The sequence below is a fragment of the Halorubrum rarum genome (assembly GCF_048380895.1).
In the GTDB taxonomy this organism is placed as follows: domain Archaea; phylum Halobacteriota; class Halobacteria; order Halobacteriales; family Haloferacaceae; genus Halorubrum.
Map to the genome: position 1 here is coordinate 110,026 of NZ_JBLWMN010000005.1, position 112,590 is coordinate 222,615.

The following is a 112,590-nucleotide window of genomic DNA, read 5'->3' on the forward strand; positions in this document are numbered from 1 at the left end:
ACGCTGCTCGTCGCCATCGCGAGCGCGGCCAGAAGCGGGTTCAACAGCCCCGACACCGCAAGCGGGATCGCGATCGCGTTGTACACGAACGCCCACCCGAGGTTCTGTTTGATCCGGCGATTCGTCCCGCCCGTGATATCGAACAGTTCGGGGATCGCCGAGAGGCGGTCCTCCAACAGGACGGCGTCGGCCGCGTCCGCCGCCAGATCCGTCCCGCTCGCGATCGAGACGCCGAGGTGTGCCGCGGCGAGCGCCGGCGCGTCGTTGCTCCCGTCGCCGACCATCGCGACTCGCTCGCGAGCGCGGAGCCGTCGCACCGTTTCGGCCTTCGCCTCCGGCGGCACCTCCGCGAAGGTCTCGTCGACGGCGGGATGGTCCTCGAAGCGTCGGGCTGCGGCGGTCGAGTCCCCGGTCAGGACCACGACGCGCTTGCCACGCGCGTCGAGTTCGGAGACGACCGCATCCCATCCATCCCGAAGCTCATCGCCGACGACGATCACGCCCTCGACGGTCCCGTCCCGACCGACGAACACCGGTACGCGACCGTCCCGTTCGGCCTCCGCACCCGCCTCGCGGAGTCGATCCGGGATCGTCCAGTCGACGACCGCACCGTCATCGGCCGTCTCGTCGAGGACCGACTCATCGACCGCCCCGTCGGTGAACAGCGATCTGTGACCGACGAGCGTGTCGTGCCCGTCGATCCGGCCACGGACTCCCGTATCGAGGACCGTCACGTTCGTGGCCTCGGCGTGAGGGGTTGCCGCGTCGGTGCCGCCGTCGGCGGCGACGTCGGGATCCATTCGTCCGGGGCGGTCGGGGCGGTCGAAGCGGTCGGAGCGATCGGTCCCCTCGGCCGCGGCAACCACCGCCTCGGCGACGGGATGGATCGACGCGCGCTCGACCGCGGCGGCGCGGTCCAGCAGCCGGTGGGCCGGTGTACCGTCGGTCACGACGTCGAGAACCCGCATCTCGCCGTCGGTGAGAGTCCCCGTCTTATCGAACACGACCGTCTCGATGTCGTCTCCCTCCTCGAAGACGGCGTCCGAGACGATCACGATCCCCCGGCGGGCGGCGTCGCGGATCCCGGCCGCGACGGCGAGCGGCGTCGCCAGGCCGAGCGCACACGGACACGAGACGATGAGCACGGTGAGACTCACCAGCGCCGCGGCCGTCGGCGACGACCCGGTCGCGAGCAGGACCGCGCCGACGACGACCGCGATCGCGATCACGAGCGGGACGAACACCGTCGCGAGTTTGTCGACGAGCCGCTGGATCCCCGACCGGGAGCTCTGGATGTCCCAGAGCAGGCGGACCAGCCGGTCGAGCGTGCTCGTGACCTCCTCACCGACCGCGACGACGACCGGTGCGTCGGCCACGACGGTCCCGCCTCGAACCTCGTCGCCGACGCGTTTGGTGGTCGGGAGCGACTCACCCGTCACGAGCGCCTCGTCGACGGCCGCCGTCCCCTCGACGACGGTTCCGTCCAACGGCACCCGTTCGCCCGGTCTCACGAGCAGGTGCTCGTTCGGGTCGACCTCGTCGACCGGGACCGATTCGCCCGAGGCGAGTCGGACGGTCGGCTCCGACGCCGTCGTCAGCTCCGAGAGCATGCCGGTCGCCCGACGTTTGATTCGGGCCTCGTAGTGGGTTCCCGCGACGACGACGAGCACGACGGCGATCGTGACGTCGAAATAGAGGTCGGTTCGCCCGAGCACCATCGCGAGCGTACTGTATGCGTACGAACTCACCGCGGCAAGCGAGACGAGAAGGTCCATGTTCGGCTGTCGCGCACGGAGGCTCACGTACGCGCCGCGCAGGATCGGGTAGCCCGTATAAAACAGGACGATCGACGAGAACACCCAGATGTGCGCGAACAGGTAGAGCCCGTCGATCCCGTCGAGATCGAGAAACGGATCGTAGCCGAAGTACGTCGGATAGAGGAACAGGACGTACCACAGCATCGCCATCATCCCGAAGAATCCGCCGCCGATGAGAAACCGGACGACGTCGACGTCGTCACCGTCCGGATCCGGGTCCGCCCTGTCGCTCGCCGTGTATCCGGCGACCGAGAGTCGATCGGGCAGTTCCTCGGCGGAAACGCGGTCTGGATCGTAGTCGATCCGGATCGTGTCGGTCGCGTAGCTCGCCTCGACACCCTCGACACCATCCTGCTCTCCGGCCGTCAGTTCGAGGAAGGACTCGCAGGTCGCACAGTGCATCCCGTCGACGTGGAGGAACGTCGTCTCGCCGTCGAACGTCGCCGCCGGGGTCGTCTCCGGGACTCGATCGTCGAGGTCCTCGAGGTCCTCGACGTCGTCGAGGGACCGAGCGACCGCCAGACAGCCCCGACAACAGAACTCGCCGTCGACGTCCGGGGCGGTGAACGGGTCGGGTTCCGCGGGGAGCTCACAGAGGGTACAGTTCGACATTGGATCGGTTGAGTGGTCGTGTCATCCGAATGGGACGAACCGGTGTCGGAGTGCCGGAGCGAACCGGGCGTCAGGACGCCGAGGCGGCGGTTACGCCTCCGCGGTCCCGGTTCCCGGCAACAGGCTCCCGCCGGTAGCGACCCGCAGGCTCAGGTAGATGAGCAGGACGTTGACGGCCGCAACGAGAACGACGAGTTCCGCACGGGAGCTCGCGAACGCGGCCACCGGAACGAGCGCGGCCAACGGCAGCAGGAGCACTCGCTGAATCGACGGATCCATGGACGTTGCTGGTATCATGCACGTATGTAGGTGTGGGAGCGTTTTCAGTATTCGGGAACGCCTGTGCGTTATATATTTGGAGCCGAACAACACTGGCCATGACCCGGAACGAGAGCGCACACGCCTCCGTGAACGACCTCGGTGACGTCGAGGACGCGGACGACGTCGCCGACGGCCCGGAAGAGTTCGATCCCATCGGAACCCTCGCGTTGATCCTCGTGTACTTCGCCATACTCACGATCGCGTGGGTGTACGTGTACTTCATCGAGTTCCTTGGCCGGGATCTGGTCGTGCTCGGGTGACCCGATAGATGCACGTTCACGCCTACGAGAAGATCTGGCTCGCGCTCTCGATCGTGTTGATCCTGCTGTTGCTGGGAAGCGTTACGTACGGTGCGGTCGGACCCGGGATCGCGATGGTGTCGGATCAGCAGGACCCGCTCGACCCCGAAGCGCTCGACGAGGACGACCGGTTCGCCGAGCCACGCGTCGAACAGGTCGGTGAAAACGAGTACGAGGCGTACGTCGTTGCCTACCAGTTCAACTTCGATCCGGACCCGATCGTCGTCCCCGCGAACAGCGAGGTGACCTTTTATATCACCTCGCCCGACGTCATTCACGGCTTCGAGGTCGTCGGGACGAACGCGAACACGATGGTGATCCCCGGCGAGGTCGCGGAGATCACCGTCCAGGCGAACGAGCCGCGAGAGTACGGCATCGTCTGTAACGAGTACTGCGGTGCGGCACATCACGGTATGGAAGGAACGCTCGAGGTCGTCCCCGAGGAGGAGTACGAACAACGAACCGCCGCCGAGGCGGACGACGGAGGTGAGGACGCATGAGCTCGGCGATCGAGTCGGAGCCGACGTTCGTCGACGAGTTCCCCGCGGAATCACGGCTGATCCGGGCCGCGTTCCTCGGGTCGTTCCTCGCGCTCGGGCTGGGAGCCGTCTTCGGGATCATCCAGACGCTCCATCGGACGGGAATCGCCCGTCCCTTCAGCTCCGTGGACTACTACACGTTCCTCACCGCCCACGGCGTCTTCTTGGTGATCAGCTTCACGATCTTCTTCCTCGTCGGACTGTTCACGTGGGCGGTGGTCCGGAGCCTCGATCGGCCGCTCGTGAACATCAGGATCTCCTGGACGTGGTACGCGCTCATGTCCGCCGGCATCACGATGACCGGCGTCTCGATCCTCGCCGGCTTCACGAACCGGATCGACATGAGCGCCGACGTGCTGTTCACGTTTTACGCCCCGCTCCAGGCGCATCCGCTGTTCTACACCGGACTCGCGGTGTTCATCGTCGGCACGTGGATCGCGGGCGCTGACTGGTTCCGGACGTGGCTCGCGTGGCGCGAGGAGAACCCCGACGAGCGGATCCCTCTCCAGACGTTCATGGTGTTGACGACGATGGCGATGTGGTACATCGCCACCTCCGCGATCGCCGTCTCGGTGCTCGTCTTCCTCCTGCCGTGGTCGCTCGGCTGGATCGAGCAGGTCAACCCGACGCTCACGCGGACGCTGTTCTGGTTCTTCGGCCACCCGGTCGTCTACTTCTGGTTGATGCCGGCGTACCTGCTGTGGTACACCGTCCTCCCCAAGATCGCCGGCGGCCGCCTGTTCAGCGACCCGCTCGCGCGGGTCGTCTTCGTGTTGTTCCTGCTGTTGTCGACGCCGGTCGGGATACACCACCAGTACCTCGATCCCGGCATCGCGGAAGGGTTCAAGTTCATCTCGATGACGAACACGATGTTCCTGCTCCTCCCGAGCCTGCTGACCGCGTTCACCGTCGTCGCCAGCGTCGAGTACGGTGCCCGAAAGCGCGGTGGAACCGGAATCTTCGGCTGGCTTCGCGAGCTCCCGTGGCGTGACCCCGCCTTCACCGGCATGATGCTGGCCGGACTGATGTTCGCCGCCGGCGGCTTCTCGGGCATGATCAACGCCGGAATGAACATCAACTACATGATCCACAACACGATCTGGGTGCCCGGTCACTTCCATCTCACCGTGGGTACCGCCGTCGCGTTGACGTTCATGGCGGCGACGTACTGGATCTGGCCGCAGATCTCGAACAAACCGATCTACAGCAAGCCGATCGGGCTGTTTCAGGTCGTGTTGTGGTTTATCGGGATGGCGCTGATGTCGAACGCGATGCACGCACAGGGTCTGCTCGGCGTCCCGCGCCGGACCGCCGAGCCCGAGTACGCCGGCTTCGACTACCCGCTGGCGCTCGGCGGCTTCGAGGAGCTGAACCTCCAGATCGCGATCGGCGGGACGCTGCTTTTCGTCTCGACGGTCCTCTTTTTGGGCAACGTCGTGCTGACGATGGGTAACCCGAAGGTGTCCGGACTCGCCGAGTCGCTTCCCCCGGCGCTCTCCGGACCCGAGGACGCGCCGATGGTGCTCGATAACCTGCGCCTCTGGTTCGCCATCGCCGTCGTGTTGGTCGTGCTCGCGTACGCGCTCCCGATCGTCGGAATCGTCTCGCGAGGCGGACTGCTCGGACCCGGCGGAAGCGCGTTCCCGGTGTGGATCGACGTCGCCGGCACGTGGATCGCGAACGCGACCGCCGTGGTCCCGGAGGTGCTCCGATGAGTCTCGACATCACCCGTGGCGGGCTGCTCGTCGGGATCGCGATCTTCGGCGTGATAGCGTATGAACTCCGAACCGTCGCGGAGATCCTCGGCGTGGAGGTGCCGCTGATCCCGTACCTGGCGCTCGTGTTCGCGGCCGCCGGGGTCGCCGTCTGGTTCGTGTCGCTGAAAGGCGGCTGGCGGACGGATACGGACGAGGCCGCCTGAACGATGGCGACGGCGAGGGGACCGGCGGGCGGCGTGCCTGCGCGCTTTCGTGGGGCCAAAGGAGCCGCGTACCGCGGACTCCTCGCGGGATCGGTGGTCGTGCTCGCGTATCTCGTCGTCGTAACTGGATACCTCGTCACGACGTCCACGGAGGTGATCGATCCGAGTCGAGCCGCCTACCCGCTCGTCTGGTTCTCGCTGTCGGCGGCGGCGCTCGCGGCCGCGTTCGGCCCGGACGGCGAAAGCGGCGTCCGGAGAGGAGTCAATCGATGGCCCGCCGTCGTCGCCGCGGGATACGTCCTCCTGTTGGCGGGCGTTAGCGGTCAGCTCTCCATCGGTTCAACCGGTGTCGGACTCTCCATCTCCGGCGGGCTTCCGGGTTGGGCTCCGGTCGTCGTCGCCGATCTCGCCGTCGTCGGCGTGGTCGCCGTCCCGTTCCAATCCATCGGGTACGTGGTCCTCGGCGCACTGCTCGCGCGAGCGCTGTCGGCGACGACCCGGTCCGCCCTCGCCGGAGTGCTCGGGCTGTTCACCTGTGCCGGCTGCGTGCTCCCGATCGTCGCCGCCGTCGCCTCGATAGGGAGCGTCCCGTTGCTCGCGAACGGTCTGACCTACGACGTCTCGACCGCCGCGTTCGCGCTGACCGCAACGCTACTCGCAGGCGTCGTCGTCCGCGAGCGGGCCGGAAGCGACCGATGTGAACGCTGAGTGGGAGTATCGTCGCCACCCGGCCGGTTCGTGCCCGCGATCCAGTCACATCCCCTCAATCCTTGATTCCGAAGCTCACGGAGTGCTTCGAGACGCCGATGAGCCGGACACACGGATTCGAGGTGTTTCCAACCTATCGACATATAAATACTTTAATTATGTAGGCGGTTGTGAGAACAATTACAGATGAGCAAGCAACCCGCAGAACGAACGTTACAGTCGGAGCTGCTCGGGCGAGAGGTGCGGTTCAACTACTCGGAAACGTGGCTCGCGTACTCGATGCTCGGACTCCGCGTCGTGATCGCGTGGGTGTTCCTGCAGGCCGGCCTCTCGAAGCTCCTTGAGGGCGGCATCGGTGACCCGCTGGCGTGGTCGTCGGCCGGGTTCCTCCAGAACGCTATCGCCGACGCGAACCCGTTACAGGGTCTGTTCCTGTGGTTCGCGAACTACTCCGCGATCATCGACCCGCTCGTGGTCTTCGGACAGATCCTGATCGGGCTGGCGCTGCTTTTGGGCGTGTTCTTCAGATTCGCCGCGCTGATGGGCGCGCTCCAGATGTCGATGTTCTGGACTGCAGCATGGGAGGGCGGACTGCTGCAGGGGTTCCCCGTGGGGCACGGCTACTTCATCGACAGCTCGTTCGTGTACATGCTGCTTTTGTTCGGACTCGGGGCATGGGGAGCGGGCCGAATACTCGGCGTGGATCGCGTGCTCGAGGAGACCGAAGTCGTGAAAGCGAACCCGTGGCTGCGATACCTCCTCGGCTGAACCGGCGCTCACCGATCCCTCCATCAACGTAGCGCGACCTCACGCCGCTCCGCCGCGAGTCAAACGAAACGTCCTCCGTTCACGGAGCGCGAGCCACGACCAGGAACGTCTCCGGTCGCTCGACGACGCGTACCGGTTCGAGTTCACCATCGGTGAGGGCCTCGGCCGCGTCGGACGCGGCGTAGCGTTCGTCGACCGGCGGCCCCGCAGCCCCTTCCCCGTTTGCGCTCCAGTCGGCGATGACGATACGGCCTCCCACACGGAGCAGCCGTCCGAACTCGGCGATCGTGTCCTCGACCGGATACTCGTGGTACGTCATCGTCGAGAAGACGCCGTCAAGCGAGTCGTCCGGCAGCGGTACGTCGTCGGAACCCGCCGTGATGAGGTCGACGTTTTCGGGTACGCCCTTCTCTCGATAGTACTCGTGCATCTCCGGCTGGAGGTCGATCGCCGCCACGGACCCGACGTACGGCGCGACGTCGTCCGTATAAAAGCCCGTCCCGCTGCCGACGTCCGCGACCGCGTCGCCGGGGGCGGGATCCAGCGCGGCGATCAGCTCCTCGCGCGAAAGGAACCGATATCGGGAAGCCTCCTCCAAACGGTCCGCGCCGTCGGCGTCGAACGTGTGAAACCCCACGCTCACACACCCCGCTGACGCCGTCGAATCGTTCGACTCGATCGATCGAGACGAGAGCGTTGCTCCGAGCGCCGCACCGACCACGCAGTTTTGTCCATATGAAACAATACCGATCTGTCGTATTAAAACCGTGCGAAAAGGACCGTTCGTTCATGGCCTCGTCGTCGCGCTCACCGTCGGGGCGATCACTCGAGCGTCGACGATCCGGAAACGACCGAACGAGCATCGACGATCCGGAAACGACCGAGCGAGCATCGACGAGTCTCGAAAAGCGAGACGAGAGGCGGACCCCGAGTCGCCTCACGCCGGATCGATCGGCGAGACCTCGAGTTCGACGGCGGCGGAGTCGATCCCGATCCGGGCGAACTGCGTTCTAACGTGTTCTTTCGCCGCCGCGATCGCCTGCTCGCGGGTGTCGAACCCGCGCGTCGTCGGCTCCTCGAACGCGACGCGGATCTCCGTGCCGTCGACGAGGAGGGGAGATCCGCCGGTCTCGACCTGATAGAAGGAGTCGCACACCCAGACGTACGGCGCGTCCTCGTTCGGCGCACCCTTATAAGACGGCGGCTCCTCGCCGCGCTCGAACACCGTCCCGGTGAGATCCGTCCCACCGCCGCTCCCGCGGACGAGTATCATACCCTCGATAGCGGCTGGACGGGTAAAAAGACCCCGCGGGGAAACCGCTTTCCACCTGGCACTCAGTTGGTCGTGTATGACCTTGGAGGACTTCACCGAGTTCACCGACGGCGATTCGGCCGTCGATCCCGACGACGGGGGCTCTACGGACGCAGCCACCGATCCCGACGCGGTCGACGTCGACGCCGATACCGCCTCCGCGGACGCCACCGGTTCGGTCGGCACCGGCGGATCCGGTACCGCCGCCGGTTCCAGCGACGGTACCGAGCCCGCGAGCGACGAGTCGGCGTTCACGGACTACGATGTCGAGCCGTCGGGCAACGACATCGGGCTCGGCGTCGTCTCCGTCTCACAGGGACTCCGCGTCGCCGAGGAGGCCGAGGAGACGACGCTGAAGGCGTTCGTCACGGCCGGCAACCGCGAGGCGGTTCGGCTCGGGAAGTACCTCGTGGTTCCGTACCCCGACGGCGAGCGACTGTTCTGTCGGATCACCGCGTTGGAGTACGCACAGGAGTTCCAGTCGGACGACGCGACGGAGATCCACGCCCGCCGTCAGATGCGGCGTGACGACTTCGCCGAGCGCGACTACAAGTTCATGGCCGAGCTGGAGCCGATATCCGTCGTGTACGCCGACGGCGACGACCTGAGTCGTCGAATGACCGACCGCGTGCCGAAGCCGGGAGCGGTCGTCGAGGAGGCCGCGGACGCGACCGAGATCAAGACCGGGCTGAAGATCCCCGAGTCAGGGGTGTTCCTAGGTCATCTCTCCGTCGGCGGCGAGACGGTACGGACGGCTGCGGAGCCGCCGACGGTCGACTACCGGGTAAAAGACGACTACGCCGACGGCGACCCGCTCGCGTTCCGACACACGCTGATCGCGGGCGGCACCGGGTCCGGGAAGACCCACGCCGCCAAGAACGTGCTTCGGCAGTACCTCGACGAGGACCGAACGTATCCGATGGACGACGGTCGAGAGGCGCGGATGGCGGTCGTGCAGTTCGATCCGCAGGACGAGTACGCCCAGATGCACGACGACAACCCCGACCTCACCGATGCCGACGCCCGACGCCTGGAACGCGAGGGGATCGCGCACGGCGGCCACGACGACACCGTCGCGCTCGTGCCGACGGCGGCGGGCGCGACGTATCCGGGCGAGGGACATCGGGCCGAGCAGGTGCAGTTCACGATCCCCTTCTCGATGGTCGACGAGTACGACATGCCGTGGCTCGTCGCCGGGTCGGGACTGAACGAGAACCAGTACCCCGCCCTGTTGACCCTTTTGAACCGCTTTTTCGACGACTACGGGAGCTCGGGGACGTATCGGCAGTTCCTCTCGTACCTCGACGATCCGGCGCTCAAAGAGGAGCTTCACGAGTCCGGACGCGTCCACGAGGCGACGTACGACGCCGTCAAGCGCCGGGTTCGCGGCGTCCCGGGCGGGGTGTTCGACGGCGACGCGAAGCCGATCACCGAGCTCGATCACACCCTGGTCCGCCCGGGCGGACTCTCGGTGATCCCGACGTACCACCTCCCGACGTCCCGGCAGAAGGAGATCGTCGTGCTCGCCGTCTCGACGATGTTGGTCGGGGACAAGCTGTCGAACGACCCGCGAAGCGACCGCGTCAAGGAGACGCCCCTGCTCGTCGGGATGGACGAGGCGCACAACTTCCTCGCGGACGCCGACAACGTGCAGGCCCGGAAGGTGGTGGGGACGTTCACCGAGGCGGCCAAACAGGGCCGGAAGGAACGGCTCGGCCTGTTCCTGATCACCCAGGACCCGCAGGACGTCGCGGAGTCGGTGTTCAAACAGATCAACACGACCGTCGTGCTCAACCTCGGCGACGAGGACGCGATCAAGAGCGTGAACATCCCGACGACCCTCGCCGGGAAGGTGCCGTACATGGAGAAGGGACAGATGGTCGTCTACTCGCCGGACAACTCCGAACCGGTCGAGCTGATCGGCCTCTCGAACTGCGTGACGCGCCACGGCGACTGAGTCGCCGACGGGACGCGTCGGCGTGGGGGGGCCATCGCAGCGTGGTACCTCTCTGCTCTCGACCCCGTCGTCACGTCAGTCCGCGTCTCGCGCGATTCGCGCGGGGTTCCCCCGGACGACGACCCCGTCGGGGACGTCGCTCGTGACGACCGCCCCGGACCCGACGACTGCGTCGTCGCCGATCGTCACGCCGGGGTTTATGACGGCGCGCCCGCCGATCCAGACGTTCTCGCCGATCGTCACCGGCCGTCCGGACTCGAGACCCTCCCGACGCATCGCCGGGTCGACCGGATGGGTCGCGGTGTACACGTGGACGCCCGGCCCGATCAGGCAGTCGCGACCGATCTCCACCCGACACACGTCGAGGACGACGCAGTCGACGTTGGCGTAGACGTTCGCACCGAGGTGAACGTTGTACCCGTAGTCACACCGAAACGGCGGCTCGATCTCGCAGCCGTCGCCGAGCGAGCCGAGCAGGTCGTCCAGCAGCTCTCGGCGGCGCTCGTGCTCGTCCGCGCCCGACCGGTTGTACCGGTTCGTGAGCGCCCGTGCGCGCTCCCGCTCCGCCACGAGCTCGGAGTCGGCGGCGTCGTACGGCTCCCCGTTCAGCATCCGTTCCTTTTGAGTCCGCATGTCGATCCGTCGTCCGAGCGGGCCTTGACATCCTCCCCGCGCTGAAGCGCGAGGATTCCCACGGCACTGCACCGCTGGGTTGGGATATTGTGGTTTACGACGTTACGTGTTCTTGCGGTGCGAACGCACCAGTTTCCGTGTCAAACAGGAACGTCGATGGCTGTGCCAACCAGCCGTTACTCCTATTCACCGAGAGATTCGGTGAACTCGGAGATACTTTCTGCCGAATGTTCTCAGCGCCGTTCACATCTGCGTTCGCCACTGTCCCGCACTCATCGCAGATATACAGTCCGCGTTCAACACGGTTCGCTTCACGCTTCCGGCCACAGCACGAACACGACTTCGAGGTATCCCGCTCAGGCACGTTCTCGACCGTGATACCTTCTATTTCGGCTTTGTATTCGAGCAGGTCTGTGAACCGGTCGAACGCCCACGAGTGCAGGTCAAGATTGCCGTGCTTGCCCCAGTTCTTTGACTCGCCGTTCTCCTCGTCCTCGCGGATGCCGGAGAGGTCGCCCACCACGATCGTTCCAATGTCCTCGTCGACACACCGCTGGACGATGTGCTTGGAGAGCGTGTGGAAGTAGTGGGTGCGGCGGGCCGACTTCTTCTGATTCAGCCGAGTTGCCTGCTCGGAGTCCGAGTCGTCACACCGAGCGATTCGCTTGCTGAAGTAGTAGTCGTCCTGCTTCAGGCAGTTGAGCGGGTACAACTCGCTGTGACCGTCTTCGTAGGCGAGTGCAGCGAAGTTGTTGATCCCGAGATCGACACCAACCGTCTTCTCACCGGGGGCTTCAGCCACGTCGATTTCGACCTTGCAGACGAAGTGGAGTGTCCACTCGTTGCCCGTCCAGACTATCTTGACTTGTTGGACGTTCTCCACGGCGGAGAGGTCAACGTCGGGGCGAGTCTGGTACTTGCAGAGGATGAAATCCGACCAATACTCTTTGAGGTTCGACCCTTTTGAGAGTCGAACGCGGTCGTACTGGATGTCGAGTTTGAAGCCTTTCTGCTTGAATGTGACTGTGGAACGTGGGTGCTCGTCGCCGTGTTTGCGGTAGCCGGGCGGGTTCGCTCTCGTGTCTCCGCTGCGTCGGTTGCCGTACCAACTGTTGAACGCCTCAGCGAGTTCTTGCAAAACTCGCTGTGCTCAATGAGCGAAGCTCATTGGCATCACGAGACGGCGGAGCCGTCTCGAACGAACTTGACTGAGAATGCAGGTCATCATAGCGTTCGTGGTTTTTGAGGTACGTGGTGAGCTCGTTGTGGTTCGGGATGTGATCAATTTCATCCCAAATGCGACTGCATGTCCACCGGCCGACGTTCCAGAGTTTACTGGCTGCGAACCCGAGCGAATCAAGGTCGTCTCGCACCCGAGACTGGTTCCGAATGGACGCAGTGTAGGTGCGAGTAACGACCTGTTTCGCCATATGTAACCTATGTAGACAAAATTACTTGAAGGCTTGGATTGGAGCAGCGCGGAATATCCAACCGTGCCATCGGACGGTGGAGTGTGAACGAGAGTGTCGGATTCATCCCCGCGCTAAAGCGCGAGGCTTTCTCCTCGATTCTCCGTAAGTGTGCTCACTCCGAGAGATCGAACGCCAGCACGTCGCCCTCGCGGACGCCGCGGTCGAGCGTCCACTCGTATCCGACCTCGAGGACGTACTGCCCGCGCCCGGGGTACCGCTGCTGGTTGCCGTCCTCGTCGGGACCGGGCGCGGGTGCGTGGTGGATCCCGGTGATCTCCCCGTCGGCGTCGGCGTACACGATGTCGATCCCGAAATCCATCTCCCGCATGACGAAGGTCCGATCGTCGACGTCCCCGTACACGAACAGCATCCCGCGGTCCGCCGGCAGGTGCGGGGTGTCGCTGAGGCCGAGGCGGCGCAGTTCGGGGGTGTCCGCGATCGCCGCGGTGACCGCGCCAAGACGTTCCCCGTCCGGCGATCGAACCCGGACCTCGGTCGTGTCGTACCCCTCGTGGACGGGTGGATCGGCAGCGTCGTCATCGTCGGTCTCGGTGAGAGCACCGGTATCGTCGGGATCAGCGGGAGTGTCCGTATCGGGAGGGGCGGCGGTGTCAGTACCGGATGTGGCCCCGGCGTCGTCGTCCGCCTCCGACTCGGGATCGCGCGTTCCACAGCCCGCAAGGGCGACGGCGACCGCGCCGGCAACGCCGAGATACGTTCGCCGATCCATACGAATGCGTGTCCGCGAGGGCGGTTAAACGCTCCGCGGGGAACCGGTTCTGGGAGGAACTGTGCGGACCGAGCCCACCCGTCGGAACGCGAGCCGGACGGACGCGACACGCTCCGCGAAGCGGCGGAGTTTTCCCCCCGCCGGCCGGTGTCGACGTATGGACGACGAGCTCATCGACGAGTCGGGAACGCCCCGCTCGCGATACACGAGACTTCCCGGAAAGGGGTTCTTCTACCCGGATTCGCTCGACGAGGACCGCGCGGAGCAGCGCGCGAAGGAGACGGTCGAGGACGCCGAGGCGGTCGTGATCGCCGACGGGGACGCCGACGGCCTCGCCTGCGCCGCGATGATCCGCGAGACGTACGACGCGGCGCTCGACGTCGGCGATTTCGAGGCCGCGCTCGAACGTCGGGTGGCGGACGACGTGGGCACCGACGACGGCGACGACGCGGACCCGACCGAGAACGCACACGTCGAGTCGCCGGTCGCGCTGCTCGCGGCGGGTCCGTACTCGATCGACACGTCGCTCGAACGCGTCGCAGCGTACGCGGACGACGGCATCGATCTCTTCGTCTGTGACCTGTGTCCGGACGACTACGAGTGGATCGCGGAGCCGCTGGAAGCGCTCGCGACGTCGTGCGATTCGATCCGCTGGTTCGACCATCACCAGTGGGACGACGAGACCGTGGCCGCGGTCCGTGCGGCGGGCGTCGACCTCGTGGTCGGCGACAGCGACGAGGAGTGTACCGCGGACGTGGCGCTCCGCTCGCTCGACGGCGGATTCGACGATCGGTGGGCCGAACTCGCCGCGGTCACGCGGGATCACGACCTCTGGATCAAAGAGGACCCGCGCTCGGACGACCTCGCTGACTACTCGTACTGGTCGGGTGCCGAGGAGTACACGACCGTGGTCGGGGCGTACGGCGCGAACCTACCCGAAACGGTTCACGAGTACCTCGAGGATCGGCGGGTCGAGAAGACGGCGCGGATCGACGCCGCGGTCGACCGCGCGGTCACCCACGCGGTCGGCGAGTGGACCGTCGCGGTCACGTACGGTCGCTGTTCACAGAACGAGGTCGCGGAGACCCTCCGCGAACGAGGGGCCGACGCCGCGGTGATCGTCAAACCCGCCGGCTCCGCGTCGATCCGCGGCTCGGAGGGGTTCAAACACGCTCACGAGGTCGCCGGCAAGGTCAACGGCGGCGGGCACCCGCAGGCCGCGGGCTGTAAGCCCGACATCTACGACGACATGCTCGATTACGCCCACCACTGGACGACGGAGGGGCAAGCGTGTCGTCGAGTCATCCTCGCGGCGTTCGAGGACGTCGCCGCGTCGGTCGCTGCGGAGACCGAGGAGACGGCGGACGCCCAAAACGCGGACGGATCGGATACCCAAAACGCGGACGGATCGGCAGATACCGGAAGCGACTCTGACGACACCGACGAGTAGAACCGGACATTCGAGCGTGGGAGGACGGACCTCATGTCGTGTCTCGGCGGGAGCGTTCGTCGGCACGCCGGCGGATACGGACGAGGTGAACGGCACGGAGGGAGCCGTGCACGGCGAGACACGCACCGAACGCGATCGTCCCGAGTTTCCCGCCTGACCCGCCGAGGTACGGCGTCGTGTAGACGACGACCGCTCCCACGACCGCGCCGACGACCGCCATCCACCACCCGTTCGGAATCCGCCTCCGCGCCGACATCCCCGCGAAGGACGCCGAGAACGCCGCCGCAGCCAGCAGTCCACCGTCTCCGACGTGTACGATCGGAAGGAGAACTCCGCCGGAAACGCCAACGACACCGGAGGCGAGCACCGGTTCCGCGCTCGACCGCGTGTGGAGGACGAACGTGGCGACGGCCCCGACGACGGCGGAACCGACCGCGAGCGCGATCGAGAGCGACTCCGGAACGGTCCCGCTCCCGAACCCGCCCGCCGTCACGGCGATCGTGGCGGTGGCCGCGACGAAGGCCGTCGTGCCGAGCTTTCCGCCGATGTCCCGGAACACGGGCCCCGATACGACGTACACGACGCTCGCGAGGACGGCGGCGACGACGGTGTGCCAGTACGTCACGAACAGGGCGGGAGAGGTCATACCGACGAACGCGCCACAGTACGCCGGGACGGCTCGGGACGGCACCACGAGCGCGGCACCGACGCCGACGAGCGCGGCCGCGACGATCGGTGACGTGCCGGACTCGACGACGATCGCGATCGTGACTACTGCCCCGACGAGCAGTGAGACGGCGTCCCTGACGGCGTCGGAGGTCCGGACTCGTGAGAGCCCGTCGGCCCGGCGGAGGAACCACCACTCGTAGCGAACGCCGACGGCGACGCCGAACGTGGGAACGAGCAGTATCACCCCGACGATCGGGGCCCCCGCATGGACGACTGCGCCCGCGACGCCGAGCACGAACAGTGCGAGCGTCGGCGTCGCGAGGAGGACGAGACCGACGGCTGCCCCGATCCACGTTCGAGACGGATGGTCGAGGAGTTCCACGTCCGTCGTCCGGACGGCAACGACAAAAAGGCGGACGCTCGACGTCTTCGAACGAGAACGAACGAGAACGACCGCGAACGAGAGCGAACAAGCGGGGACGAGCGACCGCTATCGGTTGCTTACGACGACGTCGGCGACATCTGGATGTTGAGGCTCTTTTGGACGATCTGGGTGAACGCCATCGAGCAGAGGAAGTACCAGACGATCCACACCTGGATCGGTCCGATCACGCCGGTCGTCCACTCGACGGTGCCCGCAAAGGGGATCACGAGAGTTTCCAGCTCGTACTGGGCCTCGCTGCCGCGGTAGCCGACGACCCAGAACATCCAGAGGAACGCCGGGATGGTGAGGAACATGATCCACACCATCGGGCGGAACTGCTCTTTGAACATCCCGAGCTGGTCGCCCATCGCCTCCATCTGCTCGTCTTGGATCGCGTCCAGCGCCTCGTCGTCGTCGCGCTCCTTGGCCTCCTTGCGACGCTCCTGAATGTCTTTCATCCGGTCCTGATAGACGCTCATCTTGTCCATATCCATGAGGCCGGCGCGCAGCAGCGTCGAGTACAGTCCCGTCGCGAGCGCGACGACCATGATGACGACGTAGAAGGGAACGATCCCGAGAAGCGGACCGAACACGAGGTCGATCGCCCCGGCGATCACGTCCCGAACCGGTCCGAACGCGTAGCCGACGAAGAAGCCGACCGTCGCCAGCGCGGCCAGTTTGTCCCACTTCGACCACGACGTCGTCTCCGGCGTCTCGAAGTCGCCGCCGCTCGTGAGGTCGTCCTCCTCGGTTAATCCCTCCTCGATTCCCTCGCGATCGGCGAGCGCGAAGCCGGTCTCGCCGTCGACGAGGATCTCCTTCTCGATGAGTCGACCCCACTGTCCGCTCGTGATCTCGTCACGGACGTCGATCCACTGCACCTCGTCGTCGGCCGCCTCGCCGTCTCCGGCGCGGTCGAGGACGACTTCGAGGGCGTCCCGCATCGAGCCGTCCTCGCGGACGAGCGAGCGGACACGCCGTTCGACCTTGCTCATTACGACCGGGTTGGCAGTCGACGGTTAAGAACCTTGCAGGATCGGTGGCGGTGCGTCGATCGGCTCACACGAGGACCGATATCGTTACTCGACCGCGTTCCGGATGCGATCGAACACGTCGTCAGGAGGTGCCTCGCCGTCCACCTCGACGAGATCTCCCTCGTCGCGGAAGTGCTCGATGACGGGCTCGGTGTTGTCGTAGAACACGTGGAGTCGCTCGCGCGCCGTCTCCTCGGTGTCGTCGTCGCGCTGGATCAGCTCGCCGCCACAGTCGTCACAGACCCCGTCCTCCTCGGGCGGCTGGAAGTCGACGTGGAAGTTCGCACCGCAGTCGTCACAGACGCGGCGACCGGTGAGGCGGTCGACGAGGACCTCCTCGTCGACGTCGAGGAAGACGACCGCGTCGAGATCGGTGATCTCGGAGAGGTACTCGGCCTGATCGAGGTTACGCGGGTAGCCGTCGAGAACGAAGCCGTCGGCGTCGTCCAGTGCGGCCTGCACGATCTCGTTGACGACCGGATCGGGGACGAGTTCGCCCGCCTCCATGAACGAACGGGGCGTGCCGTACTCCGTCTCCATGTCCTTGTTCGCGCGGAGCGCGTCGCCGGTGGTGATGTGATCGATCCCGTACTCCGCGGCCAGTTTCGTGCTCTGGGTGCCCTTGCCCGCACCCGGTGCTCCCAACAGAAGGATCCGATGGCTCATGACCGACGCTTTCATCCCCGTACGTAAAGCCTTGAAGATAACGGCCGAGTCCTGCCGGGAGATGCGCCCGGATGGGAGAGACGCGCCCGGATGGTCCCGATAACGCGGTCGATGGCATGACCGACAGCGGTCGATGGCATGACCGACAGCGGTCGATGGCATGACCGACGACCGCGCCGTCAGCGACGCGGTCCGGGAGTGAACTCCTCGGCGAGCCCGCGTAGGTACCACAGCAGAACGACGCCCAGGAGGAACCCGCCGACGGCCGCGATCGCTAACTGTGTCGCCGTCGGGTCCGCTTGCAGCGCGATCAGCGGCGGGGACACCGTCACGAGAAGCAGGAACGCGGCCTGTACCTTCCGGTTCCCGGACTCGCGTTCGGCCTCCGTCATCGGTCCTACCATACGGGATCCCCCGTCAGCGCTCTCGTCGTCGGTTCGGCCGGGTCGCCCTCCGCGTTCATGAGCACACGACGGCTCGGGCGACCATGAATCCCGTGGACCACGACGACGAGGGTTCGTGGACCACAACGACGAGGGTTCGTGGACCACGACGACGGGAGTTCGAAGATCCGTGTCGACACGAGCGGACTTATAAATAGTACCGACGGTTCACGGAGTAGGCACACCCAACCGCCGTGAACGGTCGCTACCGTTTATGGTCGGCGACGTCCGATCGATCGATCCCCCTACCCGCGACCGCCCCGATCGATGATCGTCTCGGTTCCGTCAGCGCCCCGGAGCCTCGTCAGATACCCGTGCGTTCCGCGGCGCTTTTGAGTCGACGCCGACAACGACACCGTAATGGACGATGAACTCCGCGAGCGCGTCGAAGCGGCCGGCGAGGAGGCCGCGCTGTTCAACGCGCTCAAACACGGCAGCGATCCGGACGTGGGTGCCATCATGGGTCCGCTGATGGGCGAGAACCCCGACTTCCGACCGCACGGCGACGAGATCCCCGGCGTCCTCGGGCGGATCGTGGACGAGGTCGGATCGATGGACGAGTCGGCGCGTCGCGAGCGGCTCGCCGAGATCGCTCCCGAGCTCGTCGCGGAACTGGACGCCGAAGCGGAGACGGACGAGCACGTCCTTCCCGACCTCCCGAACGCGGAGCCCGGCGAGGTCGTGATGCGCGCCGCGCCCAACCCGAACGGGCCGTGGCACATGGGTCACGCGCGGATGCCCGCGGTCATCGGGACGTACAAACAGCGATACGACGGGGAGTTCATCTGCCGGTTCGACGACACCGACCCGGAGACAAAACGTCCGGACCTCGACGCGTACGACGCGATCCTCGACGACATCGCCTATCTCGGGTTCGAGCCCGACCGCGTGATCCGCGCCTCCGATCGCGTCGAAACGTACTACGAGCACGCCCGCGATCTGATCGACGCCGGCGGCGCGTACACCTGCTCGTGTCCCGGCGAGGAGTTCTCGGCGCTGAAAGCGGACTCGGAGCCGTGTCCCCACCGCGGGAAGGACGCGGAGACGGTCCACGAGGAGTTCGACGACATGGTCGACGGCGAGTACGACGCCGGGGAGATGACCCTCCGCGTCCGAACCGACATCGACCACAAGAACCCCGCGCTCCGCGACTGGGTCGCGTTCCGGATGATCGACACGCCGCATCCGCGGGCAGTCGCCGCCGACTACCGGTGTTGGCCGATGCTGGACTTCCAGTCGGGGATCGACGACCACCTCACGGGCGTTACGCACATCATCCGGGGGATCGATCTGCAGGACTCCGCGAAGCGCCAGCGGTTCGTGTACGACTACTTCGACTGGGAGTACCCCGAAACGCTCCACTGGGGACACGTCCAGATCGACGAGTACGACGTGAAGCTGTCGACGTCGACGATCAAAGCGCTCATCGACGCGGGCGACCTGACGGGCTGGGACGACCCGCGTGCGCCGACCCTCGCGTCGGTTCGCCGCCGCGGCATCCAGGGACAGGCGATCGTCGACGCGATGACGGGTCTCGGGATGTCGACCTCGGACGTCGATCTGGCGATGTCGGCGGTGTACGCCAACAACCGAGCACTGATCGACGACGAGGCGAACCGCTACTTCCTCGTGCGGGACCGCGAGGAGTCGCCCGCGGTCGAACGCGACGTGATCGGAGGTCCGGAGGCGGGTCACCCGCCGCTGCATCCGGACCACGAGGACCGTGGCGATCGGACCGTTCCGGCCGGGCGCGTCGTGATCGAGGAGGCCGACCTCCCCCCCAACGGCGACCGCGTCTGGCTCAAGGGCTTCGGCTGCGTTCGCCACGTTCGCGACGCGTTCGAGTACGTCGGCGACGACCTCTCCGTCGTCAAGGACGGCGACGTCGACGTCGTCCACTGGGTGCCCGCCGAGGAGAGCGTTCGCACCAGAATGCGCACCCTCGACGGCGACGTGATCGGGTACGCGGAGCCCGCGATCGCCGACGTCGACGTCGACAGCGTCGTCCAGTTCGAGCGCGTCGGATTCGTCCGGATCGACGCGTTCGGTCCGGGGTCGATAGCGAACGAGTCGGACGACGAGGGAGCGTCGACGGACGAGCCGGGAGCGGCAGACGACGAGTTAGTCGTCTACTACGCACACCCGTAGGAAAGCGACCGACCGAACGTTCGACCCGGCTTCGAGACGAAACGAACCGCGTTTAACGCGCCGTCGGAGTGATGTCGCCGACGGCGTTCATGACCTGTACCGCGGCGCTGGCGGCGAGTCCCCGAGCGACCTCGTCGGCGTCGGCGTCCGCGATACCGGCGTCGAGCTCGTCGGCGTCCGGCGTGAAGCCGGCCGAAACCGGATGGCCCGCGGGCGGGTTGACCGCGACCGTCGCCTGCGGCCCCTCCGCACCGACGGAGAGCTCCGACCCGACGGCGTAGCTGTCGGGAAGGTACGATTCAGTTCGCGTAACGATGCCGGCGACCGTCCGTCGGAGCTGGCGTTCCTGTTCCGGAGAGAGATCGACGGTCGCGGGCTGCCCCGCGTTCGTGACGCCCGGTGCCCCGGCATACGGGTTGTTACCGTTCATTGAAGTTGCTACCCCTATGCGGAGCCAACTCAAAAAGGCGTCGCCGATCACGAGGAACCGAGACGGGGGACCGCCTACAGAACCGGCTCCGACTCGCCGTACGCCGCGATCACGACCGCGGTCGCGTATCGGTCCGGTTCGGCCGACGCCGTCTCGACGTGTAGCTCACGATCGGGGAGCTCCCAATCGCGAAGCTCGCTGCCGGCGTCGAGACCGGCATGGATCCGATCCCGGACGTCAGCCGGGTCCTCGCCGGTCACCTCGTAGAACAGGCCGGGACCGGGACCGGTCGCCCAGCCGAGCCCCGCCGTGACGTCCGGACGGCGACGCGGTGCGAGTGCGCTGTCGGCGTCCTCCGCGCCGGCCCGCCCGCCCTCGCGGAAGTCAACCTCGTCGCTCGGACCGATCGTTCGCCGTGCCTCGACCACGGTGAGCGCGTTGCCGGCCGGGCCCAGATCCGGTGCACGGTCGACTCGCGTCACCGTCGCCTGCTCGGGAACCACCGACGACACCGCGACGAGGTTGTAGTTGTGGAGGTTCGCGTCCGCGAGCGCCGCGTCGTAGGAGGCCATCGCCGTGTCGGCGGCACCGACGCCGCCGGCGACGTGGATCGTATTCATTACCCGCCACTCGTCGGCGTTCGGGCTAAGGCGTTACGAACGGTGGTCGATGAGGACGGGAGCGGTGGCCACCAGACAAAAACGGGAGAACGGTCGGGCCGTGTCAGTACTGGTAGTTGATCACGCGATCGTCGGTGTCGTCGGCGTCCTGCAGCTTCTCGCGGGCCTTCTCGAAGTCGTCACGACGGACCTCCGTCCGGTCGTCACGGATCGCGAACATCCCGGCCTCCGTCGCGATCGAAGCGATGTCCGCACCGCTGTACCCGTCCAGCTCGCGGGCGACGTCGCCGACGTCGACGCCGTCCGCGACGTTCATCTGTTCGGTGTGGATCTCGAGGATGCGCTCGCGGCCCTCGGCGTCCGGCTCCGGCACCTCGATGAGCCGATCGAAGCGTCCGGGACGGAGGATCGCCTCGTCGAGCATGTCGAAGCGGTTCGTCGCGGCCATGATGCGGATCTCGCCGCGGTCGTCGAAGCCGTCCATCTCCGAGAGCAACTGCATCATCGTCCGCTGGACCTCCGCGTCGCCGGACGTCTTCGAGTCGGTCCGTTTGGCGGCGACGGCGTCGATCTCGTCGATGAAGATGACCGCGGGCTCGCGGTCGGCCGCCAGCTCGAACAGGTCCCGAACCAGCCGGGACCCCTCGCCGATGAACTTCCGGACGAGTTCGGAGCCGGCCATCTTGATGAACGTGGCGTCCGACTCGTTGGCGACCGCCTTCGCCAGCATCGTCTTCCCGGTTCCCGGCGGCCCGTGGAGAAGGACGCCGCTCGGCGGCTCGACGCCGACGGCTTCGAACTGCTCGGGGTTCTCCAAGGGGTCCTCGACCGCCTCGCGCACCTCGCGGATCTGATCGCTGAGACCGCCGATGTCGTCGTACACGACGTCCGGAGACGCGGTGACCTCCATCGCCTGCGCGCGGGAGTCGGTCTCGTCGTCGAGCACCTGCTGAACCGCGAAGGAGTCGTTGATCGCGACGCGATCGCCAGGTCTGAGGTCCGTATCGAGGCGTGTCGACGCCTTCGTCAGCACCTCTTGGTTATTGCCGTGCTGTTTGATCACGACGCCGTCGTCGGTTAGCTCCTCGACGGTGGCGATGTACAGCGATGAGGTCTTCAGCACCTCGTTTTCTCGTTTCAGCTGATCGACGTCCTCCTTGAGATCGCCGCGGCGGCCCTGGGCGTTCTCCAGTCGGCCCTCCAGTTCCTCGTTCACCTGTACGATCCGCTGGAAGTGTTGACGGATAGCCTCGAGCCGTTCCGCCTCGCTCATCTCCGGATCGAGCTCCAGACGGGGGCGGTCAGGTAGTGAGGGGCTATGAGACATTCGTTATATGTGGCTATGGCGTGCGCGTAAATGTGCCTTTGGGTCACGGCGTCGACGCCCGCCGCCACATGAACGACGAGGAGCAGTCGCGTTGCCACCCACCCGCTGACCGCGAGTACGAGTCCACTCGCCGACCGCGAGTACGGGCCCACTCGCCGGCCAGAAGTACGGGCACGTCCGTCCATCGGCGGATCGAAGCGTCGGTCGTTCGGGGTCGTGGATCGGTCCGACGCCGGGAGTATCATCACTGATACTGAGTGTCCGGGGTTTTATCCCCCGTCGCTCGTATACCGTACCATGCCCCATCTAGTCGAACGGAACCGTGCTGCGGCGTCGGTGCGGGCGACCGAGCGGAAGCACCTGTGCGGGCAGCCATGACCGACGCCGACGGCGACGAGACGACCACGGTCCTCGCAGTCGACGACGAGCCGGACCTCGCGGAACTGTATCTCGCCTACCTCGACACGGTGTACGACGTCCGGATCGCGACCGACGGCGAGACCGCGTTACGCGAGATGGACGACTCCGTCGATGTCGTCTTGCTCGACCGGCGGATGCCGGACATGAGCGGCCACGAGGTGCTCTCGGAGATCCGCGACGAAGGGTACGATGCCCGCGTCGCGATGCTGACGGCGGTCGAACCCGACGTCGAAATCGTCGATATGCCGTTCGACGACTACAAAACGAAGCCGGTCACGAAAGAGGACCTGCTCGGGCTCGTCGAGGTGTTGTGTCACCGCGCGGAGTTCGACGAGCGGAGCCAGGAGTTCTTCGCGCTCGCCTCGAAGAAGGCGGCGCTGGAGGCCGCCGGCAACACCGACACCGAGGAGTACGACGAGCTCCTCGACCGGATCAAACGGGTCAGAGCCGAGGTGGACGATACCCTCGATATCCTCTCCGCGGAGGACGCGTTCGTAGAGGTCTCGACCGGCTCTATTTAAAGGCTCGACCGGCTCTATTTAAAGGCTCGACCGGCTCTATCCGGAGCGTCAAACGGCCCCTACGCCGAGTCGTCGACGACGTCCCGTAGCTCCGAGCAGTGGCTCCGGATAACGGACAACGTCGCGTCCGCGTCGGCGTATCCCTGGTCGTACTCGCCGAACGCCGTCGCCGTGTCGTCGAGGAAGCGTTCGACGGCGTCCTCGATGTCGATGTCTCCATCCGTGACGTCGGCGTCGTCGGTCATCACGCCGCCCCGCCGACGTATGGTTTCACGGCCCGAACGATCGAGTCGACGTCGAAATCGTCGGTCTCCGTGTCGAAGACGACATCGTCGTCCGCTCGGACGACGAACACGCCGGCGTCGCCGGTCACCAGAGCGACCTCGTCGACTCCCTCACCGAACTGCCTGAGGACCGCCTCGGCGACGTCGCGAGCGCGGTTCAGCATGCCACACGGGACGCAGTACTCGATCTCGACTCGTGTCATGGACGGTCGTTGTCGTCGCCGCGGTTTAAACGTCCGCACGCCGGATGATCGACTGCGTCGGGGACGAGTTCAACGACCGGAGTCCTCGTCGTCCGCGTCGAGAAGACTCCGTCGGAGCGCGGCGATCTTTCGGTCCCGGTCCGACGTGATCTCCGCCGCCGATCGTTCGTATTCGAAGAACCCCGCCCCGTCCTCGATGCCGCCGCGTCCCCGGTCGAGATACTCCTCGTACAGCGGGCTCGGGTCGTCGTCGTTACAGAGCGTCGGTTGTATCCGTTTCGTTCCGGGGAGGATCTGTTCGATCCCGGCGATATCGATCGTCTCGAACGGACCGATCACCGCGGTACGCGCCGCGTAGCCGTCACGTATCGCTCGGTTAACGTCGTCGATGGACGCGATTCCCTCCTCGACCATGTGGAAGCACTCCCGGAACACGGCCCGCTGGACCCGATTCCAGACGAATCCCGGCACGTCACGGTCGACGAGTATGGGATCCCGGTCGACCGCCTCCAGCAGCGCGGTCAGCGTCTCGACGGTCGCCTCGGACGTCTCCTCGCCGCGTACCACCTCGACCGGAGTGAGCAGGTACGGCGGATACCACCAGTGACAGCCGACGACCCGATCGGCCGCGTCGGGCACGGGTTCCGCAAGCGTCGTGATCGGGATGCTCGACGTGTTCGACGCGAGAACGGCATCCGCCGGTGCCGACGCCGCGATCTCCGTGAACACCTCGTGTTTGGTGTCCACGTCCTCCGGGACCGTCTCTATCACCACGTCGGCCTCACCGACGCCCGCCGAGAGATCCGTCGTGAAATCGATCCCGTCCACTCGGTCCGGCTCCACGTCGGCGATCTCCTCGTCAGCGAGAAACGAGAACGTCTCCCGGATCCGGGTTCGGGCCGCCGTGAGGTTCGACTCCCGATGGTCGATCAGCGTCACGTCGCCGCCGTGGACGTGGAAGTGTGCTGCCAGTCCGTGACCCATGTTACCGCCGCCCACGATGGCGATCGTCGGTCGTGTCATACCGGGCCGATCCACGTCCGAGGGTAAAGGTGTGAGCCTCGATGCGGGCGGCGTCGGACGATCGTCCGGAACCGGGATCGGCTCGATATCGGGCAGCCGGCCGGCCAGCGGAAGCCCGGTCGGTCAGCCGAAACCTGGCCGGTCAGCGGAAGCCCGACCGGTCAGCGGAAGCCCGGCCGCCAGTACAACAGCACAACGGTCACGAGGAACACCGCCGTCGAGAGGTCGTAGGAGGCGTCGAGCGCGGTCGCCGCGAGGATCCCCGTGCCGCCGAACAGTGCGGAGCCGACCATCGCGAGGATCGGGAGCGTACACGAGATACACGAGAACAGCCCCACGATCCCGGCGACGATCGACCCGGACGCCTCGAGCACGGCGACGTACACCAGCTTCGCCAACGCGAGGTAGCCGAGCAGATACGCGGGCATCAGAATGACGGTGAGATACTCGCCGGCGTACACGACCGCGGGGCCCCATCCCGGAGGAAGCCACGCGACCCGCGCGTCGACCGCACGCTCCGGAACGCCCGTCGCGACGAGCCCGGCGAAAAAGACCAACAGCGCGAAGTAGCCCGCCGCGATCCCCAGCGCACGGCGACGGGTTCGGAAGTCGTATCCCGACGGGATCGGGGCACGTGCAAGCACGAGTACGGCGACGTTCACCCACAGCAGGCCGTAGACGGCGTATCTCGGCGTCGACGGGAACGATCCGAGGAATCCGTAGTACGCGACGACGAACACGAGTTGGGCGTTCAAAAGGAACGCCGCCCACGCGAGCGTTCGTACCGACGGCGTGGCGGCAATGAGTCGGTCGGTGAGCGATCGAACCCCGTCGAGAGCGGCGTCGTCGAGCGCGGCACCGTCGGTTCCGTCGGCGTCGGCGCTCATACGACCAGGGCGTCGAAGACGACGGCGAACAGTAACAGGCCGAGATACGCGTTCGAGGCGTGGAACGCCCGGAACGCCGCCGCCTCCGTCTGTTCGTAGTGGAGTCGGACGACCGTCCACAGGAACACCGCACCGAGGACGACGCCGACGGTCGCGTACAGTCCGCCGAGCGGTTCCGCGACGACCGCGAGCGCCGCGGCGGCGACGAGCGTCGCGCCGAGGTACCAGACGATGTGTCGTCGCGTGGCGGTCTCGCCGTGAACGACGGGCATCATCGGGAAACCACCGCGCTCGTAGTCGGACCGATACGCCAGCGCGAGGTTATAGAAGTGCGCGGGCGTCCACAGGAAGATGACCAGCGCGAGCAGCAGTCCGCCGCCGCCGATCTCGCCGGTCACCGCGGCCCAGCCGATGAGTGCAGGGAGCGCGCCGGCCGCACCGCCGAGCACCGTGTTCTGAACCGTGTTCGGTTTCAGGATCAGCGTGTACACGACGCTGTAAAACAGGATCGCGAGAAGCCCGAGTCCGGCCGTCAAGGGGTTCACGCTCCAGAACAGACCGACGGAGACGGCCGCCAGAAGCAGGCCGAACGCGACCGCGTTCGGCACCGGAACGAGATCGGTCGCGAGCGGTCGGTCGCTGGTTCGCTGCATCCGTTTGTCGACGTCGCGTTCGAGGACGTGGTTGAACGTCCCCGACGCGCCGATGGCGAGCGAGCCGCCGACGAGCGTCGCCGCGACCGTGTACGGGGTGAACCCCGAACCGCCGGCGAGCGCCATCGCCGCGGCGGCGACGAGACACAGCAGCCACATCAGCCGAGGTTTCATCAGTCGGAAGTACGCCCTCGCGGTCGCGCGTACTCTGGGGATCGTTGCGGTCGGGATATCCGGTTCGGGCGCGTCCTCGACCGGAGGGAGGTCGTCGGTTCCGGGCTGGAACGACGCCGGAGCGTCGTCGGGGTCGCCCGTCTCGGACTCGAGCCACCACGCGAGCGCCGCGAGCACGGCTCCGAAGATGGCGACGCCGACGACGAGGTGAGCGGGTCCGACGGACGGTGGGAGCCCGCCGACGGCGACGAGCGCACCGAGCCCGGCCTGAACCGGGAACAGCAGGAGTGCGCCGGTGAGCGCGGCGCGAACGCGACGGCTCGCGCCGTCGCGCCATGCGAGAACGGTCGTGACGACGACGAGCAGCCCGACAACGAGCGCGAGCGCTCGGTGAGCGAGCGCGACCCAGCCGGGGGCTTCGGTCGGGAGCGCGTAGCCGCCACCGCACGCGGGCCACCCGGAACACGCCGCGGTGGCCGCCGTTAGCGAGGTCGTCGTCCCGACGACGAGCAGGAGGTACGCTCCCATGACCGTCGTCGCGAGGACCGTGGGAAATCGATCGGAGATCGGCACTACGATCGGGTAGGGAATCGGCCCATATAGATGCCGCGCTTCGATCCGGTCGAAGACGCGGATGGGTGCCTCGATCCGATCGCGGACGATGACGGACGGGACGACACGGAGGTAACGGCGGTCGTCCGTCACCCACGGTCGCCGGATCCGCGGCGACGAACGATCCGATCGATGATGTCGCCGGTCGAGAGCACCTCGTCCTCGTGGCGGGGTTCGCGACCGGTGGCGCGCTCGACGCGGCAGTCGATCCCGCGGTCGCCGAGCGCGGCCTCGATCGCGGGCTCGTCGTGGTGTTGATCGAACCCCAACACGATCACGTCCGGATCGATCGCCTCGATCGGCGTGAAGATGTCCTCCGGATGACCGAGGCGCGCCTCGTCGACGACCGCGAGCGCGGCGACCATGTCCCGGCGCTGGCGGTCCGCGAGGATCGGCGACGGTTTGTGCGTGACGTTCTCACTGCGAGCGACGATGACGTGCAGCTCGTCGCCGTAGCTCGCGGCGTCGGTCAGGTAGTGGACGTGTCCGGGGTGCAGGATATCGAAGGTCCCTTGCGCGACGACCCGCCGTCCGGCCCCGTCGTCGACGCCGCTCATCGCAGCCACGAGAGGAACCCGCCGTCGTTCTCGTCGTCGTCGCGTCCCGCGTCGGGACGGACGACGCCCTGATCGTAGCCGTCCTCGATCAGCTCCCGATCGATGTCCGCCTGTGTGAAGTCGAAGAAGTGCTCGTCGGGCACCTCCACGTCGAGCACGTCGAGGGTCGTCGGGTTTCCCTCGTTGTCGAACGCCTTCCAGTCGCCCCAGCCGTACGGCGCGCCGACGATGATGTGGACCTCTCCCTGGCCGAACGTCGCGAGGTCGGCCGAACTCGGTCGGAGCGCACCGTTCGGGTGAGAGTGGACCGATCCGACCGATCGCATGTCGTTCGGCTTCATGTGTGACCGAACCGTCGCGCTGACGGGGTTCGACTCCGTCCCCGGAATGACGAGCACGTCGGTGATGACCTGTCCCTCCCGGTCGATATCGAGCTTCCGAGCGTCGTCGGCACGGAGGAACCCCATGTACTCGTTGGGGTGCGTCTCCTCGCTGGCCTCGAGGACGAACTCCATGGTCTCCCGGGCGATCCCGAGGAGCTCGTCCGACCGGAACAGTCGCATACGCGAAGGAAGTCCCCGTCGCCTCATAGGGGTTCCGGAAGGGCCGCTTTCGTCCGCGGATCGGCGGACGCGGAACCCGACTCTCGACACCGCCATCCCATCCACCTCGGACGCGATAGAACAGGCTTAACACCGGCCGTTCCCGATCGGACAACCATGAGCGAACAGACCGCCGGAGATTCCGGCACGCGGGACGATTCGAGTCCCGAACCCGAGGTCGACACGGCCGAGGGGACCGCCGACGACCGACCGGTCGTCCACGACTTGGCTCCCGACTGCACCCTCGAGGACGTCGAGACGGACGCCTTGTATCACGCCGAAGTGAACGGCGTCGTCGACTACGGCGTGTTCGTCGACGTCTCCGACGCCGTCTCCGGGCTCGTCCACGAATCGAACCTCGACGGCGACTACGCGGTCGGTGACAAGCTGATCGTCCGGCTGACCGACCTGAAAGACAACGGTGACGTCGCGTTCGACGACGAGACGCCCGACGACTACACCACCGAGACCGTCGACCACGATCCGACCATCTCGCGGGTCCGCGGCCTGTCGCCCGGCGACGACGTCACCGTCGAGGGGGAGGTCGTCCAGGCGAAACAGACCGGCGGCCCGACGATCTTCGGCGTGTCGGACGCGTCCGGCGTCGTCTCCTGTGCCGCCTTCGAGGAGGCCGGCGTTCGCGCGTACCCGAGCGTCGAGGTCGGCGACATGGTCCACGTCGCCGGCACGGTCGAAACGCGGGATGACGCCCTCCAACTGGAGGTCGACAGCCTCGACACGCTCTCGGGCGACCGGGCGGCGGAGGCCCGCGAGCGCTACGAGAGCGCGCTCGACGAGCGCGCCGAGCCGGCCGACGTCGATCCCCTCGTCGAGTGGGAGGCGTTCGAGTCGATCCACGACGACCTCCGTGATCTGGCCCGCCTGCTCCGGCGCACCGTGCTCGCCGGGCGACCGCTGCGCGTCCGACACCACGCCGACGGCGACGGGATGTGTGCGGCGATCCCGGTCCAGATCGCGTTGGAGGGGCTCGTCCGCGACCACCACGAGGATCCGAACGCACCCCAACACCTGTTCAAGCGACTCCCGAGTAAGGCACCGTTCTACGAGATGGAGGACGTCACCCGCGACCTCAACTTCGCGTTGGAGGGGCGCGCCCGACACGGCCAGAAGCTCCCGTTCCTGCTCATGCTCGACAACGGGTCGACCGAGGAGGACGTCCCCGCCTACGAGAACCTCGCGCACTACGACATCCCCATCGCCGTCGTCGACCACCACCATCCCGACCCGGACGCGGTCGGCCACCTGCTCGACGCTCACGTCAACCCGTACCTCCACGGCGAGGACTATCGGATCACCACCGGGATGATGTGCGTCGAGCTCGCGCGACTGATCGACCCGTCGATCACCGAGGAGCTCGAACACGTCCCCGCGGTCGCCGGGCTCTCGGACCGCTCGAAGGCGGCGGTCATGGACGACTACATCGAACTGGCCGACGAGGCCGGATACGCCGAGACGGACCTGCTCGACATCGGCGAGGCGCTCGATTACGCCGCTCACTGGCTTCGGTACTCCGAGGGGAAGACGCTCGTCAACGACGCGTTGAACGTCGGCTGTGACGACCCCGAGCGCCACGAGGAGCTCGTCGAGTTCCTCTCGAAGCGTGCCGAACGCGACGTCGAAAAGCAGCTCGACGCCGTCGACGAGCACGTCGAACACGAGCGGCTCGCCTCCGGTGCACACCTCTACCGGATCGACTTGGACGAGCACGCCCACCGGTTCACGTACCCCGCGCCGGGCAAAACGACCGGCGAACTCCACGACACGAAGGTGCAAGAGACCGGCGACCCCGTCATCACTATCGGCTACGGGCCGGACTTCGCCGTCCTCCGGTCGGACGGCGTCCGGCTCGACATCCCGAACATGGTGACCGAACTGAACGAGGAGCTACCGGAGGCCGGCGTCTCCGGCGGCGGTCACCTCGTCGTCGGCTCGATCAAGTTCGTGAAGGGCCGGCGAGCGCCGGTCATCGAGACGCTCGTCGGGAAGATGGCGGACGCGGAGATCGACGAGACGCTGTCGTCGTCGACCGTTCTCGACGACTGAGTCGCGGTTAGGCGTCGTCGTAGATCATCTCGACGTCGTCGGCGAACCGCTCGAGGATGTTCCGCCGTTTCTTCTTCATCGTCGGCGTGAGGAGGTCGTTCTCCTCGGAGAACTCCTCGGGCACGAGCCGGAAGCGTTTGATCCGTTCGTACGGTTCGAACTCCTCGTTGACACGGTCGATCTCCTCGTCGATCCGGTCTCTCACGCGCTCGTCCCGACAGATCGCCTGCCGGTCGTCGGGGAGGTCGATCCCCCTCGTCTCCGCCCAGTCGGCGACGCGCTCGAAGTTCGGGACGACGAGCGCGGAGACGAACTTCCGGGAGTCGCCGAGCACGACGCACTGCTCGACGAACCCGTTGGCCGCGAACCGGTCCTCGATCGGGCCGGGTGCGACGTTCTTGCCCGTCGAGAGCACGAGCAGCTGCTTGGCGCGCTCGCGGAACGCGACGTAGCCGTCGGCGCGGTACTGGACGATGTCCCCGGTTCGGAACCACGGCTCGTCGGGGTCGCCGTCGCGGTCCTCGGGTGGGTCCCCGGCGACCACCGCCTCGTCCGGGAGTCTGCCGGACTCCGTGAACGCCTCCGCGGTCGCGTCGGGGCGGTTCCAGTAGCCGTCCGTCACCTGCGGGCCGCGCACGAGCAGTTCGCCGACGTCGCCCGGAACGTTCGAGACCTCCGCACCGGCGAGCGTGACGTCTATCGCGATCTCCGTGTCGACGACCGGCGGACCGATCGTCCCCACCTTCGGCTCCTCGGGCGGATTCACGCAGATCACCGGCGACGTCTCGGTGAGGCCGTATCCCTCCAGGATCGGGAGATCCATCGCGTGATACAGCGCGCACAGCTCCGCCGACAACGACCCGCCACCTGAGATGAAGAAGTCGACGTTGCCGCCGATCGCCTCCCGAACCGATGAGAAGACGAGCCTGTCCGCGAGCGCCCGTTTCGCGTCGAGCAGGACGCCCGGATCGTCGGCCTCGTGATGGGTGCGTCCGACGTCCACCGCCCACTCGAAGATCCGCTCTTTGACCGGCGACTCGCTCGCCTGTTCGCGGATCGCGTCGTAGAGCTTCTCGTACACCCGCGGAACGCTCGTGGTCGTCGTCGGGCGGACGAGCCCGAAGTCCTCTCTGAGCGTGTCCGGGCTCTCGGCGTATCCGACGGTCGCGCCCGCGGCGAACATCATGTAGTGACCCGCGAGCCGCTCGAAGACGTGTGCCAGCGGGAGAAACGACAGGGTCGTCGACTCGGCGGATATGCCCGGCACGCCGGCGTCTCGACCGGGTCGATCCGCGAACCGTTTGTAACACTGGTTGACGTTCGTCCGGAAGTTGGCGTGGGTGAGTTGGACACCCTTCGGCTTCCCGGTCGTCCCCGACGTGTAGATGAGGCTCGCGAGGTCGTCGACCTCGGTCGCGTCGATCCACGACTCGTAGGCGTCGCGGTCGAAGGCGTCCGCACCGAGTTCGTGGAGGTCACCGAGCGTGTACACGTCGAGACCTGCGCTCAAATCACTCTCGACGTCGAGCTCCGTCGTATCGACGTCGTCGATCGTCACGATCGCGTCCAGGTCGTGATCGAGGTCCTCGCGGACGGCGAGCACCTCGTCCAGCAGGTCGCGGTTCTCGGCGACGACCACGGTCGCCTCCGGATCCTCGAGCAGGTACGTCAACTGGCTCGGCGAGGAGGACGGATAGACGGTCGTCACCACCGCACCCGCGGCGAGCGCGGCGAAGTCGGCGTGTGCCCACTCCATTCGTGTGTGCGCGTAGATGGCGAGCCGGGAGCCGTCGTCCACGCCGATCTCCCGAAACCCCGTCGCGAGGTTCCGGACGACGTCGCGCATCTCCGCGTACGTGACGTCCCCGTACGCATCCTCGGAGGCGGGCGGAACGACCCCGGCCGAAACCAGGGACCGGTCGTAGATCCCCCCCTTATACCGCTGTGCGATCCGGTCGGCGTTGCGCTCCGCCGTTCGCTCGAACGTTCGGGGCAACGTCTCGGACGCCACCACGTCGTCGGCGAACTCACGTTCCGCCTCCTTCCAGTGCATATCGCCATCCACCCGTCGAACCCTAATAAACGATCGGGTAGTTGTTCGTTTTCACGTTTGTGAGCGTTTATCGGCCGGGGTTTCGTTAAAACGGATGGCCCCGAGGAGCGGTCGATCCTACTCCGAGCCTTTTAGGCGGATAGCGCGCCAGGCTTCCGTGTGGACCCCGACCGGATCCCCGAGGAGTTCCCGGCACCGAGCTTCCGCGGGACACAGCAGCAGGCGCTCGCGGACGTTCGTGAGGCGTTCGCCGCGGGCAACGACGTCGTCTTAGTGCGCGCGCCGACCGGTAGCGGCAAGTCCCTGATCGCGCGGGCGGTGATGGGGGCGGCCCGCGAGGTCGCCGACGCCGCGCCCAGCGAGGCGACCGACGCGTACTACACCACGCCGCAGGTGTCCCAGCTCGACGACGTCGCCGGGGACGACCTGCTCGACGACCTGAAGGTGATCCGCGGGAAGTCGAACTACGACTGCATCCTCCCCGGCGAACACGACACCGCCGTCGATCGCGCCCCCTGCGTCCGGGAGCGCGGCTTCGACTGCACCGTCAAACATCGATGCCCGTACTTCTCCGACCGCGCGATCGCCTCCGCGAACCGCTTTGCCGCCATGACGCTGGCGTACTTCATGCAGACTGCGGGCTCGGAGGTGTTCCGCAAGCGCGACGTCGTCGTGATCGACGAGGCACACGGGCTCGCCGAATGGGCGGAGATGTACGCGACGATCGAGCTCACGGCAGACCGCGTCCCCGTCTGGAACGACGTGGGCGTCCCGGACGTCGAGCGCGACGCGGGGGCGGAGGAGGACGCCATCGACCGGACGGCGCGGTTCGTCGAGACCCTCCGAGGGGTCGCCGAGCGTGCGAAAGACGAGCTGGTGGGCCGATCGGAGCTGAGCCGCGAGGAGGTCGCCCGCCGCGACCGCTTACAGGAGCTGATCGGGGAGCTCGGCTGGTTCCTCGAGGACTACCGAGACCCCGAGTCGCCGACGACGTGGGTCGTCGACCAGCCGGACGGCGAGGGCGAAGCGATCACTATCAAGCCGCTCGATCCCGCTCGCTATCTCCGGCACACCGTCTGGGACCGCGGGAACCGGTTCGCGCTGCTGTCGGCGACGATCCTCTCCAAGGAGGCGTTCTGTCGCGGCGTCGGGCTCGACCCGGCGAACGTCGCGCTCGTCGACGTCGAACACACGTTCCCGCTGGCACATCGGCGGATATACGACGTGACACAGGGGCCGATGACGTACGAGCACCGCGAGGAGACGATCCCGCGGATCGCCCGGCTGATCGTCCGGCTGATGGCGGAACATCCCGACGAGAAGGGGCTGATTCACGCCCACTCGTACGACATCGCGAGCAGGCTCGTGGAGAGGCTCGGTGAGTTCGGCGTCGCCGCGCGCGTTCGACGACACACGAGCGGGAACCGCGACGCGGAACTGGAGACGTGGAAGGCGAGTTCGGACCCGGAGGTGTTCGTCTCCGTGAAAATGGAGGAAGCGCTCGACTTGCACGACGGTCTGTGTCGGTGGCAGGTGGTGTGTAAGGCCCCGTACCTCAACACGAACGACTCGCGGGTCGCACGCCGTCTGGAGGACGGACAGTGGGCGTGGTACCACCGCGCGGCGTTGCGGACCGTGATCCAGGCGTGCGGGCGCGTCGTCCGCTCGCCGGACGACTACGGCGTGACGTACCTCGCGGACGACTCGCTGCTCGACCTGTTCGAGCGTGCGCGGTCCGACACGCCGCCGTGGTTCCGCGATCAGATCGAGGCGATGACGACGCCGACGCTCCCCGAGTTCGACCCGGCCGCAGCGCTGGCCGGCATCGACGCCGAACCGTCCGGTCCGTCGCGGGCCGGGCGGTCGAGCACGGGGGCGGGCCCGACCGGGAGTTCGATCGACGGAGACGGGTCGGTCCCGGGCGGGACGTCGGCGGGCGGGACCGACGATACGGGGTCGACGACGCGGACGCGGTCGGAGGCGGACGCCGAACGCCGCGCGAACCATCCGCTCTCGGACGTCTGGGGCGACGGCTAGAAGCCGAGAGCGCGTGGGCGACGGAGGTTGGGGCGACCGATCCAGCGGCGTCGTTGCTGTCGACGTCGCTACGGCGTTGCTGTCGACGTCGCTACGGCGTTGCTGTCGACGTCGCCACGGCGTTGCTGTCGACGTCGCCACGGCGTTGCGCTCGATCGCAGTCGATTCGTGGTCGACGGGGACTCTTACAGGGCGCTGACGCCCCACGCGACCATGGAGCTCACCATGAGGAACGCGAAAAACAGCGCGAACAGCTGTTGTCTGTCCATACCCGAGTTCGACCGTCGAGACGCATAATTCCTGCGGGCTGTGACTGCCACACATTAAATACCACGGTTGTTCATCCATGCTACATAATATCGTATAAGGTGTATCAGGCCCCTCAAGGAAGTAGTAACCTTCATAATCCTTCAGAGTCCATCGACGAGTATGGCAACCAACGGGCTGTCGAGTGCGCTGACGCTGTACGGTGCGCGAACACTGACACTGTCCCAGGCGGCCACGCAGGCCGGTCTCAGCGAGGAGGAGTTCGTCGATCAGCTCGAACGGCGCGGGATCGAGGTCACCGACTCCGAACGGACCGCCGTGTTCGGCGGTGACCACACGGCACGCGCGGACTGACCGAACGCTCGACGACGAAGACGTCCGCGGACGCCGAGACGACCGAGGCGTGAACGGCTTCTCGAAGGGGGACGCCGGGTCCCATCGTGAACGGTTGGATTCAAGTCCGCCGGAGAGGTATCCGGTGGTATGCAACCGGGAGATCGCGTCCGCGTCGACCGCGGGGACGTCACGAACGAGGGCGTGCTGTTGCCGTCGACGACGAACGACCACCTCGTCGTCAAGCTGAACGGCGGGTACAACGTCGGTATCGACCGGGAGGCCGCCGACGTCGAGGTGCTCGAATCCGGCGCACGCGACGTCGACGACGACGCCGACGCGGGCGGCGGCGCGGCCTCCGAGATCACGTTCGACGACGACCTGCCGACCGTTTCGCTCATCTCTACCGGCGGAACGATCGCGTCGACGGTCGACTACCGAACCGGCGCGGTCACGGCGCAGTTCGACGCCGAGGACGTGCTGCGTGCGGTTCCCGATCTGGCGGGGCGCGCGAACTACCGCGGGCGCGTCGTCGCCAACATCCTCTCCGAGAACATGGACCCGACGATCTGGCGAGAGCTCGCCGACGCGGTGAGCGCGGAGATCGAGGCCGGCGCGGACGGCGTCGTCGTGATGCACGGGACGGACACCATGCAGTACTCCGCGTCCGCGCTCTCGTTTATGCTCGACTCGCCGGTTCCGATCGTGTTCACCGGGAGCCAGCGCTCCGCGGACCGTCCCTCCTCGGACAACGTGATGAACGCGGTGTGTGCCGTCGAGGCGGCGAAGGCGGACCACGCCGAGACGCTGGTCTGCATGCACGCGAGCCCCTCCGACGACGCCTGTGCGCTTCATCGCGGAACCCGCGTCCGGAAGAGCCACACCTCCCGGCGCGACGCGTTCGAGACCGTCGGCGCGAAGCCCCTCGGCGTGGTCGACTACGAGACGGCCAGCGACGCGGGCGCGGACGGCGACGTCGCGAGCGAGGCGATCGCGTGGAACCGCGAGCCCGCCCGGCGAGGGAGCCGGGACCTCTCGATCTCGCCGGACCTCGACCGAAACGTCGAGCTCGTCACGTTCACGCCGGGAATGGATCCCGCGGCGTGGGAGTACCTCGACGGGAAGACCGGCGTCGTGATCGAGGGGACCGGACTCGGCCACGTCCACACCGACCTGATCCCACGGATCGAGGAGCTGGTCGAGGCCGGGACGACCGTCGTCATGACGAGCCAGTGTCTCGAAGGTCGGGTCTGTGACCGCGTGTACGACACGGGTCGCGACCTGCTCGACGCCGGCGTCCTCGAGGCCGGCGACACCCTTCCCGGCACCGCGAAGGTGAAGCTGATGTGGGCGGTCGCGAACACGAACGACCCAGCCGAGACGATGCGTCGCGATCTGGCCGGCGAACTGACCGAGGAGTCACAGCCCTGGCGGTGACCGTGGGGCGATGAGCCGGATCACGATCCGCCGGGCTCGCCCGGACGACGCCGACGCGATCGCCGCGTTCACTGACGACACGTGGGGCGACCGCCACGAGGACTACATCCCACGAGTGTTCGCGGAGTGGGCACGGACGGACGGCGACGGGCAGCGGACGCTCGTCGCGACGCTGACCCGAGAATCGGCCGAGGACGTAACGGAGGCCGGTGCGGTCCGGTCCGAGACGCTCGTCGACGGCGACGGGACGGGTGCCGCGGCGGCCGGCGACCCGGAGGCGGTCGTCGGCTGTATCCAGGGCGTGTTGCTCTCGGAGTGGGAAGCGTGGGCACAGGGGATCCGCGTGAATCCGACGGTGCGAGGAGTCGGCGTCGGCACTCGCCTCACGGAGGCGGTGCTCGACTGGGCGCGGGAAGCCGGCGCAACGGTGTGCCGTAATATGGTGTTCTCGTGGAACGCCGCCGGGCTCGGTCAGTCGCGTGCGGTCGGATTCGACCCGACGACGGAGTTCCGCTTCGCGCGACCGGAGCCCGACCCCGACGCAGCGGCGGCGGCGCTCGACGACCCCGACCCCGACGGCGCGTGGGCGTTCTGGCAGAACTGCGACGCACGGGACCACCTCCGCGGGCTCGCACTTGATCCCGCGGAGAGCTGGGCCTGCTCGGAGCTCACCCGAGATCGGATGGCGACAGCGGCCGCCGAGGGCCGGCTGATCGCGGTCGGGGACGACGGCATCACTGGCTACGCGATACGGACCCGGATCGAGGAGCGCGAGACCGACGACGATGTCGAACGGCACGCGGTGTACGGCGTCGCCGCGTGGCGCGACACGGAGGCGGCCGGGACGCTGTACGACGCGATCGCTCGCGACGCTGCCGAGCGCGACGCCGACGCGACACGCGTTGTGATCCCCGAAACCGTCGGACACGTGAGCGACACGGCCGCCAACCGCATCGCAGTCGATGGGGAACCCGACTTCGTGATGAGCGCGGCCCTCACGGACCGGCTTCTCGACGCGAGCGAGTGAGACCGTTCCGCGCCGTTCAGTCTCTCAGACGATCAGACCGCCCTCGAGGACGTCGCGGGTCGGGATCGTCGCGTCGATGCGGGCGACCTCCTCCTCGATCGATATCTCGATGTCCCGCCAGAGACGGAAATTGTCACTCTCTCGAGTCCAGTCCTCGAGATCCCGCTCGCGCGGGTCGCGCTCGTCCTGGAACAGAACGGTCATCGACAGGTCGGAGTCACCGTCATCGAGCCCGATGGAGAACGCGATCCCGATCTGATTCCGGAACCGACCCCGCTCGGCGTTCGTCTCGTCCGGCGGCTCCTCGGTGACGCCGATGAAGTAATCACGGACCGTGGCCGCCTCCATCAATCGCTCGAACTCGGAGTCGACCGCCGCGTACCGTCGAGCCTCCCCGATCTGCGCGTCGATAACGTCCTCGACGGTGCGAACCGCGTCACCACCGTTCGGACCGCCCGCGACGAGGAGCGTCCCGTCCTCGACACCCATCGCGGTCCCGACCTGGTCGGCCTCAGCGTGTTCGTACAGTTCGTATCCCTCGTGTTCGGTGACGTTTCTGAACTCGTTGCGCTGGAGGTCAGCCTCGATATCCTCCGCGTCGAGATCGCCGGTCACCACGTCGAACCCGCGGCCACGGTAGCCGCCTTCACCTTGGACGATGCGGTCGATATCGTCGGCGTAGAGCCGTGTGAAATCGTAGTTCCGAACCATCGAATCGCGGTAGGACTGCCAGTCCTCTCTGGGGAGTTCGTCCGCGTGTTCGTCGAACGACGAAGGCGCCGTTGACCTCACGAAATACCGATCCGGTTCACCCGGGAGCAAGAACGGATCAGGGAGCCACGCGTTCACGGACTCCGTGCCGTCGTCCCCGAGACACCCCGCAATGCCGACTGTCGTTCCGACCCCTGCCGCTGCACCGTAGCGCAACACATCTCGTCGAGATGGCATGTTATTCTTCTCTAAATCAGTTGATATAATAGTTACGTTCTCACTATCAATTGACGCGATCGGAGCGACGGAAACGAAGCGCTCAATTCCGTCCGAGCGAACACGGAGGTATGTTCCCCGTCGTTTCGAGCGTCACTCTCCCGTGGTCGCTCCCGCTCACGCTCGCGATATACGGAATCGTGCTCGCGGTCGCCGTCTGGATCTATCGGGACGCGAAGGCGCGCGGAAGCGACCGTGCACTCGTCTGGTTTCTCGCGACGCTCGTGTTCACGATTCTTCCGGTGCTGTTATACATGTATCTCCACCGCGACGTCGGATCCACAGGTGGAGCGGACGGAGACGCGTAGCCACACGGGATGCGGTCGCGGTCGCTTCCGAGCGCGTTCGCTCCGCGGGTGAAAAGCGTGAAAAGCATCGTCATCGACCGTCGCGTGACGCGGCGGGCGAGGAGTTGCCGTTAGTTGCGGACGACGTTCGTCGCGCGGGGTCCCTTGGGGGATGATTCGATGTCGAACTCCACTTCCTGACCCTCCTCGAGGTCCGGGCCGCCGACGTCTTCCATGTGGAAGAATACGTCCTCGTCGTCGTCGAGATCGCCGTCGTCAGTCGAAATGAAACCGTAGCCGCCAGTGTCGTTGAAGAAGTCAACCTTACCGTTTGCCATTGCAAACAGACGTAGGGGCGTTTCCGGGATAACGCTTGCGAGGGTCAAGGTACCATGGATCGACGGGTGATCCGTCGATCGCGTGACCACCCTCGTCGTTGCCGCGAGCCGGGACGAGCGCTGTTGCGGTCCTCGACCGGGACGAGCACCGTTCGATCCCCGTCAGAGATCGATCACTGCCCGAGATGCGTGATGTCACGTCGGAGGGTGTACCCACGGGGGACCCCAACCGCCCCGAGACAGTCGTCACACAACACCTTCTCGTAGTTCCTGTTGGTCTCCTTTTCGAGCAGGGAGACGTCCGCAAGCAGGAACACCGACTCGCACCGGTCACACACCACCTTGTCGCCGTCAACGATCTTCATGTCGGTCAGCGGTGCTTCCAGCGGCGAGCATAAAAGCACCCGGACGGCGTTATCACTTCGTGTAGTGGGTCGCGAAAAATCGGATCGAAAGTCGGTGTCGACGCGGTCCGTGAGCGGCCGGCGTTAGCCGAACAGTTCGCCGAGACCCTCGCCGCCGTCGCCTTCGTCCTCGTCGTCGTCCTCCTCCTCTTCCTCGGCGGCCTCCTCGTCGGCGTCATCGTCGGCGTCGTCCCCGCCGTCGTCCGCGGCGGCACCGCCCGCGGCAGCGCCGGCGGCGGGAGCCGCGGCGGCCGTCTCGATCGCGTCCTCGATGTCGACGTCCTCCAGCGCGGCGACGAGCGCCTTGACGCGGGATTCCTCGACGTCGACGCCGGCGGCGTCGAGCACGCCGGTGATGTTGTCCTCGTTGATCTCTTCGCCAGTCTCGTTCAGGATGAGTGCAGCGTAAACGTATTCCATTGTTGTGTACCTCGTGTGTTATCCGAACATCGCGCCGAGACCCTCGCCGCCGTCGTCGCCGTCGTCATCGTCGGCGTCGTCGTCGGCCTCCTCGGCGTCCTCGTCTTCAGTTGCCTGTTCGTCCTCGTCGTCGCTCGCCGTCTCCTCCGGAGCCGGGGCGGCTTCGACGCCCTGTAGCTCCTCGGGGAGCGCCTCGTCGTCGTCGATCGCGGCGGCGAGCGCGCGCAGCTGCGCGTCGGCCTTCCCGACCAGGTCGGGGATGACGTCCGGGCTCTCGATCTCCGCGAACAGCGCGACGGACTTGGCCTCGCCGGACGCCTTCGCGAGAAGGGTTCCGGCGGTGCGGGCCGTCGGGTACTCGGCGTTGACCGAGAGGTTGCGCGCGGCGGCCGCGGCGGACTGGATGTCCGCGCGGTACTCGTCGACGTCGATCGCGAGCTCGTCCGGCTCGAACAGGACGCCCTCGGAGTAGACGCCCTTCAGATCGAGTCCGACTTCCTTCGGCTCGATGCCGAGCTCGGTCAGGACGTTCGCGAGGTCGTCGTCGACGACTTCGCCCTCCTCGAGCACCTTCGAGTCCTCGGTGACGACGATCGAGCCGTCCTGAATGCGGGCGGCCGCGCCGACAGTCTGGAGTTCGCCGACGAACGGTCCGGGGTCGACGCCGGTGTCGCCCTCGGGGATCACGACGTCGTTCGGCGCGACCTCGCCGGCGTTGATCGGAGCCGGGGTCTTCGAGGCTTCGAGCTGCTTGAAGAGACCGAACGGGTTGTCGTTGGTGCCGATGAGCGCGACCTGTCCGGCCACGTAGTCGGTCAGATCCTCGACGCCCTCGTCGACCTCCTCGAGCGCGCGAACGGTGAGCGTGTTGCGGCTCATCCGGACGTCCGCGGAGCCGTGCAGCTCGCGGCGCATGGCCTGAAGCTGTCGGCTCGGGATGCCGGCGACGCCGACGATCCCGACGGAGTTGAACGAGTCGATGAACGCGACGAGCTCGTCGACCTCCTCCCGTTTCCACTGCGGGATCGTCTCGGTCTTGCGGACCGAGCTCATACGGGCACCTCCTTCGCGGGACCCATCGTCGTTTTGACGTAGATCCCGTCGATGTTGAGCGGCCCCTTCTCGAGGTCGGCCTCGAGACGGCGGATGATGACGTCGATGTTGTCCGAGATGGACTCGGCGTCCATGTCGTCGGCACCGACGCGCGTGTGGAAGGTGCGACGGTCGCGCGACCGCAGCTGCACCGTGTTCTTCATCCGATTGACTGTGTCGACGATGTCGTCGTCCGGCTGCAGTGGGGTAGGCATCTTCCCGCGCGGACCGAGGACGGTACCGAGGTACCGACCGATGTCCTGCATCAGGTTGGCTTCGGCGATGAAGAAGTCGGTCTCATCGGCCAGATCCTTTGCGCGGTCGTCGTCGTCTCCAAGGTCCTCGAGGTCGTCGCTGTCAAGCACTTCATCAGCGACTTCCTGGGCGCGGACGGCGGTTTCACCCTCCGCGAAGACGACGATCTGTGTCTCCTGCCCCGTTCCAGCCGGCAGCACGACGGACTCGTCGACTCGATTCGACGGATCGTTGAGGTCGAGGTCTCGCAGGTTAATAGCGAGGTCCACCGTTTCGCGGAAGTTCCGCTCAGGGGCCTCTGTAAGCGCGAGAGTGACGGCCTCTTGTATTGTGTCTGCCATTTTTCACCTCCGTAGTACGCAGGTAGCTCCTACGGGTCAGTGAAACAGGCGAAGCCTGTCTCATCGGAGAGTGGCCCATGAGACGTTTAAAACCGTCGAACACCGCCCGCGCGTGTGAACCGGAGACAGGGACGATCGCTGCGGTCCACGACGAACCGAGTCGTGTCGATCGAGTCGGCCGCATCGATCGCGTCGACACCCGCCGCATCGATCGCGTCGACACCCGCCGCGTCGGCGGAGTCGTCACCCGAATACGACGCTCGTCGAACCCTCGTGTCGTCGTATAGGGGAACCCTTTTGCCGTCGCTTGCCGACGCTCGATCCAATGACCGAGGGTGGTGCGGCGTGACGATGGACGATCGCATCGAGGACCTGCGAGAGCGCCGTGAACGGGCCGCGAAGGGCGGCGGCGAGGACCGGATCGAGTCCCAACACGACAAGGGGAAGATGACCGCGCGCGAGCGGATCGACTACTTCCTCGACGACGGCACCTTCCACGAGTTCGATCGGTTCCGGACCCATCGGAACCACAAGTTCGGGATGGAGGAGACGAAGCTTCCGGGCGACGGCGTCGTCACCGGCTACGGCGAAGTGAACGGCCGGAAGACGTTCGTGTTCGCGCACGATTTCACCGTGTTCGGCGGCTCGCTCGGCGAGGTGTTCGCCGAGAAGGTGTGTAAGGTGATGGATAAGGCGATGGACGTCGGTGCGCCCGTCGTCGGGCTCAACGACTCGGCGGGCGCGCGGATTCAGGAGGGCGTCGCCTCGCTGGGCGGGTTCGCGGAGATCTTCCGACGCAACACCGAAGCGTCGGGCGTGATCCCGCAGATCTCGGCGATCATGGGCCCGTGTGCGGGCGGCGCGGTGTACTCCCCGGCCATCACGGATTTCACCTTCATGGTGAAAGACACCTCCCACATGTTCATCACCGGCCCGGACGTCATCGAGACGGTGACGGGCGAGCAGGTGAGCTTCGAGGAACTCGGCGGCGCGGTCACCCACTCGTCGACGTCCGGCGTCGCGCACTTCGCGGAGGAGAGCGAGGAGGACGCGCTCGATCGGATCGCCCGACTGCTGTCGTATCTCCCCGCGAACAACGTCGAGGACCCGCCGCGGGTCGAGCCGTGGGACGACCCCGATCGCGCGTCCGAGGAGCTCGCGGAGATCGTCCCGAACGCGCCGCGGAAGCCGTACGACATGCACGAGGTGATCGGCGGGGTCGTCGACGAGGGCTCGTTCATGGAGGTCCACGAGAACTTCGCGAAGAACATCGTCGTCGGCTTCGCCCGGCTGGACGGCCACTCGATCGGGGTCGTCGCCAACAACCCACGCGTGAACGCCGGCACGCTCGATATCGAGTCGAGCCAGAAGGGCGCGCGGTTCGTCCGCTTCTGTGACGCGTTCAACGTCCCCATCCTCACCTTCGAGGACGTGCCCGGCTTCATGCCCGGCACGGACCAAGAGCACAACGGGATCATTCGCCACGGCGCGAAGCTGCTGTACGCCTTTTCGGAGGCGACCGTTCCCCTCCTCACCGTCATCACCCGGAAGGCGTACGGCGGCGCGTACTGCGTGATGTCGTCGAAACACATCGGCGGCGACGTCAACTACGCGTGGCCGACCGCGGAGATCGCGGTGATGGGACCGAAGGGCGCGGTCAACGTGCTCTATCGAGAGGAGCTGGCTGACGCCGAGGACCCCGATGCGCGGAGACAGGAGCTCATCGACGAGTACCGCGAGGAGTTCGCGAACCCCTACTCCGCGGCCGACCGCGGCTTCGTCGACGACGTGATCGAGCCCGCGGAGACCCGCGCCCGCCTCATCGACGACCTCACCGTCCTGAAAGGGAAGCGCTCGAACAAACCCGAGAAGAAACACGGCAACATTCCGATCTGATGGCGACCGACTCCCCACCCGAGCGGACCGAGGCATCTCGTCCGGCCGACGACGTCGGTGACGGAGGCGACCACGGCGTCACGCTCGACGGGCTGTCGATCCCCGAATCCGCTGACGACGTCGAGGCGGCCGCCATCGCGGCCGCGGTCGCCGCCCACCTGCGCGATCGCGAGGCGGCCGCGGCGGCCGACGGCGACGACGACCCCGACTGGACCGGGAAGCGGTGGGCGTTCGCCGGGCGAGTCGAGCGGCTTCAGGGGCGAACCGTTCGCGTCCCGGACGGTGCGCCGACCGATCCGTGGACTGCCGCCGGACGAAGCGATCGACTCTAGCTCCGACCGCCGCCCGCGATCGGAGCGGAGCGGTCCCTTTATCGGCCGAGCGACCGAGCTATCGGCCATGCAGGTGAAATCACGCCATCATCTCCGCAGCGACGACATCGACGAGATCCGCGACGAGGTCGCCGACGGGCTCGGCGTCGACATCGACGGTGACAGCTTCGAGTTAGTCGAGTTCGTCGACGCCGACTACGAGGTCGTGTTGGTCGACGGCGACCCGCTCGTGTTCTACGTCGACGACGACCCGTTCCTGACGGTCCGGGGTGCGAACGCCTACGAGCCCGAGACGGGGATCGTCGTCGTCGACGCGGGTGCGATCTCGTTCGTCTCCGACGGGGCGGACGTGATGCGTCCCGGCATCGTCGAGGCCGACCGAGGGATCCGCGAGGGCGATCTGGTCGTGATAGCCGAGGAGACCCACGAGAAGGTGCTCGCCGTCGGACGCGCCTTGGTCGACGGCGACGGAATGGTCGGCGACGAGGGGAAGGTCGTCGAATCGATCCACCACGTCGGCGACGACCTCTACGAGTTCTCGATCTGAGTCGCCGGGACGGTCGACACCGTTTCGACCGCAGTCGCCGGGACGGGCCACGCCTTTTAACCCCGTTCCCGCCGAGTCGTCGAACGATGACTCGGATCCGGGCGATGAGCTACAACGTTCGTTACGCCAATCGGAACGACCACCACGACGCCTGGTACGCCCGCAGGGACGCCGTCGCCGGTCTCGTCCGGTTCCATCGCCCCGACGTCGTCGGGTTCCAGGAGCCGTTGCCCGGGCAGCGCGACGATCTCCGGGAGCGGCTCCCCGAGTACGCGTTCGTCGGCCGCGGACGACGCGCGAACGACGAGGGCGAGGGGTGTCCCGTCGCGGTCCGAACCGACCGATGGACGATCGTCGACGACGGCACCGTCTGGCTCTCGGAGACGCCCGAGGAGCCCTCGATCGGGTGGGACGCGTCATACCCGCGGATCGCTACGTGGGCCCGCGTCGAGCCACGAAACGCCGAGGAAGCCGGCGGCGGCCCGGATCGGCCGTTCCTGGTCGTGAATACCCACTTGGACCACGAGGGAGCGCGTGCCCGCGAGGAGGCCGCCCGGCTGCTTCGAGAGCGGATCCCCGATCTCGTCGACGACGGCGACGACGGAGGCGGCAGCGGAGACGGTGACGGCACACGCGTCGAGAACGACGTCGCCGGTTCGACCGAACGCGGGGGGCATCCTAACGGCCCTTCGGTCGTCTTGTTGGGGGACTTCAACTGTACCGCCGGCTCGCCGCCGCACCAAATACTGACGGACCCCGACGCCCCGGAACGAGAGATTTCGTTCCGGGACGCGGCCACGGCCGCCGACGTTCGCCACGGACCGACGACGAGCATCACCGACTTCGCGGAACTGATCGACGGTCGTCGGATCGATCACGTCCTCGTGTCTCCCGACGTCGATGTCGAGGCGTTCGCGCCGCTCGCGGATCGCGACGACCGCGGCCGATACCCCTCCGATCACCTCCCGGTGCTCGCCCGGCTTCACCGATAAGCAGTCCCCCGCACCGGCGACGCTCGCTCGCCCGCTCCCGGGTTGCGACGACGCCGTCGTAGGTCCCCGATTACGACGACCCCGTCGTTACTCCTCGGCAGCGGAGATGTCGTCCCGTTCGTACGCCTCCTCGTACTTGGCCATCGCGTCCGACCAGCCTCGGGTCGCCGTCTCGAACGTCTCCCGGAGGTCGGCTATCGGGGTCTCGGTGGCGTCGACGCGGAGGTCGTTGAAGTAGGGATCGCTGAGCGTCCCCGCCTCCGTGTTGACCACCTTCAGCGCGGCCGACTGGACGGTGAGGTCCTCGCGTTTGTCGCCGCCGGCCTCGTGGCCGGCCGCGAGCGCGTCGATCAGTCGGTCGGCGAGCGGCGCGTCCCCGTGGGCGTTCGACTCGTACGCGGTCGCGACCTCGTCGATCACGTCCTCGCCGGTCAGGAGGTTGCCCGCGACCGTAAAGTTCTGTCCGACCTCGTGGCCGTACCACTCCTTGCAGTCGTCACCGGAGAACGCGAACGTCCCGTCGGCGTCGACGCCGTGGAGCTGGCGACCTGCGCTCCCCTCGTCGGCGTTTAAAAGCGCCTGCAGCGCGTCGTCGACCGCGAGCCCGTCCGCGAGGTACGCCAGTCCCTTGCGCCCGAGTTCGACGTTGGTGAGCGACTGCGTCGCGATCGCGCCGTGTTCGGACGCGAACGGACACAGCGTGCCGACGCCCGGGAGCCGGGTCGTCACCGCGACCCCGAACCGGTGCTGCTCGTCGCCGTCGTCGTCGGTGTAGCGCTCGCGCACGCAGATGCTGAACGTCATACCGATCCCTCCGACCGCGATCCGCAAAAGGACTGGCGAACGCGGCCGTGGTGTGCACGCGAACACGGCGATGGAGGTCCGATCGGGACACAGACAGTCGAAACCGTCCCTACGTCCCGTCCGTCTCGGCGATCACGTCCGAAACGATCGCGAGCGTCGACTCGGCGTCGTCGACCCGGTCGTGGATCCGACCGGTACGGATCAGCGCGAGCTCGTCGGCGTCGAGCGCGTCGTGAACCTCGGCCGCACGACGGAGCGTTTCGTACTCGTCGGAGCGCGCGAGGTCCCGGACCGACCGGAGCGTCACGACCGTCCCCTCGTCGGCGAACCGGGAGACGAGCGGGACGAGCTCGTCGATCTCGTAGGCCAACTCGTCGCCCGGTCCCGGCGGCCACGCGAGCGTGAACGGCTCCCCGTCGAGCCGCTCGAGGTACGTCCGGTGCACCGCGACCGCGGTGCGGAGCGCGCCGGGGTCGTCGACGTAGTGGTCGAGCTTCGAGGCGGAGTAGTCGGCGTACTCCAACAGCGCCGTGAGCGGTTCCTCGCCCGCGGCGTGGTCGTCGACGTACTCGCGGAGGTCGGCGGGCGGTACGTCGACGTCGACGAACGGCGTCCGGTCCGCCCGTTCGAGGAAGTCGAACACGTCACGCGCCGGTTCGGACTTCCGGAACGACCGGAACGCCTCGCGGACCCCGTCGTTGTACTCGACGACCGGGCCACGCAGACGGTCGAGGTCGACGCCGAGGTCCGCATCCGTCATCCCGGCGATCTCCCGGAGATCGTCGAGGTGATCGGTGAGCCGATCGCGGGCACCGACGGCCGCCTTTCGGGCCGCCCTGTACTCGTCGACGGCGTCGTCGCGGTCGGTCAGGAGGTCGACGTACTCGCCCGCGGGTTCGAGCGCCTCGCGGGCGGCAGCGAAGTCGCTCTCCGAGAGCCGACGCTTCTCGACGGCCTCGTCCGCGTCGGCGAACGCCGCAGCCGCGAGCGCGTCGTCGTCCACGTCAGTTGCGGACGCGAACGCTCCCTCGAACCGGACGTACGAGCCGAAATCGCCGGTCCCGACCGCGTCCTCCTCGTACTGGTCGAGCACTCGGTGGGCCCGTCGATACGCGTCCGCGGCGGCCTCCACGCGGGACTCCCCGAGGTCGTCGATCCGTGCGTCGATCCGCGAGAGTTCGTCGTAGCGCTCGCGGAGTTCCGCGGCCGCCTCCCCGGCCGCACGGACGGGGTCGGAGGCGTCAGAGACGTCGGAGGCGTCGACCGGGCCGTCTCCTCCGTCGCCCATCAGTACACCTCGTCAGGGTCGAACACCCGTTCGCCGACGTGCTCGCCGTCGATCGTCCGGTAGAAACACGACCGATGTCCCGTGTGACACGCCCCGACCGACTGGTCGACGACGTACAGGAGGGTGTCGGCGTCGCAGTCGACGCGAACCTCCTCGACGGCTTGGGTGTGCCCCGACGAGCCGCCCTTGTGCCAGAGCTCCTCCCGGGACCGGGAGTAGTAGTGCGCCTCTCCCGTCTCCCGAGTGCGTTCGAGCGCCTCCGGGGAGACGTACGCGAGCATGAGCACCGCTCCCGTGTCGGCGTCCTGTGCGATCGCCGGGACGAGCCCGTCCTCTCCGAAGTCGACGTCTATCTGCTCGGGTGCGTCCGCGTCGCCGGCGCGGTCCGGCTCCGTGTCGACGCCGGTGGCGTCGGTGACGTCGGTGTCGGCGTCCGTCATGTCTCCGGAAACGCCGGGGCCGCGAATAGGCCTTGTGCCTGCGAACGGTTTCCACACGCGTGCGGTCATCGAAAGTGTTCGAGGGTTTATGTGAGAACTCGATGGAGTTCCCGATCCGGGACCGGAAAACGTGACTGAATCAAGGGGGACGAACCGTTCGGTTGGCTACGACGCTCCCTACCGGCTCCGTTGAAATCCTCTGTACGTGATACATTTTGCCCGTTACGGCCAGCACAGACACAGCGCCGATCGATGGCGGGAGTGGGTGTTGCAGGTCGTCGGTCGCGATGTAGTATTTAAACGGCCGTGAGCGACGGCGACGGGTCCTTATAAACGAACTATGCGGTGGCGCGCGCCCGTGAGCGGCCGTCAGGCCGCGAACGGCCTCGCGCGAGGGAGTCAGGGGCGGTCGCCGAGCGGTTCCGGCGACCGCCCCTGACGAGGCTGGGGAGGTGTGAGGCGCGGTGCCGTGCGGGGTGGGACTCAAAGGGGCAGCCGCGAGGGCGAAGCCCGCCGCAGTAAGCACCGCAGCGAGCGACGCGAGCGAGGCGCGCAGCAAGGCGCGCGAGTCGTCGCGGCTGGGGCTTTGCAGGCGTTCATCGTCGATCCGAGCGAGACCGCTTATAAACACCCGCCAGCAACGCCCCAGTTCCACATATAAACTCCCGCGCCACCGATCTGATTCACGTACTCCCGCTATCGATCAAGAAGCACTCTTCAGCGACCGTCTGTTTCACGCTGTACCGCTGCATTCGACTGTTCCCTAGGCGTGAGCCCGCACGCTCTCCGGCGTGGTGGGAGCACTCACCATCGACATGCTTGCTCGGGGGATTTGATAACACATCGTGAGCCGAGTGCTCCCGGACTGCGATCCATCGCACGTCCTGACACACCTCGCCAAGCGACTCCGTGCGGCACGGTTCGGACTCGGTGAGAAACTCCCGAGCGGTCACCAGCGGAAGACCCGCCTCAACATGGTGATCGAGAACTTAGCAGGTCGGTGGGACGGTCATCGTCGTCCTCGACGCGATCGGCGCTATCGGCGACGAGGCGGTGAGGTCGGCTGCGACCGCTCAGAACGTGAGGATCTCGTAGTCGTCGTCGACGAGCGAGCGGATGCTCGGGTGGCCGTCGTACTCGTCGAGGGTGACGAGTCCCGAGTCGGCAACGGCGTCTTCGACGCCGAACGCGCCAGAACAGAAGTCACAGACTGCGGCATCGTCGCGGACCGCTTGGTAGAGCTCGTGGTAGTCGCTCTCCTCGTCTTCGAGCTCCGGGATCCACTGGGTCCCGGCGCCGTCGAAGATCAGTTCGAGCTCGTCGCCCTCGGTCTCGGCGAACTCCTTGGCGGCCTCCAGTCCGTTTGCGAGGCGACCGTAGTCGGCGTGCGATTCGTTGCCGGCGAGAATCACGATTGCTGCTTTTGCCATCGTACCCGTTAATATTTACCACCCGTACATAACCCACACGCGGGTGTGTGTCCGGAACGTCGACTCGTCATGTGATAGCGTGTCACCGACGATTCAGCGCCCCCAGCGCTCGTGTGTATCACGGACAGTCGTTCGCGCCGAACGAGCGCGGGTCTGACCCCTGATCGACCCACCGGATCTCGCCGTCGTCGAGATCGACCACGGCGGCGACCCCGCCGTACCCGTGCGTCTGGTCGTGGCCGCGAACGACGACGCAAGACACATCGTCGGGAACGTCGACGGTGTCGGACCGCGTGAACGGCTGTTCGGTGTGCGCGTGGAGCAGTTCCCGACGACCGAGGCGCGTCCCATCGAGCTGCTCGATCTGCCACCAGTTCGCGTACCCCTCGTCCGTCGTCGTCGTGATGGAGCGTCACGTCGAACGCGTACCCCTCGTCCGTCGCCTCGAACGCGACTGCAACGACGTTTGCCTCTCGGAGGTCGAGGTCGTCTCCGGCGGGCGGCTCCACCGTAGCGCCGTTCTCGCCGTCCGATTCCGTTCCGCCCTCGCCGTCCGATCCCGTTCCGCCCTCGCCGTCGGAGTCGTCGGTTGTCGGGGCGGACCCACCGTTGTCGGCGCAACCGGACAGCGCGACGAGCACGGGTCCGCTCGCGAGACCGGCCAACAGTCGGCGGCGAGAGACGGGCTTCCGTCTGACCATGGGAGCGATTCGGCGCTGAGGCGAAGAACTCACCCCCGACGGGCGGTCGTCGCGCTCATCCGTGATGGTGGTGGTCATGTCCGCCTCCGCCCCGGGAGAACTGCCCCGAGAAGGCCCGATCGACCACCTCGGAGAGCGCGGGATGGATGTGGACCGCGTCGCGGATGTCCGCGACCGTCCCCGAGCCCGCGGTCATCGCGACGACGACCTCCTCGATCAGGTTCGACGCCTCAGGGCCGATGATGTGACACCCCTCGATGGTGCCGTCGAGGTCGATGAGCACCTTCACGAACCCCTCGGCGTGCATCGCGCTGCCGCGGGCCGTGTCGGCGTACGCGTACGTGTTGGTGGCGTACTCGGCGTCCGCCTCGCGGAGGTCCTGCTCGCGCGCGCCGACGCCGGCGACCTCGGGTGAGGCGAACACCGCGAACGGCATCGCCGAGTAGTCGACCGGCTCCGGCTCGTCGCCGAGTAGGTTTCGAACGACCGCCTTCGCCTCGTGGTTCGCGCCGTGTTTCAGTAGGTACTCGCCGACCACGTCGCCGAGCGCCCACACGCCCTCGGCGTCCGTCCGGAGGTACTCGTCGGTCTCGACGAAGCCGGCCGCGTCGGTCTCGACTCCCGTCGCATCGAGGTTCAGTGCGTCCGTGTTCGGGCGGCGACCCGCGGCGACGAGCAGTGCGTCGCCCGCGACGGTCACGTCCTCGGCCTCGTCGGGCGCACCGACGGTCTCGCCGCCAGCGCGTACTGAGCCGGCCTCGGGGTACGGCCGAGCCTCGACGGTGACCTCACCGTCGGACTCGTCGGCCGCGACGGCCTCGTACCCCGAGTACACGTCGAACCGGTCGGCGTAGCGGTCGGTAAAGGCCTCGCCGACCTCCTCGTCGGCCTCCGGAAGGAGGTGTTCACGCCGGCCGACGATCGTCACGTCGCTGCCGAACGTCTCGAAGAAGTGGCCGAGCTCGGCCGCGATGTATCCGCCGCCGACGATCACGAGGTGGTCCGGCGGCGTCTCCAGCCGGAGCGCCTCCGTGCTCGTAAGGTAGTCCACGTCCTCGATCCCGTCGATCGGCGGGATAGCGGGGCGCGTGCCCGTGGCGATCAGGACGGTGTCGGCCCGCAGCGTGGTGCCCTCGTCGTCGCCCTCGACGATCTCGACCGTGCGGTCGTCGACGAACCGTCCGGTTCCCGAGAACAGGTCGTGGGCCTCGGAGGACGTGAGCCCCCTTCGGATCGACTCGGAACTGCCCGAGACGTCCTCGTTGACTTTCCGGACGATCTCCGCGAAGTCGACGTCGGTCACCTCGGCGTCGATCTCGAACGCGCCCGCGCTCTCTATCGTCTCCATCACGTCGGCGTGGTACAGCAGCCGTTTCGAGGGGATACAGCCGCGGTTGAGACACGTGCCGCCGAGCCGCCCTTCCTCGACGACCGCGACGGAGTTCCCTCGCCCGGCCATCGCGTTCGCGACGTCCAGTCCCGATCCCGACCCGATAACGAGGAAGTCGAACTCCTGCATGGTCGGCTCAACGGCGGCCAGCGTCATCAAAGCCCGTAATGGTGCCCACTGCACGCGACCGATCGGAGGGAGGAGGACGAGACCGCCGGAACGGAATCCTCCCGTCGACGGGATATTACCGGTCCGGCCCGACGATCCACACATGTCCGAGAACGACTCCGCCGCCCGGCTCGTCGGTATCAACCACGTCGCGCTGCCGGTCGGCGACGCCGAGGCGGCGCTCGAGTTCTACGAGTCGGTGTTCGAGTTCGACGTGCGGGGCCGCAGCGACACCGGGGTCTTCCTCGACATGGGCGACCAATTTCTTGCGCTCATGGAGACGGGAGACGAGGCCGCCGGCGAGAGTTCGATCGACGACCGCCGCCACGTCGGGCTCGTCGTCGACGATCGGGCGGCCGTCGAGCGCGCCCTCGACGAGCTCGGCGTCGAGATGCTCGCCACGGGCGGGCTCGACTTCCATGACCCGTGGGGGAACCGGGTGCAGATCGTCGCGTACGAGGACGTCCAGTTCACGAAGGCGGACCACGTCCGCGAGGGCTTGGGCCTGTCCGCGCTCGAGAAATCGGCGACTGCACTCGCCGAGCTCGCGGAGAAGGGGATGGCACCCGAGGAGTGAGGGACGACCGACGCGCCGCGTGTCCCGAACGCGGTCTCAGTACGAGTGCGCCTGCCATCGCTCGCTCCGGGCGGTGGGCGCTGTGCCCGACCCGGAGGAGCAGCAGGTTCGTTGCGATTGCGATGGGGAACCAGTTGGCCGGCAGCGTCGACGCGACGGGCTCGACGCCCCCGGCGACGTACGCCGTCGGGAACGCGATCCCCGTCCAGAACGCGGCGCGTCGAACTGCTCTGCACCTGCCAGCATGATCGCGTCCATCGCCGTGGCATAGGTCTCTTCTTGGATCTCGTCCGCCTTCTGAATCAGCACGGAGCTGTGAGAAACCGGGTCGGCATAGGTCCGGATCGTCCGTTCGACCTCCTCGATTCGATCCCGCTTGAGATGGTACTTCGTCGCGAGAACGTTCCGCACCTCCATCACGTTGTAGATCGACGAGTGAACTACCCCACCCTACTCACCAGCTGACGCTGGTTCCTTGAGGGTGGGGCTTCCTGTTTCCACGACGTGCTTTGCAGATACGGATGTATCCACAGGGAGCGCAGTCTCCACAGGCGTTGATTCGGAGCGTTCCGCTCCTAACCGCTTCTTGATACCGCGAGAAAGAATGTTCCACGCCGCGTTAGCGTCTCTATCCGCCTCAAACCCACATGCCGGACAGGAATGTTCGCGCACCCACAGCGGCTTCTCTGTCGAAACGCCGCAGGACGCGCACTCCTTCGATGTGTCCTTCGGGTCAACCGCGACATAGTGCGTCCCTTCGCGTTCGCACTTGTATTCGAGCATCCGCAGGAACGTCCCCCACGCCGCACCTGCCCGGTTCCGCGAGTTGCCCGGTAGCTCGACCAACCCCTTCGCGTCGAGGTCTTCGACTGCCACAAGCTCGTACTCTCGGGCGTAGTAGTTCGAGAGTTTGTGGAGGAAGTCTCGCCGCTTGTTTTTCAACTCCGCGTGACGCTCGGCCATGACACGGCGCTGTGCCTCCCAATTCGCGGAACCGTGCTGTTTCCGAGAGAGGTTACGCTGTGCGCGTTCCAACCGGTCGCGTTCGTCGGACAGGTCAAGCGATTCGACGGCGGTTCCGTCTGTGTCGTGGGCGTACTTGAGAATCCCCACGTCGATGCCGACGCACCGCTCGGGATTCTCGGGTTTCGCGGGTGGGTCGTCGGGGGTTTCGACGCCGAGGATGGCGTACCACTTGCCCGTGGGTTCCTGTTTGACGGTGACGGTCTTTATCTCGGCGTTGTCGGGCAGGTCGCGGTGGAATGTGAGCGGGATTTCTCCGAGTTTCGAGAGCCACAATTTCGTCCGACCGCTCGTGTTCTTGAGCTTGAAGCCGGATTGACTGTAGGTGAAACTGCGGTACTCGCTCGGTGCTTTCCACTTGAGCGTGCCGACACGGTAGCCGTTCTCTTTGCGTCCGTGAAGCGTCGAAAGGTTGTCGTACAGCCGTTGCACGACTTTCTGAAGGACTTTCGAGTGAACGTTTTTCAGGTCGTTCCACCACTTCTTGAGATCCGGTAGGAGTTTCTGTTCGGAGTATGCCGAGGTGTCGTCGGTTCGGTTGAGTCGGTGGAGAAAGTGGTTGTAGACCTGTCTACAGGTATCGACAGTCCACGCTAACTGCTCTTCGAGCGCGTCGGACGGTCGGAGCCGATACCTGTAGTTGTAGTTCATCTACGAGCGTTCTTCGATGAGTTCGTCAAGCTTCTCTTGAACGAACGACGAGAGGTTGAGGTGGTTGTCCTCGACCCACTCGGCTTGGTCGTCACGGATAGAGATGTTCTTGCGCGTTGCCACACCACACAATACACAAACTACACAAATAAGAGGTGCGGTTGCGTGGGCCTGTGGGCCGAGTGTCGGACATGTATGAGAACTGTGCGGCGTTGACGAGACGCTCTGCGTCTCGTTCGCGCACGAGAGCTTTGCTCTCGTGAACGCTGTATCCCCTCCCTACTCGCTCGCTTCGCTCGCTCGTTGAGGAAGGGGCCTTAGCGCCTCAATTCAGGTAAAACTCGTGATCGCTGTTGAGTAGCTATCGGGCGATATCGGATCGATCCGTGTCGTCGGTGACAATCGCGATGAAGATGTCGAATCGACGAAGAGCTTCATACGTCTTCGCGCGACTCACGGACGGCGTCGACGGGATCGATCTCTGGGCTGTCTTCGACGGCGAGTTCGGCGAGCGCGTCGCCGAAGCCAACGTTTTCGTCCGGATCGTCTTCGTCATCGCTTGGCCGCCACTCCGTACTCGACATATGGAAACCAATTGTACCAGAACGAATAAATCACCCCACGAGACTGAAAGTGAAATGAGACGGTCGAACCACTCGCCCTGAAAGGGCCTACCGCCAACGACTTTCGACCCTCGTCCGGTACCGTACCCCAAGCGCATCGGTGTTGAAGTGCTGAACCGTCGCGGGATCCAACTCGTCGCGTGCGGTGCGAATGTTCTGCTCGGAGTGAATATGGTGTGCGAGTGCCGCGTCGATCACACACTACCTACACAGTGACGTGCCCGAGACGGTGGTCGGCGATCGGGCAAACGTGACGGCCGACGTCATCGACCAGCACTACAACCACCGCTCGCAGAAGGAGAAGATGGAACAACGGAGGGGATACCTCGACAACGTCTAGAACCACTCCCGACCGCCGTCGCTGACTCTGCTCCAAGACTATCCAATATAAATCGAATTGCCTTATTCATATAAAGTTTAAATAGATAGGGAAACAGACCCTTTGCTATGAAAAGTAGCTCGAATATCGTGGCCGGAGACGGGTTACAGATACTTCTCGACATACCGGCCCAAAGCGGAGAGTTATTCGGTAGTACGGCCACGGACACGGTTCTCTCCTTTTTATCTCGCCACCACACTGAGGAGTTCTCGATCAGTGACCTCGTCGAGGCAGTGGATTATTCACAGCCGAGCGTCTCCAAGGCGGTAACCGTACTCTCCGAAAACGATCTGGTCGTCGAACGACGCGAGGGCAACACGCGATGGGTCCAGATCAACCACGAGCGGCTCCACGTCCCGGACGATCCCTATCTACAGATTCCCCAGTCAGAGTTCCAAGATCCGGTGAGAGCAGCAGCAACCAAACTCCGTAGCGAACTTGACGGCTTGATCGGGGTCGTTCTGTACGGTAGCGTCGCTCGAGGGGAAGCGGACCGGCGGAGCGACATCGATCTCTGGGTGCTCGTGGAGGAAGATCGGATGGCAAACCAGCGAGCGGCGAATCAGGTCAAACAGGTACTCGAAGACGAGGAGTTCGAGAACGGCCGGTACGAATACGAGATCGACGTCGAGGTGCTTCAGGCAATCCCGAAGTACATTTCCGAGATACGGGAGGTGCTCAGCGACGGGATCGTAATCCACGAGACTGAGAAATTCCAGACGGTCCGGAACATGGTCTTCCACGGTGATCTCGATGAGTGAGGAGTCCGATCCGCGGGACATTCGGACGGCCCTGGATGCGGCTATCGACGCGTTCAATGAGGAGGGATTCGGCGTCCCGGAACGCGAGGACGCAATCGCGATCGACGACGATTGGAAGACACAGCTCACGAAGGCGTGTCGGCTGCTGGATGCGGTCGCACGAATCGATGGAGAGGGGCACTACACCGCTGTTATTGAACTTTGCTTCGGGGCAACCGAGCGGTCTATCGAGGCCTATGCCCTCGCAGTCGGTGGTGACGAGCTGGACGACTTCCACGACCACACGCACTGTTACGACCGAGCGGCGGAGCTCGGCCTGCTCTCGCGGGCGGCGACACGGGAGCTTCGGGGACTCTACGACGACAACAGGACGGACAGCTACTACGGCGGCAAGCGGCCCACCGAGAAGCAAGCGGATAGTCTGTATGCGCTCTCTCGCAGCGTTCACCAGTACGTTACGGACCAGATACGGGAAGGCGGCGTCTGTGTCTGCGACACTCGATAGTCGGGACGTAACGACTAGGTGTACGACGAACCACGACCGTCGACGTCGTCGAGGGCTTCCTGGCGCTGTTTCATTTTGTCCTCCTTCGACCGGACGTCGTAGTGCTGGTCGATGATCGCCGGCGAGACGTTACACCGGTCACTGACGATCTCGACCGGGACGCCTGCCCGGAGCAACTGCGTGATATAGCCTCGGCGGATCGGATGAGGTGTCACGCTCGACGGACAGCGCGCGGCTCGTGACTCGTTGTTAGCGGCTTCACAGTCGTCGGGGTCGCGGTCGTGCGGACACTCCCGGCCGATAGCACACGGCCGTGACCATCGGTAGACGTAGGTCCGAATAGTCGATGTTCCCACGCGACCGCGCTGTGTCGCGAGGAGCGGCTTCCGGCCGTGGTCGTCGACGATGTCCGGGCGGCGCTGTTCGAGGTAGTCGTCGATCACCTCACACGCTTCTTCACTGATTGCGACGCGACGCTCGCCCGGTTCCTTGTTCTTGATCGGCGTATCCGAGTCCGGTCGATGGTGGATCTCGATGTGGGGCGTCTCCGCATCAGCTTGGTAGTTTTTAACGTCGAGAGCGCGGGCACCCCCGAGACGTACACCTGTCTCCGTAAGGACGACCCAGCAGACGTGCTCCGTCGTGGCGTAATCGCACCGTTCGAGGTAGGCTAGGACCTTTTGGGCGCGTTCCGCGTTGAGCACGGTATCTCTCGTGTTCTCGCCGTTGTCTAGGTTCGGTGAGTCGACCTTGCGGTACAGTCCGGACTCGACGGCGTCGATGGTCTCGCACCACTCGATAAACACGCGCAACGAGTCCATTTGCGTCTTCTCGCTGACGACGTTGAGATCCTCGCGCCGCCACACGCGGAACTCGTGAAGATCGCGAGCGGGGTTGCACCCGGACACGTCCGCGGCGACACAAACGATCGGTGAGGCACCGAAGCATTGCTCGTTGTGCTGCTGACTGCCACCGATTTTATGTGCCAGGGATCGAATCCTGTCATATGGCGAATGATAGGGGCACTGCTGAAGATGTGGAGATCCCTCCCGCACCCGGTGAGAGCTGGACAGACTACTATCGGGGCTACAGCTTCAGTGTGAACGCAGAGGGCGAGGTGTGGTGGCAGGCGTACAACGGCACAGACCGACTCCGTCTCGATCCAGTGCCAAATGACGTCGTTGAGGATTTCCTCGGTATCAAACGCCAAGGAGGGCGTATTCGGATCACGGAAGCGGGTGTTGTCCTCACGCGGGCTGAAATTGCGGGTACCGATGACGCGTATGAAGCGCTCTACGTTGGATCTGTTGACCTTGACGGCCGGCTTGTGCCGCCAGCTGATCCCACACACTCTGTTGCACTTAGTCCGACGGGGCTGAAGCCAGGGAATTTGTGGAGCAGCGTGTACGACGGTGCCAAGTACTCGTTTGCTGGCGATCAGTTTTGGTGGCACAACGCTGAGAACAAGTTACGCCACCCGTTCGCCGATTCGCTGCCGGACACAATTGTGACCGAACTTCGCCGGCTCCGACCCCAGGGAGGTTCCTTCCGTGTTACGCCACAAGGTGATGTACTCACACAGATCCCAACCGATCGATCGCCATCAGATGTCCGCGAACAGTTCCGGACATTGCCACGCCCGGTCAAACAGGTGTTACAGCTCCGTCGCAACCGCGGTGACGTTGATATGATCCCGGTGTACGTGGGGTCGCTCGATACGTCGAGCCGCCCGATCCAGGTTGAGGAGCCAACACGGCTGACTGACCCCCTCACAGATGAAGAACAAGCCTCGCTCGAAGGCTGGGCGGCCGCAGTCGAGTCGTACGAGAGCAAGGAGCTGTCACCGGATGACCACCGTATCGATCCTGGAGGCGATACATGACGGACAGATCGCCTGCGGCGTCGCTAACGGCGGTATCGACTGAGGTACCCGTGGCTGCCGATCGGCAGGTGACGGTGACGCCAACCGATCCATGGCCCTCCACGTACCGTGGCTCCCGCTACAGTGTTGTCTCCTCACGATCGCATGGGACCGCCCTGCGCTGGAGCCACCGCGGCGAGATTCAGGCGCTACGGAGCGTCCCAGATGGGCTCTATGAGATACTTCGTGATGTAGGAAAACCGGATGGATATGGGAGCATCCGTCTCACTGCGAGCGGCGAAGTGATCACCAAGGTGCCAGCTGAGTCATACGATCAGGTCGGCGCTGCAGAAGTGAATTCGGGATATATTCCTGTGTATCTCGGACAGATCGGTGGCACCTTTGATTTCACCGACTTTTCAAATGATCCCGAACTACTGTCGACCCAATCAGCGATCCGCGTGTGGATTGGGCTCCCGTTCCATCACGGCGAGTCGTGGAGTGTCTGTTCTGATAGCGTCTTACGCTGGCGCTGGCAGGACTATCAGTTTGAGTCGGTTTTTGATCATGATGAGCTTGTCGCCAAGTACATCCGGTTCCGGCCAGAAGGTGGGCGCGTCTATATTAATGAACATGGCCATATATGGGGTAATCTCAACCGGCGAACCGTGCCAGGCGATATGGAATCGGAAGTGATGGAGGCGTATCGTACCTGGCGCGAAACTGCGGACCCTGCTGCCCAGAGGTTAGTGACGCGGCGACTCCAGTACACTGAGAGTAATGATGCCCCCGACGGGCTGCTACCGGTATATCTCGGGCATCTCAGCCAGTTCGATCAAGGAGCAGCTCCCAAACCCGTTGTCTCGGATCGGCGGTACTTCGTGGCTGCAGCCCGCGATGCGGATCAATAGACCACCTCGGAGCATGTAACTGCTCATCTCCGAATCTGGTTCATAATTACTCCCGATTTATCGACTTACAACTGCTCGGATAGCCGATTGGCTAGCCACCTCCAGAATCTGTATTGGATGAAGGATTTAAGTCCTCAAGCGGAATGTTGTTAACACTAGTTAGCTGAACGATACCACGCTGCAACGTGGGTTTTGGTACTATACAAATGATTTACGATCTCTTCGGCGATTGGAACGTTGATCAGAGTAGATTACTGCGGGCAGATACGCGTAAGCGAGAGTATGAGCCCGTTGATGTTGAGCGCGCTGCTGAGCGTGCGATAGAGTTCGTCACGATCTCGGCACCGAAAGATGATGCGCAAATAGTTCCACTCTTCGCAGGTGATGGACCAATACCAACCCCAGAGTACATCGTCTATCGACCAGGAAAATCCCAAGTCGGTTGGTATGATTCTGGATTTGGGGTCTCTGGAACAAGGCGCTTTACCGATGCAGCCCGACTGAATGATACGATTATCGGGCAGCGGCTTCGCTTTTGGCTCCCGGAACATCAACCAAGCGCAGGTATGCAGCTTGATGAGTCCGCGTTGCCACCGGAGCAGATCAACCCAGCAAGTCGACTCGGGAAACAGGAGTCTGAGGAATTCATCCGGGATCTTAAAGAGTTTGTCCGAACTGAACGGCGGAAGCAACGCGAATCTAACTGGGAAGCGTACACTGAGCTTGGATTTGACGAGGCGATAACACAGAATAAGCTCTCGAGTGCCTTCCTTCAGTTCGGCGAAGTGAAGACGCCAGACCAAGGTAATGGCTATCGATTCCAGCTTCTCGAAGACGATGATAATGAGACACCCAACATCCGGGGCGATGAAGGGATCTTCGTTGGGAATCGCTGTATTCTTGATGCGGCGGTAGATTCCGAGCAGTTACCGATTCCCGTTGAGGTCCTCTCGATTTCTGATCCAAGTCTCGTGGTCCGCCCAGAGTGGGATCGAATTGGCCATCGAGGTGCCGTTGAACGTATCCTGAACACTGAAGAGCTGGAGGTTCGGTTCCATGAGCTGTTGAATCCGGTTCCGTACGATCGACGATTAGATGCGATCAGCGAAGTCGAACAAAACGAGCGCAAGCGAAAACTACTGACCGGGGAGCGGTCTGTCCGCTTCGACTGTAGCCAGTATGTGCCGCCCGTTGGTGAGAATCTAAACACATACCAAAAGACAGCGTTAGTATGGGCTGACGGCGCAGCAGACGTTGTCTGTATTCACGGTCCGCCTGGGACAGGCAAAACACGGAGCTTAACGGCATACGTAAAATACGCCGTCCAGAAGGGCAACACGGTACTCATTACTGCCCACTCGAACCAAGCCGTCGATAATCTGCTCGCTGGAGAGAGCACCCCTGATGACATCGAGGAAAACACGCTCCATGCGATGGCGCAAGATCCCGACCAGAATATGACGATCGCGAGAGCTGGGAACAACTCAACAAGTAAAGTCGTCCAGTCACAGTACCTCAACAACTCGGTCACGTCAGCAGACATTATTGCAGCAACAACGAGTGGCGCTGCACAGTTCGATCAAGATCGGTTTGACGTCGCGGTCGTCGATGAGGCAACTCAGGCTAGCCGCCCAGCCACAGCGATCGTTTTGAACTGCGCTGAGAAGCTAGTTCTTGCAGGCGATCACAAGCAGTTACCACCGTTTTGCGCTGATGAGGGGATGCAAGAAGAAGATCTACACATTTCACTATTCGAGTATCTGCTCGACCGCTATGACAATCAGATCTCGGTGTTGCTGAAAAAACAGTATCGCATGAACGAAGAGATTGCAGCATTCCCGAATGAGGCGTTTTATGATGGCGATTTGGAGACTGCAGATCAAAACAGGAATTGGACGATCAGCGATCTGAAACCGGTCATTGGCATTGACATCAACGGCGACGAGCAGCGGTCGTATCACGGGAACTCATATCAAAATGATGCAGAAGCCGAAGCTGTAGCGAAGCAAGTGAAATTGCTCGTAATGAGCGGGGCCGACCCGGGTGATATTGGGGTGATTTCAGCCTATAGCGGCCAGCTTGGCACGATTGGGAGCTACGTGAACGGCTTAGATATCGAGAACTCCCACCGGGTAAACGTCGATACAGTCGATTCGTTCCAAGGTGGCGAGCGAGAGGCGATCATCGTCTCGTTTGTTCGCAGTAATCCCGACGGACACAGCGGGTTTCTTGAATTTCCTGAGGAGGGTCCACGGCGATTGAACGTTGCGCTTACCCGAGCACGAAAACGTCTCGTCGTCGTCGGGAACTGGGAAACATTGGGAACGCTAGCCCCGCACCGTACTGCCGAGGAGAGCTGTGCCCATCTCTACGCGGACCTTGCAGATGACCTTCGGAGACGGGGCCGAATGAAATCGCTTCGGTCGTCGTAACTTCCTGTTATTCTCGGGTGCTGATCCGCTGACCGATCAAGTACCCTTGCCCACTTTTCAGTCGAACTCGGATTGTCTCACCCGGTGTCCCGCCCTCAATATGGACCTGGTGATTTTGATACCGTGCAATCGTGTCTTTCGTTCCACCTCGTGAATCGATCGTCACCTCGACCACTTTTCCCTCCGCCTCAGATTGTGATAGACTCTCTGTTGCAGACGAACCACCAGATGACGACTTGTTCGCTGAAGAGGTCTCACTATCGACCTCGACGGATGAGCGCTGGTGTGATTCTATTGAGCGCACCTGACCGTCAACGATGACATTCTCGTTCTGTCTGGCTCGATCGTGGAAGGTTCCGTCACTATCACCAACGTCTCCTGGACTCGCATCACCAACATCATGTGCAGGATCATCACGATGTCTATATCCGTAGCGGTCCTTGTTATCTTTTGACATGGGTTCTAATTGCACGTGATAGTACAAATGTATTAGGGGAATATCACATTCTCACCTGGCCAAAGTACAGGATTGATACGGTGATTCTGATGCGGTATTGCGCGAGTCAGCAAAATTCAACTCAGGAATTGGAGTAGGTTCGGTTTCCACCAAATTCCTTAATCCACTGAGCAAGTGACTCCACGGATTCTGGCCTACGCCTCATGAGATATGAGTTGAAGGTACTTAGAAATGTGTCTCTCTGTCTGTAGTCTCTATAGGTGTGTCTACACAGGTCCCAGTGGTGTGTGAGACGCATTCCCTTGAAGCCTTATTCTGGGATTTAGGGCCGTAATGATACAGTTCAAACTCTTCGTATCGTTTCCTTATCCCCACGTTAGGTTTATATGTAGTGGCATATATGTGCTCAGTATGGGGACAGACGAAACCACTACAGAACCCACACAAACAGAGCAGGTCGGTACCACCCTGCTCGACGAGTTGCTGAGCGTCACGACTGCCGCGGAGGTCGAAGAGCTCCTTGATCGTGAGTCACTCGCTTGGCAGCCGCTCGGCGACCAGGAGAACAACGTCGGGATCGTCCGCAGCGGATCGAGCCCCTCACAGGCGCTCGCTGAGCGGATGACAAACGGCATCGATGCCGTGATCGAACGTGCCGTCACCGAGGGAACCATCCCGTCGGATCTCACCAGCCCGCGCGAGGCCGTCCGCGCGCTCTACGATCTCGACAGCGACGAGTACTCGTCGCTGTCAGCCACTGAGGTCCGTGAAAAAGCCGAAGACACGATGACGGTGCGGATGCTGGCTGGTTCCGGTGAGGACCATCTTACCATCGAGACCGACGACGAAGGGATCGGCCAGCGGCCGGATGCGTTCCCCAAGACGTTCCTCAGTCTGAACGAGGACGGAAAGATCACCAAACCGTACCTCATCGGTAAATACGGCCAAGGTGGGTCAAACACGTTCGACTTCTGTGAGTACGCGATCATCATCTCACAAGCTGCCAGCGGGGGCGATATCGGCTGGTCGATCGTTCGATTTAACGAGCGGCTCGACGGAACAGAGACGTACTCGGACGGCGTCTTCGAGTACTGTATCCGCCCAAACGGGCAGATCCCCCGTATCGATGCCGCGGAGGCACCCGACTGGAACGGCTCGACCGTTCGATTAGTTGATTACCAGGCCTCCGAATTCAGCAACAGCCTCTCCCCGAGCCGGAAGAGTCTCTATACCGTCGCTAACCGCGCGATGTTCGGCTCGCTGTTCCCTTTTATTCTTGAGGACACTCGCCACGAGGAGTTCGACGGCTACGACGGCAAGCCCAAGCGGCGTACGATCGTCGGAAGCCGATACCGACTCGACGGCGCGAACGATCCCGTCTACCGCGCGGGCGAGTTCACACGGATCGAGGTCGGTAATCTCGGCGAGCTGCGCGTCAAATACTGGGTGCTCAAGGAGACGGGCGCGGTGAGTCAGTTCGTTGATCAAACTCACCCGGTCGTGTTCACTCTCCACGGCCAGCGCCACCACGCCGAGCCGAAACGGTTCCTCCAACAGACTGACTACTCGTTCCTGAAAGATCGGCTCGTCGTTGAGGTGGACTGTGAGCGCCTCTCACAGCCCGGCAAGCGAGTGTTCAGCAGCACGCGTGACCGGGCGACAGAAGGTGAAGAGTACCATCAAATCAAAACGGCGCTGCGTGACGCCTTCGAGAACCACGATGAGCTCGAGACACTGAACGAAGAATTTAGAGAGCGGGCGCTCAACGAATCTTCCTCCGAACAGGAGGAGAAGACGAAAGATCTGCTCGCGAAGCTGCTCGAAGAGCCGGACCCCAGCGCCGTCGGGCCCATCAAGACGGATGGGTCGGGAGCCGATGGTGGCGATGGGGGCGGATCAACCGGTGGTGACGGGGGCGTTGGCCCGGTGGAACCGTTATACGAAACCCCACAGATCGTGGCGATCGACAACAGTGCAGACCCACTGCAGGCACACAAAGGACGGGTGATGCGGCTTCGGGTGAAGATCGACGCGGTTGACGCGTTCGAAAAAGAGCCCGATCACGAGATCAGGCTTGAGGTGAGCGACAATCTCGGTGAGGCGCTCACGTATAACAATGAGACTGCGCTCAAGGACGGCTGGAAGCGCTATCAGCTGGCGGTTGACGAGAACGCATCGCTTGGGGAGACGGGCGAGATTACTGTCACAACAGCGTGGCCAAGAGGAAACCGGTCCGACACGCGCTCGGTCGAGATCGCAAGCCCGCCCAATCGCTCCGGCAGTGGAGGACGTGCCCAGGTTGAAGCCCCGGAGATCCGTCACGTCCAGGCCGACGATACCGGTATGCGAGAATCGGCCGGGCTCATGGACGACGACGCGGTCGCGGAGTACATGCCCGACAGCGACGGACCAGGTGAGGTGTTTATCGCGATGTTCAACGAGACGATCGAGCCGCTCCGCGCAACGAACGACACCGAACGGACCGTTGAACAGTACGACCGGCAGTACGCCGCGTACATGGCGTTCAATGAGGTGATGCGGCATCGCGAGCAGGAGGAGATGGATGGCGAACAACCGGGCGAGGGGTACGTCAAACGCGAACAGAACCGCGTTGCAGCGACGCTCATGCGTTCGATCACTGGTGGGTTAAATCCGGACGACCTCGGCGTCGCGTGAACCGTCGTGATTACACTCACCCCCATACACAACACCATATGAAGATCGTCGTCAATCTCGATCCCCCAACCTACGAGCGCATTAAATCTCTCGTCGCAGACGGCGAGTACGAGAGCGTCGAGCAGTTCCTGCGGGTCGGCGCTGACAACCAACTCGCCATGGAGGTCGACGCCGCCGACGCGTCTGCCACGTCTGCTGAGGACGAAAGCCACGAGGAGACACGGGACACACAAGTGACAGCCTCGCTAGGCGACAGCTACGAGTGGGGATACACCATTCCTGATACGGTCCCGACACGCGATCCACACCCCACAGATCGGGACGGGTTGCTGTTGTTCTCTCAGTACTACCGGTTTCTGCCGCTCAAGGTCGTCATCTTGGAGCTGGCCGCTGAAACGGCGGCAACTGGTGGCCCCGTCGCCCTCGATAAATTTCGCGAGCACATGTCGGAGGCAGTGATCCCGATCCGCGACGCACTCGTTGAGTGGGAGGAGGCCAACGACGTAAGCAAGCAAGATCGCTTCTCGACGGGCTTCCCGAACCGCGACGCAAGCGATCCAGATCGCACCATGCGGCGGTATCTCCACCACTACGTCGGCCGCTATAAGCCCGAAAAGGGGGAGCCATCCGGCTTTGGACACGATCTCGGCTTTGTGTCAATACATACTGACGCGAGCAACACAAGCCGAATCGCACTGACGGACGCTGGCCGCACGTTTGCCGCGCTCACGAATCCGGTGCTCTCGACAGGTCCGTCGAGTGACACTCCTTCCCTTGCGACCGATGAACGTGAGTACCTTGTCGCGCACCTCCGTGCGAACCTCGGGCTTGAGTACGAGTTCATGGAGTACATTTATTCGACGCTAGAGCACCACGAGGGAACGTATACGGGCGCAATGGATCGGTTCCGATCGTTCCTCGAGGGGACTGACCAGTTTAGTGACGACCCCAGCGATAACCAGATCCGCTCGCACACCGCGGGTACGATCAGTCGCATGGTCGTAGTCGGCGCGCTTGAACGCGGTCAGCGCCGCGGCGCGTACAACACGGCCCGCCCACTCGCATCGTATCGGTCCGACCACATCACAATCAACACGAAGACAACCCAATGACACCGACAACATCCGACGTCACAACCGCACAGCACACGACACACCACGCCCGAGCGACGACGGGGCGATCCGCATGAGCGACACCACCGCCTCGCGTGGCGACGCGTGGGAGGAACACTACCGGGGGCTCACCCTCCATGTCGATGCCGATGGGGAGGTGTGGTGGCAACAATACAACGGTGAACAGCGCTTGTTCCTTTCAGATCCACCCGCCACCCTCGTTGAGGCGATCCTCGACGTGAAACCGCAGGGCGGCCGGATCCGCGTCACCGAGCAAAACGATGTCATCGCGAAGGTTGAGCAGACGAACGGGACTGGCTACGATCAGGTTTACATAGACCAGCTCACGGAGTCACAGACGCTGCAGCCGGATGGCGAACCGGAGTACGCAATTGAGCTCCACCCCACCGACATCGACCGCGGCGAGCTGTGGCCCTCCGTCTATGACGGCACACGGTTTTCGCTGTCGAGCACCGACCGCATCTGGTGGCACAACCCGGAGACGAAACGCCGCCACCAAGTCTCAAGCGGGATTCCAGACGAGATCGTGCAGGCGATTCTGGCCCACAAACGACAGGGGGGCTCGTTCCGTGTTACGCCATGGGGAGATGTTATCACACTGATCAGTGCAATCCCCGATCCAGGCGCCGTCAAAGCACAGTTTGCCGAGCTGCCGCGAGTTGTCCAGAATATCATCCAGCTGCGCAACGACCGGGGGCTAGAGATGCTCCCCGTCTACGTCGGCTCGATCGTCGACAACCGCGTTGAGATTGAGGAGCCGCGGAGCCTGACCGACGAGCTTGACGACAGCGCGTGGGACGATATCGAAGACTGGATCGACAATTTGGGGCCGACTGCGTCGGCCGCCGACGGGATCGACGAGACTGAATCCGAGTCGGCGTACGACGATGACCCAGAAGAGTGGGCAACCGACACCGTCGAACAGACGGCTGATGATGTCTAAGGCGCGCTTGAACAGCGTTCCCACGAACGTCCGCACGATCGGCAACCGAATCGTCTCGATCGAGCCGGGGAAGCCGTGGCCAGGCGTCTACCGCGGCTCCACCTACAGCATTGTCGAGCGGAATGGGGAGCCGACACTGTTGTTGCGGTACAAAGACCTCGATATTGAGGGGTCGCTGCCGGAAGGGCTTGTGAACCAGCTTCAGCGGGTGGGGAAATCTGCTGGTGACGCGACAGGTACGATCCGTGTCACAGCCAACCGCGACGTTTTGACGAAAGTCCACGCGGATGAGTACCCACACGCCGACGAGGCGTTAGTCAGCGAGGGGTGGATCCCCGTATATCTCGGCAAGCTCGCTGGGACGATCGCCTTCGACTGGCTGACCAACGATCCCGCCGAGTCGGAGCTTGAGCCGCCGTGTGTCTGGGAAGGGCTTCCGTTTAATCACGGCGAGCGGTGGTCAGTCAACGTCAACGGCGATCTGCAGTGGCGGATCAACAATCCCGATCAGTTCCGGTTCCCGTCGGCGTACACCCACACAGATCTGACGAAAACGTACGCATCGTTCCGCGCAACTGGTGGTCGACTCCGAGTTAACGAGTACGGCCATATTTGGATGGAACTGCCGCGAGCTGAAGCTGCTGAGAGGGCCGACCTGCAGGATATGTTACGCGAGTGGCTTCAAACGGCCAAGCAACAGGAGAGGAATCGGCTCGCAAACCTGCTTGTTGAGCGGCTGCGAGCGACGGGTGGCGGAGATCCACAGGCGGGCAACATTCCGTTGTATCTCGGCCACATTAGCCAGTACGATACGGGCAATGTCCCCTCACCCGTCATTACGGACAAAAACTACTACGTGCAGCTCGCCCAGGGGGAGCCGCAATGACTGGTGAGCTATTGGTTCGGCGCTTCCCGCCCCCGATTCCGGGATTGCCGAACGAACAGGCCCGCTACAAGACGATTCTCACGACGCTTGCTGAGCAGCCAGCGCCCCCGACGCGATCGGAGTTCGTCCAGCCGTGCCAAGCGGCGATCGAAAGGACCCATGACGATACACTCAGCGACTCGTGGACGCGCCACATCATCAGTGACTTGGCACGCTCCGGGTTCATCCGCGAATCGACCGATATCGGACCGGACGATGACGAGCGGCTCGCGGTTGGGATCGACAGCCAGCGGTGGTTAGACGGTGAGCTATCTTTTGCCGACTGCGTGTATAATGCACTCAAACGCAGCTGGGTGCTCCGCGCCGAGTACCCTGAGGGGTTCGAAGCGCTCGAACGAGTACTCCATGCGATCACTTACGAGTGTGAGCAGCCGGCAAGCTCACGCAGCATCAAAGCAACCTTAGAGACGGAGTACGGCTACCAGTTCAGCCAACAAGGGCTCCGTGGCTACCCCGAACTCTTGGGTCATCTGGGGTATCTCGAAGAGGTCGACGGAGGGTATCAGATCCCCGAAACTGTCGATCCGGAGCAAGCGCTCACTCGTCTTCGGAAGCCAGATCTCTTCAGAAAATACGAGAATTATCTCAAACGTGAGGGCGCCCTCGGCGAGCACCCCCCGAAAAGCGCCAAGCGGGCGTTGATGAAGTACTACATGTACCGCGAGTCGGGCGGGTGGTCGAAACGCAAACAGTGGTACCGTCGGTTCCACCGCCACTATCTGAAGCCGACCGCACGCGACGGCGACAATATGGAGCCGAATCTCCAACGGAAAGACGAGTTCCGAGATGTCGAAACGCGGCGCCGGGATCTGCGAACGAAGATCAACAATCAATACAAGATTGGTGAAAGCCGGCTCCGAGGGCTCTCAACTGATGATCTCCAGCGCATCCACGAGGCTGGCTCACAGAAAGCGGCTCGGCAAGAGCTCGTCAAAAGCGGGAGCGGACTCACCCGTGCGGACTTGACGCAGTTTGTGGGGAACCGTTCCTACGCATTTCCGGACGAATTCGCGTTGTATGACTGGCAAGTGGAGGCGGCCGACACCTGGTTTACAGGGACGGACCACACTGCTCCACAAGAGGGGATTGCGGAGGTGGTGACGGGCGCTGGCAAGACGGTGATGGCGCTAGAAGTCATCCGCCGATGGCTTGACAAAACCGACGACGGCGTTGTTACAATCGTGGTTCCCACGAAGGTGCTGATGTATCAGTGGCTCACCGAGCTAACCCAGAAGCTCAACGTCCCCATTGAGGATCTCGGCTGGGCCGGTGATGGCCACCGAGACGCGTTCGTTGATGACGACATCAAGGTGCTGGTGACGATCGTTAACACGGCCGTCAAAGACGACTATCTCGCGTCCTGTCTCGAGGACGCGGGGACACCTCCCCATCTGCTTGTCGCCGACGAGTGTCACAACTACACCGGTGACGTCCACTCGAACGTTTTAGAGTATCACCACACTGCGACACTGGGACTCTCTGCGACGCCAACCGAAAAGCCACATAGCGAACGCGACCCCAGCGACGATGAGGCGGACCTCTTTGACCGCTTGGGCGAGCCGTTCTACACGCTCACGTACAGCGAGGCGATCGAACGCGAGCTTATCCCGAGTTTCACAATCAACTACGTCGGGTTTGATCTCGCCCCCACCGAGCGACAAAAGTACGAAAGTCTCAGCCGCGAAATCACGGATGCACTGAAAGAGATCCGCACGCGGTACGCCAACCGGCTATACCAGCTGAACGGCAATCTCCATCAGAAATTACACACCATCCTCAACTCGGATGAGTCGCCCCACCCAGCAGTGGGTCAGTTCTTTACGCTCACCCAACAGCGCCGGAATCTTGTGCAAAATGCCGTCGCCCGGCAGGCGATCACGCTGCGCCTGTTAGAGGAGATTGATCCCGACGAGAAGGCGATCGTATTCCAAGAGCGTATCGAGCAGCTCAAACAGCTGATCGCTCCGTACGAACGGCTCGGGCAAACGCGGGAGCGTGAGGTGTCCAAAGAAAGCGCCAGTGGCTACCGATCACAGCTGTACGACGAGTTCCCGGAACTGAAAGAAGTTGACAAGGCTATCGAGGATCTGTTCGCACAGCCTGATTACTGGCCGGTGATGTATCACTCTGGACACCGCCGCGAGGTATGGAACGAGTTTGCGATGGAATGGTTCCGCGCTGACGATCACGCAAACGTCATGCTCAGTGTCAAAGCCCTGATCGAGGGCGTCGACGTCCCCGATGCTGACACCGGCATCATCCGGGTCTCAAGTGGCAGTGTTCGCCAACGCATCCAGACGCTCGGCCGGATTCTCCGAACGGGAGATAATCCGGATCGCCAGTCCGAGCTATATGTGCTGTACGCTCGAGACACCGTTGATGAGAACATCTTCCGCGAGTACGATTGGGAAGATCAGCTCGGGAACGCAGACGTTGAACACCGCTACTGGGAGGTTGAGGATTCGGTATTAGAGGGCGAACTCGTCGAGGGTGACCGGCCAGAAGTTCAGACGTATACCGAGCCGTCGTTCCCTGACGTGACCGATCTAGAGCCGGGTGATCCGTACCAGGGGCCGACCCACGGGTACAAGATTAGCGTGGATGCAGAAGGGCGTCCATTCGAACGCACCGGCTCGGGTCGGTCCTTTATCACCAACGAGGAAGTCAAGGCTGCCGCCCAGATCGTTTACCGACTAAAAGGCGGTGGGACGATCCACATCAACGAGCGTGGCCACATGACAACTAAAACTGACGACAAAACAGTCTATCTAGGCGAAACAGCTGGTCCAGACTCATTCAAGCATGAGGAAGCGACTCAGGGGCAGCTCACTGATGACCCACCAGAATTTGATGATCTCTTTGGGGGTGATGCTGCGTGACTGATGCCTCTATCGATCTTCCGTTCGGTGATGCTTTCGGGCCTGGGCAGCTGGCGGTAGGGACAGACGACGATGAGCTCGTTGTCGTCCTCGATCTGATTGCAGCGAACCTCGGTGAGCCAAAGCAGTTTGATCACGCCATCGCTGAACGGTTCTTCGAGGACAGCCCTGACCCGGTAACACGAGCCGAAAACGTCCGGTTTGCGGTGCAGGCAGCGAACGGCTACGGTATCGTCGATCAGGAGTTTGAGTTTACCGAATTAGGTACCGAATTGGCCAGCCTCCGTGACGAGCCAGAGGCACTGTATGATCGCTTTGCAACGCATATCCTCACGAACCTGGGCGGGATCGAGGTGATCGAGACGATCCGGGACCTAGAGGCCTTAGGACGCCAAACAACGGAAGCAAATATTAGAGCTCATCTTGCAGAAACCTATGACATCCAACTACGAGAGGGATCCAATCACTGGTCACAGATGCGCGCGTGGCTCGCGAAGGCCGATGTGATCAATACCGGGATCCACATCTACGAACTGAACGACGAGAAGATACGCACTCTCACGGGCATTGAAAGCCGCGAGTTGGAATCGCTCGATGAGTTGACTCCCGAGCAGCAGGCGTTTCTCTGGACGCTAGCGATCGTCAATCCAGACGAGCCGATTCCAAACAGTCGTGTGCGCCGCGCTGCGGAAGCAGGCTCACAGCTTGAGATCAAACAATCGAACATTGCACGGCGTGTGTTAGAGCCGCTCGAGGAGAGAGACTATATTGAGATGACACGGGCCGATGGAGCCCCAAATACGGTCCGTACGACAGAGGCGTTTGACAGTGAGGTTCTTCGTCCCGCTGTCGAAATAGTTGGAGGGCGTGTCGGCATTCCCATGACTGCGCTCCGCACCAGCTTTCGCGATCTAGGCAGCGCAATCGATGGCCAAGACGCTACGATCACACGGTCAGAAGCAAGCCGTGTCCTCACAGCAAAACTCGGATCGCTGTTGGGGCTTGATTTCGTTGGCTGGTGTCGAGTTGAGGGCACCACAGAAGCCGCCGTGTTTGATCGCGTCCAGCACACAGTCGAGCGCTGGTACCTCAGTGTGATGCCATTTGACAGCCCGATCATCCCTAATCAACTACATCGTGCAGTCGGTGAAGCCAATACGGTCGGTGCGTCAACGGTCCTACTTGTCTCCCGACATGGGATCGACCAAACTGCGCGGCAGATAGCCAACCAGGTTGTCCAGCGGGAACCGCTGACAGTCTTGTTAGTGCATCTTGACGATATCTCGGCACTCAGCACCGAACCAGATCAATTCACCAACAAGGTCAACATAGAAGCAGAACGGATGTACCGTGTCGTCACATTAGGTGACGACGAGCGCTTCTCGATTGACGCCCAGAGCCAGCTTCGATTAGACGAGACCGCAGTTACTGACCAGCTTGACTCAGATAACACTGGGACCGACCGGTCACTTGACGAGTTCAGTTCGACGTAGCTGGATTCTCTTCGTCGAAACTGGAGAGATTCGTATTCTTGTCATCAACGGTGTTCTCGTCGTCAACGATGTTTTCGTCTTCAACGCGGTGGCCAAAGCGATCTTCGGCCTCTTCCTGGTTCATAAAGCGAAGTTCTGAGTTTCGGATGTAATCCTCATCCATCTCGAACGCGAGCCAGTAGCGCCCAAGTTCCTGCGCTAAGCTGCCGGTGATGTTCGAGCCACCGAAGATATCTAACACGACCGGACGGTCAAAGGATCCGCGGTCCCAGTCGTTATACGGCGGATTCGGCGTAAGGAATTTGATGAAGAACTCTGGAACATCCGGAACGAACCGTGCCGGATGTTTCTCGAACCCGTATCGCTTGCAAAACTCCTGGTACTTGGTTTTGCTCGCGGTATTTGCTGCCTCGATGTAGTTTTTCGGAATAGCACCATTGTTGTCGTTGCCGAAGTCCCCACCAATGTTCCACCCCGAGGGCCGCTCGCCCTCATTGTACTCGCCCGTCTCGATCAAATCTTTGTGGCTCTCACTGTACTCCCGGAGAGCGCGCTGATTGTTTGCCTCCGGTTTGGGCTGGGGATACGGAACCTCCTTGCCTGCCTTGACGGCCGCGATCACTTTGCGGGCGAACACGGACGGGGTCTTGTTGCTGGCCTCAATCAGGTTGTGGATCTCATCCACAAGGTCAGGGAGGTGGATTTCGATCAGCTCCTTTCGCTCGCTGGTGTAGTACTTCCCGTCCTCGCTAAGTGGCGCTCCACGGAGGATCGCCTCGACGATATCGGCGGCAGGGTCCGGCGCCACCTCAGCGGCGACTTGTTCGGCGAGCTGGAGCTTGTGCATCGTCTCATCCGTCCGCGCCGGCTCTTTGTTGATCTCTTTTGAGAGCCACCAAATCGGCGTCACAGCGTCTGTGATTCGGAATTTACGGACGTTTACCCACTCAACCGGGCTCGGGAGCTTTGCCGTATTCATCCAGTAGACGTCTTGTGAGAGATGCAGTCCATCTGATCGATCCGCAAAGCCCGGATCATCAGGATCAGTCAGCCGACTCAGCAGATCAAACTGGTAGGTGGATCGCTCCGGCATCCCTGGTTCGAAGGTGCCACCGATCTCCAAGATGAAGCTACCGTGTGGTTGGAGCACGCGCTGTACCTCTCCAGCGAAGTTTTCCATGAACCAATCGTTGTACTCGGAGAGTGGTTCATTACCGTACTCCTTCTCGTGCTGGAGCGCAAACGGTGGCGACGTTACGATCAGATCGATTGAGTTTTCGGGTAGTTCCTGGAGGAGCTCGCTGCTGTCACCCTGATACATCGCACCGAGCTCTCTGGTGTAGGCAGCCTCGCGCTCCGGGAGTAGCGACGTTACAACTGGCTCATCACTCATAGAATTCGCACCCCTCGTCGAGATTGGTGGTGGGAATCAAACTTACTATCGCGTACACTGGGCCCCCAAATACGACTGTCGTTTTTATTGCTTCAATTACTGTCCTATCGCCAACCTCTTTATCGATTGGATTTGATCTTACCATGGGTTTTCCACTCTGATGGAACCCCAGTCCGGGTGTCTCTAGCACCCGGGTATTCTCTACCGTCTTTACCCCTAACTGGGACTGGGCTTCCGTATCCTCTATTAGAACTCTAATTGGTAAATACCTTTCGGAGTTCTCATAATGGATTGTCACACCGTTAGGACTAATCAGACTGGTTGTGAACGGGGTGGTAATGCCCGACCGCGATGAAGAGTCTGGTCGATATACCGGTGAATATTTGACGGAAGATTTTCTTCAAGCGATTAGTAACGAGGGTGGGATGGCGGGAACAGGCGAAATTGCAGAACGAGTTGGATGTGCACACGACACCGCATACAAGCGTCTTCAGAAGATAGAAAAAAAGGGACTAGTCTCATCAAAAAAAGTAGGTAATACGCTGATATGGTCTGAGAATAGGACAAAATAGACCAATCTCGTACGTCTACTGACCAGCTGATTTAGCACGAACCAATCGAAACAAACGAAGTCCTCATGCTGCACCCATCTTCTATATTCAGCACGGAGTTTCTGTCAACCAATAAGGTTTCAATAGAGCCGAACTGTTGTATTGACTAGAATAGGGGCAGAGTATGTCACTTTCTGAGGATTTTAACAAAGCCAACACTCAGTAACTCACCAATGTTGGTATATCTTCAGAAGCCTGTGCAAGATACAAAGCGCGTATTCAGCACCGCCACGTCCTCTATCCAGACCTCTCTAGAGATATAGAGGGTAGGCCTACCATCTCTATATTGAATCAACAACCAAACTCAGCGTGCAAAATGTGTGCGATTTAGTCAAGCCGTGAATAGGAATAGTTGCTTCCACCCTGACCGACTAACTCGGAGTGATTTTCATACGCTTTGGTGAGGTCAATATCGTAAGACACGATAAGCGCTGGAAGGAAAAGTTTGAGAAGCGGTCCGATACTATCTGTTACTTCTTGATCAACGGGAAGAATTCCTGCTCCTTGGCCACCAAATTCGATAGCGTCTTTTAGATACTCTTTTTCTCCGGGAGAGTAGTCTGTCGTTATTGCGTCATGCCATGGGACCGGATCCCCGTTTTCGTAGGCCTGTACTGTTTCAGGATCTTCCCCACCGGCGATGATAGCTACCATCACAGCTAACGAGCTCATCGTCGTACCAGAGACATATCCGTTGACATCTTCACCAAATGCCTCACGAGTTGCTACCCTCCATGCCGCACATAAGGCCCATACGCCGGGGGAAATACCTTTTTCAGCCTTATCGGCCTTCTGTAGCAATTGGGTGCGTGTTTCTGATATTTCGCTCAGATCACGGGGCATTCTGATAAGTGTCTCAGCAAGGAAGGCCCCACAGTGTCTACAGAACACATTTTCCTCAAAGATTTCTGAACCACATGCTGGGCAGTAGTACATACGTGGATGAATATTACGTGTGAAGTTAATACTTATCTCAAGAAGTAGTAGATAATTCAGTAGGTGCCTGTCATCTGGCATAGAGTTTGTAACAGAAGTTGAGTAGATGTAGATCTGCCTCATTCTATGAGTCTCCTGTATTGACCGTAACCGGGGTAAAATATATCAATCACTGAAGGTTCCAACAGAACCCCTGAATCCTCATTGGTCAACTCTCGTTTTCGAAAAATCAGCTCTAACCATACTCACACGAAGGGACCAACAACCACCCAAACGACTTTACCCCGACTGCCTCATGTGTATTTCACGAACCGCACGAAGGCGACGACCCCTGTCACGCTGCGTGACGAACTCAAACCCGTCACTGGGGGTTCGCCTTATATACACCCGGCCGCCGTCATGTCGATCCACCCCGTCAGAAACTATGACGGGCGCGACGGGATTTGAACCCGCGGCATCTTGGTCCGGAACCAAGTGCTCTGTCCGCTGAGCTACGCGCCCTTACGACGTCGTCTCTCGGGAGACCGTTTAATGCTTCTGACTCCCCGGCTGTTCGACTGCGGGTGGCGTCTCCGCCGTCGCGGGCCACCCGCGACGATTCTCACGGTACGCGACGTGGACTACGAACGGAGCGGAGCTGTACACTGCTGGAATGCCTGCATTTCGGCCGCTATCACTCTCGATACTCTCTTTTCATGTTCTGGATATCTATATTGATATTCTGAGGTATGCGTTTAATGCCGGTGCGATGAACCGCTTACCAAGCCATGTCCCCGCGGACGACCGAGCCGTCGCTGCCGTTCGACGAGGCGGCCCTTTCTCACGCGGATCGGTTCCTCCTCGCGGTCGCGGTCGACGGCGAGGTGTTGTTCGCGGGGCCGTCGGTTCCGGACGTGCTGGGGCTCGATCGCTCCGCGTTCACCGGAAGCGACCTGCTGGAGTACGTTCACCCCAACGAGCGGGAACCGATCGTGGACGCCCTGTCGGCGGTCGCCAGCCACCGACGCGTGACACATCGGTTCCGGAACGCCAGCGGCGGATACACGTGGGTCGAGTCGGTCGTCGACGAGGACTTGGCTCCCGAGTTCGGTGGGCGGGTTCTCACGGCCCGCTGTGTCGACGTCGACCGGACGTTCCCCGAACGGTTCCGCGAGTTCCTGGAGTACGGCACGGACATCGTCACCGTCGTCGACGCCGACGGCCGCGTTCGGTACGAGAGCCCGTCCGTCGAGGAGGTACTCGGCTACGAGCAGGGATCGCTGGTCGGTCGGTCGCCGCTCGGATACGTCCATCCGAAGGACCGCGAACGGGTCACGGAGGGGTTCTACCGCGCGCTCGACGAGACGAACGCCGCGGGATCGATGGAGTTCCGATACCGGACCGCGGACGGCGACTGGGTCTGGTTGGAGTCGCGGACTCGGACGCTCCCCGACGACGCCGTCGCCGGTCGCCTGGTCATCAACTCCAGAGACGTCACCGAGCGGAAGCGTCGCGAACGGCGACTCGTCGACCGAAACGAGCGACTCGATCGGTTCGCGAGCATCGTCTCACACGACCTCCGGAACCCGCTGTCGGTCGTCCGCGCGTCGATGGAGATGGCCGAACTGAAAGACGACACCGAACCGCTCGTCCGCGGGCGGCGCGCAGCGGATCGGATCGACCAGCTCATCACCGAACTCCTGACGCTCGCGAGGCAGGGGACGGGCGTCGACGACCCGACCGAGTTCACCCTTGCAGGCGTGGCACACGACGCGTGGGAGACCGCCGGCGACGCCGCCGCCGACCTGACCGTCCGGGAGGACGCTCGCATCTACGCCGACCGTAGCCGTCTCCGGCAGGCACTCGAGAATCTGTTTCGGAACTGCGTGGAACACGGTTCCACGAGCAATCGGGCAGAGCCCGATGACAGCGTCGAGCACGGCTCGACGGGCAACCGGCTGGCGGCCGACGAGACCGATCGGACACCGGTGGTCAGCGTCACGGTGGCCGCGACCGATGGCGGGTTCCTCGTCGCCGATGACGGTCCGGGTATCGATCCGAAACACGACGAGCGCGTGTTCGAGCCCGGATTCACTACCGAGGACGACGGGACGGGCTACGGACTGGACATCGTTCGGGAGATCGTCGACGCACACGGCTGGTCGATCGGCACGACCCGCACGGCTCACGACGGGTGGTCGGAAGAGACGAGCGGTGCCCGGTTCGAGATCCGTGCGCCGACGCCCGACGAGGTCGACGACGAGCCGTGGGTGTCGCCGTCGGGGACGCGCTGAACGGGCGCTCCCGGTCGGCTCGTGTCGACCGTCCCGAGAGCTATTTATCTCGTCGCGGTGTCGGCGGGAACGTGCGACTCGTTCATCGTCCCCTCGATGACTGCGGGAGCCAGGAGCACGTCCTCGCGACCGACGTCGACGTCGCGGCGTCGACGCTCGCGCAGGCGCGCGGGCTGATGTTTCGGACGTCGATCCCGGACGGCTACGCGCTCGTGTTCCCGTTCGACCGCTCGAAAGCCCGGGACCTCCACATGCTGTTCGTTCCCTTCGCGATCGATGCCCTGTGGGTGTCCGAAACCGAAGTAACCCACAAGAAACGGCTGGCTCCGTTCGTCGGTCTCGGTCGCGGTACGGCCGACACCGTCGTCGAGCTTCCGGCGGGTGCCGCGGCAGACGTGTCCGTCGGCGACCGCGTCGAACTCCGAGAGTGAGCGGCGCTCAGGTCCGTCTCGGACGCCGGCCGACGTCACATCAGGTCGTCGATCTCGTCGTTCTCGAACGCCGCGGCGGGGTCAGGCGTCTCCTCGCGTTCGTCGCGGACCGCCTGTCTGGCACGTTCGAGGAACCGCTCGACGCGCTGGGACCGCTCGACCCCCGCCAGAAGTACGAGCGCGGCGACCCGGTCGGACTCCAACGGGAAGTCGCCGCCGCGGACCTGCATCGACCCCGTTTCCTCCTGGAGCCACGTACGGGCCTTCTCCGCACCCTTTCGAGAGATCCGGTCCGGGTCGCCCGCGACCGCGAGGAGGCCGGCGTCGGCGTCGGTGGCGGTCGGCAGCGACAGACCGGTCATCACGGCGCTCCGCGTCGTGCTGATAACCGTGTTCACGTTCTCGCCCGCGTCCTCGGCCGCGGGTGCGGACGCGTACCCGACCGCGGCCATCCCGCCCGCGCGGAGCGTGTGTATCACCTCGCTCGTGTCGACGACCGACTCGCCGACGCCCTCGACCGCCTCTCCGGCGGCCAGCAGCAGTCCGACGCGTTTCGCCATCGAGCGATTGATGGCGGCGTAGCCGCTCTCGACGCTCTCCCCGGAGGACCGCCACGCGTCGTTGTCGAGCAGTATCGTCGCGTCCGCCTCCCGGACCAGCGTCTTCAGGGACCGTCCCGCGTTCACCTGATACATCGTCCCCTCGTCGCGACCGGGGAGGACGCCGAGCGCGTAGACGGGGACGTCGTACACGCGGTTCAGCTCCCGGACGAGCACCGGCGCGCCGCCCGAGCCGGTCCCTCCACCGAGCCCGGCGACGACGAACACCGCCTCCACGGCCGCGGTCACCTTCGGAGCGAGCGCGTCGAGCACCTCGACGGCGTCCTCGTCCATCAGCTCGGCACCGAGTTCGTTGTCGCCGCCGACGCCGTGACCGCTCACGCGTGACTGTCCGATCAGAACGGTTTCGAGCGGGAGGGGATCGAGGTCGGCGGCGGCCGTGTTGACCGCGAGCGCGTCGTGGATCGCGCCGAACCCCATCTCGGAGTCGAACTCCGCGATCGCCGTCGTGAGCTTTCCCCCCGCTTGTCCGACGCCGACGAGCACGGCCTTCATGTTCCTTCTCTGGTGAGTGAGCTACTATATGCTTTCCCCGACGGTTTAAGTCGGATGCCGCGGGGAACCCGTTCCATGTCCGACGACGCTTCCGAGACCCTATCCGACCGGACCGACACGCCGACAGACGCCGACCGGATCCACGAGCGCCTTCGAGCGGTCGAGCGCGCGCTGACCGGCGACGATCGACCGGCCGCGGACCTGAGTGACGACGCGACCGCCGCCGCGGAGCGGGAGGCGCTCGACGATCGGTTGTCCGATATCGAAGCGCGGGTCGAGGAACTCGAAGCGGCGACGCAGGCGCTCCGCGGCTACGTCGGTTCGATCCGTGCGGTCAACCGAGAGGTCGAGCGACGTGCCGACCTCGCACTCGCGACGGCCACTGACGCTCGGGGGGACGGCGGACATGCCCCCGTCGGCGACGGCGGACACTCGCTCGACGGCGACGGCGGACACTCGCACGATGACGGCGGATTCGATCGTGGCCGTGACACCACGTCGGAGGGCGATCCAGCCGTTGTCGCGGCGGTCCCCGACGGCCGAGCGAACGGAACGGAGTCGGAGATCGACGACCTGTGTGTGGGTTCCATCGGCAGCGTTTCTGAGAGTCCAGCGCCGGACTCCCGGACCGACGATACGGATGATCGCTCCGCATCGAAGGGCGATGGTGCCGACCGAGACGTGATCGCACGGCTCCGGGAGGTCCTGTAGTCGGTGATCCGCGTCGTGTTGACGGTGCTCGTCGCCGTCGCGCTCCTCGGGACCGCGCTCCCCGCACTCGACGACGCACGAACGACGACGACGATCGACCGACTCGATACGCAGGGCGATCGGCTCGAGCGCGCCGTATCGACGGTTGCGGCCGATTCGGTCGCTGTCGACGATCCGACGCTCGCCGCGCGGGCGACGGTCACGGTCCGAGCACCGACCGGGGTCACGGCCGCGCGCATCGACCGGTTGGCCCTCGGTGATCCCTCGGCGATCCTCGATGGACGGGCCCGAACCGTCGACGGAGCGAGAGAACCGGCGGACGACACACGAAGACGGACGATCCGCGACGGAGGCCTCCCCGACGTCGCGCTCGTCTATCGGCTCGCTGATGGGCCGTCGCGCGTCGTCTCGCTGGACCCGTCGACGAACGCTGCCTCGCTCCGCGTCGTCGACGGACCGATCGAGCTCCGAACGAACGGCAGGAGCCGGATCCAACTCCGGCTCGTCGCGGAGGACGGCGCTCCGACCGTTCGAGCCGTCCGCGTTCGATGATCGGAGCGGAACGATCGAGCCGATCATTTATATACGATATCGCGGCCACCCGTCCTATGAGCCTCGATCTCCCGTCGATCGCACGCCTCGGCGACGACGAGGACGGCTGCGGCTGTACGACGACGTTCCGAGAGCCGGTGGGGACGGGCGTCGACGATCGCGTCGTGCTCGCAGTCGACGCGAACGACTGTCCGAACGGCGGCGACCTCGCCGTCAGTCCCGACTGCCGTGCGACCGTCATCGGGACGCTCACCGACCGCGACGCCGACGTGGTCCGGACGACGTGTTCCGGTCGCGAACGGGCGTACACGGGCAGGGCGGCGGCACTGCTCACCGCGGCCGGTCGGTTCCGGGAACGGGTCCGGTTCCACGAGGAACGGCTCGCGGAGCGCGTTCTCCGGGATCCGCTCGGTGCCGGTCGCGAGGCGACCGGTCGTGCCGGACCGCCGAGTCGTATCGCGGCCGAGACCGGGCTCGCAGAGCTCGCTGCCGGGGCGGTCGACGAGACCGACGCGCTCAGAGCCCACGTGGGGCCGACCGTCGCCGCGACGCGCGTCGCGACGGAGCCGCCGGCCAGCGCGTCGCTCGTCGATCGGTGGGAGATCGAGACGGGTGCGACCGTTCGGCTCTACGACGGGGAGTCACCCCTGCGGACGTATCACCTCACTCCGCCGACGGCACGACTCGATCCGGTTGCGTTCGGGACGCTCGCTGCCGCACGGGACCATCTCCTCTCGCACCCCAGCGGCGGCGAACGCGCACCCGGCCGCGCCGTGCGATCGGTGGCGAGCGACGGCGATCCGGTCGCCGAGCTCTCGGAGGCGCTCCGGCGACACACCCGCGGCCACGGCGTCTTCGAACACGTATTCGCCGACGACCGGGTGAGCGACGCCACGCTGTCGGCACCGGTCACGGAGAACCCGCTTCGCGTCGTCGTCGACGGCGAGCGATGTCGCACGAACGTCCGGCTCCCGCCGGAGGGCGCGGCCACGCTCGCGTCCCGCCTTCGTCGAACGAGCGGCCGGGGATTCTCCCGCGCGAGCCCGACGCTCGACGCGACCATCGACTCGCCGTCCGGACGGGTCCGAGTCGCCGCGGCGACGACGCCCGCGAGCGACGGACTTTCCTTTACGTTCCGCCGTGGCGACCCGGAGGCGTGGACGCTCGCGCGACTCGTCGACGTCGGAACGATATCTCCGGCGGCGGCCGGGATACTCTCCGTCGCCGTTGAGCGCGGCGTCACCGGGCTCGTCGCCGGCGGTCGGGGAGCGGGTAAGACGACCGCGCTCGGCTCGCTGCTCTGGGAGCTCGACGCACGAACCCGAACGATCCTCATCGAGGACACGCCCGAACTCCCGGCTGACGCGCTCGCCGCCGCCGACCGTGACGTCCAGCGGCTTCGCGTGGGGAACGGTGCGGAGCCGTCTCCGAGCGAGGCGGTCCGAACCGCGCTTCGGCTGGGCGGGGGCGCGCTCGTCGTCGGCGAGGTTCGGGGCGAGGAGGCGGCGGCGCTGTACGAGGCGATGCGCGTCGGTGCCGCCGGCGAGACGGTGCTCGGGACGATCCACGGCGAGGACCCCGAGGCGGTTCGCGAGCGGGTCGTCGCCGACCTCGGCGTCTCCGAGTCGTCGTTCGCGGCGACCGACCTGATCGTCGTCCTCGACGACCACGAGGTCCGCACGATCGCCGAGGTGGTCGATCACGGTGAGGAACCAACCGACGGCGGGCACGCGATCGCGTTCGCTCCCCTGTTCGAACGGACCGCAGAGGGGCTCGCTTCCACCGGGCTGATCGATCGCGGGGAAAGTCGTCTCGTTGACGACCTCGCCCGGCCAGAGGAGTCGTACGCGGCGGTCCGTTCCGCCGCGAACCGTCGGGCCGATCGCGTTCGCGACGCAGCGGAATCGGGGCGGATCGATCCGGATCGGTACGACGCGGAGGGTCGATGAGCGGCGACTCCGCGGTTGGCGACCGGATGAGTTCTGCGGTTGGCAATGTACGCGATCTCGCGATCGCCCGAACTGGCGGTACGGACGAGAGAACTGGCGGTACGGACGAGAGAACGGGAGGTGCGAACGATGGTGGGGCCTCCGTCCCGAATCGCCCCGCGGCCTCGGTCGCCCCGGCTGGCCCAGCGGATCCGAACGATACGGCTCCGGACGACGTCGACGAACTCCGGCGTGCGCTGTCGTTTCTCGGGTGGGGCGTTCCCCGTGATCGGATCGTCGAGACGGGATATCGTGCGGGAGTCGCCGTCGGGCTCGTCTTCGCCCTCCCCGTTTCGCTCGTCGTCGGTTTGGTTCCGGGGCTCCTCGCGGGTCTCCTTTCGGGGCTCGCGGCGACGCACGCCGTTCACCGTGGTCCGGTGTGGCTCGCCACGCTCCGTCGGACGCGTGCGCTCGGAGCGGCACCCGGACTGGTCGGTCGATTAGTGTTGCGGATGCGACTCGACCCGTCGACCGAGCGCGCGGTCAGATTCGCGTCTCGAACCGGACGGGGGGCGCTGGCGAGGGGGCTCGCCCGACACGAACGACGATGTGCTGACGGTCCGACGAGCGGACTCAGGGCGTTCACTCGCGAGTGGCGACCGTGGTTTCCGGCGCTTGACCGCGCGACTGCACTCGTTCGGACGGCGGCGACCGCCCCACCCGAGCGACGTGGACGGTGTCTGGACCGGGCGCTCGATGCGGTCCTGTCGGGGACGACCGACCGACTCGCGGCGTTCGTCGGCGAGGTTCGTGGCCCGGTATCCGCGCTGTACGCGTTCGGCGTGTTGTTGCCGCTGGCACTGATCGCGCTGTTGCCCGCGGCCGCCGCGTCCGGCGTTCCGATCGACGGGACCGTCATCGCCGTCGTTTATCTCTTCGTTCTCCCCGGCGGACTGCTCGCGGCGTCCGCGTGGCTGCTCTCCCGACGCCCGGTCGCGTTCCCCCCTCCGTCGATCGACGCCGATCATCCCGACGTTCCGTGCCGGTGGCCACACGCGGTCGCTGCCGGCCTCGCTTCGGGTGTCGCTTCCGCGGTCACCGCCGGCTGGCTCGTCACGCCGTGGAGCGCTCCGGTAGCCGGGGTCGGCGTCGGGGTCGGGACGGCGCTGCTCGTCGTCGCGTCCCCACGCCGACAGGTTCTCTCCGAGGTTCGCGCGGTCGAGCGGGACCTCCCGGACGCGATGACGGTCATCGGTGGCGACGTCGCGGAGGGCGTCGCCGTCGAACGAGCCGTCGCGAACGCGGGCGAACGGCTCGACGGAGCGACCGGGACGGTGTTCACCCGTGCGGCCCGCCGGAGCGACACGCTCCGCGTCGGCGTCCGGAACGCGTTCATGGGGGACGGCGGACCGGTCACGACGGTTCCGTCGCCGCGGGTCCGCGGTGCGGTCGCGCTGCTCGCCGTCGCCGCTCGCGAGGGGCGACCCGCGGGGGACGTGCTGTTGGATCTCGCCGATCAGCTCGAACGGCTCCGCGAACTGGAGCGGGACGCGCGTCGCCAACTGGCGACGGTGACGGGAACTCTGACGAACACCGCCGCGGTGTTCGCCCCGCTCGTCGGCGGTGCGACGGTCGCGCTCGCGACCGGGATCGACGCCGCGGGGGCGGTCGGTGCGGGGGGTCTCGACTCCGGTGCGGCCGGCATCGACGCGCTCGCCGGTGGCGGGTCGACAACGGACCCAGCCGCCGTCGATCCCTCCGTGACCGGAGAACGCGGCGGCCCCGGGGCCGACGCTCCGGGATCGGACCGTTCTCCTCCGGCCACGGACAGTGCGGTCGCCGGCCTCTCCGTCCCGGTCCTCGGGCGGATCGTGGGTGTGTACGTCCTCGTGCTTTCGACGATCCTCACCGGACTCGCGACCGGATTGGAACACGGGATCGACCGTACGCTCGTCGCGTACCGGATCGGGATCGCCCTCCCGACGGCGACGGCGACGTACCTCGTTTCGTTCGCCGGTGCGGGGCTGTTGCTGTGACCCGGCGAACGGTTGTCCCCGCCGTGCCCGAGTGACGGATCGGCCGTGGCCGGGCGATGGATCGGCCGTGGCCGGGCGATGGATCGGCCCATACTTTAAGTCGGATACCGGGACCACGCCGTCCCATGTTCGACGTTCCTATCGACGCCACGTACGCGTGGCTCGGCGTCGCGCTGGTGAGCGTCGCGACGGCCGGCGTCGCGGCCACGCTTCCGGCGTCGCCGCCGCCAGACGCGAGCGGAGTCGCACACACCATCGATTCGGTCGCCGATGGGGAGTATCCCGCCACCGCGGAGCACGGGTTGACCGCGGACCGGCTGCTGATCAGGACGGGGAGCGTCTCGCTTGCGGACGGCGGAGACGCCGCCCGATCGACGCTCCACGCACCCCGGATCACGCCCGTGCCGTCGACGGATCCCGTCGTCGACGCCCGGCTCCATCGCGTCCTCGATGGAGTCCCGCCCGACGTCGCCTTCGACGACCCCGAGTCGTTCTCCGCCGCGGCCGAACGTGCTCGGACGCGCGACCACGACTGGCATGCGGCTCCGAACAGGCTCACGATCAGACGGGTCCACTACGGTGATGTTCGTGTCACGCTCGTCGGGTGAGACCGCGCGGCTCGGTGCGTGCAACCGCGGAGCGGTCGAGCCGATCGCCGCGCTCGTCGCGCTCGTTGCCGTCGGGGCCGCCCTCGGACTCTACGCGGGTGCACTCGGCGATGCAGCCCCCGACAGGGAGCGGAACCTCGCGACGCCGACGCTCGACCGGGTCGAGCGTGCGGCCACCGTCGGCGGGGTCGTCGATCCCCGCCGCCTCTCGCACGCCGACCTCGGCTCGCTCCCCGCTGCGACGGTCGAACTGGAAACTCGACACGAGACCTGGCGGGTACGATTCGGTGAGCGCGCACCGACCGCCGACGCCCGGTCGTCGGGCGTCGACGTCGCGTCCCGTTCGGTCACGGTTCGGAGCAGCCCCGGTGAGAACGTTCGTGGAACGCTTCGCGTGGTGGTGCGTGGATGACGAGCACCGTCCTCGACGTCACGCTTATGCTGCTTTGTGTCTCCGCCAGCGTCGTCGCGCTCGGCGGCGTCGGAAGCGATCCGCTCGGCACCGGGAACACGGGGCCGGACGCGGACCGGATGTCGGACCGACTGACCACCGAGACCGCGACGGTGACGTACGATCCGCACGGCTCGGACGGTGAGTCCACGGTCCACGCGACGCTCGCGGAGCTGCTCGTGATGGCGATGTTCGACGACGTCGAACGCGGCGGAGAACGGAACACCGCGGAACCCGTCGGGTTCGCGTCGTCGGTGATGGCCGTCGTTTCGGACGCGTTCGGCCCGCGAACGCGGATCGACGGGCGGGCGGTGCGGACCGGCTCGAGCGATGAGCCCGATGGACACCGAAGCCGGATCGGCGGATCTCGGGACGATGTCGGCGAGCGCCGGCACGACGGCGACCCGACGACCGGCGCGGCTCGGACGGATTGGTCCGTTTCGGTCGGGACGGAACCGCCGCGAGGGGCGTCCGTCACCGCCACTATCGTGTCGACTCCGGTCCCCGAGTTCCTGACGAGCGACCATGAACGCGTTCGGTTCGTCGTCCGGGTGTGGTAACGATGCGCGTGACACGCGCTCGTCAGGGTCGGTCGTTCGTCGCGGACCGGCATGCACGCGTCCCGTTCGCGCTGATCGGCGTGTTGCTGCTCGTCGCCACCACCGCGTACGCGGCCGGAATCGCCGATCAGGGGCTCGTCGGTGAGGACCGGAGCGCCGAGCAGTCGATGGACCGGGTGGAGGCGGACACGACGGCGGCGCTCAAAAGCGCCGCCCGAGAGGCCGCACACGACGCGGCCGCCGAGCCGGTGACGAGTCGGCCTTCGGGATCCGGGGCGTCGACCGGACCGTTCCACGACGACGATGTCGTCGCCACCGACGCCGTCGGATCGGAGAACCCGTTCGAGGACGCGTTCCGGATCCGGCTCGCGATCGCCGGGTCGGAGGCGCTCTCGGCGGTCGATGCCGAGGTCGGCGACGTGACGGCGACCGCGTCGCTCCCGCCGGTGGCGGACCCAGACGATCTCGACGCCGCACGCGACCGAGTCACGGTCGAACCCGTCGAGAACGGTACGGCCACGCGCGTCACGTTCGAGGCGGTCACGACGCGAGCGGTCAGGGACGACCGCGTGGTCGCCGAGCGAACCCGCGATCGAACCGTCGTCGTCGCGGTTCCGACGCTCGCGGCCCACGAGCGGACGGAGCGCTTCGAGGAGCGTCTCGGTCGGGGTCCGGTCGAGGGTCCGGGGTTGGGCCGCCAGCTCACCGCGAGCCTCTATCCGATGACGTGGGCGCGAGGGTACGCGCAGTACGCGGGCGCACCCGTACAGAACGTCCTCGCGAACCGTCACGTCGAACTATCGACGAACGCCGGGATCGTTCGGACGCAGCGCGACGTGTTCGGGGCGGCCGATCCGGACGCACGCGGCGGCGTCGCCCGTGCGACCGCGGAGACCGGACTTGCGGATCTCCTCGCACCGACCGGCCTCGACGAGGAGGCGTGGAGTGAAACGGTTCTCGACGCGCCGGCATCGATCGACGACGGTGACGGCGACTCCGGCGGCGAAACCGAAGCGGCGTTCCCTGACGGGCCCAACACGGACGAGGACGCGTCCGTCGAGGTCGGTCACGCGGCCGACGTGGCCGCGACGGAAGTGTACGACGATCTCGAGGCGATCGCTCGCCCCGCGTACCGCGTTGAGGCGACCGCCGACGCGACGGCCACTCGAACGCGGTACGGCGGTCGGCTCCGCCCGTCGTCGCCCGGCTCCGACTGGGAACGGACGGACCGCTCGACCGACCGGTCGCTGTCGATCACCTCCGGCTCTGACCTGCAGAAGGTCACGCCTGCCGGACGCGTGGCTCCGGGAGAGCGCCTCTCGTTCGCCCGTGCGACCCGTGACGTCGCCGTCGAACGCTCCGCCGTGACGACGTGGGAACGCGAGACCGAGCGCGAGGTCGGAAACGAAACCGTCACTGAGACCGAGCGGACGACGACCTCGGCGAGCGCGGTCGATCGCTATCGCGTTCGCGTCTCCGTCTCCGGGAGCTACGCGCCGACGGACGCCGCGCCGGCGGGGCGAACGTTGACGTTCGGTTCGGGGGAGTTGACCGACGGCCCCGATCTCACCGACGTCCCGCCGGCGGTCCGCTCCGAGCTCGACGTCGCAAGCGCACGCGACGTGGACCGGATAGCTCGCGACGCGGTGAGCAACGGTGACGTCTCCCGGTCGACGGTCGCCGTCGGCGACCGTCCGGACGACCTGTCGGAGCGGATCGCGTCGGACGTCGACGATCTCCGGTCCGACGTCCGTCGGGTCGAGACGGAACTCGACATGGAGGCGGCGGCCACCGCGGACGCCGATCCGTACGGGGAACTGGCGGGCGACCTCCGCGATCGTCGCTCGACGCTCGTGGACGCCCCGCGGACGTACGACGGTGCGGCGGACCGCGCTCGGGTCGCCGCTCGCGACGCGTACCTCGATGCCGTTATCCGAGAGCTCGAACGCGCATCCGACGCCGAAACCGAGGCGAGCGACGGGATCGTCGATCGGGTCGAGGACGCGCTCGACGGACCGTCGGTCGGCGACGTCGTCGCCAGTCGTGAGGCGGCACGCGAGACCGAACCGTACGCGATCGGCGAGACGGGGCCGGGCGGATCGGTGACGTTCACGCCGGACGCGTCGCCGGGGTACCTGCCGCGGACGGCGGTTGAGGGTACTGCGATCGACGCGGTCGAGGGGACGACGACCCGACCGCTCGCGACGCGGAACCTCAACTACGTCACCGTACCGTACGGCGACGTCTCGAGCGGAATCGTCGACCGGGTCCTCGGAACCGAGGATACCGTTCGAGTAGAGATCGCAGGGCGCGCGCTTCTCGCTGCCGACGACGTGCTCGCCGACGGCGACGACGCCGACCTGCGAGCGGACCGGGACACGCTCGACGCCGAAGTCGACCGGTCGCTTCGGGCGATCGACCGGGAACTCGTCGACGCGCTCGCGGAGCGGACGTCGCTGTCCGAAGCCGATCGGCGCGACGTGGTGACGTCGACCACCGCGACGTACGACTCGAACGGGCGGCGTGCGGTCGCCGTCGGAGACGGGAGCTACGCCGATCGGGTCGCGGCGACGGCCGCCTCGACGGGATCGCTGTCGGACGGCGAGGAGGCACGGCTCGCCGCTCATCTCCGCGTTACGGTGCGGGACGCCGTCGGTCGGGACGCGGTTCGGATCCCCGCACGGTTCGTCGAGGGGCCGGTCGAGGGGGTGCGGAAAGCGGCCAGAGACCGGATCGAGGACGCGGTCGAGAGCGGTGCCGAGCGTGCCGGTGAGGAGGCGGCCGACCGCTGGGCCCCCGCACCCGCTCGGAGCGTCGGTGCCGGGCTGCCGGTCGTGCCGGTGCCGGGCTACTGGGTCGCGACGGTGAACGGCTGGCGCGTGGACGTCCGCGGCGAATACCCGAGGTTCGCGCTCCGGGCGGACGTCGGTCCGCCCGGTGAACGGTTCGAGTACGTTCGGACCGACGACGACGTTACCATCGAGGTCGGTGACGACCAGGTTCGACTCGGTACGACTGACCCCGTCCGGTTCGAGACGAGAACAGTCGTCGTCGTGGCGGTTCCCGCCGGCCCGCCCGGGGTCGGAGACGTCGACGGAACTCGGGACGAGACGTCCCCCGGCTGGCCGTGTCCCGGCGATGTCGACGCGGATCGGGACGGATCGGGGACCGAAGACGGTGAGGATCACGATGAGTGTTCGTGACGCTCCGCATGCGGTGTTGTCGCCCGCGATCGACGCGCTCGGGCGTCGGAGTCCAGCAGCCGGGATCGTCCGCGGGCGATCGACCGGAGGCGTTTTGCGAGCCGCGGCCCGATCGACTGTATGTTCCACGAGGCCGTTGGCGATGAGGACGTGGCGGTGGAGGCGGCGGCGCTGCTCTCGGCGTTCGAGACGATGCTGTCGGAGACCGTTTCCGAGAAGGGAGCGGGCCACGTGGTCGACGAGGCGCGGGTCGACGAACACGACGTCGAGGCGATCGCGAACGGTTCGGTCGGCGATCTCACGGTCGAGGAGGGTGCATCGGTGCTCGCGGTGGGGCGCGATCTCGACGCCGACGCGATCGTCTTCGAGCTTCGCGACCACCTACTTATGGGGATGACGACGGCGGTGCTCGACGTCGACACCATCGCTGGCGCGATCGATTCGGATCTCACCGGACAGGAGATCCAGCAGGCGATCGAGGGACGCGCCGCGATGACGGTCGCACAGCTCGCCGAGATCATGGCGGTCATCGAGCGTCGAAAGCGATGAGGGTCGTCGTCGTCGGCTGCGGCTACGTCGGTCTCGAACTCGCCCGTCAGCTTGCGGATCGCGAGCACGAAGTCGTCGGAGTCAGGCGCTCCGACGCCGGACTCGATGCGATCGAATCGATCGATGGGATCGCGGGGGCGGTGCGTGCGGACGCGACCGACCCCACGTCGCTGTCGGCGCTTCCGGACGCTGACGCGGTCGTCTTTGCGGCCAGCTCCGGCGGGAGGGGCGCGGACGCCGCTCGAGCAGTGTACGTCGACGGTCTCCGAAACGTCGTCGCGGAGTACGGGGGTCGTGCGTCACGTCCGGACCGGCTCGTGTACACCTCCTCGACTGGGGTGTACGGCGATCACGACGGCGCGTGGGTCGACGAGGAGACGCCGATCGATCCGACGACGGACAAGACGCGCGTCCTCGCCGAGGCGGAGCGGGTGGCGCTCTCGGACGCCGAGGCCGTCGGGATCGACGGGACGGTCGCACGGTTCGCCGGCCTGTACGGTCCGGATCGCTATCGGTTGGAGCGGTATCTCGATGGGCCGGTCACGGCCGGCTACCTCAACATGGTTCACCGTGACGACGCCGCGGGAGGGGTGCGACATCTGTTGGAAGCGGACCTCGCACGGGGTGAACCGGTGCTCGTGGTGGACGACGAGCCGGTCGAGAAACACGCGTTTGCCGACTGGCTCGCCGACGCGTGTGGCGTTCCCCGTCCCGAGAAGCGATCGACGGAGGAGCGGATCGCGGACGGCGACCTGTCGGCGGCGGCCCGCCGCCGGATCCGGACGAGCAAGCGGTGCTCGAACGACCGACTCCGGTCGCTCGGTTACGAGTTCGCGTACCCGACGTTCAGAGAGGGATACCGCGACGCTGTCCGCGCGTATCGGTCGATCCACCGATAGCGTCCCGTCCGATTCGGTCCTTTGTTCGCGGTCGGAATCTCCACGAAGCTTCTTGTGCCGTCAGTGACTTCGGGGGACGTATGGTGGTCCCAGCGGTAGCCGGGAACGGACTCTCCGAGGTGGAGGCGTTCGCCCGTGAGAATCCGGAGCTGACCGCCGCCGCAGTGCTGGCTGTGCTCGTCGCTCTGGCGAGTACGTACGCGTTCGTCCGTCTCCGTCGAGCGCCGGGCGTCCGGTTCCGCCGGGTGCTCGCGGATCTGGACGAGATCGCGGTGCTGATGCATCCGAATCCGGACCCGGATGCGATGGCGGCCGCGGTTGGGGTCGCCTCGCTGGCGGACCAGCTCGACGTCGACGCCACGATCCAGTTTCCCGGTCAGATCCGCCACCAGGAGAACCGGGCGTTCCGGACGGTACTTGACCTCGAACTCGATCGGATCGACCACGTGAGCGATCTGGCTGCCGGGTCGGTGGTGCTCGTCGATCACAACGAGCCTCGCGGGTTCGCAGGCGCGGACGGAGTGCTTCCGACGGTCGTCGTCGATCATCACCCGGGGGACGGTTCCGGTGGCGCGTTCACCGACGTCAGGACGGATTACGGTGCGACGGCGTCGATCGTCGCGGAGTACTTCCAGGACAACGACGCCGTCCCGGTACCGCCCGATAAACACGCCAGCGAGACGGACGGCGACTTCGCGCTGTCGACCGAGGCGGCGACGGGACTCCTGTACGGGATCCTCTCCGATACCAATCACCTGACCGTCGGTGCGAGCGAGTCGGACTTCGCCGCCGCCGCGTACGTGTACCCCGGCGTCGACCAGGACCGGCTGGACCGGATCGCGAATCCGGAGGTCGACGCGGAGGTGCTCGAAGTGAAAGCGCGAGCGATCGCGGGCAGACAGGTCGAGGGATCGTTCGCGGTCTCCGACGTGGGCGGCGTGAACAACGTCGACGCCATTCCGCAGGCGGCTGACGAGCTGATCCAACTGGAGGGCGTCAGCGCGGTCGTCGTCATCGGCGAGCGCGACGGAACCGTTCACCTGTCGGGACGCTCCCGCGACGACCGCGTCCACATGGGTAACGCGATCGAAGCGGTGTTAGCGGACGTCGACAACGGGGACGGCGGCGGCCACTCACGGATGGGCGGCGGGACGGTCAGGCCCGACGTCGACCCGAGCGGTGAGGCGGAGCGGGACGCGATCGACCGCGACGCGCTGGCTGACGGGCTGTTCCGTGCGATGGCCGGCGACGTGTGAGCGGGCGTCCACACCGTTCGTTCGGTCGTGCGTTCTCCGCGTCGACCGAGGCGATCTCAGTACCAACGTTTATGAATGATCCCTCGGAGATTCGAACATGAACACGAACGCGTTCGAGGGAAGCCAGTGGCGTGTGCTTGCGGGGGTCGGGATCGGCTACGGGATCGCAACCGCGCTGATCTTCGTCGTCCTGTTTCTGTTGCCGTATCTCGTGGTTCGCGCCCTCTGAAGCGAATAGAACGGTCGTTCCGGGCGAATAGAACGGTTCTCTCGTCGGCCGACTACGCGAACGCGAGCGAGTCGTCGCCGTCGAACTCCTCGTCCTGCTGGAGCTTCTCGTACGCTTCGAGGAGGTCGTCCATCGTCACCTCGATGCGGTCGTCGCGGATGGCGAACATCCCGGCCTCGGTACAGACCGCCTTGATGTCCGCGCCGGAAGCGTCGACGGCGGCCTCGGCGAGCTCGTCGAAGTCGACGTCGTCCGCGAGGTTCATCTTCCGCGTGTGGATCCGGAAGATTATCTCGCGGCCGACGGTGTCGGGCTTGGGCACCTCGATGAGTCGGTCGAACCGTCCGGGACGGAGGATCGCCGGATCGAGCATGTCGAAACGGTTGGTCGCGGCGATGATCCGGACCTCGCCGCGGTCGTCGAAGCCGTCCATCTCCGAGAGCAACTGCATCATCGTCCGCTGGACCTCCGCGTCGCCGGACGTCTTCGAGTCCGTCCGCTTCGAGGCGATGGCGTCGATCTCGTCGATGAACAGGACCGCGGGCTGATTCTCGCGGGCGACCTCGAACAGGTCGCGGACGAGCTTCGCTCCTTCGCCGATGAACTTGTGGACCAGCTCGGAGCCGGCCATCTTGATGAACGTGGCGTCCGTCTCGTTGGCGACCGCCTTCGCCAGCATCGTCTTGCCGGTCCCCGGCGGGCCGTATAACAGGACGCCGCTGGGCGGCTGAATACCGACGTCGTCGAACATCTCGGGGCGTTCGAGCGGCAGCTCGACGGTCTCGCGGACCTCCTGCATCTGGTCTTCGAGGCCGCCGATGTCGGCGTAGGTCACGTCCGGGGAGTGTTCGACCTGCATCACGCGGGCGCGAACGTCGGTCTCCTTCTCGAGTTTCTTGACGACCGACAGCGAGTTGTTGACCGCGACCCGGTCGTCGGGCGCGAGGTCGTCCCGCATCTCCGCGGTGACCTCGGTGAGCGCCTCCTGGTTGTTGCCGTGCTGTTTGATCACTGCACCGTCGTTGGTTAGCTCCTGTACGGTCGCCACGAACAGCGGCGACTGTTTGAGCTTCTTGTTCTCGTGGGTGAGTCGTTCGAGCTTCTGTTGGTACTTGTTGTTCTCCGCGTTCGCGTCGAGGAGCTTGTCGCGCATCTCCTCGTTTTGCGATTCGAGAACCTCGAGCCGCTCCTGTAACGTCTCGATCTTCTCCTGTCTCGACGCCGACCCCTCTTCATACGGCATATCGACGTCGTCGACCGTGTCACTCATTGAGCGCTTTTAGGCGCGTCGCGGATAAGAGGCTTCGGGTGGGGGCGTTCGTCGCTCGCACCGCCTCGAGCCCGCCGCCGACCCGTCGCGCGGTGCTCGCCGCCGGATCCGTTTCTGTATGTCTCATGGTAATCAGACTGTATAGTAAATATTATCTGCTAGCATGACAGAGAGGTGGATACACATGAGCACGACAGAGGCGGTCGCCGCCGACGAGGACGTCACGGACCGCTGGGAACACGTTCGAGATCTCCCTCCGAGCGCGAAGCTCGTCGCGAAGGTACTCGACTACAACGACACCCTGACGCAAAGCGAACTCGCCGAGGAGACGCTGTTGCCCCCGCGTACCGTTCGATACGCGCTGTCGCGGCTGGAGGAGGAGGACGTCGTCGACGCCCGGTTTTCCTTCGCCGACGCCCGCAAACGGATCTACTCGCTGTCGGTCTGACTCGATCGCGTCTCTCCCGGACCCCGCACCGCCGGACGGACAGCCATTTCTACCGCCGGCACGGAGTTTCGACGAATGCCGACGATCGAGTGTGACCCGGCCATCGCGCGCGAGCGTCTCTCCGAGGCGGGCGTCCGGATCGAGCCGGGCAACACCGACCACGAGCGCTGGCGCGCCGAGCGGGACGGAGCGGTCGCCGTCGCCTACGACGAGAAGGTCGTCGTTCAGGGACGCGACCCCACGCGTCTGACCAATCTCCTCGCGGAGAGCGGGGGGCGAGCACACGTCTACTTCGACGGGGCGAGCCGCGGGAATCCGGGCCCCGCCTCCGTCGGTTGGTGTCTCGTTACCAGCGACGGCGTCGTCGCGGAGGGGAGCGAGCGGATCGGGACGACGACCAACAACAAAGCGGAGTACGCGGCGCTGATCCGCGCGCTGGAGGCGGCAGACGAGTACGGCTTCGACGAGATCGACGTCCGCGGCGACTCCGAGCTGATCGTCAAGCAGGTCCGCGGCGAGTGGAACGCCAACGATCCGGGACTCCGCGAGAAGCGCGTTCGCGTTCGGGAGCTGTTGGAACGGTTCGACCGCTGGTCGCTCGCACACGTTCCGCGGGAGATAAACGCGCGCGCCGACGAACTCGCGAACGAGGCACTCGATGAGCGACAATAACGACGCCGAGGAGCCGCCGGAGTGGGCGAAACGACGGGCACGAGAGCTCGCGAACGCGACGGTCGACGGAGACGAAACGACGGACGACGGGAATAACGGACCGGACGCGGACGAGGCGGACGCCGACCGAGTCCCGGACGTTCCCGTCGACGCGGTCGACGAGGCGGAGCGGCTCACTCGCCTCGCGCGCGAGGCGGCCGATCCCGACGAGACGGAGCACTACCGCGAGCGCCGCGATTCGCTCGCGGACGATTACGGGTACACGCCCAGGGTTCGAGACGAGGACGACACCCTCGTGTTGTACCCGGACGAGTGGGTCGAGGACGGGACGGTCCGGTTCGACCGGATCGAGGACACCGACCGTGCAGTCGAGGTGTCGCTGTCGGGGCCCGGGGACGCCGATCGCTACCGAGCGGTCGCCGCGTACAACGACGCGGTCGTCGACGAGGTCGCCGAGATCGCTCCCAAGGCGGACGTCGAGACGCACGCGGCGACCGCCCGGAGCTTCGCGGCGTTCATGAGCAACCACTACGTCCGGACGGTCGACGACGCGTCGCCCGACGTGCTCGCGGAGTTCCGCGAGGAGTACTTCCCCCGGAACGGGTGGCCGACCGACGAGCAGCGGGCGCTCCTCGATCGCTCGCTCGACCTCGTCGAGACCGCGGCAGCCGAGGTCGACGACCTCGACTCGTGAGGTGGGACCGTTCGCGAGCGGTGGGCGAGGGCACCGTGCCGATCAATCGACGTCTCCCACTCCGGTGCGGTCTCCGCCGATACTCCGATCGGGCCTCCCGCCCCGGTTGGGCCTCTCGCTCCGGTGACGCCTCTCGGCGTGAAGCGTGCGCGGCGGGAGCCGCGCCGTGTGCCAGAACCGTGTCGTTCGTCGAGCGATTCGATGACTGAGACGGGACCGCCTTACTCGTCGAGGAGCTCGCGGACCTCGTCTGCACGCTCCTCGTTGGTGACGAATCGGTTGAGTACCCACTCGACCTGCCCGAGGACGGTGTCGTGGCCCGACTCGGTGAGCTCGTACTGGTTCGTTCGCTTGTCGAGCTCGCTCTTCTCGACGAAACCCATCTCGACGAGGTCGTCGAGGTTCGGGTACAGACGACCGTGGTTCACCTCGGAGTCGTAGTACGCCTCGAGCTCGCGTTTGATCGCGAGGCCGTACATGGGCTCTTCCGAGAGGATGGTCAGGATGTTCTGCTGGAACGCCGTCAGGTCGCGCGCCGCGTTCGATACCTCCGCAACTGATTGTGCCTCTGACATAGTCGCCGAAAAGTTGCCCGGCCATATAACCTTTCTCAACGTTCTCGGTGTTTTGGGTCCCTCATCGAGCGGACATTGTCCGGACAGTCGCTCGGATCCGCGCGGTGTGTCGAACATCTAGTAGTACCACGTGACGGTCCACGATATCGATCTGACGGTGGGACCGACTCGAATCCGATCGATCGTCGACGGATATCCGACACGCCGTCGGAACCGAACCGGAGAGTCCGGCGGAGCGCCCGTCGCGACGCCGCGACCCGAAAGGATTTTCACCGCCTTCGCCGGATTCACGACCACATGACGAACCTCTGGGAGGACCTGGAAACGGGTCCGGACGCCCCCGACGAGATCTACGCGGTCGTCGAGTGTCTGAAGGGCGAACGCAACAAGTACGAGTACGACAAGGACATCCCCGCGGTCGTGTTGGATCGCGTCCTTCACTCGAACGTCCACTACCCGTACGACTACGGCTTCATCCCGCAGTCGTACTACGACGACGACGACCCGTTCGACGTGATGGTGCTCGTCGAGGACCAGACGTTCCCCGGCTGTGTCGTCGAGGCCCGCCCCGTCGCGCTGATGAAGATGGACGACGACGGCGAACAGGACGACAAGGTGATCGCGGTCCCATCCGAGGACCCACGATTCGACCACATCGAGGATCTCGAGGACGTCCCGAAGCAGATCCGCGACGAGATTGACGAGTTCTTCTCGACGTACAAGAACCTCGAGGAGGGCAAGGAGGTCGAAACCCTCGGGTGGGAGGACAAGGCAGCCGCGAAAGCGGCGATCGAACACGCACAGGACCTGTACGCCGAGCAGTTCGAGTAGTCGGCGACGATCGGTTTCGTGCCGATGGTTCGAGGTGCCGGACGCGTCGGTTCGAGGTGCCGGACGCGTCGGTTCGAGGTGCCGGACGCATCGCACGGGCGTGTGAGATGCGCCCGAGTGTGAGATGCGCCCGATGACGACGTATACGCGACGAGCATACGTCACCGTCCGCGCCATGCGTTATGCACATGGGTAATTTTTAGGAGAGGGACCCCGTACTATCGATCGACCATGTCAGCACGCACACCGTCCGTCGGCATCGAACACCTGACCGTCGTGCCGACGAACTTCGAGCCCGCCCGGTGCGAGGACGAGGACGAGGACCCCGACGCTGACCAGTCTTAACTCGGTTCGTTCCGTTCGACGACGTCCGACAGGTCGACGACGTCCGACAGGGGGACGGCGCTCGCGCGGAGCTCCGCGTATCGGTCGTCGACCCAGTCGAGAATCTCGGGCTCCGACGACTCGAACACGCAGCGAGGGCTGTTCCGCTCGTCGTGAGCGACCACACAGGCGACGTCGTCGTCTCGAAACAGGCCGTACTCTATCGGCTCCGGCGCGACGTACACGGCGGCGTCGTCGTCCGCCAGTGCACGATCGGTTTCGGGTCCGAAGTCGGCGACGGACGCCTCGACGACGTCGCCGTCGACGATCAACTCGATCCGCGCGCCGTCGTCGAGCGTCTCCGCGGCGGCCTCGTTGTATCGCTGGGTCACGATCGGCGAGACCGACCGGATCTCGTCGCTATCGCTGGCACGGAGGAGGTCGACCACGCGGTCGACGGCCGCCAGCGGGTCGCGGTCGTCGGCGACGGTGAGTGCTCCCGATTCCAGCCCCTCGACCGGGAACTCATCGTCGAGGCGTTCGACCTCGGCGATGAACGACCCGTACCGCTCCGCGCAGTCGACCGCCGTGAGCAGGTCCTCGTAGGCGTCGTGAACCCGCCGTCCGGACGACGTGACGTGGTACGCCCCGTCGCGTTTGATCACCCAGTTTCGGTCGCGGAACCCGGCGAGGATCCGCTGGACGGTCGTCCGAGTCGCGTCGACGGCGTCGGTCAGTGCCGCCGGTCGGCGAGGCTCCGTGCGCAGCGCACGGAGGATGGCGACGCGTGCCGGCGATCCGGCGAGGTACTGTGCGCCGGCGTGTCCGGCGTGTCCGCTGTCTCCACCGTGTCCGGCGTGTCCGGCGTGTCCGCTGCCTCCACCGTGTCCGGCGTCGTCCACCGGTCGCCGGCGCTCGCGCTCCTCGCGGGTCACGGTCGGTAGGTGAACGTCACGACCGTTCCGATGGTGTCGTCGCCCGCGATCGTCTCCGTCGTCACCGTGAGTCCGAAGACGTTCTCCTCGCCGACCGCCTCGTCGACGATCGCGCGAAGCGCCTCCGGATCCGCGCCCTCCTGGCGGATCGGTATCCGGACCTGCTGACGGTTGACGCTCACGTCGCCGAGGTCGTAGTCGGTGTGCTCGAACGCCTCACTGAGTGCGGCTTCGACGTCGCTCATGGCCTCTGTTCGGAGCCGCCCGTATAATAAACTGCAGGCCATGCTCGGGGATCGGGCGACTCAGTGACCCCACCGACGACCGGACTCGTCGTACCGGGCGTCGGTGATCCGATCGTGTTGCTCGCGGCTCATCGACAGCTCGGCGGCCCCGACGTTCTCCTCGAGCTGGCCGACGGTTCGCGCGCCGACGATCGGAACGCAGGTGAACCCCCGCTGGTCCATGAGCCAGCGCAACGCGACCTGTGCGGGCGTCGCGTCCAACTCGTCGGCGACCGTCCGGACCTCGTCGAGCACCTTCCAGCCGCGCTCGGAGAGATAGAACCGCTCGAACCGCTCGTCGAAGCTGGCTCGGGAGCCGTCGGGTGCTCGAACCGACTTCGGATCGTCGGGATCCGCACGGCTGTACTTCCCTGTCAGGAACCCGCCGGCGAGCGGCGAGTACGGACAGACCGCGAGCTCCTGGTCGGCGGCCACCGAGAGGTACTCCTCGACGTCCTCGTAGTAGCCGGCGTGAAACAGCGGCTGCGTCACCTCGAACCGCTCGTAGTCGTTGACGTCGGACTGCCAGAGCGCCTTCGTGAGCTGCCAGGCCGCCATCGTCGACGCCCCGAGGTAGTTCACCTTTCCGTCGTCGACGAGCCGGTCGAGGGTCGCCAGTGTCTCCTCGATCGGCGTCTCCTCGTCCCAGCGGTGGATGTAGTATATATCGAGGTAGTCGGTGCCGAGCCGGTCGAGCGTCCCGTCGATCTGGTTCCGGACGTGGGTCCGAGAGAGTCCCGACCCGTTGGGGTTGTCGTCGTCGAACCCGAAGTACACCTTCGAGGCGAGCACGTACTCGCTCCGGTCGCGCTCGGCGAGCCAGCTCCCGATGTACGACTCGCTCGTTCCGTTGGGGTCGCCGTACACGTTCGCGGTGTCGATGAAGTTGCCGCCGTGGTCGGCGAACGCGTCGAGCAGCTCGTGTGCCTGCCTCTCGTCGGTTTCGAGCACGCCGCCCGTTTGCCGGCCGAACCGCCACGTCCCGAAACAGAGCTCCGATACCCTCGTTCCCGTCGAGCCGAGCCGTCTGTCGTCCATACTCGTGTGGAGCCGGCGACTCCCTAAAAGTGTAGCTCCGGTCGGACACGCCGGACCGTCGGCGATCGGTCTCCTCCGGTCCACGGGCGTCGGATCCGTCCGCCCTTCAGAATGGCTCACAGGCGTCGGATCCGTCCGGCTCTTCGGAATGGCCCACACCCGCGCATGCGTGCGAAAAGACGGTGTCACGAAAGGTTTAGGCCGGCCAACGGCGTACCCAGCGCCAATGAGTCGGGGGCCGGAGCTTATCATCACCGAGAAGGACAACGCCGCGAGGCGGATCGCCGACATCCTCAGCGGCGAGTCCGCGACGTCGGAGCGGATGAACGACGTCAACGTGTACAAGTGGGGTGGGAAGCGCTGTATCGGGCTGTCGGGCCACGTCGTCGGCGTCGACTTCCCCGCGGAGTACAACGACTGGCGTGACGTCGAACCGGTCGAGCTCATCGACGCCCCCGTGACCAAGCAGCCGACACAGGAGGGGATCGTGGCCGCGCTCCGACGGCTCGCACGTAACGCATCCCGGATCGTCATCGCGACCGACTACGACCGCGAGGGCGAGCTCATCGGCAAGGAGGCGTACGAGCTCGTTCGCGAGGTGAACGAGGACGCCCCGATAGGGCGGGTCCGCTTCTCGTCGATCACCGAAAACGAGGTCCGCGAGGCGTTCGCGGAGCCCGACGAGCTCGACTTCGATCTGGCGGCCGCGGGCGAGGCTCGACAGGTGATCGATCTGACGTGGGGGGCGGCGCTCACGCGGTTCCTCTCCCTGTCGGCCCGGCAACTCGGCGAGGACTTCATCTCCGTCGGCCGGGTACAGGGGCCGACGCTGAAGCTGATCGTCGACCGCGAACGCGAGATACAGGCGTTCGATCCGGAGGACTACTGGGAGCTGTCCGGCGAGCTGTGTAAGGCGGGGGGCGACCCGTTCGAGGCGAGCTACTTCTACCTGAACGACGCGGGCAACGAGGCGGAACGCGTCTGGGACGGATCGGTCGCCGAGACGCTCACCGAGGCGCTCGGGGCCGCGGCGGGCGCGACCGTCGACGACGTCACCCGTCGGACGCAGACGGACGAGCCGCCCACCCCGTTCAACACGACCGCCTTCATCCGCGCGGCGGGGTCGCTCGGCTACTCCGCCCAGCGCGCCATGTCGCTCGCGGAGGACCTGTACACCGCCGGCTACGCCACGTACCCTCGGACGGACAACACGGTGTACCCCGACGACCTCGACCCCCGCGAACTGATCGAGGCGCTCGGGACGGCCGGGACGTTCTCCGAGGACGCCGCTGTGCTGCTCGAACGCGACGAGATCGAGCCCACGGAGGGTGACGAGGAGACGACCGACCACCCGCCGATCCATCCGACCGGCGAGCTCCCGTCCGCCTCGGACCTGTCCGACGACGAGTGGAAGGTGTACGAGCTGATCGTCCGCCACTTCTTTGCGACCTGTGCGGAGCCGGCGACGTGGGAGCGGCTCAAGGTCGTCGCGCTGGCGAACGGCGAGGCGACCGAGATCGCCGCGACGGCCGACCCGATCGCCGCGCTCCGGGATCCGGACGCGACCGAGGGAACGCCCGAACTGGCTGCCGACGGCGGGCTCCGTTTGAAAGCGAACGGGAAGCGGCTGCTGGAGGCGGGCTACCACGACGTGTACCCCTACCGCTCCAGCGACGAACGGATCGTCCCGGACGTCGAGGTCGGCGAGACGCTCGCGCTCGGCGATCGCCGCACCGACGCCAAGGAGACCCAGCCGCCGCGGCGGTACGGCCAGTCGCGGCTCATCGAGGAGATGGAGTCGCGCGGCGTTGGGACGAAGGCGACGCGCCACCGGACCTTAGAGAAGCTGTACGACCGCGGCTACATCGAGAGCGACCCGCCGCGCCCGACCCGGCTGGCGGAGGCGGTCGTCGAGGCCGCAGAGGAGTTCGCCGACCACGTCGTGAGCGAGGAGATGACCTCCCAGCTCGAACGCGACATGCAGGCCATCGCGGCCGGCGAGAAGGCGTACGACGAGGTCACTGCGGAGTCCCGCGAGCTGCTCGAACGCGTGTTCGAGGACCTCACGGAGTCCCGCGAGGAGATCGGCGATCACCTCCAGAAATCGCTGAAGGCGGACAAGACGCTCGGGCCGTGTCCGGAGTGCGGCTCGGATCTGCTCGTTCGAAAGTCGCGGTACGGCTCGTACTTCGTCGGCTGTGACGGCTACCCGGACTGTGAGTACACGCTCCCGCTGCCGTCGACCGGCAAGCCGCTGATCCTCGATGAGACCTGTGAGACGCACGACCTCCACCACGTGAAGATGCTCGCCGGCCGGAAGACGTTCGTCCACGGCTGTCCGGGCTGTAAGGCGGACGAGGCCGACGAGGCCGACGACGAAGTGATCGGGGCGTGTCCCGAGTGTGGGACGGGTGCGGCGTCACCGCACGGCGGAGACGGAGACGGAGGCGACGGCGGGGACGAGGAGACGACCGAAGCGGGCGGAGAGCTGGCTATCAAACAGCTCCGATCCGGCTCTCGGCTCGTCGGCTGTACCCGATATCCGGACTGTGACTACTCGCTCCCGCTCCCCCGTCGTGGCGAGATCGAGGTGACCGACGAGCGCTGTGCGGAACACGACCTCCCGCACCTGCTCGTCCACTCCGGCGACGAACCGTGGGAGCTCGGCTGTCCGATCTGCAACTATCGCGAGTACCAGGCCAGACAGGAGGGTTCGGAGCTGCAGGCGGTCGACGGGATCGGCGAGAAAACGGCCGAGAAGCTCCAGGGCGCGGGGATCGACGGCGTCGACGAGCTCAAATCGGCCGATCCTGACGAGCTCGCCGCCGACGTCGAGGGCATCGGCCCTGACACCGTCCGCGACTGGCAGGCGAACGCTGACTGAGCCGCCTGCACCGCCTGAGCCGCCTGCGCCGCCTGCACCGCCTGCGCCGCCTGCACCGCCTGCACCGCCTGCGCCGCCTGCGCCGCCTGCACCGCCTGTACCGCCTGCACCGCCTGACCGGTAGCTATTCCCGCTCAGATGAGATAGCTCCCGTATCCGAAAGGGACCAGATCACATGCCACACGAGAACGACGACGAGGGGCCGTCGAGTTCGAGCGTGGTGCAGTCGTTCGTCGACGCCGTTCCCGGCGCGACGCTCGTCTGTGATCCCGATTCGTTGGCCGTTCGTGCGGTCAACGAACGGGCGGCCTCGCTGTTCGGGCACGATCCCGACGCGCTCACCCTGATGGGTATCACCGATCTCGGTGCGACGCGGGAGGCGATCGACGGCGAGCCCGTCGATCGCAAACTCGAGTCGGGCACGGCCGCGGGAGGGAGTACCCGGTTCGAGTGGACGGTCGAGCCGGGACGAGGCGATCGTCGCCGCGTCGAGGTGCGCGCTCACACGGCGACGATGGCGGGCCGCGAACGGCTCGTCGTCGTCGTCTCCGACGTCACCGGGCGCGCTCGTGCCGAACACGAACTCCGGACGCAGCAGCGACTGACCGACGCGATCGCGGCGACCGTTCCGGGGGCGCTGTTCCACCTCGACGCCAACGGAACGCTCTCGCGGTGGAACGAGCGTCTCATCACCGATGCGGGCTACTCCGGGCCCGAGCTGTCCGGTCGGCCGCTGACGGAGCTGGTGACGGACCACGATCGAGCGACGGTGAGCGACGCGCTCGCCGAGGTGTACGGGTCCGGAACGGTCGCCGAGTGTGAGGCGCTGCTCGTCACGCGCTCCGGCGGTCAGATTCCCTTCCGGTTCACGTTCGGGCCGATCACGGACGGAGACGGCGACGTTATCGGGGCGATCGGGCTCGGAGAGGACCTCACCGAGTCGACGCTGCGGGCGGAGCGCCTCGCGGTGTTGACGCGCGTGCTCCGCCACAACTTCCGGAACGACCTCAACGTCATCACGGGGTTCACCGAGCAGGCGCTCGCGAGCGTCGACGATCCGGAGACGAGAACGCAGCTCGAACGCGTCGTGGATACTGCGGCCCGGCTCCTCCGTGTCGGCGAGACGTCACGGAAGGTCGAGCGACTGCTGGACGAGCGGCAGTCGTCCGTTCCGCTCCCGCTGTCAACGGCGGTTTCGGAGGCGATCGACTCGCTTCCGGACGACGCTCGCTCGACTGCGGAGATCGACGTCGCGGTTCCGGAGGGGGTCACCGTGTCGGTCGTCGAACGCTTCCCGGAAGCGATCACGGAGCTCGTCGACAACGCGATCCGATACAACGACGGGGAGCGGCCGTACGTCCGTATCAGCGCCGCCGCGCTCCCGAGCGATTCGTGGGCCTCCCTGGTCGTCGCCGACGACGGACCGGGGGTTCCGCCAGCGGAACGTGCCGTACTCACCGGCGATGAGAATCAACTCGACCACGCGAGCGGATTGGGTCTCTGGTACGTCAACTGGATCGTCTCCGCGAGCGGCGGGTCGTTCGACATCTCGGAGAGCAAACACGGCGGAAGCCGGATCGAACTCAACCTGAAGCTCCATGACCGGGACGGAAACCGGTGAGCGGTGCTCGCCACTCTGGCGACGGCCGATACGGGTACAGTCGACGGCGGTCGGTGTGATGAATCCGACGACGGTCGATACGGGTGAAGCTGAGGTCGGCGTCAGCAACGCCGCTCGGCCGTCTCCGGTTCCGCACCTTTTTATCTACCCCCGGAGGATTCCCTGTCAATGACCAACCCGTGGGACGACTGGGACCACGTGCTGAAAGTCGATCCCGACAAGGAGCTGTACGGTGACGACACGTTCGAGGACGTCTGCCGGACCGGAACCGACGCGATCGAGATCGGCGGCACGCTCGACATCACCGCCGAGAAGATGACTCGCGTCGTCGACGCGGCGGCGGCGTACGACGTGCCCCTCTATCAGGAGCCGTCGAACCCCGGCGTCGTCATCGACTCGCCCGCGCTCGAGGGGTACCTCATTCCGACCGTCTTCAACGCCGGCGGCCCCTTCTGGATCACGGGCGCACACAAAGAGTGGGTTCGGATCGACGACCTCGACTGGGACCGTACTCACACGGAGGCGTACATCGTGTTGAACCCGGACGCGTCGGTCGCCGAACTGACGAACGCGAACTGCGATCTCGGCGTCGACGACGTCGAGGCGTACGCGAAGGTCGCCGAACGGATGTTCGGTCAGGAGATCGTGTACATCGAGTACTCCGGTACGTTCGGTGACACGGAGACGGTCGCCGCCGCACACGACGCGCTCGACGACGCGACCCTCTTTTACGGCGGCGGGATCCGCGACTACGACGCCGCCCGCGAGATGGCCGAACACAGCGACGTGATCGTCGTCGGCGACCTCCTCCACGCGGAGGGCGTCGACGCCGTCCGCGAGACCGTCGAGGGCGCAAAGGACGCCTGACGCTCCCGCCCGTTCCCGGTCGCTCCCCGCTCTTATATACGATACCGAGCCAGACGCCGCGTGGTCTCGACTACCGCCGTCAAGCGCGCGCTCGCCGCGCTGGCAACGCGTACCGACACCGCGACCCGTCCGTACGTCGCCGTCATCGACGAGGCGGACGCCGCGCGCGACGACCTGCACCGCGCCGCGGGGTTCGTCGATGCGGTCGGACTCGACCGACTCGCTGCGGCGGTCGACGCCGCCGACCGCGACGGCGACGAGGCCGCCGCCGAACGCGGCCGCGACGCACTCGCCGAGTACCGACGGTTCCGGGAGGCGGCGGCCGGAACGGGGGCGGTCTCCTCGCCTCCGTCCCGTCGGCTCTCCCCGCCGGGCGACCACTTTCGCTGCGCCCCCGGAACCCCTAAACCCGACACCCGCCAACGGTCGGGCAGATGACGCGGGTGATACACACCGGCGACACACACGTTGGGTACCAGCAGTACCACTCGCCGGTCCGACGCCAGGACTTCCTCGACGCGTTCGACGCCGTGGTCGACGACGCGCTTTCCGACGACGTCGACGCGGTGGTGCACGCGGGCGACCTCTTTCACGACCGTCGACCCGAGCTGTCTGACCTGATGGGAACGATATCGATTCTCAGACGGCTCGATGACGCCGACATACCCTTCCTCGCCGTCGTCGGCAACCACGAGTCGACTCGCGGCGGCCAGTGGCTCGACCTGTTCGAGCGGTTGGGGCTCGCGACTCGACTCGACGACGCGCCGACGGTCGTCGGCGACACGGCCTTCTACGGCCTCGATCACGTTCCCGTCTCCCGGCGCGACGACCTCGACTACGAGTTCGAGGCGCACGACGCCGACTACGCCGCCCTCGTCGCGCACGGCCTGTTCGAGCCGTTCGCACACGCGGACTGGGACACCGAGACGGTGCTGGCCGAGAGCACGGTCGCGTTCGATGCCGTCTTGCTCGGCGACAACCACACGCCGGACCGCGCGGAGGTCGACGACACGTGGGTGACGTACCCCGGTTCCACGGAGCGTGCGAGCGCGACCGAACGGGAGGGTCGCGGCTACAACATCGTCACGTTCGACGAGACGGCCGCGGGCGGCGACGACCGCGTGACGATCCGTAGACGCGCCCTCGACACTCGCGAGTTCGTCTTCGTCAGCGTCGACCTCCGAGCGGGGGAAGGGGAGCCCCGCGTCCGCGAGCAGGTCCGCCAACACGACCTCGACGACGCCGTCGTCCTCGTGGAGATCACGGGCGACGGCGACTCGGTCACTCCGGCCGCGATCGAGGAGTTCGCCGCCGATGCGGGCGCGCTTATCGCCCGCGTTACCGACCGTCGAGAGGTCGACACGGAGACCGAGATCGACGTGAGCTTCGCGGACCCCGAGGACGCCGTCCGCGAGCGGATCGGGGAACTGCGCCTCTCCGAGGCCGCACTCGACGTCGACGAGGCGGTGAGAGCCGAGACGATCGCGGACAGCAACGTTCGAGAGACGGTGAAAACACGGGTCGAGGACCGGCTCGACGACCTCGACGGGTTCGAGAGCGGACCTGCTGACGACGACGCGAAAACGGCCGACGACGATGCGGAGACCGACGATGATACGGAGGCGGCCGACGATAATGCGGAGGTGGCCGACGACGCGAAAACGACCGACGATGATGCGGCGACCGACGACGATGCGGAGGCGGACGACGACGATGCGGAGGCGGACGACGACGCGAAAACGGCCGACGCCGGGACGAACGAGGAGGCTTCGGAAGGCGATGCCGAGGCGGACGACGGCCAGGTGTCGATGGAGGACTACCTATGAAGTTCGACCGGATCCGGCTCTCGAACTTCAAGCCGTACGGCGACGCCGACCTGCGCCTGACGGAGGGCGTTACCGTCATTCACGGGCTCAACGGGAGCGGGAAATCCTCGCTTCTGGAGGCGTGCTTCTTCGCGCTGTACGGTTCGAAGGCGCTCGACGGGACGCTCGACGACGTGATCACCAACGGCGAGGAGGAGACGGAGGTCGATCTGTGGTTCACTCACGACGGCGTCTCCTATCGTATCGAGCGCCGGCTCACGGAGTACGACGGGCGGGTCGATCACCAGTGTACCCTGGAGGCGACGTCGGGAAGCGATGTGACGCGCGACGGGGCGACGGCCGTTCGGACGTTCGTCACCGAACTGCTCCGGATGGACGCCGAGGCGTTCGTCAACTGCGCGTACGTCCGGCAGGGCGAGGTGAACAAGCTCATCAACGCCACGCCGAGCCAGCGGCAGGCCACGATCGACGAGCTCCTCCAACTCGGTACGCTCGAGGAGTACCGCGAGCGGGCCGGCGACGCCCGCCTCGGCGTCGAGGACGTGCTGAACGCGAAACGCGCCGTCCTTGCGGAGACCGAAGAGCGAGTGGACGAGCTGGCGGACAGGGATCTCCACGATCGGCTCAACGCGCTCGAAACGGAGCTCTCGGCGGTCCGCGAGGAGAGAGACAACTACGAGACGCAACGCGACCGGGCCAGAACCACCCGTGACGACGCCGCGGAGGCCTTAGAGACGTACGAGCGAAAGCGTGACGAACTCGAGTCGGTCGCGGACGACATCGACGAGATCGAAGCCGCGATCAGGGAGGCGGAGCGCGAGCGCGAGACGCTTCGCGACGGGATCGGCGAGGCACGCGCCCGGATCGAGGAGTTACGATCCGGGATCGACGAGCGGCTCGCCGCAGCCGGGCTCGACGCGGCGAGCACCGACGCGATCGAGGCGCGTCGCGAGGCGCTCGACGAGCGCGAATCCGAACTGGAGGCGGAGCTGAGCGAGACGCGCGTGAGCGCCGAGGGCTACCGGAACCAGGCGACCAACCTCGCGGAGAAGGCGGACGACCTGACCGAGCGTGCGGACGCCCTGGTGGAGCAGGCGGACGACCTCGACGAGGCGGCCGACGCGGCCGACGACGAGGCGGACGAGCGGGAGGCCTCCCTCGACGAGCTTCGCGAGGAGGCGGCGGCGCTTCGCCGGCGATTCGCGGACACGGATACCGAACGCGGCGATGCCGCGGATCGTCTCGAGGAGCTCCGAGAGACCCGTGGCGAGGTTCGCGAACGAATCGCCGAACTCGAGGCGGAGCTGGGTAACGCTCGCGAACGCGTCGCCGAGGCTGAGGAGCTGCTCGAGGCGGGCAACTGTCCCGAGTGCGGCCAGCCGGTCGCGGATTCGCCCCACACCCACCGGATCGACGACGACCGCGAGCGCGTCGCGGAGCTGGAGGGCGCGCTCGCTGACGATCGCGACCGCGAGTCCGCGCTCGACGACCGTATCGAGGCGCTTGAGCCGCTGGTCGACGCCGAGGAGCGGCTCACCGAGATCGACGGTGCCGGCGAGATGGTATCGGAGCGCGTCGCCGACAAGCGTCAGGAGGCGGAGACGAAACGCGAGGAGGCGGAGACGAAGCGCGACGCGGCCGCCGAGACACGCAGCGAGGCCGCGGAGCTTCGGGAGGTCGCCGACCGAAAACGCGAGGAGGCCGCGGAGGCGACCGATCGGGTCGAGGAACTGGCGTCGGAGCGCGACGAGCTCGCCCGCGAGCGTGACCGGCTCGATGCGATCGAGTCGCGGCTCGACGCGATCGACGAGGCGGACGACCGGATCGAGCGGCTCCGCGAGAAGCGGGAGAGCCTCGCGGACGTGAACGCGGAGCGACGGGAGCGGCTCGGCGAGAAGCGCGATCGGCGCGACGAGCTCCGAGCGGCCGTCGACGACGAGGCGATCGAGGACGCGGAAGCGCGAAAACGGAAGGCCGAGGAGTACTTACAACAGGTCGCGGACGAGCTCGACCGACTCGACGAGAAGCGATCCGAGCTCCAGACGGCGATCGGCGGCGTGAACGGCGAGATCGAACAGCTCGAACGGCTTCGCGAGCAGCGGGACGAACTCGCTGCGACGGTCGAGGCGCTCGAGGGCCTCCACGAGGAGACGACCGAACTGGAGTCGATGTACGGCGACCTCCGCGCGGAGCTCCGTCAGCGCAACGTCACCGAGCTGGAACGCATGTTGAACGAGACGTTCGAGCTGGTGTACGGCAACGACGCGTACTCGCACATCGAACTCGACGGCGAGTACGAGCTCACCGTCTACCAGAAGGACGGCGAGTCGCTCGATCCGGAACAGCTCTCCGGCGGGGAGCGGGCGCTGTTCAACCTCTCCTTGCGGTGCGGGATCTATCGACTACTGTCGGAAGGGATCGAGGGGGCCGCACCGACGCCGCCGCTCATCCTCGACGAGCCGACGGTGTTTCTCGACGCCGGGCACGTCTCACGGCTCATTACTCTCGTCGAGGAGATGCGTGGGTTCGGGGTTCGACAGATCGTCATCGTCAGCCACGACGACGAGCTCGTGGGCGCGGCGGACGAGCTCGTGACCGTCGAGAAGGACCCGCGATCGAACCGATCGACGGTCCGTCGTGAGGACGCCGCCGGGATCGACGTCGCGGAAGTCGCCGACGACTGACGTGTCCGGGCCGTCGTCCGTTCACCACGTCTCGACGTAGCCGTCGCGAACGTCCTCGGCACATCCCTCACAGTCGGGATGTTCCGGCTCGAAACACGACGGTCGCCCCTCGGCGTCGACCGCGACGGCTCGCCGCTCGGCGTACCGTCGACACACGATCCGCGCGTGGCCGTCGTCGTCGCTCGGGAGCTCGTACAGGTCGGTCCCCGAGTTCTCGCCGTCCGGATCCGATTTCCCCTCCGTATACGCGCGCTTGGCCTCCTCGAACCGTCGGCCCGCCTTGCGGAGCCGCTGACGGATGACGCGTTCGAGCCGGTCGTCCATGTCTCCGATCCGCCCGCCGCACACATAGGTCCGTTGGCCGGGTCGGTCGTCGTCGGTCACCGTGTGAAACTTCCACTCGAAACGGAGCCCGCGCATGGCTGACGAGCGTCAGACGCTCGGTGGCGGTGTCGTTCCGAAGTACGGCCCGAACACACCGGTAGCGGGCGGATCGGGCGGGTCTCGCCTCCACTTTCACCCCGGTCACGGACGTTTTAATACGGTGAGGAACCAATCGGCGTACGCCTCCCATTGAAACACGACCGGAGGCAGAGACACCCATGAGCGAACTGCGACAGGAAGCGGAAGCGATAGCGGAACAGTTCTCGGATCACCTGAGCGTCGACGCCGACGAGGTCGAGGAGCGGCTGGAGAACCTCGTCAACGAGTACCGCGTCCCGCTCGACGAGGCGCGCCGGAGCGTCACTAACAGCTACCTCGACGACGCCGGGATGGAGCGCGACGAGCTCGGCCGCGGCGGAACCGAACGCGTGCAGGTGAACGACATCGATCAGGACGAACAGTGGGTCGACCTGCGCGTGAAGCTTGTCGACCTGTGGGAGCCCCGAAGCGACTCCATCTCGCAGGTCGGCCTGCTCGGAGACGAGTCCGGCACGATCAAGTTCGTCGCCTTCGAGACGTCCGACCTTCCCGAGCTGACGGAGGGCGCGGCATACGAGCTCTCGAACGTCGTCACCGACGAGTACGAGGGGAGCTACTCCGTGAAGCTCAACCGGACGACACAGATCACGGAGATCGACGACGAGATCGAGGTCGGCGATAACGCCGAGACCGTCGAGGGAGCCCTCGTCGACATCCAGTCCGGATCCGGACTGATCAAGCGCTGTCCCGAGGAGGACTGTACGCGCGTCCTCCAGAACGGACGGTGCTCCGAACACGGCCAGGTCGACGGCGAGTTCGACCTCCGGATCAAGGGCGTCCTCGACGACGGCGAGACCGTCACCGAGATCATCTTCGATCGCGAGGCGACCGAGGAGCTCACCGGAATGGAACTGGCGGAGGCCAAGGACATGGCGATGGACGCGCTCGACACCACCGTCGTCGCCGAGGAGATGGCCGAGGACGTCCTCGGGCGTTACTACCGCGTGACTGGGCCGACGTTCCGTCGGTACGTCCTCGTCGACGAGGTGGACGAACCCGGACCGGTGGACGTCGAGGGCGCGCTGATCAAAGCGAGGTCGATCTGAAATGAGCAATTCAACCCCCACCAGAGAGGTCGCCCGGCGCGTCTTCGCGAGCGAGTTCAACGACGCCGGCTACACGTTCAAGGAGTCGGACGACGAGCGCGCGCCCGTCTACCTCCTCTTACCGACGGGCGAGTCCGCGAACCGCGTGTTCTTCGTCGGCACGCTCACTGAGAAGGAGGACGTCGGCGAGGACAGCGAGTACTGGCGCGGCCGCATCGTCGATCCGACGGGGACGTTCTTCGTGTACGCCGGCCAGTACCAGCCGGAGGCCGCCTCGAAGATCCGGGATCTGGAACCGCCCGCGTACGTCGCAGTCGTTGGCAAGCCCCGGACGTATGAGACCGACGACGGCACGATCCGCGTGTCGGTCCGTCCCGAATCGATCACGGAGGTCGACGCGTCGGTCCGCGACCGCTGGGTCGTCGAGACCGCGGAACGGACGCTCGAACGCGTCGCCGCCTTCGACGAGGACGGGAACGAGTACGCGCGGATGGCCCGCGAGCAATACGAGCTCGACACCGAGACGTATAAGCACGCGGCGCTGTCCGCGCTCGAGGACTTGGACGACACCGACGAGCTCGCGGACGGCGGAGCCGCCGTTGACGACGGTGCGGGCGACGACCCGTCCGCGGACGGCAGCGTCGACACGCCGCAACCGTAGTCGTCGCCGTCGATCGATCCCCGATCGACCATCTCTGATCGATCGCCCCTGATCGATCGCCCCTGATCGTTCGTCCGGTTGGGTCCGGCCGTTTCCACATGCCCAACCGGTCATCCGGCGGGATCGTGAGTGCGTCTGACAAACGCTTAAGTAGTCAGCGCGACGAACGGTTCCACAATGGGCAACAAGAACAAAACGATCTCGTTTCGCGTCAACGAGGACGCGTTCGAGACGCTTCGAGAGATCGCCGAGGAGCGGGACATCTCGCTGTCGGCCGTCTTCCGGGACTACGTGGAGACGCTCGTTGCCCACGACGGACAGGTCCGCGTCGTCCCCGAGGCGGAGCTCGAGAGCATGGGTGAGGAGTCGTTCCCCCCGAAGATCGAAGTCCCCAAGAGCTTCGTCCGCGAGCACGAGCGACTCGAACTGGAGGCGGACCACCTCCGCGAACAGCTCGAAGAGCACAAACGCTACGTGAACTACCTCAGACGGCAGCTCGAAGACGGCGACGAGGACGTTATCCAACTCGAGGACCTCGACGGCGAACGCGACGAACCCTCCTTCCGGCTCGGGTGATCGACCGAGCCGCTCGTCTCCGCGCCCGACGAGTGGCAACGCCGACGTCTCGATCCCATGCTGTGATGTTGACCCGACCCCATGCTGTGATGTTGACCCGATCCCGTGATTCGAGTTCGCTTTCGGATCCGACGCCTATTCTTCCTCTTTGTCCATTACTATTAGATGATACCCCGATGTCTCCGGAAATATTGCCGTCTATCGCGCCGAGGGTGATGATACGTTTCATTCTCCCCGTCGGTAGTTGACAGATTAGGTGTGGGTGGCATGATTTCTGCCTATCCTAACTGTTTTACGAAAGCACTATTATGCGGGCGTCGGACTGTCCGTACATGAACAGGAGGGTTCGACCGTGAGCGTGTTCGAGAGGGCCTACGACGATCCGGTTCGCGTGCTCGACGAGGACGGCGAGGTCGTCGGCGACGTCCCAGATCTCACCGACGAGGAGCTCGTCGAGATGTACCGGTACATGAAGCTCGTCCGTCATTTCGACGGTCGGGCGGTGAGCCTCCAGCGGCAGGGTCGGATGGGAACGTACCCGCCGCTGTCCGGTCAGGAGGGCGCACAGATCGGGTCCGCGTTCGCGCTCGCGGACGACGACTGGATGGTTCCCTCCTACCGCGAACACGGTGCCGCGCTCGTCCGTGGCGTCCCGCTCACCCAGACGCTCCTCTACTGGATGGGTCACGAGGCCGGTAACAGGGCTCCCGACGACGCCAACGTCTTCCCGATCGCGGTGCCAATCGCCTCGCAGGTCCCGCACGCGACCGGCGCGGCGTGGGCGTCGAAGCTCGGGGGCGACGGCGACGTCGTGCTCTGTTACTTCGGCGACGGTGCGACCAGCGAGGGCGACTTCCACGAAGGCGTCAACTTCGCGGGCGTCTTCGACACGCCGAACGTGTTCTTCTGTAACAACAACCAGTGGGCGATATCCGTCCCGCGGGAGCGGCAGACCCGGAGTGAAACGCTCGCACAGAAGGCGGTGGCGTACGGCATCGACGGCGTGCAGGTCGACGGGATGGACCCCCTCGCGGTGTACGCGGTCACGACTGCGGCCGTCGAGAAGGCCCGGAACCCGGAGGCCGAACGCCCCCGTCCGACGCTGATCGAGGCGGTACAGTACCGGTTCGGCGCACACACGACCGCGGACGATCCGACGGTGTACCGCGACGCCGACGAGGTCGAGAAGTGGAAGCGCAAGGACCCGATCCCGCGGCTGGAGGCGTACCTCCGAACCGAGGCGATCCTCGACGACGACCGCGTCGCGGAGATCGAGGACGACGTCGAACGGCAGGTCGCGGAGGCGATCGACGC

At 65.3% G+C, this 112,590-nt stretch carries 109 protein-coding genes, 1 tRNA gene and 2 pseudogenes (2 of these 112 cut by a window edge); 61 read left to right on the forward strand and 51 right to left on the reverse strand.

Going from position 1 to position 112,590, the window contains the following annotated elements:
- Both ACNSN7_RS05070 and ACNSN7_RS05075 read right to left on the reverse strand, forming a co-directional pair.
- On the reverse strand, window positions 1–2,429 hold the 5' portion of the coding sequence (locus ACNSN7_RS05070; protein ID WP_418281130.1) for a heavy metal translocating P-type ATPase. 46 nt of this gene lie to the left of the window's left edge; only the first 2,429 of its 2,475 coding nucleotides appear in the window; its start codon is at window positions 2,427–2,429; the stop codon falls past the left edge of the window.
- Window positions 2,430–2,519: 90 nt separating this feature from the next.
- Entirely contained in the window at window positions 2,520–2,708 is a 189-nt protein-coding gene (locus ACNSN7_RS05075) for a DUF8131 family protein (protein ID WP_418281131.1), read from the reverse strand.
- 98 nt (window positions 2,709–2,806) lie between these two features.
- Here ACNSN7_RS05075 and ACNSN7_RS05080 point away from each other — a divergent pair, with 98 nt between their 5' ends.
- The 6 genes from ACNSN7_RS05080 to ACNSN7_RS05105 all read left to right on the forward strand — a co-directional run bounded on the left by ACNSN7_RS05080 (window position 2,807) and on the right by ACNSN7_RS05105 (window position 6,985).
- The gene (locus ACNSN7_RS05080; protein WP_418281132.1) at window positions 2,807–3,010 is read left to right on the forward strand and encodes a hypothetical protein; all 204 of its coding nucleotides are present in this window, start codon (window positions 2,807–2,809) and stop codon (window positions 3,008–3,010) included.
- Between the two features lie 8 nt (window positions 3,011–3,018).
- Complete coding sequence (locus tag ACNSN7_RS05085; RefSeq protein ID WP_418281134.1) at window positions 3,019–3,549, forward strand: cytochrome c oxidase subunit II; 531 nt, start codon at window positions 3,019–3,021, stop codon at window positions 3,547–3,549.
- Entirely contained in the window at window positions 3,546–5,303 is a 1,758-nt protein-coding gene (locus ACNSN7_RS05090) for a b(o/a)3-type cytochrome-c oxidase subunit 1 (RefSeq protein ID WP_418281135.1), read from the forward strand. Before ACNSN7_RS05085 ends, ACNSN7_RS05090 begins: the two co-directional genes overlap by 4 nt.
- A complete protein-coding gene (locus ACNSN7_RS05095; protein ID WP_418281136.1) occupies window positions 5,300–5,509 on the forward strand; it encodes a CbaC protein in 210 nt (69 codons plus the stop codon). The genes ACNSN7_RS05090 and ACNSN7_RS05095 overlap by 4 nt, the downstream gene beginning before the upstream one ends.
- Window positions 5,510–5,512: 3 nt before the next feature.
- A complete protein-coding gene (locus ACNSN7_RS05100; RefSeq protein ID WP_418281138.1) occupies window positions 5,513–6,217 on the forward strand; it encodes a DUF7546 family protein in 705 nt (234 codons plus the stop codon).
- A 186-nt stretch (window positions 6,218–6,403) separates the two neighbouring features.
- Window positions 6,404–6,985 carry a TQO small subunit DoxD gene (locus ACNSN7_RS05105; RefSeq protein WP_418281139.1) on the forward strand — a complete coding sequence of 194 codons (582 nt, stop codon included), beginning with the start codon at window positions 6,404–6,406 and terminating at the stop codon, window positions 6,983–6,985.
- A gap of 79 nt (window positions 6,986–7,064) precedes the next feature.
- On the opposite strand, the gene ACNSN7_RS05110 is transcribed toward ACNSN7_RS05105, so the two are convergent.
- On the reverse strand, window positions 7,065–7,622 hold the full coding sequence (locus tag ACNSN7_RS05110; protein ID WP_418281342.1) for a class I SAM-dependent methyltransferase: 558 nt from the start codon (window positions 7,620–7,622) through the stop codon (window positions 7,065–7,067).
- Window positions 7,623–7,922: 300 nt separating this feature from the next.
- Entirely contained in the window at window positions 7,923–8,258 is a 336-nt protein-coding gene (locus ACNSN7_RS05115) for a DUF7113 family protein (RefSeq protein WP_418281140.1), read from the reverse strand.
- A 76-nt stretch (window positions 8,259–8,334) separates the two neighbouring features.
- Between ACNSN7_RS05115 and ACNSN7_RS05120 the strand changes: the two genes are divergently transcribed.
- Entirely contained in the window at window positions 8,335–10,254 is a 1,920-nt protein-coding gene (locus ACNSN7_RS05120) for an ATP-binding protein (protein WP_418281141.1), read from the forward strand.
- Window positions 10,255–10,329: 75 nt separating this feature from the next.
- Here the strand turns inward: ACNSN7_RS05120 and ACNSN7_RS05125 are convergent, their stop codons facing one another.
- From ACNSN7_RS05125 to ACNSN7_RS05135, 3 genes and pseudogenes are all read right to left on the reverse strand, one after another.
- On the reverse strand, window positions 10,330–10,887 hold the full coding sequence (locus tag ACNSN7_RS05125) for a sugar O-acetyltransferase (RefSeq protein ID WP_418281143.1): 558 nt from the start codon (window positions 10,885–10,887) through the stop codon (window positions 10,330–10,332).
- 94 nt (window positions 10,888–10,981) lie between these two features.
- A pseudogene (locus ACNSN7_RS05130) lies at window positions 10,982–12,317 on the reverse strand (RNA-guided endonuclease InsQ/TnpB family protein).
- A gap of 154 nt (window positions 12,318–12,471) precedes the next feature.
- Complete coding sequence (locus ACNSN7_RS05135; protein ID WP_418281144.1) at window positions 12,472–13,089, reverse strand: DUF192 domain-containing protein; 618 nt, start codon at window positions 13,087–13,089, stop codon at window positions 12,472–12,474.
- A 157-nt stretch (window positions 13,090–13,246) separates the two neighbouring features.
- Between ACNSN7_RS05135 and ACNSN7_RS05140 the strand changes: the two genes are divergently transcribed.
- Window positions 13,247–14,539 carry a DHH family phosphoesterase gene (locus ACNSN7_RS05140; protein WP_418281145.1) on the forward strand — a complete coding sequence of 431 codons (1,293 nt, stop codon included), beginning with the start codon at window positions 13,247–13,249 and terminating at the stop codon, window positions 14,537–14,539.
- Between the two features lie 31 nt (window positions 14,540–14,570).
- On the opposite strand, the gene ACNSN7_RS05145 is transcribed toward ACNSN7_RS05140, so the two are convergent.
- From ACNSN7_RS05145 to ACNSN7_RS05160, 4 genes are all read right to left on the reverse strand, one after another.
- A complete protein-coding gene (locus tag ACNSN7_RS05145; RefSeq protein WP_418281147.1) occupies window positions 14,571–15,590 on the reverse strand; it encodes a hypothetical protein in 1,020 nt (339 codons plus the stop codon).
- Window positions 15,591–15,709: 119 nt separating this feature from the next.
- The gene (locus ACNSN7_RS05150; protein WP_418281148.1) at window positions 15,710–16,627 is read right to left on the reverse strand and encodes a DUF106 domain-containing protein; all 918 of its coding nucleotides are present in this window, start codon (window positions 16,625–16,627) and stop codon (window positions 15,710–15,712) included.
- 84 nt (window positions 16,628–16,711) lie between these two features.
- Window positions 16,712–17,332, reverse strand: coding sequence for an adenylate kinase (locus tag ACNSN7_RS05155; RefSeq protein WP_418281150.1), 621 nt, complete (start codon window positions 17,330–17,332; stop codon window positions 16,712–16,714).
- Window positions 17,333–17,511: 179 nt separating this feature from the next.
- On the reverse strand, window positions 17,512–17,736 hold the full coding sequence (locus ACNSN7_RS05160; protein WP_418281151.1) for a DUF8527 family protein: 225 nt from the start codon (window positions 17,734–17,736) through the stop codon (window positions 17,512–17,514).
- Between the two features lie 399 nt (window positions 17,737–18,135).
- Between ACNSN7_RS05160 and ACNSN7_RS05165 the strand changes: the two genes are divergently transcribed.
- Window positions 18,136–19,923, forward strand: a complete 1,788-nt coding sequence (locus ACNSN7_RS05165; protein WP_418281153.1) for a glutamate--tRNA ligase — start codon at window positions 18,136–18,138, stop codon at window positions 19,921–19,923.
- Between the two features lie 52 nt (window positions 19,924–19,975).
- Here the strand turns inward: ACNSN7_RS05165 and ACNSN7_RS05170 are convergent, their stop codons facing one another.
- The 3 genes from ACNSN7_RS05170 to pan2 all read right to left on the reverse strand — a co-directional run bounded on the left by ACNSN7_RS05170 (window position 19,976) and on the right by pan2 (window position 22,300).
- Window positions 19,976–20,353 (reverse strand): DUF5811 family protein, encoded by a 378-nt coding sequence (locus ACNSN7_RS05170; protein WP_418281154.1) that lies wholly within the window; start codon window positions 20,351–20,353, stop codon window positions 19,976–19,978.
- Between the two features lie 74 nt (window positions 20,354–20,427).
- The gene (locus tag ACNSN7_RS05175) at window positions 20,428–20,973 is read right to left on the reverse strand and encodes a pyruvoyl-dependent arginine decarboxylase (RefSeq protein WP_418281155.1); all 546 of its coding nucleotides are present in this window, start codon (window positions 20,971–20,973) and stop codon (window positions 20,428–20,430) included.
- A gap of 103 nt (window positions 20,974–21,076) precedes the next feature.
- Window positions 21,077–22,300, reverse strand: a complete 1,224-nt coding sequence (gene pan2, locus ACNSN7_RS05180; protein ID WP_418281157.1) for a proteasome-activating nucleotidase Pan2 — start codon at window positions 22,298–22,300, stop codon at window positions 21,077–21,079.
- Between the two features lie 374 nt (window positions 22,301–22,674).
- On the opposite strand from pan2, the gene ACNSN7_RS05185 reads away from it, so the two are divergent.
- Window positions 22,675–23,241 (forward strand): response regulator, encoded by a 567-nt coding sequence (locus tag ACNSN7_RS05185; protein WP_418281160.1) that lies wholly within the window; start codon window positions 22,675–22,677, stop codon window positions 23,239–23,241.
- 59 nt (window positions 23,242–23,300) lie between these two features.
- Here the strand turns inward: ACNSN7_RS05185 and ACNSN7_RS05190 are convergent, their stop codons facing one another.
- The 7 genes from ACNSN7_RS05190 to ACNSN7_RS05220 all read right to left on the reverse strand — a co-directional run bounded on the left by ACNSN7_RS05190 (window position 23,301) and on the right by ACNSN7_RS05220 (window position 28,197).
- On the reverse strand, window positions 23,301–23,486 hold the full coding sequence (locus ACNSN7_RS05190; RefSeq protein ID WP_418281161.1) for a hypothetical protein: 186 nt from the start codon (window positions 23,484–23,486) through the stop codon (window positions 23,301–23,303).
- A complete protein-coding gene (locus ACNSN7_RS05195) occupies window positions 23,486–23,728 on the reverse strand; it encodes an Rdx family protein (protein ID WP_418281162.1) in 243 nt (80 codons plus the stop codon). The genes ACNSN7_RS05190 and ACNSN7_RS05195 overlap by 1 nt, the downstream gene beginning before the upstream one ends.
- A gap of 69 nt (window positions 23,729–23,797) precedes the next feature.
- Complete coding sequence (locus ACNSN7_RS05200) at window positions 23,798–24,751, reverse strand: 3-hydroxyacyl-CoA dehydrogenase family protein (RefSeq protein ID WP_418281164.1); 954 nt, start codon at window positions 24,749–24,751, stop codon at window positions 23,798–23,800.
- Window positions 24,752–24,912: 161 nt separating this feature from the next.
- The gene (locus ACNSN7_RS05205; protein ID WP_418281166.1) at window positions 24,913–25,638 is read right to left on the reverse strand and encodes a DUF7546 family protein; all 726 of its coding nucleotides are present in this window, start codon (window positions 25,636–25,638) and stop codon (window positions 24,913–24,915) included.
- A complete protein-coding gene (locus ACNSN7_RS05210; protein WP_418281343.1) occupies window positions 25,635–26,993 on the reverse strand; it encodes a heme o synthase in 1,359 nt (452 codons plus the stop codon). The genes ACNSN7_RS05205 and ACNSN7_RS05210 overlap by 4 nt, the downstream gene beginning before the upstream one ends.
- Window positions 26,994–27,166: 173 nt before the next feature.
- Window positions 27,167–27,634 (reverse strand): FAD synthase family protein, encoded by a 468-nt coding sequence (locus ACNSN7_RS05215; RefSeq protein WP_418281168.1) that lies wholly within the window; start codon window positions 27,632–27,634, stop codon window positions 27,167–27,169.
- Entirely contained in the window at window positions 27,631–28,197 is a 567-nt protein-coding gene (locus ACNSN7_RS05220) for a Mov34/MPN/PAD-1 family protein (RefSeq protein WP_418281170.1), read from the reverse strand. The genes ACNSN7_RS05215 and ACNSN7_RS05220 overlap by 4 nt, the downstream gene beginning before the upstream one ends.
- Before the next feature lie 156 nt (window positions 28,198–28,353).
- On the opposite strand from ACNSN7_RS05220, the gene han reads away from it, so the two are divergent.
- Window positions 28,354–30,300 carry a Hef-associated nuclease gene (han, locus tag ACNSN7_RS05225; RefSeq protein WP_418281171.1) on the forward strand — a complete coding sequence of 649 codons (1,947 nt, stop codon included), beginning with the start codon at window positions 28,354–28,356 and terminating at the stop codon, window positions 30,298–30,300.
- Between the two features lie 7 nt (window positions 30,301–30,307).
- On the opposite strand, the gene ACNSN7_RS05230 is transcribed toward han, so the two are convergent.
- Window positions 30,308–32,353, reverse strand: a complete 2,046-nt coding sequence (locus tag ACNSN7_RS05230; protein ID WP_418281173.1) for an AMP-dependent synthetase/ligase — start codon at window positions 32,351–32,353, stop codon at window positions 30,308–30,310.
- A 159-nt stretch (window positions 32,354–32,512) separates the two neighbouring features.
- On the opposite strand from ACNSN7_RS05230, the gene ACNSN7_RS05235 reads away from it, so the two are divergent.
- The 4 genes from ACNSN7_RS05235 (at window position 32,513) to ACNSN7_RS05250 (ending at window position 37,454) form a co-directional block, all read left to right on the forward strand.
- Complete coding sequence (locus ACNSN7_RS05235) at window positions 32,513–34,390, forward strand: helicase C-terminal domain-containing protein (protein WP_418281175.1); 1,878 nt, start codon at window positions 32,513–32,515, stop codon at window positions 34,388–34,390.
- A gap of 429 nt (window positions 34,391–34,819) precedes the next feature.
- Window positions 34,820–35,011 (forward strand): DUF7317 family protein, encoded by a 192-nt coding sequence (locus tag ACNSN7_RS05240; protein ID WP_418281176.1) that lies wholly within the window; start codon window positions 34,820–34,822, stop codon window positions 35,009–35,011.
- Between the two features lie 129 nt (window positions 35,012–35,140).
- Window positions 35,141–36,427, forward strand: a complete 1,287-nt coding sequence (gene gatD / locus ACNSN7_RS05245; RefSeq protein ID WP_418281178.1) for a Glu-tRNA(Gln) amidotransferase subunit GatD — start codon at window positions 35,141–35,143, stop codon at window positions 36,425–36,427.
- A gap of 10 nt (window positions 36,428–36,437) precedes the next feature.
- Window positions 36,438–37,454, forward strand: coding sequence for a GNAT family N-acetyltransferase (locus ACNSN7_RS05250; RefSeq protein ID WP_418281179.1), 1,017 nt, complete (start codon window positions 36,438–36,440; stop codon window positions 37,452–37,454).
- Window positions 37,455–37,478: 24 nt separating this feature from the next.
- On the opposite strand, the gene ACNSN7_RS05255 is transcribed toward ACNSN7_RS05250, so the two are convergent.
- The gene (locus ACNSN7_RS05255) at window positions 37,479–38,246 is read right to left on the reverse strand and encodes a hypothetical protein (RefSeq protein ID WP_418281181.1); all 768 of its coding nucleotides are present in this window, start codon (window positions 38,244–38,246) and stop codon (window positions 37,479–37,481) included.
- Window positions 38,247–38,512: 266 nt separating this feature from the next.
- On the opposite strand from ACNSN7_RS05255, the gene ACNSN7_RS05260 reads away from it, so the two are divergent.
- Window positions 38,513–38,749 carry a hypothetical protein gene (locus tag ACNSN7_RS05260; RefSeq protein WP_418281182.1) on the forward strand — a complete coding sequence of 79 codons (237 nt, stop codon included), beginning with the start codon at window positions 38,513–38,515 and terminating at the stop codon, window positions 38,747–38,749.
- 110 nt (window positions 38,750–38,859) lie between these two features.
- On the opposite strand, the gene ACNSN7_RS05265 is transcribed toward ACNSN7_RS05260, so the two are convergent.
- From ACNSN7_RS05265 to ACNSN7_RS05285, 5 genes are all read right to left on the reverse strand, one after another.
- Entirely contained in the window at window positions 38,860–39,066 is a 207-nt protein-coding gene (locus ACNSN7_RS05265; RefSeq protein ID WP_418281183.1) for a cold-shock protein, read from the reverse strand.
- Window positions 39,067–39,239: 173 nt separating this feature from the next.
- Window positions 39,240–39,431 (reverse strand): hypothetical protein, encoded by a 192-nt coding sequence (locus ACNSN7_RS05270; protein ID WP_418281184.1) that lies wholly within the window; start codon window positions 39,429–39,431, stop codon window positions 39,240–39,242.
- A gap of 123 nt (window positions 39,432–39,554) precedes the next feature.
- Window positions 39,555–39,890 carry a 50S ribosomal protein P1 gene (rpl12p, locus tag ACNSN7_RS05275; RefSeq protein ID WP_418281185.1) on the reverse strand — a complete coding sequence of 112 codons (336 nt, stop codon included), beginning with the start codon at window positions 39,888–39,890 and terminating at the stop codon, window positions 39,555–39,557.
- Window positions 39,891–39,908: 18 nt separating this feature from the next.
- Window positions 39,909–40,943 carry a 50S ribosomal protein L10 gene (locus ACNSN7_RS05280; RefSeq protein WP_418281186.1) on the reverse strand — a complete coding sequence of 345 codons (1,035 nt, stop codon included), beginning with the start codon at window positions 40,941–40,943 and terminating at the stop codon, window positions 39,909–39,911.
- Window positions 40,940–41,578 carry a 50S ribosomal protein L1 gene (locus ACNSN7_RS05285; RefSeq protein ID WP_418281188.1) on the reverse strand — a complete coding sequence of 213 codons (639 nt, stop codon included), beginning with the start codon at window positions 41,576–41,578 and terminating at the stop codon, window positions 40,940–40,942. Before ACNSN7_RS05285 ends, ACNSN7_RS05280 begins: the two co-directional genes overlap by 4 nt.
- Window positions 41,579–41,929: 351 nt before the next feature.
- Between ACNSN7_RS05285 and ACNSN7_RS05290 the strand changes: the two genes are divergently transcribed.
- The 4 genes from ACNSN7_RS05290 (at window position 41,930) to ACNSN7_RS05305 (ending at window position 45,345) form a co-directional block, all read left to right on the forward strand.
- The gene (locus ACNSN7_RS05290; protein WP_418281190.1) at window positions 41,930–43,474 is read left to right on the forward strand and encodes an acyl-CoA carboxylase subunit beta; all 1,545 of its coding nucleotides are present in this window, start codon (window positions 41,930–41,932) and stop codon (window positions 43,472–43,474) included.
- On the forward strand, window positions 43,474–43,806 hold the full coding sequence (locus ACNSN7_RS05295) for a DUF8022 family protein (RefSeq protein ID WP_418281191.1): 333 nt from the start codon (window positions 43,474–43,476) through the stop codon (window positions 43,804–43,806). The genes ACNSN7_RS05290 and ACNSN7_RS05295 overlap by 1 nt, the downstream gene beginning before the upstream one ends.
- A gap of 67 nt (window positions 43,807–43,873) precedes the next feature.
- Complete coding sequence (locus ACNSN7_RS05300) at window positions 43,874–44,353, forward strand: RNA-binding protein (RefSeq protein WP_418281192.1); 480 nt, start codon at window positions 43,874–43,876, stop codon at window positions 44,351–44,353.
- Window positions 44,354–44,439: 86 nt separating this feature from the next.
- On the forward strand, window positions 44,440–45,345 hold the full coding sequence (locus ACNSN7_RS05305; protein ID WP_418281193.1) for an endonuclease/exonuclease/phosphatase family protein: 906 nt from the start codon (window positions 44,440–44,442) through the stop codon (window positions 45,343–45,345).
- An 87-nt stretch (window positions 45,346–45,432) separates the two neighbouring features.
- Here ACNSN7_RS05305 and ACNSN7_RS05310 read toward each other — a convergent pair whose 3' ends face one another.
- The 6 genes and pseudogenes from ACNSN7_RS05310 to ACNSN7_RS05335 form a co-directional block, all read right to left on the reverse strand.
- Complete coding sequence (locus ACNSN7_RS05310; RefSeq protein ID WP_418281194.1) at window positions 45,433–46,149, reverse strand: DUF1028 domain-containing protein; 717 nt, start codon at window positions 46,147–46,149, stop codon at window positions 45,433–45,435.
- A gap of 109 nt (window positions 46,150–46,258) precedes the next feature.
- A complete protein-coding gene (locus ACNSN7_RS05315; RefSeq protein ID WP_418281196.1) occupies window positions 46,259–47,437 on the reverse strand; it encodes a DUF7118 family protein in 1,179 nt (392 codons plus the stop codon).
- On the reverse strand, window positions 47,437–47,877 hold the full coding sequence (hisI, locus tag ACNSN7_RS05320) for a phosphoribosyl-AMP cyclohydrolase (protein ID WP_418281197.1): 441 nt from the start codon (window positions 47,875–47,877) through the stop codon (window positions 47,437–47,439). Before hisI ends, ACNSN7_RS05315 begins: the two co-directional genes overlap by 1 nt.
- Window positions 47,878–48,950: 1,073 nt before the next feature.
- Entirely contained in the window at window positions 48,951–49,307 is a 357-nt protein-coding gene (locus ACNSN7_RS05325) for a hypothetical protein (protein ID WP_418281198.1), read from the reverse strand.
- 118 nt (window positions 49,308–49,425) lie between these two features.
- Window positions 49,426–50,008: pseudogene (locus ACNSN7_RS05330) on the reverse strand (hypothetical protein).
- 55 nt (window positions 50,009–50,063) lie between these two features.
- On the reverse strand, window positions 50,064–51,527 hold the full coding sequence (locus ACNSN7_RS05335; protein ID WP_418281200.1) for a dihydrolipoyl dehydrogenase: 1,464 nt from the start codon (window positions 51,525–51,527) through the stop codon (window positions 50,064–50,066).
- A gap of 142 nt (window positions 51,528–51,669) precedes the next feature.
- Here ACNSN7_RS05335 and ACNSN7_RS05340 point away from each other — a divergent pair, with 142 nt between their 5' ends.
- Window positions 51,670–52,143 carry a VOC family protein gene (locus ACNSN7_RS05340; protein WP_418281202.1) on the forward strand — a complete coding sequence of 158 codons (474 nt, stop codon included), beginning with the start codon at window positions 51,670–51,672 and terminating at the stop codon, window positions 52,141–52,143.
- A gap of 450 nt (window positions 52,144–52,593) precedes the next feature.
- On the opposite strand, the gene ACNSN7_RS05345 is transcribed toward ACNSN7_RS05340, so the two are convergent.
- The 4 genes from ACNSN7_RS05345 to ACNSN7_RS05360 all read right to left on the reverse strand — a co-directional run bounded on the left by ACNSN7_RS05345 (window position 52,594) and on the right by ACNSN7_RS05360 (window position 54,638).
- Window positions 52,594–53,817: an RNA-guided endonuclease InsQ/TnpB family protein gene (locus tag ACNSN7_RS05345; RefSeq protein WP_418281203.1), complete on the reverse strand. Its 1,224-nt coding sequence runs from the start codon at window positions 53,815–53,817 to the stop codon at window positions 52,594–52,596.
- Window positions 53,818–53,940: a hypothetical protein gene (locus ACNSN7_RS05350; RefSeq protein ID WP_004971932.1), complete on the reverse strand. Its 123-nt coding sequence runs from the start codon at window positions 53,938–53,940 to the stop codon at window positions 53,818–53,820.
- Window positions 53,941–54,251: 311 nt separating this feature from the next.
- Entirely contained in the window at window positions 54,252–54,401 is a 150-nt protein-coding gene (locus ACNSN7_RS05355; RefSeq protein ID WP_418281204.1) for a hypothetical protein, read from the reverse strand.
- 87 nt (window positions 54,402–54,488) lie between these two features.
- A complete protein-coding gene (locus ACNSN7_RS05360) occupies window positions 54,489–54,638 on the reverse strand; it encodes a DUF7386 family protein (protein WP_418281205.1) in 150 nt (49 codons plus the stop codon).
- Window positions 54,639–54,657: 19 nt separating this feature from the next.
- Here ACNSN7_RS05360 and ACNSN7_RS05365 point away from each other — a divergent pair, with 19 nt between their 5' ends.
- The 3 genes from ACNSN7_RS05365 to ACNSN7_RS05375 all read left to right on the forward strand — a co-directional run bounded on the left by ACNSN7_RS05365 (window position 54,658) and on the right by ACNSN7_RS05375 (window position 56,085).
- Window positions 54,658–54,780: a hypothetical protein gene (locus ACNSN7_RS05365; protein ID WP_418281207.1), complete on the forward strand. Its 123-nt coding sequence runs from the start codon at window positions 54,658–54,660 to the stop codon at window positions 54,778–54,780.
- A 107-nt stretch (window positions 54,781–54,887) separates the two neighbouring features.
- The gene (locus ACNSN7_RS05370) at window positions 54,888–55,580 is read left to right on the forward strand and encodes a nucleotidyltransferase domain-containing protein (protein ID WP_418281209.1); all 693 of its coding nucleotides are present in this window, start codon (window positions 54,888–54,890) and stop codon (window positions 55,578–55,580) included.
- A complete protein-coding gene (locus ACNSN7_RS05375; RefSeq protein WP_418281210.1) occupies window positions 55,573–56,085 on the forward strand; it encodes a DUF8154 family protein in 513 nt (170 codons plus the stop codon). The genes ACNSN7_RS05370 and ACNSN7_RS05375 overlap by 8 nt, the downstream gene beginning before the upstream one ends.
- 14 nt (window positions 56,086–56,099) lie before the next feature.
- Here ACNSN7_RS05375 and ACNSN7_RS05380 read toward each other — a convergent pair whose 3' ends face one another.
- Window positions 56,100–57,140, reverse strand: a complete 1,041-nt coding sequence (locus tag ACNSN7_RS05380) for a tyrosine-type recombinase/integrase (RefSeq protein ID WP_418281211.1) — start codon at window positions 57,138–57,140, stop codon at window positions 56,100–56,102.
- Here ACNSN7_RS05380 and ACNSN7_RS05385 point away from each other — a divergent pair.
- The 3 genes from ACNSN7_RS05385 (at window position 57,092) to ACNSN7_RS05395 (ending at window position 61,289) form a co-directional block, all read left to right on the forward strand.
- Window positions 57,092–57,967 carry a hypothetical protein gene (locus ACNSN7_RS05385; protein ID WP_418281212.1) on the forward strand — a complete coding sequence of 292 codons (876 nt, stop codon included), beginning with the start codon at window positions 57,092–57,094 and terminating at the stop codon, window positions 57,965–57,967. The two genes, ACNSN7_RS05380 and ACNSN7_RS05385, sit on opposite strands and share 49 nt — an antisense overlap.
- Window positions 57,968–58,017: 50 nt before the next feature.
- A complete protein-coding gene (locus ACNSN7_RS05390; RefSeq protein ID WP_418281213.1) occupies window positions 58,018–58,857 on the forward strand; it encodes a hypothetical protein in 840 nt (279 codons plus the stop codon).
- Between the two features lie 185 nt (window positions 58,858–59,042).
- On the forward strand, window positions 59,043–61,289 hold the full coding sequence (locus tag ACNSN7_RS05395; protein WP_418281215.1) for a DEAD/DEAH box helicase: 2,247 nt from the start codon (window positions 59,043–59,045) through the stop codon (window positions 61,287–61,289).
- 7 nt (window positions 61,290–61,296) lie between these two features.
- On the opposite strand, the gene ACNSN7_RS05400 is transcribed toward ACNSN7_RS05395, so the two are convergent.
- Entirely contained in the window at window positions 61,297–61,746 is a 450-nt protein-coding gene (locus ACNSN7_RS05400) for a hypothetical protein (RefSeq protein WP_418281216.1), read from the reverse strand.
- A gap of 411 nt (window positions 61,747–62,157) precedes the next feature.
- Here ACNSN7_RS05400 and ACNSN7_RS05405 point away from each other — a divergent pair, with 411 nt between their 5' ends.
- The 6 genes from ACNSN7_RS05405 (at window position 62,158) to ACNSN7_RS05430 (ending at window position 71,816) form a co-directional block, all read left to right on the forward strand.
- A complete protein-coding gene (locus ACNSN7_RS05405) occupies window positions 62,158–64,422 on the forward strand; it encodes a hypothetical protein (RefSeq protein WP_418281218.1) in 2,265 nt (754 codons plus the stop codon).
- 38 nt (window positions 64,423–64,460) lie between these two features.
- Entirely contained in the window at window positions 64,461–65,534 is a 1,074-nt protein-coding gene (locus ACNSN7_RS05410; RefSeq protein WP_418281219.1) for a hypothetical protein, read from the forward strand.
- A gap of 73 nt (window positions 65,535–65,607) precedes the next feature.
- A complete protein-coding gene (locus ACNSN7_RS05415; RefSeq protein ID WP_418281220.1) occupies window positions 65,608–66,498 on the forward strand; it encodes a hypothetical protein in 891 nt (296 codons plus the stop codon).
- Window positions 66,443–67,384, forward strand: a complete 942-nt coding sequence (locus ACNSN7_RS05420; protein ID WP_418281221.1) for a hypothetical protein — start codon at window positions 66,443–66,445, stop codon at window positions 67,382–67,384. Before ACNSN7_RS05415 ends, ACNSN7_RS05420 begins: the two co-directional genes overlap by 56 nt.
- A complete protein-coding gene (locus tag ACNSN7_RS05425; RefSeq protein ID WP_418281222.1) occupies window positions 67,381–70,323 on the forward strand; it encodes a DEAD/DEAH box helicase in 2,943 nt (980 codons plus the stop codon). Before ACNSN7_RS05420 ends, ACNSN7_RS05425 begins: the two co-directional genes overlap by 4 nt.
- Window positions 70,320–71,816, forward strand: a complete 1,497-nt coding sequence (locus ACNSN7_RS05430; protein ID WP_418281224.1) for a hypothetical protein — start codon at window positions 70,320–70,322, stop codon at window positions 71,814–71,816. The genes ACNSN7_RS05425 and ACNSN7_RS05430 overlap by 4 nt, the downstream gene beginning before the upstream one ends.
- On the opposite strand, the gene ACNSN7_RS05435 is transcribed toward ACNSN7_RS05430, so the two are convergent.
- The 4 genes from ACNSN7_RS05435 to ACNSN7_RS05450 form a co-directional block, all read right to left on the reverse strand.
- The gene (locus tag ACNSN7_RS05435; RefSeq protein WP_418281226.1) at window positions 71,803–73,209 is read right to left on the reverse strand and encodes a DNA methyltransferase; all 1,407 of its coding nucleotides are present in this window, start codon (window positions 73,207–73,209) and stop codon (window positions 71,803–71,805) included. The genes ACNSN7_RS05430 and ACNSN7_RS05435 overlap by 14 nt on opposite strands.
- Window positions 73,202–73,507, reverse strand: coding sequence for a hypothetical protein (locus ACNSN7_RS05440; protein ID WP_418281227.1), 306 nt, complete (start codon window positions 73,505–73,507; stop codon window positions 73,202–73,204). Before ACNSN7_RS05440 ends, ACNSN7_RS05435 begins: the two co-directional genes overlap by 8 nt.
- 640 nt (window positions 73,508–74,147) lie before the next feature.
- Window positions 74,148–74,879, reverse strand: coding sequence for a hypothetical protein (locus ACNSN7_RS05445; protein WP_418281228.1), 732 nt, complete (start codon window positions 74,877–74,879; stop codon window positions 74,148–74,150).
- A 305-nt stretch (window positions 74,880–75,184) separates the two neighbouring features.
- Window positions 75,185–75,257, reverse strand: a tRNA-Arg gene (locus ACNSN7_RS05450).
- A gap of 266 nt (window positions 75,258–75,523) precedes the next feature.
- Between ACNSN7_RS05450 and ACNSN7_RS05455 the strand changes: the two genes are divergently transcribed.
- Together ACNSN7_RS05455 and ACNSN7_RS05460 are read left to right on the forward strand one after the other, a co-directional pair.
- Window positions 75,524–77,029 carry a PAS domain S-box protein gene (locus ACNSN7_RS05455; RefSeq protein WP_418281230.1) on the forward strand — a complete coding sequence of 502 codons (1,506 nt, stop codon included), beginning with the start codon at window positions 75,524–75,526 and terminating at the stop codon, window positions 77,027–77,029.
- A 71-nt stretch (window positions 77,030–77,100) separates the two neighbouring features.
- Window positions 77,101–77,460 carry a DUF192 domain-containing protein gene (locus ACNSN7_RS05460; protein WP_418281231.1) on the forward strand — a complete coding sequence of 120 codons (360 nt, stop codon included), beginning with the start codon at window positions 77,101–77,103 and terminating at the stop codon, window positions 77,458–77,460.
- A 35-nt stretch (window positions 77,461–77,495) separates the two neighbouring features.
- On the opposite strand, the gene ACNSN7_RS05465 is transcribed toward ACNSN7_RS05460, so the two are convergent.
- Window positions 77,496–78,575 (reverse strand): tubulin/FtsZ family protein, encoded by a 1,080-nt coding sequence (locus ACNSN7_RS05465; RefSeq protein WP_418281232.1) that lies wholly within the window; start codon window positions 78,573–78,575, stop codon window positions 77,496–77,498.
- A gap of 75 nt (window positions 78,576–78,650) precedes the next feature.
- On the opposite strand from ACNSN7_RS05465, the gene ACNSN7_RS05470 reads away from it, so the two are divergent.
- The 12 genes from ACNSN7_RS05470 (at window position 78,651) to ACNSN7_RS05525 (ending at window position 91,557) form a co-directional block, all read left to right on the forward strand.
- Window positions 78,651–79,286, forward strand: coding sequence for a DUF7310 family coiled-coil domain-containing protein (locus tag ACNSN7_RS05470; RefSeq protein WP_418281234.1), 636 nt, complete (start codon window positions 78,651–78,653; stop codon window positions 79,284–79,286).
- Between the two features lie 3 nt (window positions 79,287–79,289).
- Window positions 79,290–79,838 carry a DUF7311 family protein gene (locus ACNSN7_RS05475; protein WP_418281236.1) on the forward strand — a complete coding sequence of 183 codons (549 nt, stop codon included), beginning with the start codon at window positions 79,290–79,292 and terminating at the stop codon, window positions 79,836–79,838.
- A 56-nt stretch (window positions 79,839–79,894) separates the two neighbouring features.
- Entirely contained in the window at window positions 79,895–81,787 is a 1,893-nt protein-coding gene (locus ACNSN7_RS05480; RefSeq protein ID WP_418281238.1) for an ATPase, T2SS/T4P/T4SS family, read from the forward strand.
- Window positions 81,784–83,802 carry a type II secretion system protein gene (locus tag ACNSN7_RS05485; RefSeq protein WP_418281240.1) on the forward strand — a complete coding sequence of 673 codons (2,019 nt, stop codon included), beginning with the start codon at window positions 81,784–81,786 and terminating at the stop codon, window positions 83,800–83,802. Before ACNSN7_RS05480 ends, ACNSN7_RS05485 begins: the two co-directional genes overlap by 4 nt.
- A gap of 125 nt (window positions 83,803–83,927) precedes the next feature.
- Window positions 83,928–84,410 carry a DUF7283 family protein gene (locus ACNSN7_RS05490; RefSeq protein ID WP_418281242.1) on the forward strand — a complete coding sequence of 161 codons (483 nt, stop codon included), beginning with the start codon at window positions 83,928–83,930 and terminating at the stop codon, window positions 84,408–84,410.
- Window positions 84,385–84,822 (forward strand): DUF7285 family protein, encoded by a 438-nt coding sequence (locus ACNSN7_RS05495; RefSeq protein WP_418281244.1) that lies wholly within the window; start codon window positions 84,385–84,387, stop codon window positions 84,820–84,822. Before ACNSN7_RS05490 ends, ACNSN7_RS05495 begins: the two co-directional genes overlap by 26 nt.
- Complete coding sequence (locus ACNSN7_RS05500) at window positions 84,819–85,421, forward strand: DUF7284 family protein (RefSeq protein WP_418281246.1); 603 nt, start codon at window positions 84,819–84,821, stop codon at window positions 85,419–85,421. Before ACNSN7_RS05495 ends, ACNSN7_RS05500 begins: the two co-directional genes overlap by 4 nt.
- A gap of 2 nt (window positions 85,422–85,423) precedes the next feature.
- Window positions 85,424–88,624, forward strand: coding sequence for a DUF7286 family protein (locus tag ACNSN7_RS05505; RefSeq protein ID WP_418281248.1), 3,201 nt, complete (start codon window positions 85,424–85,426; stop codon window positions 88,622–88,624).
- Window positions 88,625–88,744: 120 nt separating this feature from the next.
- Window positions 88,745–89,173 carry a DUF5791 family protein gene (locus ACNSN7_RS05510; RefSeq protein ID WP_418281250.1) on the forward strand — a complete coding sequence of 143 codons (429 nt, stop codon included), beginning with the start codon at window positions 88,745–88,747 and terminating at the stop codon, window positions 89,171–89,173.
- Window positions 89,170–90,072, forward strand: coding sequence for an NAD-dependent epimerase/dehydratase family protein (locus ACNSN7_RS05515; RefSeq protein WP_418281251.1), 903 nt, complete (start codon window positions 89,170–89,172; stop codon window positions 90,070–90,072). Before ACNSN7_RS05510 ends, ACNSN7_RS05515 begins: the two co-directional genes overlap by 4 nt.
- Before the next feature lie 80 nt (window positions 90,073–90,152).
- Window positions 90,153–91,328, forward strand: coding sequence for a DHH family phosphoesterase (locus ACNSN7_RS05520; protein WP_418281252.1), 1,176 nt, complete (start codon window positions 90,153–90,155; stop codon window positions 91,326–91,328).
- A 97-nt stretch (window positions 91,329–91,425) separates the two neighbouring features.
- Window positions 91,426–91,557 carry a hypothetical protein gene (locus tag ACNSN7_RS05525; RefSeq protein WP_418281253.1) on the forward strand — a complete coding sequence of 44 codons (132 nt, stop codon included), beginning with the start codon at window positions 91,426–91,428 and terminating at the stop codon, window positions 91,555–91,557.
- 52 nt (window positions 91,558–91,609) lie between these two features.
- On the opposite strand, the gene pan1 is transcribed toward ACNSN7_RS05525, so the two are convergent.
- Window positions 91,610–92,827, reverse strand: a complete 1,218-nt coding sequence (gene pan1 / locus ACNSN7_RS05530) for a proteasome-activating nucleotidase Pan1 (protein WP_418281254.1) — start codon at window positions 92,825–92,827, stop codon at window positions 91,610–91,612.
- Between the two features lie 184 nt (window positions 92,828–93,011).
- Between pan1 and ACNSN7_RS05535 the strand changes: the two genes are divergently transcribed.
- The 3 genes from ACNSN7_RS05535 (at window position 93,012) to ACNSN7_RS05545 (ending at window position 94,641) form a co-directional block, all read left to right on the forward strand.
- The gene (locus ACNSN7_RS05535; protein WP_418281255.1) at window positions 93,012–93,275 is read left to right on the forward strand and encodes a MarR family transcriptional regulator; all 264 of its coding nucleotides are present in this window, start codon (window positions 93,012–93,014) and stop codon (window positions 93,273–93,275) included.
- Window positions 93,276–93,350: 75 nt separating this feature from the next.
- Window positions 93,351–93,947, forward strand: a complete 597-nt coding sequence (gene rnhA / locus ACNSN7_RS05540; RefSeq protein ID WP_418281257.1) for a ribonuclease HI — start codon at window positions 93,351–93,353, stop codon at window positions 93,945–93,947.
- Window positions 93,934–94,641 carry a DUF7108 domain-containing protein gene (locus ACNSN7_RS05545; protein WP_418281258.1) on the forward strand — a complete coding sequence of 236 codons (708 nt, stop codon included), beginning with the start codon at window positions 93,934–93,936 and terminating at the stop codon, window positions 94,639–94,641. Before rnhA ends, ACNSN7_RS05545 begins: the two co-directional genes overlap by 14 nt.
- Window positions 94,642–94,862: 221 nt before the next feature.
- Here ACNSN7_RS05545 and ACNSN7_RS05550 read toward each other — a convergent pair whose 3' ends face one another.
- A complete protein-coding gene (locus ACNSN7_RS05550) occupies window positions 94,863–95,216 on the reverse strand; it encodes a PadR family transcriptional regulator (protein ID WP_418281259.1) in 354 nt (117 codons plus the stop codon).
- Between the two features lie 297 nt (window positions 95,217–95,513).
- Here ACNSN7_RS05550 and ACNSN7_RS05555 point away from each other — a divergent pair, with 297 nt between their 5' ends.
- Entirely contained in the window at window positions 95,514–96,047 is a 534-nt protein-coding gene (locus tag ACNSN7_RS05555) for an inorganic diphosphatase (protein WP_418281261.1), read from the forward strand.
- 341 nt (window positions 96,048–96,388) lie between these two features.
- Here ACNSN7_RS05555 and ACNSN7_RS05560 read toward each other — a convergent pair whose 3' ends face one another.
- The 3 genes from ACNSN7_RS05560 to ACNSN7_RS05570 are packed head-to-tail and all read right to left on the reverse strand — an operon-like array spanning window position 96,389 to window position 98,628.
- A complete protein-coding gene (locus ACNSN7_RS05560) occupies window positions 96,389–97,306 on the reverse strand; it encodes a helix-turn-helix transcriptional regulator (RefSeq protein WP_418281262.1) in 918 nt (305 codons plus the stop codon).
- A complete protein-coding gene (locus tag ACNSN7_RS05565; RefSeq protein ID WP_418281263.1) occupies window positions 97,303–97,551 on the reverse strand; it encodes a hypothetical protein in 249 nt (82 codons plus the stop codon). The genes ACNSN7_RS05560 and ACNSN7_RS05565 overlap by 4 nt, the downstream gene beginning before the upstream one ends.
- Before the next feature lie 60 nt (window positions 97,552–97,611).
- Window positions 97,612–98,628 (reverse strand): aldo/keto reductase, encoded by a 1,017-nt coding sequence (locus ACNSN7_RS05570; protein ID WP_418281265.1) that lies wholly within the window; start codon window positions 98,626–98,628, stop codon window positions 97,612–97,614.
- Between the two features lie 226 nt (window positions 98,629–98,854).
- On the opposite strand from ACNSN7_RS05570, the gene ACNSN7_RS05575 reads away from it, so the two are divergent.
- The 6 genes from ACNSN7_RS05575 to rad50 all read left to right on the forward strand — a co-directional run bounded on the left by ACNSN7_RS05575 (window position 98,855) and on the right by rad50 (window position 108,510).
- Complete coding sequence (locus ACNSN7_RS05575; RefSeq protein ID WP_418281266.1) at window positions 98,855–101,512, forward strand: DNA topoisomerase I; 2,658 nt, start codon at window positions 98,855–98,857, stop codon at window positions 101,510–101,512.
- Between the two features lie 175 nt (window positions 101,513–101,687).
- Window positions 101,688–103,133: a PAS domain-containing protein gene (locus ACNSN7_RS05580; RefSeq protein WP_418281268.1), complete on the forward strand. Its 1,446-nt coding sequence runs from the start codon at window positions 101,688–101,690 to the stop codon at window positions 103,131–103,133.
- Between the two features lie 168 nt (window positions 103,134–103,301).
- The gene (locus ACNSN7_RS05585; protein WP_418281270.1) at window positions 103,302–104,000 is read left to right on the forward strand and encodes a phosphoglycerol geranylgeranyltransferase; all 699 of its coding nucleotides are present in this window, start codon (window positions 103,302–103,304) and stop codon (window positions 103,998–104,000) included.
- A gap of 60 nt (window positions 104,001–104,060) precedes the next feature.
- On the forward strand, window positions 104,061–104,438 hold the full coding sequence (locus ACNSN7_RS05590; protein ID WP_418281271.1) for a DUF7966 family protein: 378 nt from the start codon (window positions 104,061–104,063) through the stop codon (window positions 104,436–104,438).
- Window positions 104,435–105,826 carry a DNA double-strand break repair protein Mre11 gene (gene mre11, locus ACNSN7_RS05595; protein WP_418281272.1) on the forward strand — a complete coding sequence of 464 codons (1,392 nt, stop codon included), beginning with the start codon at window positions 104,435–104,437 and terminating at the stop codon, window positions 105,824–105,826. The genes ACNSN7_RS05590 and mre11 overlap by 4 nt, the downstream gene beginning before the upstream one ends.
- Entirely contained in the window at window positions 105,823–108,510 is a 2,688-nt protein-coding gene (gene rad50 / locus ACNSN7_RS05600; RefSeq protein WP_418281273.1) for a DNA double-strand break repair ATPase Rad50, read from the forward strand. Before mre11 ends, rad50 begins: the two co-directional genes overlap by 4 nt.
- A 21-nt stretch (window positions 108,511–108,531) precedes the next feature.
- On the opposite strand, the gene ACNSN7_RS05605 is transcribed toward rad50, so the two are convergent.
- A complete protein-coding gene (locus ACNSN7_RS05605; protein ID WP_418281275.1) occupies window positions 108,532–108,834 on the reverse strand; it encodes a DUF7091 family protein in 303 nt (100 codons plus the stop codon).
- A 278-nt stretch (window positions 108,835–109,112) separates the two neighbouring features.
- Here ACNSN7_RS05605 and ACNSN7_RS05610 point away from each other — a divergent pair, with 278 nt between their 5' ends.
- From ACNSN7_RS05610 to pdhA, 4 genes are all read left to right on the forward strand, one after another.
- The gene (locus tag ACNSN7_RS05610) at window positions 109,113–110,039 is read left to right on the forward strand and encodes a replication factor A (protein WP_418281276.1); all 927 of its coding nucleotides are present in this window, start codon (window positions 109,113–109,115) and stop codon (window positions 110,037–110,039) included.
- A gap of 1 nt (window position 110,040) precedes the next feature.
- Window positions 110,041–110,700: an RPA family protein gene (locus ACNSN7_RS05615; RefSeq protein ID WP_418281278.1), complete on the forward strand. Its 660-nt coding sequence runs from the start codon at window positions 110,041–110,043 to the stop codon at window positions 110,698–110,700.
- A gap of 177 nt (window positions 110,701–110,877) precedes the next feature.
- A complete protein-coding gene (locus ACNSN7_RS05620; protein WP_418281280.1) occupies window positions 110,878–111,276 on the forward strand; it encodes a DUF8146 domain-containing protein in 399 nt (132 codons plus the stop codon).
- A 352-nt stretch (window positions 111,277–111,628) separates the two neighbouring features.
- On the forward strand, window positions 111,629–112,590 hold the 5' portion of the coding sequence (gene pdhA, locus ACNSN7_RS05625) for a pyruvate dehydrogenase (acetyl-transferring) E1 component subunit alpha (RefSeq protein WP_418281281.1). Its footprint extends 142 nt past the window's final position; 962 of the gene's 1,104 nt are visible here — the first part of the coding sequence; the start codon lies at window positions 111,629–111,631; the stop codon falls past the right edge of the window.

What these genes read in the sequence shown, in the direction of transcription:
- ACNSN7_RS05075 (WP_418281131.1), bottom strand. Translation starts at nt 2,708, where the DNA reads ATGGATCCGTCGATTCAGCGAGTGCTCCTGCTGCCGTTGGCCGCGCTC.
- ACNSN7_RS05080 (WP_418281132.1), top strand. Translation starts at nt 2,807, where the DNA reads ATGACCCGGAACGAGAGCGCACACGCCTCCGTGAACGACCTCGGTGAC.
- ACNSN7_RS05085 (WP_418281134.1), top strand. Translation starts at nt 3,019, where the DNA reads ATGCACGTTCACGCCTACGAGAAGATCTGGCTCGCGCTCTCGATCGTG.
- ACNSN7_RS05090 (WP_418281135.1), top strand. Translation starts at nt 3,546, where the DNA reads ATGAGCTCGGCGATCGAGTCGGAGCCGACGTTCGTCGACGAGTTCCCC.
- ACNSN7_RS05095 (WP_418281136.1), top strand. Translation starts at nt 5,300, where the DNA reads ATGAGTCTCGACATCACCCGTGGCGGGCTGCTCGTCGGGATCGCGATC.
- ACNSN7_RS05100 (WP_418281138.1), top strand. Translation starts at nt 5,513, where the DNA reads ATGGCGACGGCGAGGGGACCGGCGGGCGGCGTGCCTGCGCGCTTTCGT.
- ACNSN7_RS05105 (WP_418281139.1), top strand. Translation starts at nt 6,404, where the DNA reads ATGAGCAAGCAACCCGCAGAACGAACGTTACAGTCGGAGCTGCTCGGG.
- ACNSN7_RS05115 (WP_418281140.1), bottom strand. Translation starts at nt 8,258, where the DNA reads ATGATACTCGTCCGCGGGAGCGGCGGTGGGACGGATCTCACCGGGACG.
- ACNSN7_RS05120 (WP_418281141.1), top strand. Translation starts at nt 8,335, where the DNA reads ATGACCTTGGAGGACTTCACCGAGTTCACCGACGGCGATTCGGCCGTC.
- ACNSN7_RS05125 (WP_418281143.1), bottom strand. Translation starts at nt 10,887, where the DNA reads ATGCGGACTCAAAAGGAACGGATGCTGAACGGGGAGCCGTACGACGCC.
- ACNSN7_RS05135 (WP_418281144.1), bottom strand. Translation starts at nt 13,089, where the DNA reads ATGGATCGGCGAACGTATCTCGGCGTTGCCGGCGCGGTCGCCGTCGCC.
- ACNSN7_RS05140 (WP_418281145.1), top strand. Translation starts at nt 13,247, where the DNA reads ATGGACGACGAGCTCATCGACGAGTCGGGAACGCCCCGCTCGCGATAC.
- ACNSN7_RS05150 (WP_418281148.1), bottom strand. Translation starts at nt 16,627, where the DNA reads ATGAGCAAGGTCGAACGGCGTGTCCGCTCGCTCGTCCGCGAGGACGGC.
- ACNSN7_RS05155 (WP_418281150.1), bottom strand. Translation starts at nt 17,332, where the DNA reads ATGAGCCATCGGATCCTTCTGTTGGGAGCACCGGGTGCGGGCAAGGGC.
- ACNSN7_RS05160 (WP_418281151.1), bottom strand. Translation starts at nt 17,736, where the DNA reads ATGGTAGGACCGATGACGGAGGCCGAACGCGAGTCCGGGAACCGGAAG.
- ACNSN7_RS05165 (WP_418281153.1), top strand. Translation starts at nt 18,136, where the DNA reads ATGGACGATGAACTCCGCGAGCGCGTCGAAGCGGCCGGCGAGGAGGCC.
- ACNSN7_RS05170 (WP_418281154.1), bottom strand. Translation starts at nt 20,353, where the DNA reads ATGAACGGTAACAACCCGTATGCCGGGGCACCGGGCGTCACGAACGCG.
- ACNSN7_RS05175 (WP_418281155.1), bottom strand. Translation starts at nt 20,973, where the DNA reads ATGAATACGATCCACGTCGCCGGCGGCGTCGGTGCCGCCGACACGGCG.
- pan2 (WP_418281157.1), bottom strand. Translation starts at nt 22,300, where the DNA reads ATGTCTCATAGCCCCTCACTACCTGACCGCCCCCGTCTGGAGCTCGAT.
- ACNSN7_RS05185 (WP_418281160.1), top strand. Translation starts at nt 22,675, where the DNA reads ATGACCGACGCCGACGGCGACGAGACGACCACGGTCCTCGCAGTCGAC.
- ACNSN7_RS05190 (WP_418281161.1), bottom strand. Translation starts at nt 23,486, where the DNA reads ATGACCGACGACGCCGACGTCACGGATGGAGACATCGACATCGAGGAC.
- ACNSN7_RS05195 (WP_418281162.1), bottom strand. Translation starts at nt 23,728, where the DNA reads ATGACACGAGTCGAGATCGAGTACTGCGTCCCGTGTGGCATGCTGAAC.
- ACNSN7_RS05200 (WP_418281164.1), bottom strand. Translation starts at nt 24,751, where the DNA reads ATGACACGACCGACGATCGCCATCGTGGGCGGCGGTAACATGGGTCAC.
- ACNSN7_RS05205 (WP_418281166.1), bottom strand. Translation starts at nt 25,638, where the DNA reads ATGAGCGCCGACGCCGACGGAACCGACGGTGCCGCGCTCGACGACGCC.
- ACNSN7_RS05210 (WP_418281343.1), bottom strand. Translation starts at nt 26,993, where the DNA reads ATGGGAGCGTACCTCCTGCTCGTCGTCGGGACGACGACCTCGCTAACG.
- ACNSN7_RS05215 (WP_418281168.1), bottom strand. Translation starts at nt 27,634, where the DNA reads ATGAGCGGCGTCGACGACGGGGCCGGACGGCGGGTCGTCGCGCAAGGG.
- ACNSN7_RS05220 (WP_418281170.1), bottom strand. Translation starts at nt 28,197, where the DNA reads ATGCGACTGTTCCGGTCGGACGAGCTCCTCGGGATCGCCCGGGAGACC.
- han (WP_418281171.1), top strand. Translation starts at nt 28,354, where the DNA reads ATGAGCGAACAGACCGCCGGAGATTCCGGCACGCGGGACGATTCGAGT.
- ACNSN7_RS05230 (WP_418281173.1), bottom strand. Translation starts at nt 32,353, where the DNA reads ATGCACTGGAAGGAGGCGGAACGTGAGTTCGCCGACGACGTGGTGGCG.
- ACNSN7_RS05240 (WP_418281176.1), top strand. Translation starts at nt 34,820, where the DNA reads ATGGCAACCAACGGGCTGTCGAGTGCGCTGACGCTGTACGGTGCGCGA.
- gatD (WP_418281178.1), top strand. Translation starts at nt 35,141, where the DNA reads ATGCAACCGGGAGATCGCGTCCGCGTCGACCGCGGGGACGTCACGAAC.
- ACNSN7_RS05250 (WP_418281179.1), top strand. Translation starts at nt 36,438, where the DNA reads ATGAGCCGGATCACGATCCGCCGGGCTCGCCCGGACGACGCCGACGCG.
- ACNSN7_RS05260 (WP_418281182.1), top strand. Translation starts at nt 38,513, where the DNA reads ATGTTCCCCGTCGTTTCGAGCGTCACTCTCCCGTGGTCGCTCCCGCTC.
- ACNSN7_RS05265 (WP_418281183.1), bottom strand. Translation starts at nt 39,066, where the DNA reads ATGGCAAACGGTAAGGTTGACTTCTTCAACGACACTGGCGGCTACGGT.
- ACNSN7_RS05270 (WP_418281184.1), bottom strand. Translation starts at nt 39,431, where the DNA reads ATGAAGATCGTTGACGGCGACAAGGTGGTGTGTGACCGGTGCGAGTCG.
- rpl12p (WP_418281185.1), bottom strand. Translation starts at nt 39,890, where the DNA reads ATGGAATACGTTTACGCTGCACTCATCCTGAACGAGACTGGCGAAGAG.
- ACNSN7_RS05280 (WP_418281186.1), bottom strand. Translation starts at nt 40,943, where the DNA reads ATGAGCTCGGTCCGCAAGACCGAGACGATCCCGCAGTGGAAACGGGAG.
- ACNSN7_RS05285 (WP_418281188.1), bottom strand. Translation starts at nt 41,578, where the DNA reads ATGGCAGACACAATACAAGAGGCCGTCACTCTCGCGCTTACAGAGGCC.
- ACNSN7_RS05290 (WP_418281190.1), top strand. Translation starts at nt 41,930, where the DNA reads ATGGACGATCGCATCGAGGACCTGCGAGAGCGCCGTGAACGGGCCGCG.
- ACNSN7_RS05295 (WP_418281191.1), top strand. Translation starts at nt 43,474, where the DNA reads ATGGCGACCGACTCCCCACCCGAGCGGACCGAGGCATCTCGTCCGGCC.
- ACNSN7_RS05300 (WP_418281192.1), top strand. Translation starts at nt 43,874, where the DNA reads ATGCAGGTGAAATCACGCCATCATCTCCGCAGCGACGACATCGACGAG.
- ACNSN7_RS05305 (WP_418281193.1), top strand. Translation starts at nt 44,440, where the DNA reads ATGACTCGGATCCGGGCGATGAGCTACAACGTTCGTTACGCCAATCGG.
- ACNSN7_RS05310 (WP_418281194.1), bottom strand. Translation starts at nt 46,149, where the DNA reads ATGACGTTCAGCATCTGCGTGCGCGAGCGCTACACCGACGACGACGGC.
- ACNSN7_RS05315 (WP_418281196.1), bottom strand. Translation starts at nt 47,437, where the DNA reads ATGGGCGACGGAGGAGACGGCCCGGTCGACGCCTCCGACGTCTCTGAC.
- hisI (WP_418281197.1), bottom strand. Translation starts at nt 47,877, where the DNA reads ATGACGGACGCCGACACCGACGTCACCGACGCCACCGGCGTCGACACG.
- ACNSN7_RS05325 (WP_418281198.1), bottom strand. Translation starts at nt 49,307, where the DNA reads ATGGCAAAAGCAGCAATCGTGATTCTCGCCGGCAACGAATCGCACGCC.
- ACNSN7_RS05335 (WP_418281200.1), bottom strand. Translation starts at nt 51,527, where the DNA reads ATGCAGGAGTTCGACTTCCTCGTTATCGGGTCGGGATCGGGACTGGAC.
- ACNSN7_RS05340 (WP_418281202.1), top strand. Translation starts at nt 51,670, where the DNA reads ATGTCCGAGAACGACTCCGCCGCCCGGCTCGTCGGTATCAACCACGTC.
- ACNSN7_RS05345 (WP_418281203.1), bottom strand. Translation starts at nt 53,817, where the DNA reads ATGAACTACAACTACAGGTATCGGCTCCGACCGTCCGACGCGCTCGAA.
- ACNSN7_RS05355 (WP_418281204.1), bottom strand. Translation starts at nt 54,401, where the DNA reads ATGTCGAGTACGGAGTGGCGGCCAAGCGATGACGAAGACGATCCGGAC.
- ACNSN7_RS05370 (WP_418281209.1), top strand. Translation starts at nt 54,888, where the DNA reads ATGAAAAGTAGCTCGAATATCGTGGCCGGAGACGGGTTACAGATACTT.
- ACNSN7_RS05375 (WP_418281210.1), top strand. Translation starts at nt 55,573, where the DNA reads ATGAGTGAGGAGTCCGATCCGCGGGACATTCGGACGGCCCTGGATGCG.
- ACNSN7_RS05385 (WP_418281212.1), top strand. Translation starts at nt 57,092, where the DNA reads ATGGCGAATGATAGGGGCACTGCTGAAGATGTGGAGATCCCTCCCGCA.
- ACNSN7_RS05400 (WP_418281216.1), bottom strand. Translation starts at nt 61,746, where the DNA reads ATGTCAAAAGATAACAAGGACCGCTACGGATATAGACATCGTGATGAT.
- ACNSN7_RS05405 (WP_418281218.1), top strand. Translation starts at nt 62,158, where the DNA reads ATGGGGACAGACGAAACCACTACAGAACCCACACAAACAGAGCAGGTC.
- ACNSN7_RS05410 (WP_418281219.1), top strand. Translation starts at nt 64,461, where the DNA reads ATGAAGATCGTCGTCAATCTCGATCCCCCAACCTACGAGCGCATTAAA.
- ACNSN7_RS05415 (WP_418281220.1), top strand. Translation starts at nt 65,608, where the DNA reads ATGAGCGACACCACCGCCTCGCGTGGCGACGCGTGGGAGGAACACTAC.
- ACNSN7_RS05420 (WP_418281221.1), top strand. Translation starts at nt 66,443, where the DNA reads ATGACCCAGAAGAGTGGGCAACCGACACCGTCGAACAGACGGCTGATG.
- ACNSN7_RS05425 (WP_418281222.1), top strand. Translation starts at nt 67,381, where the DNA reads ATGACTGGTGAGCTATTGGTTCGGCGCTTCCCGCCCCCGATTCCGGGA.
- ACNSN7_RS05435 (WP_418281226.1), bottom strand. Translation starts at nt 73,209, where the DNA reads ATGAGTGATGAGCCAGTTGTAACGTCGCTACTCCCGGAGCGCGAGGCT.
- ACNSN7_RS05445 (WP_418281228.1), bottom strand. Translation starts at nt 74,879, where the DNA reads ATGAGGCAGATCTACATCTACTCAACTTCTGTTACAAACTCTATGCCA.
- ACNSN7_RS05455 (WP_418281230.1), top strand. Translation starts at nt 75,524, where the DNA reads ATGTCCCCGCGGACGACCGAGCCGTCGCTGCCGTTCGACGAGGCGGCC.
- ACNSN7_RS05465 (WP_418281232.1), bottom strand. Translation starts at nt 78,575, where the DNA reads ATGAAGGCCGTGCTCGTCGGCGTCGGACAAGCGGGGGGAAAGCTCACG.
- ACNSN7_RS05470 (WP_418281234.1), top strand. Translation starts at nt 78,651, where the DNA reads ATGTCCGACGACGCTTCCGAGACCCTATCCGACCGGACCGACACGCCG.
- ACNSN7_RS05480 (WP_418281238.1), top strand. Translation starts at nt 79,895, where the DNA reads ATGAGCCTCGATCTCCCGTCGATCGCACGCCTCGGCGACGACGAGGAC.
- ACNSN7_RS05485 (WP_418281240.1), top strand. Translation starts at nt 81,784, where the DNA reads ATGAGCGGCGACTCCGCGGTTGGCGACCGGATGAGTTCTGCGGTTGGC.
- ACNSN7_RS05490 (WP_418281242.1), top strand. Translation starts at nt 83,928, where the DNA reads ATGTTCGACGTTCCTATCGACGCCACGTACGCGTGGCTCGGCGTCGCG.
- ACNSN7_RS05495 (WP_418281244.1), top strand. Translation starts at nt 84,385, where the DNA reads ATGTTCGTGTCACGCTCGTCGGGTGAGACCGCGCGGCTCGGTGCGTGC.
- ACNSN7_RS05500 (WP_418281246.1), top strand. Translation starts at nt 84,819, where the DNA reads ATGACGAGCACCGTCCTCGACGTCACGCTTATGCTGCTTTGTGTCTCC.
- ACNSN7_RS05505 (WP_418281248.1), top strand. Translation starts at nt 85,424, where the DNA reads ATGCGCGTGACACGCGCTCGTCAGGGTCGGTCGTTCGTCGCGGACCGG.
- ACNSN7_RS05510 (WP_418281250.1), top strand. Translation starts at nt 88,745, where the DNA reads ATGTTCCACGAGGCCGTTGGCGATGAGGACGTGGCGGTGGAGGCGGCG.
- ACNSN7_RS05515 (WP_418281251.1), top strand. Translation starts at nt 89,170, where the DNA reads ATGAGGGTCGTCGTCGTCGGCTGCGGCTACGTCGGTCTCGAACTCGCC.
- ACNSN7_RS05520 (WP_418281252.1), top strand. Translation starts at nt 90,153, where the DNA reads ATGGTGGTCCCAGCGGTAGCCGGGAACGGACTCTCCGAGGTGGAGGCG.
- ACNSN7_RS05525 (WP_418281253.1), top strand. Translation starts at nt 91,426, where the DNA reads ATGAACACGAACGCGTTCGAGGGAAGCCAGTGGCGTGTGCTTGCGGGG.
- pan1 (WP_418281254.1), bottom strand. Translation starts at nt 92,827, where the DNA reads ATGAGTGACACGGTCGACGACGTCGATATGCCGTATGAAGAGGGGTCG.
- ACNSN7_RS05535 (WP_418281255.1), top strand. Translation starts at nt 93,012, where the DNA reads ATGAGCACGACAGAGGCGGTCGCCGCCGACGAGGACGTCACGGACCGC.
- rnhA (WP_418281257.1), top strand. Translation starts at nt 93,351, where the DNA reads ATGCCGACGATCGAGTGTGACCCGGCCATCGCGCGCGAGCGTCTCTCC.
- ACNSN7_RS05545 (WP_418281258.1), top strand. Translation starts at nt 93,934, where the DNA reads ATGAGCGACAATAACGACGCCGAGGAGCCGCCGGAGTGGGCGAAACGA.
- ACNSN7_RS05550 (WP_418281259.1), bottom strand. Translation starts at nt 95,216, where the DNA reads ATGTCAGAGGCACAATCAGTTGCGGAGGTATCGAACGCGGCGCGCGAC.
- ACNSN7_RS05555 (WP_418281261.1), top strand. Translation starts at nt 95,514, where the DNA reads ATGACGAACCTCTGGGAGGACCTGGAAACGGGTCCGGACGCCCCCGAC.
- ACNSN7_RS05565 (WP_418281263.1), bottom strand. Translation starts at nt 97,551, where the DNA reads ATGAGCGACGTCGAAGCCGCACTCAGTGAGGCGTTCGAGCACACCGAC.
- ACNSN7_RS05570 (WP_418281265.1), bottom strand. Translation starts at nt 98,628, where the DNA reads ATGGACGACAGACGGCTCGGCTCGACGGGAACGAGGGTATCGGAGCTC.
- ACNSN7_RS05575 (WP_418281266.1), top strand. Translation starts at nt 98,855, where the DNA reads ATGAGTCGGGGGCCGGAGCTTATCATCACCGAGAAGGACAACGCCGCG.
- ACNSN7_RS05580 (WP_418281268.1), top strand. Translation starts at nt 101,688, where the DNA reads ATGCCACACGAGAACGACGACGAGGGGCCGTCGAGTTCGAGCGTGGTG.
- ACNSN7_RS05585 (WP_418281270.1), top strand. Translation starts at nt 103,302, where the DNA reads ATGACCAACCCGTGGGACGACTGGGACCACGTGCTGAAAGTCGATCCC.
- mre11 (WP_418281272.1), top strand. Translation starts at nt 104,435, where the DNA reads ATGACGCGGGTGATACACACCGGCGACACACACGTTGGGTACCAGCAG.
- rad50 (WP_418281273.1), top strand. Translation starts at nt 105,823, where the DNA reads ATGAAGTTCGACCGGATCCGGCTCTCGAACTTCAAGCCGTACGGCGAC.
- ACNSN7_RS05605 (WP_418281275.1), bottom strand. Translation starts at nt 108,834, where the DNA reads ATGGACGACCGGCTCGAACGCGTCATCCGTCAGCGGCTCCGCAAGGCG.
- ACNSN7_RS05610 (WP_418281276.1), top strand. Translation starts at nt 109,113, where the DNA reads ATGAGCGAACTGCGACAGGAAGCGGAAGCGATAGCGGAACAGTTCTCG.
- ACNSN7_RS05615 (WP_418281278.1), top strand. Translation starts at nt 110,041, where the DNA reads ATGAGCAATTCAACCCCCACCAGAGAGGTCGCCCGGCGCGTCTTCGCG.
- ACNSN7_RS05620 (WP_418281280.1), top strand. Translation starts at nt 110,878, where the DNA reads ATGGGCAACAAGAACAAAACGATCTCGTTTCGCGTCAACGAGGACGCG.